Genomic DNA, 112,044 nt, shown 5'->3' with positions numbered 1-112,044 from the left:
GTCGATAATTTTGCCGGCTTGGCATTCTGTTGGCCTACCCAAAACCAATCCACTGGGAGGGAGCATGAAACCATTTTTTCCGGCGCATCGAAGCATGGCAGCCCTGCTTGCCATGGCACTGGGCTGTGCTGTCTTGCCGGCACACGGCCTGGACAACCCGCGCATCATCAATTTCGCGGGCCAAACCGTACCGGCCGCGCCGGCGACCAACGTCACCTTCACCAGCACCGATGGCTCCATGACCATCGATCAGCTGCGTGCTGGAACGGGCTTGACGTTTCCCGCAGTGGTGTCCTATGGTCTGGGTAACTCGGGCATGAGTGGGCAGGGCACGCAATTGACCATCGACCCCGCCAGCTCGGCCGTTCCCTATCGGCTGGCCGTGAATGATCAGCGCACCTCGTCGTACCAGTGGATTTCGGCCGAATGCCTGGATCCGGCCAACCCAAGTGGGCCACTGGTCGTCTGTAACCTGGGCGATACCGCACAGTTCCCACGAACCAATTATCCGACTGGTAGCGGCGCATACTGGCAGACGCCGGCCGTCAGTTGGAGCAGTCCTTGGCTGCAGGTCACCACACCGGGCTACTTCAACCAGAACATCCAGAGCAATGGTTTGTACATCGACCTGCCGCCCACGGTGCGCAAGGTGTACTTCTACGCCATCAACTACACCAACGGTGGCGACTCCATCTTCGGCACCGTCCTCGTGGCGGACGCCCCCAGCGTCAGCAAGGCCTTCGCTCCCGCCAACGTGAAGCCGGGCGAACAGAGCACGCTCACCATCACACTCAAGGGTCCCGGCTTCGGCCAGGCCATTGGGGCCGTGGGCAACGATCCGGCCGGCCCCGCCGGCGTGGCCGGGGCCGTACCCGGCGTGCAGTTGATGGACATGCTCCCCGCCCCCCTCACCCTGGTCAGCGCCAGCCACACCTGCACCGGCGGCACGCTCACGGCCGTGGCCGGCAGCAGCACCATCACGCTGAGCGACGCCACCCTGCCCAACGACGGCTGCGCCATCACCGCCGTGGTGCAGTGGCCTTCGACGACCGCTGGCTACCAGGCCTGCAAGGACAGCCCCAAGGTCACCAACACCATCACGCCGCCCAGCCAGTTCAGCACCCTGGTGGGGCAGATGGACACTCCCGCCACGACCGACCTGGACTGCACCTACGTCGCGCCGCCCAGCTCGCCCACCCCGGTGCCCACTCTGGGCATGGGCGCCCTGCTGCTGAGCTCGGCCGGCATCGTGGTCCTGGGCTTCCTGCGCCGCCGCAGGCCCATGCACTGAGCAAGCCTCGGCGCGATGGCGGGCCCACCTGGGCCCACCGATGACGAGACCTCGGCGCCTGCGAAGGCGCCGTTTTTCTTCTGGACAAGGCCACGGGCCGTTTCAGCCGGCGGCGCGCGGCCAGGCCGGCCGCCGGCCGGTGAGCTGGCTGACGATCAGGGCCTTGAGCGGCGGCAGGTGGCTGGAGCCCGCCAGCACGGCGCGGCGCAGCAGCCGCGGCAGGGCGCGTTCGTCGGTGTACAGGCCGACGATGGCGTTGGTGCCGCGGTACAGCGGCCAGGCGTGGCGATGGTGGGCGCGGGCATAGGCCTGCAGCACGGCCGCGTCGCCCAGGTCGGCGCCGCGCGCACGCGCCTCGCCCAGCGCCTGCGCCAGCCGGGCCACGCCGGCCAGGCCCAGGTTGTAGCCGTGCGCCGTCACCGGGTGCATGCCCACGGCGGCATCGCCCACCAGGGCGCAGCGCGCGGCGGCGAAGCGATCGGCCATCACGGCCACCAGCGGGTAGGCGTGGCGCTGGCCCACCAGCTGCATGCGGCCCAGGCGATGGTTGAACTGTTCCTGCACGCACGCGGCAAAGTCCTCGGGCGACAGCGCCAACAGCGCCTGCACCTGCTCGCTGCGCGCCGTGACCACCGCCGAGCACATCGGGGCGCCGCTGTCCGTGTCGTCGGGCAGCGGCAGGATGGCCAGGGTGCGCTCGTAGCCGAAGCACTCGTGCGCGATGCCATCGTGCGCGCGCTCGTGCCGCAGGCGGCAGACGATGACGGTGCGGCCGAAGTCGTGCATCGAGGCACCGATGCCCAGCTGGCGCCGCGTGGCCGAAAAGCGGCTGTCGGCGGCCACCAGCAGCGGCGCCTGCAAGCGCTGGGGTGTGGCGTCGGGCGTGGCGGCGTCGACGTACTCCAGTTCGGCGCGAGCGGGCGTGGTCGACACGCGCGTGACTTTCACGCCGGTGATCAGGCGCACGCCCGCCGTAGCGGCCGCCACCGCCCAGGCTGTGCGGCGCAGCGCGTGGTTGGGCACGATCCAGCCCAGGTTGTCGCAGCCGGTGCCCTGCGCGTTCAGCGCCATGCCCTCGCGCTGGCCCACCGGCCCGTCGTGCACCTGGGCCTGGCGCAGCAGGCCGATCTCGTGCGGCGCCAGGCGCTGCCAGCTGCCCAACCGCTGCAGCGTGGCCACGCTGGGGTGGGTCAGCGCGATCTCGCGCCCGTCGGGCGCGGGGTCGGCCAGCGCCGCGGCGCCCTGCTGCTCCAGCACCGTCGCCTGCAGGCCGGCCTGCGCCAGGGCGATGGCCAGCGACAGGCCGGCGGGGCCGCCGCCCACGATCAGCACGTCGGTGGTGCCAGCGGGCGTGGCGGACGAAGAAGCAGCAGGGGACATGGCAGGCGAAGGCGGGCGAGGACTGCGCCCCATTGTCCCTGCCGCCCCTCGAGCCGCCCTTGCCCTGGATCAAGGCCCGGGCAAGGGGCCGCGCACCGTCGCCCCTTGCGGCGCCTGGTCAGCGCCGGGGCTTGCCGCCCTTGCGCGCCTTGGCCTTTGCGGCAGCCTTCTTGACGGCCGCCGTCAGCACCTGCATGGGCGAGCGGCGCTCGGTGGCGGGAGCCAAGCCCTCGCGCGCTTCCCGCCGCGCGCGCCCCTTGGGCGGCTTGGACGGCGCCTTGCCCGCGCCTCCCTCGCTGCCGGCCTTGTCGCGCGGGGCGCCTTCCTCCTGCACCAGGCGAAAGTCGATCTTGCGCGCGTCCAGGTCGACCCGGCTGACCTGCACCCGCACGCGCGTGCCCATGCCGTAGCGGATGCCGGTGCGCTCGCCGCGCAGCTCCTGGCGCACCTCGTCGTAGCGGAAGTACTCGCCGCCCAGCTCGGTGATGTGCACCAGGCCCTCGACGTGCAGCTCGGTCAGCGTGACGAACAGGCCGAAGCTGGTGACGGCGCTGACGGCGCCGGCGTATTCCTCGCCCAGGTGCTCGCGCATGTACTTGCACTTGAGCCAGGCCTCCACGTCGCGGCTGGCCTCGTCGGCGCGCCGCTCGTTGGCGCTGCAGTGCAGGCCGGCGGCCTCCCAGTCCTGCAGGTCGGGGCTGGGCTCCGCACGGCGCTCGAGCTTGCCGCGCTTGCGCGAAACGCTATCCTTTTGCAAGCGCTTGCGCAGCTTGTCGTGCGCCTCGCCGGGCGTGGGCAGCGCGGGCAGCTGGTACTTGCGCCCGCCCAGGATGGCCTTGATCACACGGTGCACCAGCAGGTCGGGGTAGCGCCGGATGGGGCTGGTGAAGTGCGTGTAGGCCTCGAAGGCCAGGCCGAAGTGACCGCTGTTGACGGGCGTGTAGATGGCCTGGCTCATGGAGCGCAGCAGCATCATGTGGATCTGCTCGGCGTCGGGGCGCTCCTGGGTGGCCTCGGCGATGCGCTGGAACTCCTCGGGGCGCGGCTCGTCGCTGACCGACAGGCCCACGCCCAGCGCCTTCAGGTAGGCGCGCAGCAGCTCCACCTTCTCGGGCGTGGGCCCCTCGTGCACGCGGTACAGGCCCACGTGCTTGCCCAGGCCGATGAAGTCGGCGCTGCACACGTTGGCCGCCAGCATGCACTCCTCGATCAGGCGGTGCGCGTCGTTGCGCGTGCGCGGCACGATCTTCTCGATGTGGCCGGCCTCGTCGCACACGATCTGCGTCTCGACCGTGTCGAAGTCGACCGCGCCGCGCCGCTGCCGCGCGCCCAGCAGGGCGCGGTACACCTCGTGCAGGTGCAGCAGGTCGGGCACGCGCGCGCGCCGCTGCGTGGCCTCGGGCCCGCGCGTGTTGGCCAGGATGGCCGCCACCTCGGTGTAGGTCAGGCGCGCGTGGCTGTTCATCACCGCCGGGTACAGCTGGTAGGCATGCACCTCGCCCTGCGCGGTGACGAGCATGTCGCACACCATGCACAGGCGCTCCACCTGGGGGTTGAGCGAGCACAGGCCGTTGCTGAGCTTCTCGGGCAGCATGGGGATCACGCGGCGCGGAAAGTACACGCTGGTGGCGCGGTCGTAGGCGTCGATGTCGATCGCGCTGCCCGTCGTCACGTAATGGCTGACGTCGGCAATGGCCACCAGCAGCCGCCAGCCGTTGGGCTTCTTGCCGCGGCCCGTCACCACCGCCGGCTCGGCATACACCGCGTCGTCGAAGTCGCGTGCGTCCTCGCCGTCGATGGTGACCAGGGGCACGTCGGTCAAATCGACCCGGCCGGCGCGGTCCTTGGCACGCACCGCGTCGGGCAGGGCACGCGCCTCGGCCATGCAGGCGTCGGAAAACTCGTGCGGCACGCCGTACTTGCGCACCGCGATCTCGATCTCCATGCCCGGGTCGTCCACCTCGCCCAGCACCTCCTTCACGCGGCCGACCGGCTGGCCGTACAGCGCTGGCGGCTCGGTCAGCTCGACGACGACCACCTGCCCGGCCCGGGCGGTGCCGATGGCGCCCTTGGGAATCATCACGTCCTGGCCGAAGCGCTTGTCCTCGGGCGCCACCAGCCACAGGCCGCCTTCGTGCAGCAGGCGGCCGATGATGGGCTGCGGCGGGCGCTCGATGATCTCGAGCACGCGCCCCTCGGGGCGGCCGCGCCGGTCCAGGCGCACCACGCGCACGCTCACGCGGTCGCGGTGCAGCACCGCCCGCATCTCGTTGGGCGGCAGGTAGATGTCCGGCTCACCGTCGTCGCGCAGCACGAAACCATGGCCGTCGCGATGCCCGGAAACGACACCTTCGATTTCGTCCGGAATATTTTTTTGGGGGGCTAGATTTTTGATATAGAATCCTTGTTTCCTGATGCCCAGGTGGCGGAATTGGTAGACGCACTAGTTTCAGGTACTAGCGGGTAACTCCGTGGAGGTTCGAGTCCTCTCCTGGGCACCAACAATAAAAAAGCAACGGGCTGGAACATACCAGACTCGCTGCCACGCAAAAGCCACCTTCGGGTGGCTTTTTTCTTGCTTGGTCATCATCAAACGGGTTGGGCAATCAAGTCATGGCCCTGCGTGCCGACGATGCGCGCGCGGGTGAAGGTGCCCACCTTCAGCGTCTTGCTGGCCTTCTCGGGCGGCAGCAGCTGCACCACACCGTCGATCTCGGGCGCGTCGGCGTAGCTGCGCCCCACCCCGCCGCGGCGGCCCAGCGCGGGGGCCGAATCCACCAGCACCTGCATGGTCGCGCCCACGCGCTCGCGCAATTTCTCCATCGACACCTGCTCGGCCACGGCCATGAAGCGCGCGCGGCGCTCCTCGCGCAGCTCGGCGGGCAGTTGGCCTTCCAGCGCGTTGGCCGCCGCGCCCTCGACCGGCGAATAGGCAAAGCAGCCCGCGCGGTCGATGCGCGCGGCGCGCATGAAGTCCAGCAGGTCCTCGAACTCGGCCTCGGTCTCGCCCGGAAAGCCGGCGATGAAGGTCGAGCGGATCACGATGTCGGGGCACAGCGCACGCCAGCGCTCAATGCGCTCCAGGTTCTTCTCGCCGCTGGCCGGGCGCTTCATGCGGCGCAGCACCTCGGGGTGGCTGTGCTGGAACGGCACGTCCAGATAGGGCAGCACCCGGCCCTCGGCCATCAGCGGCACGATCTCGTCCACGCTGGGGTACGGGTACACGTAGTGCAGGCGCACCCAGGCGCCATGCGGCGCGGCCAGCTCGCTCAGCGCCTGCACCAGCTCCAGCAGGCGCGTCTTGACCGGGCGCCCGTCCCAGAAGCCGGTGCGGTACTTCACGTCGACGCCGTAGGCCGAGGTGTCCTGGCTGATGACGAGCAGCTCCTTGACGCCGCCCTCGAACAGCGCTTTGGCCTCCTTCAGCACGTCGCCGATCGGGCGGCTGACCAGGTCGCCGCGCATGGACGGGATGATGCAGAAGGTGCAGCGGTGGTTGCAGCCCTCGCTGATCTTCAGGTAGGCGTAGTGGCGCGGCGTGAGCTTCAGGCCCGCCGCGCCGAACGCGCCCGGCACCAGGTCCAGGAAGGGGTCGTGCGGCTTGGGCAGGTGCCGGTGTACGGCGTCCATCACGTCCTGCGTGGCGTGCGGGCCGGTCACGGCCAGCACCGCCGGGTGCAGGTGCTTGACCAGGGTTTCGGGCTCATCCTGGCCTGCAGCCGGCGTACCATCTGCGCGACCAGCTATCTTTTTTGCACCCAGGCAGCCGGTCACGATGACCTTGCCGTTGACCGCCAGCGCCTCGCCAATGGTGTCCAGGCTTTCCTTGACCGCCTCGTCGATGAAGCCGCAGGTGTTGACCACCACCAGGTCGGCCCCCTCGAAGGTCTTGCTGGTCTGGTAGCCCTCGGCGCTCAGCTGCGTCAGGATCAGCTCGGAATCGGTCAGGTTCTTGGGGCACCCCAGGCTGACAAAGCCGATGCGCGGGGCGGGCGCTGCAATGGTTTCACTCATGGTTTCAATCGATGTTGTCCAGGCACGGGTTCGTCCTGAACGGCGCCGGCCTCAGCGCCGGATGCCGAAGGCACCCAGCAGCTGGTCGGCCTGCCGGGTCATCTGCTCCTGCATCTGCAGGAAGGCGGCCTTGGACTGCTCCAGGTAGCTGCCCATCACGCTCTGCATCAGCGGCGACTGCAGGTTCATGAACTGGGTCCACATCTCGGGCGTCAGGCTCTGCGACTGCTCGGCCAGCCTGGTCTGGATCTCGGCCAGCGCCTGGATGTTCTTCTCCAGGTACGAGCCCATGAAGCCCTGCATGGCGTGACCGTAGAAGCGGATGATCTCGGCCAGCATGGGCTCGGTGAACATGGGCGCGCCGGCGGCCTCCTCCTCCAGGATGATCTGCAGCAGGATGCTGCGCGTCAGGTCCTGGCCCGACTTGGCGTCCAGCACCACGAACGAATCGCGCTCCATCACCAGCTGCCGCACCTGCGCCAGCGTGATGTAGGACGAGGCGCTGGTGTCGTACAGGCGGCGGTTGGGGTACTTCTTGATGACCCGGTTCTTGGACGGGGCCGCGGCCGGCGCGGCGGTATCGGGGGTGGAACGACTCATGCTCGGGCGCATCCTTCAGGCGTCTGGGGCGAAGGAAATTCTGGGCGGGCCGACGCCCCATCCTTCGCATGGGCGGCAAGGCCGAGGGCAACTGAACGGCGTATCCCGGACGGCGCCTCCTGGCCGTCCCGCGCGCGGCCCCATCGAGCGGATGGAGCGACGTTGGTGGGTCGTGCGTGACTCGAACACGCGACCAACGGATTAAAAGTCCGCTGCTCTACCAACTGAGCTAACGACCCTCCTGTGCCCAGCGCATCATCCGTGCGCGGGCAAGCCCAAAATTATAGCGCAACCGACGGCCTACCCTGCGCCAGGCGATCCAGGACCCAGCCCGCCGCGCACAGGCCGAACGGAGCCGTCACCGTCACGCTGGAGCCGTAGCCGTGGCAATTGAGCGAGCCGTCCACCGCGGCCGGCACGTCGCACCGATCGGGCGGGGCGACGCTTTCGCGGCTGAACACGGCCGTGACGCCGAACGGCTTGCCGGGCGCCGGGCGCAGCCCCTCGCGGCGCAGGCGGTAACGCAGCTGGGCGATCAGCGGGTCGTGCGTGACCGCGGCGATGTCGGCGATCTCCACGCGCTCGCCGTGGCGCTTGCCGCCCGCCGCGCCGACGGTGACGAAGAGCGTCACGCTGGCACGCGCCCAGCTCACCAGGGCCAGCTTGGCGCGCGCCTGGTCGCAGGCGTCGATCAGCGCGTCCACCGGCTGCGGCAGCAGCTGCGGCCAGTTGTCGGGCTCGACGAAGGCATCGACCTCGTGCACCCGGCACTGGGGATGGATCTGCGCGATGCGCTCGCGCATGGCCGTGACCTTGGCCTGGCCCAGGGTGCCGGTGAGCGCGTGCACCTGCCGGTTGACGTTGGACTCGGCCACGTGGTCCATGTCGATCAGCGTCAGCTGCGCCACGCCGCTGCGCGCCAGCGCCTCGGCCGCCCACGAGCCCACGCCGCCGATGCCCACCACCGCCACGTGCGCGGCGCGGATGCGCGCCGCGCCGGCGGCGCCGTACAGGCGCGCCAGGCCGCCGAAGCGGCGCTCGCTGTCGGCGTCGAACGCCTCGGTCACGGCGCGCGCTCCAGCCGCCACGTCTGCAGCTTGAGCGCCAGCACCGCCCCGCCGATGATGCTGGCCACCGCGCTGAAGCTGGTCAGGCTGAGGTTGGACACCCCGCTCAGGCCCTGGCCGATGGTGCAGCCCAGCGCGGTGACGCCGCCCACGCCCATCAGCACGGCGCCGATCAGGTGCGTGGCCAGGTCCTCGGTGGTGCGAAAGCCCTCCCAGCGAAAGCGCCGCGTGGCCACCGCGTGCAAAAAGCCGCCCGCCACCACGCCGGCCACCGACACGGCGGCGATGCTCAGGTGGCGGTTGCTGTCGCTGTAGAACATCAGCCAGTCGATGGCCCAGGCCAGCGGCGCGGTGAAGGTCAGCGCCTCCATGCGGCCGGTGCGCGAGCCCAGGTAGGTGGCCTCCAGCGTCTGCGGGTGCTCGGCCACGTAGCCCAGCGCGCCGCTGACCCACCACATGCCGACGATGACCGCGCCGATGCCGATGCCGGCCAGCAGGTTGTCGGTGCGCAGGAAGTCGCGCCCCATGCAGGCCCAGACCAGCAGCGCGCCGCCCACCGCCACCGCCGGCACCAGCAGGGCGGCCGCATGCGACCAGCCCAGGTAGTGCGCCGACAGATGGCCCAGCGTGGCGGGCCCCGAAAAGGCCACGTACACCCGGTCGACCGTGGCGTCGCGCCACACCGCCGTCAGGCCGCGCAGCGTGACGTAGGCCGACAGGGCCATGACGACGAACACCACCAGCGCCTTCAGGTTGCCCGCGCCCATGCGCACCAGGTTCTTGCTGCCGCAGCCCGAGGACAGCACCATGCCCACCCCGAACAGAGCGCCGCCCACCACCGAGGACAGCCACATCCAGCGGGTGTCGGCGTACACCGAATCGGACGGGCGAATCCAGCCGCCCGCACCCAGCAGCGCGAAACCCAGCACCGCCACGCCCGCGGCCAGCGCCCACTGGCGCATGCGCGTCCACTCGCCCATGCTCACCACGTCCGCCACCGCGCCCATGGTGCAAAAGCCGGTGCGGTGCACGATGGCGCCGAACACGGCCGACAGCACGAAGGTGGCCACCAGGACGGCACGGGTCAGGACGGCGACATCGGATTCCAGCGGCATGGGGCGCGATTCTAGGGCGACGCTGAATAAGTCCCTGCGCTGGTGCGCGCCCTGATTGGGGATGGGATGCAAGGCGCAAAGCGCAGCGATAGCCGGAGCTATCGCGAGCATTGGCAACGCCGCAGACCGCCCCAATCAGGGATGCGCGACGCGCATGGGGCTTGTTCAGCGTCGCCCTGGGGACTTGCCCGCCCCGCTGCAGTCCCGCCCGACGCTGGAAGGTCTTCGCCGAAAGTATCGTTTTGATAGCTGCTCGCGCTTGATTGACCTGCGCAAGAGCCCGTTTTGGCTTGAATCCGTGCCCAACCCGCACCGGCGCCGCGCCGCGGGCCGGCCGCTAAAATCAGTGCTTTTGCCGACCGCTCGCCCGGCCCCTGCGCCCGCCGGCGACACCCCCCGACCCCACCATGCCTGACCAACCCACCCAAGCGCGCCTGGCGGCGCTGTCCAAATCCTTTGACCCGGCCACCGTCGAAGCGCACTGGGGCCCCGCATGGGAGCAGGCCGGACTGGGGCGCGCGGGCTGGCGCGGCACCGGCCAGGCCAACGCCGAAGCCGCGGCCGCCGGCCACAACTTTGCCGTGCAACTGCCGCCGCCCAACGTCACCGGCACGCTGCACATGGGCCATGCGTTCAACCAGACGATCATGGACAGCCTGACGCGCTACCACCGTATGCGCGGCTTCAACACGGCGTGGATTCCGGGCACCGACCACGCCGGCATCGCCACGCAGATCGTGGTCGAGCGCCAGCTGCAGGCCCAGGGCCAGAGCCGGCACGAGCTGGGCCGCAAGAACTTCGTCGCCCGCGTGTGGGAGTGGAAAGCAACGTCGGGCGCCACCATCACGCAGCAGATGCGCCGCATGGGCGACAGCGTGGACTGGAGCCGCGAGTACTTCACCATGGACGACAGGCTGTCCAGGGTGGTCACCGAGACCTTCGTCACCCTGCACGAGCAGGGCCTGATCTACCGCGGCAAGCGCCTGGTCAACTGGGACCCCGAGCTGAAAAGCGCCGTGAGCGACCTGGAGGTGGAAAGCACCGAGGAAGACGGTTTTCTGTGGCACATCGCCTACCCCCTGGCGGACGGCAGCGGCGAGAAGCTGGTGGTGGCCACCACCCGCCCCGAGACCATGCTGGGCGACGTGGCGCTGATGGTGCACCCCGAGGACGAGCGCTACCGGCGCTTCATCGGCCAGCAGGTCACGCTGCCGCTGGTGGGCCGCGCCATCCCGGTGATTGCCGACGACTACGTGGACAAGGACTTCGGCACCGGCGTGGTCAAGGTCACGCCCGCGCACGACGCCAACGACTACGCCGTGGGCCAGCGCCACGGGCTGCCGATGATCACCGTAATAGATCTTGACGGAAGTATCGTGTCGCACCCCATCGGCGAGCACGCAGCGGATCGACAGGAGTTACGCCGCAAGATATCAGCCGGAGAAACAAGATTTTTCGGTGCTTTAGATAATGCTAATTTTCGCGGCCAAAATAGGATTCCCGAATCCTATCGTGGGTTAGATCGCTTTGCCGCCCGCAAGGCCATCGTGGCCGACCTGCAGGCGCAGGGCCTGCTGGTGGAGACCAAGAAGCACAAGCTGATGGTGCCGCGCTGCGCCCGCACCGGCCAGATCATCGAGCCCATGCTCACGGACCAATGGTTTGTCGCCATGAGCAAGGCGGATGAAACCGGCAAAAGCATCGCGCAAAAAGCCATCGACGCCGTGCAGTCGGGCCAGGTGCGCTTCGTGCCCGAGCAGTGGGTCAACACCTACAACCAGTGGATGAACAACATCCAGGACTGGTGCATCTCGCGCCAGCTGTGGTGGGGCCACCAGATCCCGGCGTGGTACGGCAGCGATGGTTCTGTTTTTGTAGCACGCAGCGAAGACGAGGCCCGGGCCAGGGCCGAAAAAGCCGGCTACACCGGCACGCTGACCCGCGACGAGGACGTACTGGACACCTGGTATTCCTCGGCCTTGGTGCCCTTCTCCACCTTGGGCTGGCCAGAAAAAACCGAAGACCTCGCGCTCTACCTGCCCAGCAGCGTGCTGGTCACCGGCCACGACATCATCTTCTTCTGGGTCGCCCGGATGATCATGATGACCACGCACTTCACCGGCCAGGTGCCGTTCCGCGACGTGTACATCCACGGCCTGGTGCTGGACGCGCATGGCAAGAAGATGAGCAAGAGCGAAGGCAACGTGCTCGACCCGGTGGACCTGATCGACGGCATCGCGCTGGAGCCCCTGCTGGACAAGCGCACCACCGGCCTGCGCAAGCCCGAGACGGCACCCAAGGTGCGCGAGAACACCAAGAAGGAATTCCCGGACGGCATCCCCGGCTACGGCGCCGACGCGCTGCGCTTCACCTTCGCCGCCATGGCCACGCTGGGGCGCACCGTCAACTTCGACAGCAAGCGCTGCGAGGGTTACCGCAACTTCTGCAACAAGCTGTGGAACGCTTCGCGCTTCGTGCTCATGAATTGCGAGGACTACGACTGCGGGGTGGAAGGCGACAGCGCCGTCGAGCGCAGCGCGGCCGACCGCTGGATCGTCAGCCTGCTGCAAAAGGCCGAGGCCGCGGTCGCCAAGGGCTTTGCCGACTACCGGCTGGACACGGTGGCGGGCACGATCTATGACTTCGTGTGGAACGAGTTCTGCGACTGGTATCTGGAGATCGCCAAGGTGCAGATCCAGGCCGGCTCGCCCGCCCAGCAGCGCGCCACGCGCCGCACCCTGGTGCGCGTGCTGGAGGCCATCCTGCGCCTGGCCCACCCCATCATCCCCTTCGTGACCGAGGCGCTTTGGCAGGCCGTGGCGCCCGTGGCGGGCAAGAGCGGCGCCAGCATCGCCGTGGCGCCCTACCCCGAAGCGCAGGCCGCCAACATCGACGAAGCCGCCGAGGCGCAGATGGCGCACCTGAAGGCCCTGGTCGACGCCTGCCGCAACCTGCGCGGCGAGATGGGCGTCTCGCCCGCGCAGCGCCTGCCGCTGTTCGCGCTGGGCGACGCGGCCTTCATCGAGCAGCACGCCGGCGCGCTGCAGGCCCTGGCCAAGCTGGCCGAGGTGAAGGTGTTTGCCAGCGAGGCCGAGTGGGCGGACGCCGCCCAGGCCGCCCCCACCGCCGTGGTGGGCGACGCGCGCCTGGCCCTGTTCATGCAGGTGGACGTGGCGGCCGAGAAGGCCCGACTGGCCAAGGAAGCCGCGCGCCTGCAGGGCGAGCTGGCCAAGGCCCAGGGCAAGCTGGGCAACGCCGCCTTCACCGCCAAGGCGCCGCCGGCGGTGATCGAGCAGGAGCAAAAGCGCGTGGCCGACTTCGGCGCGGCGCTGGAGAAAATCCAGGCCCAGCTGGCACGCCTGGGCTGAGAAGGCGATCAGCCGAGCGCCATCGGCGCGGACTCCGGCCCGCGCCAGCCACCGTGCTGGGCGCTGAACTCCAGCGTCTGGTGCAGGCGGTCGGCCAGGTACCAGCTGCCGCGCAGGTAGGACTCGTGCGTGCGCGGCGCCAGGCGCGGCGTGATGCGCACCGTGGGCAGCCCCTGCAACGGCTGGCCGGGCTGCGCCAGCACCTCGTCGTCGCTGTCCAGCCAGCAGGCGGCCATGCGCCCCGTGCGCAGCGCCTGCGCCAGCGCGTCCAGGTCGAACAGCGCCGCACGGCTGGCGCTGACCCACAGCTGCCCCGGCTTGCACGACTGCAGCACGCGCTCGCCCACCAGACCGCGGTAGCGCGAGGCGTACACCGTCTGCATCGACACCGCGTCGGCCGCCTGCAGCATCTCGGCCAGCGACAGCGGCTGCACGCCCAGGCGCGTCCACAGCTCGGCGCTGCGGTGCAGGGCCGGGTCGTAGCCCAGCACGCGCGCGCCCAGCGCCACCAGCATGGGCGCCAGCATCTGCGCCGGCGCCGACATGCCGAACAGGCCGATCACGCTGTCGTTGATCTCGCGTCCGGGCGACTGCGGCACGCCGGCGCTGCCGCCCACGCTCAGGTTGCCACCCGAGCGAAACAGCGTCAGCAGGCCCGTCAGCAGAAACTCGGCCGTCGCGCGCGCGGTGGCGCTGATGGCCTGGATGACGCGAATGCCGCGGCGCTGGCAGGCCTCGAAGTCGAGGTTGTCGCCGCCCTCGTGGATGCGCCCCAGCGCCACCAGGCGCGGCGCGAAGTCCAGCAGCGGAGCGCCCACGCGCAGCCAGGGCGGCACCACCAGCGCCTCGGTCTTGTACAGGTGGGCGCGCAGCGCCGCGGCGTCCAGCGCCAGCTCTGGCCGATAATCGACCTGATGCCGTGCCGCCAGCCATTGGCGGGCATCGGCAGCCAGGTTCTCCAGCAGCAATATCTCCACGCTTGTTCCCCTTGTTCTCCCTGCTCCGGGGGCCGGCCGCGCAGGCCAGTCCCGAAGACGCTGGGGCGAAAATGTAACATTCTGCCGCAGCCATGACCATCCCCCATCCCGTGCGCACCGCCGTCTTCCCCGTCGCCGGCCTGGGCACGCGCTTTCTGCCCGCCACCAAGGCCAGCCCCAAGGAAATGCTGCCGGTGGTGGACAAGCCGCTGATCCAGTACGCCGTCGAGGAGGCCTACGCCGCCGGCGTGCGCCACATGGTGTTCGTCACCGGGCGCAGCAAGCGCGCCATCGAGGATCACTTCGACACCGCCTACGAGCTGGAAAGCGAGCTGCAGGCCGCCGGCAAGCAGGCCCTGCTGGACGTGGTGCGCGCCGTCGCGCCCGACGACATGGACTGCAGCTACGTGCGCCAGCCGCGCTCGCTGGGCCTGGGCCATGCCGTGCTGTGCGCGGCGCACATCGTGGGCGAGCAGCCCTTTGCCGTGCTGCTGGCCGACGACCTGATGGTGGGCCCGGCCGGCGGCCCGCCGGTGCTGGCGCAAATGGTCCAGGCCTTCGAGTCGCTCGGCCGCTCGGTGCTGGCGGTGCAGGAGGTGCCGCTCGACCAGGTGCGCCGCTACGGCATCGTGGCCGGCCCGGCGGCGGGCGACCAGCTGATCAAGATCGAGCGCATCGTCGAAAAGCCCGCGCCCGAGGCAGCGCCCTCGCGCATGGGCGTGGCCGGCCGCTACATCCTCACGCCGCGCATCTTCGACGAGATCCGCAGCCAGCCGGCGGGCGCCGGCGGCGAGATCCAGCTCACCGACGCCATCGCGCGCCTGATGCAGAAAGAGCGCGTCTACGCCTACCAGTACAGCGGCAAGCGCTACGATTGTGGTAGCAAGGAAGGCTTTCTGCAAGCCACGGTCGAGCTGGCCTTGCAGCACCCGCAGATGGGCGCGCCGTTTCGCGAGTACCTGAAGTCGCTGGCGCTGTAGCCGTTCAGCGCCGCCGCAGCACGTGCACGAACTGATCCTGAGTGCTCTGTTGCTCGACCAGCTCGTTGCCCGTCTGCCGGGCAAAGGCCTGAAAGTCGCGCACCGAGCCGGGGTCGGTGCTGAGCACCCGCAGCAGCTGGCCGCTGGTCAATTCCGACAAGGCCTTCTTGGCCTTCAGGATGGGCAGCGGGCAGTTCAGCCCGCGCGCATCGACTTCCTTCGTGATGTCCATCGGCCGATCGTAAGTCAATCGAGGCCGCGGCGCCGCTCGGCGTTCTCCTCGGGCGTGAAGAACACCGGCTCGTGCCCGCGCGTGCGCAGCCAGTCGGCCAGCGCGTAGCCGGTGCCGGCGGGCCAGCACTTCAGATCCGGCAGGTCGTACAGGCGCCAGTCCACCAGCTCGGGCGACAGCCGCACCTCGCCCTCGCAGGCGGCGTGAAAGGCGATGATGACCTGGTTCATGCGCTGGAAGTCGTACACGCCCACCAGAGCCAGCGACTGCACGTCGAGGTTGGTCTCTTCCTTGACCTCGCGCGCGATGCCCTCCTGCGGCGTCTCGCCGGCCTCCATGAAGCCGGTGATCAGCGCAAACATTTTGGCCGGCCAGGCGGCGTTGCGCGCCAGCAGCACCTGGCCGCGGTACTCGACGATGGCCGCCAGCACCGGCGTGGGGTTGTTCCAGTGCGTGTAGCCGCAGGCCGGGCAGCGCAGCCGCTCCTTGGGGCCGCTGTCCTCGTCCTGCACGATCCATTCCAGCGGCGTGGCGCAGCTGGGGCAAAACCGGAAAGCCGACATGATGATCTTGTTTTGATAGCTGGCCGCGCACAGTCCGTGCGGGCCGATTGTTCTTGAATCAGGCGGGGAACACGCCGGTCGACAGATAGCGGTCGCCACGGTCGCACACCACGAAGACGATGGTCGCGTCGGCCTCGCGCGCCGCCACCTGCTGCGCCACCCAGGCCGCGCCGCCCGAGGAGATGCCGCCGAAGATGCCCTCCTCGCGCGCCATGCGCCGCGCCATCTCCTCGGCGTCGTCCTGCAGCACGGGCACCCACTCGTCCACGCCAGCCGGGTCGTAGATGCGCGGCTGGTAGGCCTCGGGCCACTTGCGGATGCCGGGGATGCGCGCGCCCTCGGCCGGTTGCGCGCCGATCACGCGCAGCCCGGGGTTCTTCTCCTTCAGAAAGCGCCCCACGCCCATGATGGTGCCGGTGGTGCCCATGGCCGACACGAAGTGCGTGACGCGCCCGCCGGTCTGCTCCCACAGCTCGGGGCCGGTGCTCTCGTAGTGCGCCAGCGGGTTGTCGGCGTTGGCGAACTGGTCCAGCACGCGGCCCTTGCCCTGCGCCACCATCTTGTCGGCCAGGTCGCGCGCGTATTCCATGCCGCCCGAGCGCGGCGTCAGGATCAGCTCGGCGCCATAGGCCTTCATGGTCTGCGCGCGCTCGACCGACAAGTCCTCCGGCATGATCAGCACCATGCGGTAGCCCATCACGGCGGCGGCCATCGCCAGCGCGATGCCGGTGTTGCCGCTGGTGGCCTCGATCAGCGTGTCGCCCGGCTTGATCTCGCCGCGCTTCTCAGCGCCGCGAATCATCCACAGCGCCGCGCGGTCCTTGACCGAGCCCGCGGGGTTGTTGCCCTCCAGCTTGGCCAGCACCACCGTGCCCCGCGCCGCGTGCTGCGCCGCCCCGATGCGCTGCAACTGAACCAGGGGCGTACGCCCCACCGCGTCTTCGATCGTCGGGTAATTCATGGACATCACTGTGCCATAATTTCTGGCTTGCGTTCTCACGCTGCCCGGGTGGCGAAATCGGTAGACGCAGCAGACTCAAAATCTGCCGGTGGCAACACCGTGCCGGTTCGATTCCGGCTCCGGGCACCACATAAAAAAACCCGCACGACCGAGTGGCCGTGCGGGTTTTTTCGTGCCCCGCCGCACACCGGCGGCGGGTGGCTTCAGCCCTTGCGCAGCAGCGCCTTGAGCGCGTTTTGCAGCCGCCGGGCCTGCGCTTCGTCGTGCGCGCTGGCCAGCACGGTGGCGGTGTCCTGCACCCAGGTTTCGGCGGGGGCCGGGTCGTTGCGGCGCGTCAGCAGCTGCAGCTGCAGCGCGCGGCGCGCGGCCAGCTGGTCGGCCGGGGTGGGCACCTCGGCGGCCATCTCCAGGCGCAGCAGGGCCTCGCCCGCCTTGCCGGTGTCGCCCGCGCCACTGCCCACGGCCTGGGTCCAGGCGCTGCGCACGCTGGCACTGACGGCGCGGCCCAGCTCCTGCGCGCTGGGCACCTGATCGGGCTGGCGCTGCTGCCAGGCGCCCAGCAGCTGCGTCAGCGCCTCGCCATGGGCCTGCGCGGCCAGCTTGCGCAGCTGGGCCTGGGCGTTGTCGACCGCGTCGCGCTGGGCGCGGAAGGCGGCGTCGCCCAGGCGGGGGCCGCGGTCTTCGCGCGGCGCGCGGTCGCCGAAGCGGCCGCCGTCACGCCCACCCTCGCGGCGATCGCCAAAGCGTCCACCGTCGCGGCCTCCATCGCGTCCACCCGGGCGGGCGCCGGGCCGGTCGCCGAAGCGGCCACGGGCCGCGGGCGGCTCGGCCTTTTTGGCGCCGGGGCGGTCGTCGCCGCGCATGGCGATCAGCGGCTTGGCGGGCTTGGGCGGCGCGGCCGGTGCGGCGGCGGGCGCATCGCCGTCGGCACCTTCGGCGGGCGCGGCGGGTGCTTCGCTTGCTGCGTTATCGGTAGCTTGCTCGGCTTGATCGGCGCCGGCTGCAGCCTGATTGGCTTCGGATTTTTGCGCGGCGGCCAACTGGCCGCGCGTGGCGGCCTCCAGCTGCGCCATGGCGGCGCGGATGCGCTGCGCGTCGCCGCTGGCGTTGGCCGCCTCGAGCGCCTTGGCGGCGTCGAGCACGGCGCGGTCGTGCGCGCTCATGGCGGCCTGCTGCTGCTCGCGCTCGGCGCTCTTGCGGTTGAAGGCCTCGTCGATGGGCTTGCGGAAGGCGTCCCACAGCTTCTGCTCGTGGCGGCGCTCCAGCGGCACGGCCTGCGCCTCGGCCTGCCAGCGCTGCTGCAGCGCGCGCACGGCGTCGATGCGCAGCTGCGGCGCGGCGCCCAGCTGCTCGGCCTCGGCAATCAGTGCCTGGCGGCGCGCGGTGCTGGCCTTCTGCTCGGCCTCCAGCGGCGCGGCGGCCTGGTGGATGGCGGCCTTCCACTGCGCCTGCAGCTCGGTGTAAGCCTTCTCGGCCAGATGGCCGGCGTTGCGCCAGCGCTCGGAAAACTGGTGGATCTGGCGGCCCATGGCCTTCCAGTCGGCGCTGGCGCCGGCCTGCTGCGCGGCGCCCCAGGCCTTGACCTCGTCGATCAGGGCCTGGCGCTGCGCCTTGTGCTGGGCCGACTCGGCGCGCACCTGATCCAGCCAGGCGTCGACGAACTTGTGCGCGGCGTTGCAGGCGCGGTCAAAGCGCTTCCACAGCGCGTGGTTGGGCGGGCCGCCCTGGTCGGCGGTCTTCCACTCCTCGCGCAGCTTGCGGATGGCCTCCTGCAGCTTGCGCCCGCCCATGGCGGGGACGAGTTCCTCGGCGGGTTGGGCGGCGGCGGGCGTGGCCGCTGCCGCTTCCTGGTCGGGCGCGGCGGAGGGCTCGGCCGTCGACGGGGCGGCGTCGGCAGCGACCGGCTCCGCGGCAGCCGGAGCGGAAGCTTCGGCCGCGGCCGCAGTGTCGGCCGGTACCTCGGCGACGGGCGCCTCGGCTGCCTCGGCGGGCGCGGCCGCAGGACTTTCGGCCGCAGCAGCGGCTGCGGGGGCGGCATCGCCCGGCGCCGCCTCGCGCCGCGGCTTGCGCGGCACCAGCAGGGCCTCGGCGCGCGCCACCAGCTGCTCGCGCGCCTTGTCGGCGCTCCAGCGCTGCCAGCCGCCCAGCTCGCCGGCGGAGACCAGCGCGGCGTGCACGCGCGCCTCCAGCGCCTCGTCGATCAGGCGGCCGTTGGTCTTGAGCGACTGGCGCAGCGCCTGGGTGGCGCTGTTCATGTTCTTGCTGTGGCCGGCGGCCACGGCCTGCTCCAGCAGCATCACGCCGGCCTCGACGGCCTTGGTCGCGGCGGCGCGCTGCTCGGGGTCGATGCGCGGCTTGGCCGGCGCGGGCGCCGCCGCCTCGGCCGCCGGCGCCTCGCCGCGCGCGGCGCGCAGCTCGTCGGCCCACAGGGGCACGGGCGGCAGCGGCGCGGCGGCATCCTGCGCGGCGGCCACGGCCTGCGCCAGGGCGGGCACGAAGGCGTTCCACACCGCGTTCAGCTGGCTTTGCGCGGCCTCCAGCTGGGGCGGAAAGCGCACGTCCACGCTGGGCCACTGGCCGTCGGCCTGCAGCGCGGCGGCCTGGTCCTGCCAGTGCGCCACGTCGGCCTGCAGCGCGTCCTGCTGCTGCTGCGCCTCGGCCCAGGGCTTGGTGGACCGCAGCTCGATGCGCTGCGCCAGCAGGGCCGCGGCCTCGCGCTGCACCATCACGCGCTGCTGCAGGTCCTCGACGGCCTTGATGCGCTCGACCAGCTGCGTGCGCAGGCCGGCCAGCGGCTCGCGCGACAGCGGCGCGCCGGCCTTGGCGGCGTCGCGCTGCCAGGCCAGGGCGTCGGCGATGTTCAGGCGCGCGGCCTCCAGCAGGGCCTGGGCCTTGGCCTGCCATTCGGCGGCCACGGCGTCCTGGCCCTTGGCGCGGCGCAGCTCGTCGAGTTTTTCGCGCAGCGCCTTGGCGGCGCCCTTGTCCTTGGCCGACAGCTCCTTGAACACCTCCTGCATCTGCTCGGGCGCGGGCTCGGTGGCCAGCCAGTCGCGCACGCGCTGGGCGCGCTCGCCCGATGTGGCGGCGGAGAACACGCCGCCGGTCAGCGCATCGAGCGGGTGCGCCTCGGGCGCCTTGGGCGCGGGCGCGAGGGCCTCGGCGGCAGCTTGCGGGTCTTTGGGGTCGCGGTTGAAGGGAAACATGCGGAGCCAGGATGAGCGGTGGACATGGGCGCGCGCCCACGCGGGGCGCGCCGAAACCATCTATTGTCGCTGCAACCGGGCCGCGCGCGGCGGCGTCACCGCGTCACGGCGTCATTTCATGCCCAGGCTCAATTCGGCGTGCGGGACCCAGCCCTTGGGTGCGGCCGCGTTGTCGGCACTGGCGGCGCTGGCCGGGGCTGCCGCGGCGGACGCGGCCTTGGCGCCGGTCTGCGCCGCGCCCAGGAACAGGCGCGCGGCCGCCACGCCCTTGCCGACCAGATAGTCCTTGACCGCCACGCCGCGCTGCACGGCCAGTTGGCGCATGGCGTTTTCGTCCACGTCGATGTGAGCCATCAGCAGCGCCTCCATCTCGGGCACCGGGATGTCGCGCAGCATGCCGATGGCGTTGCGCGGCTTGCCGGGGATGTCGGCGCGGCGGTACAGGCGCTTGAGCAGGGCCGGGTAGTCGGGCGCGCTGGCGATGGCGGCGTCGGCCCCGGATGCGGCGGGCGCGGCGCCGGAGGCCGCACCCGCCGGCGCGCTGGCGGCCGATGCGGGCGCCGGCGCGGGTGCCGCGCTGCGCCGCTCGGCCGCCACCAGCTCATCCAGGCGCTGGCGCCGCGCGCCTTGGCGCTCGTCGTCCAGCCGCGCGCTGCCGGCCACCGTGAGCTTGAGGCCGGGGCGGTCGGCCAGGGCCTTGGCCACCTTGTCGAGCTGCGCGCGGGCCTTGGCATTGAGCTGCGCGCTGCCCGGCGCGAACGCCACCTGCGACAGGTCCTGCCCGCCGTCGCCGCCGCCCAGCGCCCGTGCCAGCAGGCTGAAGGGCGCGGTGATGGCCTTGCCGATCAGGTTGATGATGGCCTTGAAGATGATGGGGCCGATGGAGAACTGCGGGTCGTTGAGGGAGCCGCTGATGGGCAGGTCCAGGTCGATCACGCCCTGGCTGTCGGCCAGCAGGGCGGTGGCCAGCTGCACCGGCAGGCTGGCGGGCGCGCCGGCCACCGGCTCGCCGAACTCGAGCTGGTTGAGCACCAACTTGTTGGTGGCGGTGAGCTGGCCGTCGGGCTGGATCTTGTAGGCCACGTCCATGCTCAGCTTGCCGCGCTCGATGCCGTGGCCGGCGTACTTGACCGAGTAGGGCGACAGCGGCGGCAGGTCCAGATCGCTCACCTTGGCGCGGATGTCCAGCGCCAGCGGCTCGGCCAGCGGGTTGACCTGCCCGTCGATGGCCAGCGTGGCCGTGCCCTCGGCCGTGCCGCTCAGGGCCAGCTCGGCCATCTGCGGCGCGCCGCCCGGCGCCACCGAGCTGAAAGCGCCCAGCGAGCCATTGAGCGCCGTCAGGTCGGCCGAGTAGTTGGGGCGGATGAAGTGGTCGGTGAAGTCGATGCTGCCATTGACCAGCTTGGTGGGGCCGAAGCGGATGACCGGCGCCAGCGGGTCGGCCTTGGGCTCGGGCCTGGCAACCGCGGCCGCGGCGGGCGCGGCGGACACGGGGGCGGCGTTGAATTCTCCTGAAACCGTGGCGTTCGCCGCATCCGCTGCTGCCGTCGCCGGCGCCGGGCTGGCCGGCGGCGCCTGGCCGTCGGACTTGACGATGTCCTGCAGGTTGATGCGCCCGCTGGGGTCGATGGCGATGCGGGCGAAGAAGTCGGACAGCAGCGAGCTGCCAATGGCCACCTGCGGCGCCTGGCCGGGGGCCAGCTGCACGTCCAGCCCGTCCAGGCGCAACTGCTTCCAGCTCAGCAGCTCCTCGCCCAGGCCGCCGGCGCCGCCGCGCGCCGCCACGGGCGCCAGCGGCGCCTGCGAGGCAGCGGCGGGCGCGGCGCCGGACGCGGTGGCGGCCGGCGGCTTGGCCGATGCCACGCTGACAGCCGTGCCCGGCTGGCTGTAGGTGCGCAGCTCGTCCACGCGGGCATCGCCCTCGACCCGCACGCGCGGGCCGCGCTCGGTCTCGGCAAAGTCCACCCGCCCCTTGAAGCCGGTGTCGGCGCGCAGCACGCGGATGTTGAGCTGCTGGCCGAAGTAGGGCTCGAAGGCCTGCAGCGGCAGGCGCTGCACGTCGACGGCGCCGCGCGCGGCCAGCGGCGCCCAGGCCACGGACCCGTTCCAGGACAGGCGCCCCGGCTCGCCGCCCGAGCGGCGGCCGGTGCCCAGGCGCGCGCTCAGCTGCACCTCGGCCGGCTGCTTGCCCGCCAGGTCCAGCTTGCGCGCATCGACCTTCAGCTCGGTGATCTCGGCGCGCACCGGCCGCGGCATGGCCTCGTCGCGCCAGCCCACGGTGCCGCCGGCCACGGCCAGCTCGTTCACGCGCACGGCCCAGGGGGCGTCGGCGCGCTCGGACTTGTTGTCAGGCTTGCTGTCGGCCTTGCCTTCGGGCTGGCGCAGCCAGCGCTCGAACATGAAGTGCTGCTGGGCATCGCGCTCGACCTGCACGCGCGGGCCCTGCACGGCCAGGCGGCCCACGGTGACGGCGCGCGCCTGCGGGTCGAGCTGCACGTCGGCCAGCTCCAGCGCGTCGACGTGGGCCAGCTCGTCGGCCGGCGCGGTGTCGCCCGGCCGGCGCTGGGGCGCGCCCTCGCCGCTCCATTGCAGCTGGTCCAGCTGCACGCGCTTGGCGGCCACGCTCCAGGTGGGCGCGGCGCCGGCCGACTTGGGCAGCGCCCATTGCAGGCGGGCGTCGGCGCCCAGCGTGCCGGCCAGGCGCGGCACCAGGTAGGGCGCCAGGTACGGGCCCGCCAGCGCCAGCGGCACGCCGGCAACCTGCACGCCGACCTCGCCCTGCGCGGCGCCGACGCGGCCTGCGAACTGGATCGACGCCGGCCCCGCATGGGCGGGCGCGGCCGCCTTGGCCTTGGGCCCGGCCGGCGGCTGGGCCTTGGCGCCCTTCTTGCCCCGGGCCGCCCGCGTCGTGGCCTGGCGGCCCTGCGGCGCGGGCTTGGCGGGGGCGGCGGCGGGCGCCGCCACGCTGGCGACGGCGCCGGCCAGCACGGTCGAGCCCTTGAAGTCGAACGGCTGCTGCAGCGGCCAGGCGATGGCCTCGGCCTGCAGCTCCAGCTTATCGAGTTGCGCGGCGGCGGCCGGCGCGTGCTCGCTGGCGGTGCTGTCGTCGCGCCAGTCCACGCTGGCGCCGTGCACGGCCACCTGGTCGATGCGCAGCTTGAAGGCTTCGCCGTCGGCCGGGGCCGCCGGGCTGCTGGCGGTCGAAGCAGTGGACGCGCTGGGCGCCGCCGGTTTCTTCAAGCTTTTTTGGCCGCTGGCCCCCGTCCCTTCTGCGCGAGCAGCTTCTTTTTCAGGAGCATCGGCGGGCAGCAGGTTGATCCGCCCGTCGGCGCCGCGGTGCACGGCCACGTGGGGGTTGACCCACTCCACCGAGGCCAGGTGCAGCTCGCGCGCCAGCGGCTGCAAGTCGGCCAGCTTCAGCTTGAGGGCGTCGAAGGCCAGGGCAGGAGCGCCCTGCCGGTCGGCCGCCTTGACGTCGCTGAGCGCCAGGCTGCCCGTCACGCGCAGCGCGGGCTGGGGCGTCTGCTCGAAGGCCAGGCGCAAATCGGCATCCACCACGCCGGCCTGCAGCGTCAAGGGCAGGCCGGCCGGCAGATAGCCCAGGTAGGGCTTGAGGTCGAATTGGGACAGCCGCAGGCTCGCATCGGTGTGGCGCGAATCGTCGAACGGCAGGGCCTGGGCCTGCGAGTCGAAGCGGCTGCCGTTCAGGCTGAAGGCCAGCTGCGGCTGCACCTTGACCTCGCGCGCCTTCGGCAGGTTGCTGATGAAGGGCAGCGCCAGGCGCAGATCGCGCAGCTGCTGCACGCGGCCCACCGCGCGGTCGTCGAAGTCCACGCGCCCGTCCTGCAGCACGATGTTGTACAGCGCAAAGCGCAGCGGCCTGGACGGCTGGGCGGGCGCGGGCCCGGCCGTCAGCCGCGCCAGGATGTCGTCGATGTCGTAGTGGCCCTCGCCCGTGTGCGTCAGGCGCAGCGCGGGCGCGTCCACCTGCAGCGCGTCCAGCACCGGGCCCAGGCGCCACAGCGACTGCACGGCGGCATTCAGGTAGATGCGCTTGACGCTGAGCTGGTCGGGCGCGCCGGCCAGGCCGCCCACGGCCAGGTCGTGCACCGTCAGCTCCAGCGACCAGGGCTTGAACTCGACCTGGCCGATGCGCACCGGCCGGCCCAGTTGCTCGCTGGCGATCTTCTGGCCCTGCCACTTGAGCAGCGGCGGCACCGCCAGCCACAGCAGCCCCCACAGCAGCAGCAGCGCGCCCACCGCCCACAGCAGGCGCCGCCCCCAGCGCCGCCACCCTGCGCGGCGCGCGGGCGGCGCGGCTGCGGGTGGCGTGGGTTGGGCCGCTTCGTCGATCTCGGTCTTGCTTGGCATCACGCGGACGATTGTCCCCCCAAGGCGCGGGTGTCTGCCAACGGCGGGCCGGCTTTGAGGTAACAACTTTTCGCAAAAAACCGGGGTCGAAGCCAGAAACGAGAAAGCCCGGTGGCTTGGCCTTCGGCCGCCCCACCGGGCCTTCAGGCAGTGTGACAAAAGCGTCCTGGCCTGCCTGGGTTCCGCGCCGGAAAGCGGGTTGTTTCCGGTGGCGGAGAAGGCAAGAGATTGCCTTCTGTGAAAGAGGCCGCTGGGCTGCCATGCTGCGGTATCGGCTACCGCGCGCCGGCTCTTCAGAGACCTCGGCCGTCCGATGCGATCGGACGGCTTCACTGTAAGTCCCCGGCCCCGCGCGCGCCAGTCGGCAATTTCAATCCGACCGGCCACCTCATTACCGCCTTCAATGGCGCCCGCGCAGGCCCCATGCCTGCGGCCCGGCGCGCTTGCAAAGCCCGAGCATCGGCCTTTTTTATATCCAAATTTGACTTTTGACTCAAATTTTTAGTGTTGACTATGTATGAAAGACCTTTCTAGAATCCACCGTTCCCCAAAAAACAAGGGGAATCCCTGATCCGCTGCCGATCCCGGCAAGCTGGCTTGCAAACCGAACCCGGCTCCCCCTGGAGCCATCGCGCCTGTCGTCATGGGCGCCTGCAGCCGGCCCATCAACTGACATCAGGACGTGCAAGCCCCGGGCCGCCAGCCCACCCATCGCGATGGCGATGCCGCCGTGCTGGCCCCGGATCGCTGCCGCCCTGACGAGGAGTGTTATGACAGCGTCTGGACGCCTTGCCGCAGTGGGAAGCGGCCTGAAGACCTTTGCCGGTGACGTGGCGGAGGGGCTTTTTGAAATCACCCACAACAGCCTGGCCCTGCTGGGCGTGGTCACCGTGCTGGCCGTGGCCCTGCTGGGCACGCGGCCCGAGCTGCGCCAGCAGGGCGAGGACCGGCTGGCCGACTGGCTGCAGGCGCGCAAGGTGGCCACGCTGGACATCGCGCCCGAGCCCGAGGCCATCGACCGCGCCACCGCCACCGACCCCAAGGCGCTGCCGCGCGAGCAGGCCAGCGTGGCGCAATGGATCGCGCGCAAGTACCACGTGGCGCCCGAGCCGGTGGCCGCCCTGGTGGCCGAGGCCTACGACGTGGGCCGCGCCAGCAAGCTCGACCCGACGCTGATCCTGGCGGTCATGGCGGTCGAGTCCAGCTTCAACCCCTTTGCACAAAGCGCCGTGGGCGCACAGGGCCTGATGCAGGTGATGACCGACGTGCACGCCGACAAGTACCAGCACTTCGGCGGCAGCTACGCGGCCTTCGACCCCAAGACCAACCTGCGCGTGGGCGTGAAGGTGCTGCAGGAATGCATCGCACGCGCCGGCTCGCTGCTGGGCGGGCTGAAGTACTACGTGGGCGCTGCCAACCTGGCCGGCGACGGCGGCTATGCCGACAAGGTGATGGCCGAATACGCGCGCCTGCACCGCGTGGCCACCGGCAAGCCGCTGCCCGCGCAGCCGCCCGTGGTCCAGCCGCCGGCCAGCCCGCCGCCGGCCGCCGACGGCGCCGACCTGCGCGCCGCCAACAGCGCCACCACGCCGTCTGTAGTGGCCAAGCTGGCGTCCTGAACGCCTGCGCTGCAGGCCGCGACTCGGCTAAACTTGCCCCCGTGTGCGACTGGCGATAGGCCCCGGTGCCGACCGGAGCCGACGTGGAGCGCGGCGGTTCCTCCGCCCATCACCACGGGGAAGCGCACCGCCCGCGCGCCCAAGGCGCGCGGCGCGCCCGAATAGCCGTTCGCCTGGGCAGCCCTTGCCCGCCAAGGGAATCCCGTCCACAAGGATTGCCATGTACCAACGCAGCACCACCATTGCCCAGCAGGACCCCGCCGTCTGGGCCGCCATCCAGGCCGAGCACCAGCGCCAGGAAGAGCACATCGAGCTGATCGCCAGCGAGAACTACGCCTCGCCCGCCGTCCTGCAGGCGGCCGGCACGCAACTGACCAACAAGTACGCCGAGGGCTACCCCGGCCGCCGCTACTACGGCGGCTGCGAGCACGTGGACGTGGTCGAGCAGCTGGCCATCGACCGCGTCAAGCAGCTGTTCGGCGCCGAGGCCGCCAACGTGCAGCCGCACTGCGGCGCCAGCGCCAACGAGGCCGTGCTGCTGGCCTTCTGCAAGCCCGGCGACACCATCATGGGCATGAGCCTGGCCGAGGGCGGGCACCTGACGCACGGCATGCCGCTGAACATGTCGGGCAAGTGGTTCAACGTGGTCAGCTACGGCCTGAACGCGCAGGAAGCCATCGACTACGACGCCATGGAGCGCACCGCGCGCGAGAAAAAACCGCGCCTGATCATCGCCGGCGCCAGCGCCTACAGCCTGGAGATCGACTGGGCGCGCTTTGCCAAGGTGGCCAAGGAGGTGGGCGCCATCTTCATGGTGGACATGGCGCACTACGCCGGCCTGATCGCCGGCGGCTGCTATCCCAACCCGGTGCCGCACGCCGACGTGGTGACCAGCACCACGCACAAGAGCCTGCGCGGCCCGCGCGCCGGCTTCATCCTGATGAAGGCCGAGCACGAAAAGGCCATCAACAGCGCCGTCTTCCCCGGCCTGCAGGGCGGCCCGCTGATGCACATCATTGCCGCCAAGGCGATCGCCTTCCAGGAGGCGCTGCAGCCCGAGTTCAGGCAGTACGCCGCCCAGGTGCGCAAGAACGCCCAGGTGGTGGCTGAAACGCTCACGCTGCGCGGCCTGCGCATCGTCAGCGGCGGCACGCAAAGCCACGTCATGCTGGTCGACCTGCGCGCCAAGGGCATCACCGGCAAGGAAGCCGAAGCGGTGCTGGGCAGCGCGCACATGACGATCAACAAGAACGCCATCCCCAACGACCCCGAAAAGCCCATGGTGACCAGCGGCGTGCGCATCGGCACCCCGGCCATGACCACGCGCGGCTTCAAGGAAGAACAAGCGCGCCTGACCGCCAACCTGGTGGCCGACGTGCTGGATGCGCCGCGCGACGAAGCCAGGCTGGCCGCCGTGCGCGCCCAGGTGGCCGAGCTGACGCGCAAGTTCCCGGTCTACGGCTGAGCGCCCGCCCGGGCTCTGGAAAACTATCGTTTCGATAGCTACCTGCGCTTGATCGACAGGCGCCAGAGCCCGATTGAACCCAAAAAATGCGCTGCCCCTTCTGCACCCACAGCGAAACCCTGGTGGTGGACAGCCGGGTGTCGGACGAGGGCGACTTCATCCGCCGCCGCCGCCAGTGCGCGCACTGCGGCAAGCGCTTCACCACCTACGAGCGGCCCGACGTCAGCTTTCCGGCCATCGTCAAGAAGGACGGCCGGCGCGTGCCCTACGCACGCCCCAAGCTGCAGGCCTCGCTGCAGCTGGCGCTGCGCAAGCGCCCGGTCAGCACCGAGCAGCAGGACGCGGCCATCGAGCGCATCGAGGAAAAGCTGCTGGCCACCGGCGCGCGCGAAGTCGCCTCCAGCCGCCTGGGCGAGCTGGTGATGCGCGAGCTGAAAAAGCTCGACAAGGTGGCCTACGTGCGCTTTGCCAGCGTGTACCGCAGCTTCGAGGACATCGACGAGTTCCGCGCGCTGGTGGACGAAGTCAAGCGTTGAGCGCGCCCGCATGGACCTCCTGATCGCGCTGGCGGCGGCCTTCGTCGTGTTCGCGGCCCTGCGCGGACGCGAGCAGGCCCGCCGCATCGCCCTGCTGGGCCGGGTGCTGGGCCCCTACCGCATCGAGCCCATGCTGGAGAGCCTCACCGAGGGCTACCTGCGCTGGCTGCACGAGGCCGACGCCGAGCGGCGCGCCCAGATCTGGGGCACGCTGCAGGCCACCGAACAGGCCCTGGCCAGCCAGTTCAGCCGCTTTGCCGTCGACTTTGCCCGCGTGGACGCGCCGCAGGCGCAAATCGCCAAGCTGCCGTTCGCCCTGCCCTTCGCGCAGCCGCTGCCCCAAGGCATGCGGTTCGACGCGCGCCGCCTGTTCGAGCTGCACGCGCGCGCCATCGACGCGCTGGCGCGCCACGCCGACGGCCTGCCCGACAAGGAGCACGCCTACCGCATGACGGCCGAGCTGTACCTGATGCAGCACAGCTGCCACTGGTTCTGCCGCTCCCGCAACGTCGCCTCGGCGCGCCTGCTGGCGCGCCACCAGAGCAGCTACGCGCAGGTGCTGGCCGGCGTGGCGCCCGCCACGCGCCGCGACTACGAGGCGCTGGTGCGCTGAGGCGCCCGCGCTTGGGCAGACTTCACTTCGGCAGGTGCGCCCGCGCCCACTGCACGATGGCGCCGGGCGCCGTCAGCGCGCCCGCCTGGCGCGCCACCTCGCGCCCGCCGACGAACAGCGCCAGCGTCGGGATGCTGCGGATGTTGTAGCGCGCACCGAGCGCGGGCACGGCCTCGGTATCGACCTTGGCCAGCCGCATGTGCGGCTCCAGCAGCGCGGCGGCCTGCTCGTAGGCGGGGGCCATCATGCGGCAGGGGCCGCACCAGGGCGCCCAGAAGTCGACCAGCACCGGGATCTGGCTGCGCGCGACGTGCTTGTCGAAGCTGGCCTCGTCGCCCAGCGCGACGGGGTGGCCGGCAAACAGCGGCTGCTTGCACTGCCCGCAGGTGGGCGCGCTGGCCAGCTGGTCGCCACGCACGCGGTTGGTGGTGTGGCAGTGGGGGCAGACGATGTGCAGGGGGGTTTCGCTCATGGAGTCATTCCTCGGTATGCTTGCGCATTTTGCGGCGGGCCGGGACAAAACAAGGCCCGTCCACCCGCGCCCCCTCGATCCCCCATCGCATGCATCCTCCCGCCTCGCCGCCGCGGCCGTCGCCGTGGGCCATCGACCCGGCCGACCCGCGGCAGATGGCGCGCCTGACGCTGGCCTACATCCTGCTGCACCTGCTGGTGTGGACGCTGCTGCCGGCCATCAGCCACCGCGCGCCGCCCTGGGACAACATCGAGCAGCTGGTATGGACGCAGTCGCTGCAATGGGGCTACTACAAGCACCCGCCGGCCCCCACCTGGTGGATGTACTTCTGGACCGGGCTGCTGGGGCGCACCGTGTGGGTCACCTTCTTCGCCGCCGAGCTGAGCGTGGCGGCCATGCTGGTGTGCGTGTGGCGCCTGGCGCTGGCGTTCACCACGCCGCTGCGCGCCTTCGTGTCGGTGGTGCTGACCTCGCTGGTGGCCTACCACGGCCTGCGCGGCATCATGGCCAACCACAACACCCTGCAGCTGATGCCGGTGGGCATGCTGCTGTGGGCCGTGCTGGCGGCCGTGCGCGCGCAGGGCGCGCGCCGCTGGCTGCAGTGGGCGCTGGTGGGCGCGGCGGCGGCGCTGACGCTGCTGTCCAAGTACAGCGCGCTGGTGTGGTTCGCCGTCATCGGCGTGTGGCTGCTGCAGGACGCGCGCATGCGCGGCGCGCGCGCCTGGGCGCCGGTGCTGCTGGCCACGGGCCTGGGCCTGGTCGGGGTGGCGCCGCACCTGGCCTGGATCGCCGAGTCGGGCTTTGCCTCGCTGCACTACGCCGAGCGCTCGGTCGAGCAGGGCATTGCCGGCAACCGCAGCCACTGGGTGGACCTGTGGGACTTCGCCACCACCCAGCTGGGGCGCATGGTGCCGGCCCTGCTGGCGCTGGCGTGGCTGCGCGGGCTGCTGCGGCGCGACGCCGTCGCCGCCGCGCCGCCGGCCGTGCTGGGCGAGCGGCGCTTCGTGCTCTTCATGGGCCTGGGGCCCCTGCTGCTGACGCTGGCGCTGGGCGTGGGCGGGGTGCACCTGGCCGCATCCTGGGCCACCACCTTCTACGTGTTCTTCGGCCTGCTTCTGCTGCGCTGGGTGCCGGCGGTGGCGCCCGCGCGCCTGCTGCGGGCCACGCTGGTGGTGGGGGTGGCGATGGAGCTGGTGCTGGCCGGCGGCCTGGCGCTGGGGCGCGGCGTGGGGGTCGAGCTGCTGGGCCGCCCCGCCCGCTCCAACTTTCCGGCGCCGGCGCTGGCGGGGCAGCTGGAGCAGGTGTGGCGCCAGCATGCCCACACGCCCCTGCGCGTGCTGGTGGGCGAGACCTGGCTGGCCGGCAACGTGTCGATCCACCTGCCCTCGCAGCCGCTGGTGTTCATCGACGGCGACCCGGCGCACGCCCCCTGGATCGACACGGCGGCGCTGGCGCGCTGCGACCTGCTGGTGCTGATCGACCGCAGCCCCAAGGCCCCCGAGCCCGAGGCGACGCAGCGGCAGTGGATGGCCCGGGCCCAGGCCCGCGGCCAGGTCAGCGTGCCCTGGACCGCCAGGCCCCAGGGCCCGCGCCTGACGGTGGACTGGGGCATCGTCCCGGCCAGCGCGCCCGACTGCGCGGGCGCGCAGCTGACCATGCGGCACTCGCCCTGGGCGTTCGGATTACTATCGAGACGATAGCTTGTTGGGCAGATCGGGCGCCGGCTACAGCCCGATTTCATTCAAATTCTGGCGCACCCGCTCACGGCCGCTGGCACGCCGGCGGCACGTAGGCGCGCCAGGCGATGTGCAGCGGCGCGCCGCCCCCGTGGCGCGGCCACGGAATCCGCCACTCGCCCTGGCTGACGCGCCAGCTGCCGGGCGGCGCCTGGTCGAGCACGGGCGCGGCGGGCGCGCCGTCGTAGTCGCCCACGTGCCACACCAGCAGCGCGCCTTCGCGCCGCAGGCGCTCGGGCGTGATCGAGGGCGAAAGCCGCGGGTCGGCGTCCACCAGCACCGCCGCCATGGGCCGCACGCCCTCGGCCACCAGGCCGGCCTCCCAGATGCTGCCGGCCACCACGCGCAGCGGGCAGCGGGCCAGCTGCTGCCACTGGCGCTGGGCCTGCGCGCCGAGGGCCTGGGCCGGCCAGTCCATGCGCGTGGGCTGCGCCCGCCCCTGCCAGCTCCAGCCCAGATACCCGGCCATGGCCAGCGTCATCAGCGCCATCCACAGCGCCAGGGCGCGCCCCAGGGCCGCGCGCCTTCGCGCTAGCCCCTCGGGCGCGACGCCGGCCAGCAGCAGCACGGCCGACAGGTTCCACATCGGCGTGCCCCACATGGGATGCAGCCGGGCGCCCAGCAGCGAGCCGCCCGCGGCCACCAGCAGCGCCGGGGCCAGCGCCACCGCCAGCAGCCAGCGGCGCTGCGCCGGCTCGGCCACGGCCAAGTTCCAGCGCCAGCGCCAGGGCCAGGGCCGCAGCCCGCAGGCCAGGGCGATCGCCAGCAGCGGCGCGTGCGCCAGCAGCTGCACGGCGAGAAACTCCAGGCCCGAGGCGTGGTCTGGCCGCGGCCCGCCGCCGGCGCGGGCGGCGAAATACTCGAAGGGCATGCCGCCGTGCCGCACCAGCCACAGCACGTGCGGCGCCAGGACCAGGCCCGCCACGGCCAGCGCCAGCCAGGGCCCCGGCCGGCGCAGCACGCGCGCGTCGTGCCACAGCAGGCTGGCCGCCAGGCACAGCAGCAGCACCGCGGTCGAATACTTGGCCAGCAGCCCCAGGCCGGCCCACGCGCCCAGCCACAGCCAGTGGCGCAGCTGGCGCCCGGGCGCGCCGTACGTCACCTGGTGCGCATGCCAGGCCAGCGCGGCCCAGGCCGGCAGCTGGGCCATGTTGTGGTTGAACTCCAGCGTGGGCCACGTGTAGTAGTACACGGCGTACAGCAGCAGCGCGGCCAGCCCCGCGCGCTCGGGCCCCAGCAGCACGCGCGCCAGCCGGTGCACGTAAAACAGGGCCAGCAGGACGGCCAGCTGGCCCAGCAGGTAGGGGCCGAAGCGGCCCAGCAGCTGAAACGACGCGACCAGCAGCCAGGCCGGCAGCGGCGGATGCTTGAAGTAGCCCCACTGCCACGCCTGGCCCCAGGCGATGCCCTCGACCACGTCCAGCGGCAGGCTGGGCGACAGCAGGGCGGGCAGCAGCGTCCAGGCCAGCACGTAGGCCGCCAGCGCCCAGGCCCAGGCCGGCCAGCGGCGCGCCACCGGCCAGCCGGCTGCGGTCCATGCGCCCATTCGGCCGTGCGGGACGCAGGTCAGGCCAGGGAGCGGCCCAGGCGCGCCACGCCCTCGCGGATCAGCGCCTCGCCCACGGTGGCGAACGACAGCCGCAAGGTGCTGCGGTCGGGCTGGGCGCAGTAGAACGGCGCGCCGGGCACGAAGGCCACGCCCTGCTCGATGGCGCGCCGGGCCAGCTCGCCGGCGTCCTGCAGCTTGCCGCCGGCGCCGGTCAGGCGCGCCCACACGAACAGCCCGCCCTGCGGCGGCACGAAGTCGACCGCCGCGCCCAGCTCCTGGCGCAGCGCCTGGCCCATGGCCTGGGCGCGCTGGCCGTAGGTGGCGCGCACCCGCGCCAGCGTGGCCGGCATGTGGCCGGCGGCCAGGTAGCGCGCGGCGGTGGCCTGCGCGAAGGTGCTGGTGTGCGCGTCGGAGAATTGCTTGCACATGGTGGCCTTGGCCAGCAGCGCGGGCGGCGCCACCAGCCAGCCCACGCGCAGGCCGGGCGACAGCACTTTGCTCAGGCTGCCGCAGTGCACCAGCCAGTCGCGGCTGCCGGGCACCTGCTCGCTGAGCGCCAGCAGGCTGGGCGGCGGCGGGGCGTCGAAGTACAGGTCGCCGTAGGGGTCGTCCTCGACGATCAGGGTCTGGTACTTGACGGCCAGCTCCAGCACGCGCTTGCGCCGCTCCAGGCTGAGCATGGCGCCGCTGGGGTTGCCGAAGGTGGGGATCAGGTACACCAGCCGGGGGCGGTGCTGCACGATGAGCTGCTCCAGCCGGTCGACCTGCACGCCCTCGCCGTCGATGGGCGCGCCGATCAGCTCGGCGCCGTACAGGCGAAAGCACTGGATGGTGGCCAGGAAGGTGGGGCCTTCGACGATGGCCTTGCTGCCCGGCTCCAGCAGGGTCTTGCCCAGCAGGTCGAGCGCCTGCTGGCTGCCGGTGGTGACGATCAGTTCGTCGGGCGCCAGGCCACGCACGCCCTTGGACTGCATGAAGGCCGCCAACTGCTCGCGCAGCGGCTGGTAGCCCTCGGTGGCGCCGTACTGCAGCGCGGCGCCGGGTTCGTCCTGCAGGGCCGCGTCGACCGCCTGCCGGATGCCCGCCACGTCGAACATGGCGCTGTCCGGAAAGCCGCCGGCAAAGCTGATGATGCCGGGCTTGCCCAGCAGCTTGAACAGCTCGCGGATGGCCGAGGTTTCGACGTTGTCGAGGCGCTTTGCAAAAGGCAGGGTGGTCATGGAGAAGGGAAACAGGGGTTGATCAAAAAACGCCGCGCGTCAGCCCAGCAGCAGGGCGTCGTCGGCCAGCTTCTCGCCGCGCACCTTCTCGAACATGTGCAGCAGGTCGGGCACGTCCAGGCGGCTGCGCTCGTCGCCGGCCACGTCCAGCACCACCTGGCCCTGGTGCAGCATGACGGTGCGATCGCCCACGTCCAGCGCCTGGCGCATGCTGTGCGTGACCATCATGGTGGTCAGCTGGTTCTCGGCCACGATGCGGCGCGTGAGCTGCAGCACGAACTCGGCCGTGCGCGGGTCGAGCGCGGCGGTGTGCTCGTCCAGCAGCAGGATGCGCGAGGGCTGCAGCGAGGCCATCAGCAGGCTGACGGCCTGGCGCTGGCCGCCCGACAGCAGGCCGATGCGGTCGGTCAGGCGGTTTTCCAGCCCCAGGCCCAGGGTGGCCAGGCGCTCGCGGTACATGGCGCGCTCGGCCTGCTTGACGGCCCCGCGCAGGCCGCGGCGCGTGCCGCGCTGGCGGGCCAGGGCCATGTTCTCCTCGATCGTCAGGTCCTCGCAGGTGCCGGCCATGGGGTCCTGGAACACCCGCGCCACGCGCTCGGCGCGCGCCCACACGGGCAGGCGGGTGACATCCAGGCCGTCGATGGCGATGCGGCCCGAATCCACGCCCAGGTCGCCCGAGATGGCGTTCAAAAACGTGGACTTGCCGGCGCCGTTGGAGCCGATGACGGTGACGAACTGGCCGGCCGGGATCTCCAGCGACATGCCGCGCAACGCGCGCGTCTCGATCGGCGTGCCGGGGTTGAAGGTGATGTGCAGGTCTTGCGCGCTCAGCATGGCTTGCTCCTTCACAGGCTCTTGGGCGCGTCGGGCAGGCGCCGGTGCTGCAGCATGCGCTTGAGCTGCGGAATCACCAGCGCGATGGCGACCAGCACGGCGGTCACCAGGTTCAAATCCTGCGCCTTCAGGCCGATGAAGTCGCTGTTGAGCGCCAGCGCGATGAAGAAGCGGTAGACGATGGCGCCCACGATGACGGCCAGCGTGGCGTAGACGATGCGCCGCGAGGGCATGATGGCCTCGCCCACGATGACGGCGGCCAGGCCGATGACGATGGTGCCGATGCCCATGGAGATGTCCGAGCCGCCCTGCGTCTGCGCGAACAGCGCGCCGGCCAGGCCGACCAGCGCGTTGGAGATGGCCATGCCCAGCAGCACCATGGCGCCGGTGTTGATGCCCTGCGCGCGCGCCATGCGGGCGTTGGAGCCGGTGGCGCGGATGGCCAGGCCGCGCTCGGTGGAGAAGAACCAGTCCATGGCCAGCTTGGCCACGACGACGATCAGCAGCATCAGGATCGGGCGCCACCAGTAGTCGGCCAGGCCGGCCGGCTGCAGCACGTTGAACACCGTGGGGTCGTTGATCAGCGGCACGTTGGGCCCGCCCATGATGCGCAGGTTGACCGAGTACAGCGCGATCATCATCAGGATGGAGGCCAGCAGGTCCATGATCTTCAGCCGCACGTTGAGCCAGCCAGTGATGAGGCCCGCCAGCGCACCCGCCAGCGTGGCGACGGCGGTGGCGGTGAAAGGATCGGCGCCCTTGGAGATGAGTGTGGCGCACACGGCGCCGCCCAGCGGAAAGCTGCCGTCCACCGTCAGGTCGGGAAAGCGCAGCAGCCGAAACGACAGCAGCACGCCCAGCGCGACCAGGGCGAAGATCAGGCCGATTTCGATGGCGCCCAGCAGCGAGAAAAGAGACATGGTGCAAGGGGGGCTGAAAAACAAGAAGGAGCCATGATGTCATGGCTCCCGGGGGTTCGAATGGCGGTTTTCCCGCCCTCGAAGCCGCTTACTTGACGACCTGCGCCGCCGACTTGACCAGCGCGTCCGACAGCTTGACGCCCTGCTTCTCGGCCGCGCCGGGGTTGACGTACAGCTCCAGCTTGCTGCTGGTCTCGGGCTTGATGTCGCCGGGCTTCTCACCCTTGAGGATGCGCGCCACCATGCGGCCGGTCTGCTCGCCCAGGTCGCGGTAGTTGATGCCCAGCGCCGCGATGGCGCCGCGCTTGACGCTGTCGGTGTCCGAGGCCACCAGCGGGATCTTGGCGTCCTGGCCCACCTTGACCAGCGACTCGTAGGCCGACACCACGTTGTTGTCGGTGTTGGTGTAGATCACGTCCACCTTGCCCACCAGGCTGCGCGCGGCGCTGCTGACGTCGACCGAGCGCGGGGCCGAGGCCTCGACCAGGCTCATGCCGCGCTTGGCCAGCAGGTCCTTCATCTCCTTGACCACCACCACCGAGTTGGCCTCGCCCGGGCTGTAGACCATGCCCACGCGCTTGGCGGCGGGCACCACCTGCTTGATCAGGTCGATCTGCTTGTCCAGCTGCAGCAGGTCGGACACGCCGGTGACGTTGGTGTGCGAGGGCTCCCAGCTGGGCACCAGCTTGGCGGCCACCGGGTCGGTGACGGCCGAGAACACGATCGGCACCGTCTTGGTGGCGGCCACCGCGGCCTGGGCCGTGGGCGTGGCGATGCCGACGATGGCGTCGGGGTTGTCGCCGACGAACTTGCGCGCGATCTGCGCGGCCGTGCCGGTGTTGCCCTGCGCGCTCTGGTACTGCCACTTCAGGTTCTTGCCGGCCTCGTAGCCGGCGTCCTTCAGCGCGGCCTGCACGCCGTCGCGCACGGCGTCCAGCGCCGGATGCTCGACGATGGCCAGCACCGCCACCGATTTGTCCTGCGCGCTGGCCGGGGCCACCGCCGCCATGGCCAGCGCCACGGCTCCCAAAGGCATCCACGGCCATTTCTTCATCTGCATTGCCAACGTCCTCTTTGCTTGCGGGTTGATGGATCGGGCGGCCGCATCGCGCCGCCGGGTGACAAGTCTACGCCACTTTGCCTGGCGTCAATATCAAATCAAAAACACCTCTCGCGCCCGCCAACCAAGCGCCAGGCGCTATCGTTTTTACATCTCCGAGTAGTTGGGTCCGCCGCCGCCCTCGGGCGTGACCCAGACGATGTTCTGCGTCGGGTCCTTGATGTCGCAGGTCTTGCAGTGCACGCAGTTCTGCGCGTTGATCTGCAGCCGCATGGCGCCGCCGCCCTGCGCCTCGTCGGGCACGAACTCGTACACGCCCGCCGGGCAGTAGCGCCCCTCGGGGCCGGCGTATTGCGGCAGGTTGATGCGCACCGGCACCGTGGGGTCCTTCAGCGTCAGGTGCGCCGGCTGGTTTTCCTCGTGGTTGGTGTTGCTGATGAACACGCTGGAGAGGCGGTCGAAGGTGAGCTTGCCGTCGGGCTTGGGGTAGTCGATGGGCTTGAAGCTGCTGGCGGGCTTGAGCTGCACGTGGTCGGGCTGGGCGCGGTGCAGCGTCCAGGGCATGTGGCCGCGCAGGGCGTACTGCTCCAGGCCGTTCATCACCGTGCCCACCGTCAGGCCCTTCTTGAACCAGTTCTTGAAGTTGCGGTCCTTGTTCAGCTCGCGCGCCAGCCAGCTGGCCTCGAAGGCCTCGGGGTAGGCCGCCAGCTCGTCGCCCTGGCGGCCGGCCAGCACGGCGTCGCACGCCGCCTCGCCGGCCAGCGAGCCGGTCTTGATGGCCGCGTGGCTGCCCTTGATGCGGCCGACGTTGAGGTAGCCCGCGTCGCAGCCCACCAGCGCGCCGCCGGGGAACACCGTCTTGGGCAGCGCCAGCACGCCGCCGGCGGTGATGGCGCGCGCGCCGTAGGACAGGCGCTTGGCGTTGACGTTGCCATCCTGGTCGGTGAAGTACCACCGGACACGCGGGTGCGTCTTCCAGCGCTGGAACTCCTCGAACGGGCTGAGGTAGGGGTTGGCGTAGTTCAGGCCCGTGACGAAGCCGCAGTAGACCTTGTTGTCCTCGGCGTGGTACATGAAGGCGCCGCCGTAGGTGAACTCGTCCATCGGCCAGCCGGCGGTGTGCATGACGAAGCCCGGCGTGTGGCGGCTGGGGTCGATCTCCCACACCTCCTTGATGCCGATGGCGTAGCTTTGCGGGTCGCTGTGCTCGTCCAGCTTGTAGCGCGCGATGAGCTGCTTGCCCAGGTGCCCGCGCGAGCCTTCGGAGAAGATGGTGTACTTGCCGTGCAGCTCCATGCCGAGCTGGAAGCTGTCGGTCGGCTCGCCGTCCTTGCCGATGCCCATGTTGCCCGTGGCCACGCCCTTGACGCTGCCGTCGTCGTTGTACAACACCTCGGCGGCCGGAAAGCCGGGGAAGATCTCCACGCCCAGTTCCTCGGCCTGCGCGGCCAGCCAGCGCACCACCTTGCCCAGGCTGGCGATGTAGTTGCCGTGGTTGTTGGCAAAGGGCGGCAGGAACAGGCCGGGCACGCGCGTGCCGCCGGTCTCGCTCAGGAAGACGTAGGCGTCCTCGGTCACCCGCTGGTTCAGGGGCGCGCCCTTTTCCTTCCAGTCGGGGATCAGCTCGGTCAGCGCCTTGGGGTCGATCACGGCGCCCGAGAGGATGTGCGCGCCGGGCTCGGAGCCCTTCTCCAGCACCACCACCGACACGTCCTGGCCCTTCTCGGCCGCGCGCTGCTTGATGCGGATGGCGGCCGACAGGCCGGCCGGGCCGGCGCCGACGATGACCACGTCGTACTCCATGGACTCGCGGGGGCCGAACTTCTGGATGATTTCCTCAGGGGTCATGGGCATGAAGGTCTCGCGTTTGAAATAATGGAAACTCGGGCATGGGCCGGCGCGCGCGGCGGCGCCGGGCCATCCATCGATTCTATGCATCGGCGCGGGCGCCCAGGCCGCCCCGCTTTCGGAGCCACCTTCATGAGCTACCACATCGACCTGTCGGGCCGCGTCGCCCTCGTCACCGGCGCCTCCAGCGGCCTGGGCGCGCAGTTTGCCCGCACCCTGGCGCGCGCCGGCGCCGGCGTGGTGCTGGCCAGCCGGCGCCAGGACGCGCTCAAGAACCTGCGCGCGCGCATCGAGGGCGACGGCGGCGACGCCCACGTGGTGGAGTGCGACGTGACCGACGTGCAGTCCATCAAGGCCGCCGTGGCGCACGCCGAGACCGAGATGGGCTCGATCGACATCCTGGTCAACAACTCGGGTGTGTCCACCACCCAGCGCCTGCAGGACGTGAGCGAGGACGACTACGACCACGTGTTCCACACCAACGTGCGCGGCGCCTTCTTCGTCGCGCAGGAGGTGGGCAAGCGCATGCTGGCGCGCGCCCAGGGCGCGGCGCCGGGCAGCTTCACGGGCGGGCGCATCATCAACATCGCCAGCATGGCCGGGCTGAAGGTGCTGCCCAAGATCGGCGTGTACTGCATGAGCAAGGCGGCCGTGATCCAGATGACCAAGGCGATGGCGCTGGAATGGGGGCGCCACGGCATCAACGTCAACGCCATCTGCCCCGGCTACATCGACACCGAGCTGAACCGCCACCACTGGCAGACCGAGGCCGGCCGCAAGCTGATCGGCATGCTGCCGCGCCGCCGCGTGGGCACGCCCGCCGACCTGGACGCGGTGCTGATGATGCTGGCCTCCGACGAGAGCCACTTCGTCAACGGCGCCATCATCAGCGCCGACGACGGTTTTGCGGTCTGATGGGGATCCAGCCCGCTTCCATCAAGCGTCATCAGCCATTATTTTTGTAGCAATACCCGACCGTACCACCCCGATGAAGCTCGACCTCCCCGAACAGAAAAGACTCGTCCACGAGATGCTCATCCCCATCCGCTGGGGCGACATGGACGCCATGGGCCACATCAACAACACGGTCTACTTCCGCTACATGGAGACGGCGCGCATCGAATGGGTCAACGGCATGGGCCTGGCGCCCCGGCCGGGCGGCGAGGCCATCGTCATCGTCAACGCGTTCTGCAACTTCATCCGCCAGTTCGAATACCCCGGCGAGGTGCGCATCAAGACCTTCGTCAGCAACCCCGGCCGCAGCTCGTTCGACACCTGGGTGACGATGGAGCGCACCGACGACCCCGGCACCGTGTACGCCACCGGCGGCGCCACCATCGTGTGGGTCGACATGGCGGCGCACAAGTCCGCGCCCCTGCCCGAGTGGCTGCGCCGCGAGGTGGAGCCGGCACCGGCGGATTGAGCGCCCATCACGAACCCCCAGACCAAAATACCAACGCCGTCTATACTTCGTTGGTACATTTTCAAAAGGGCCACCCATGTCCAAGGAAGCCATGTTCACGATGAAGCTCGAACCCGAGCTGCGCGACGCCTTCATGGCCGAGGCCCAGGCCAGTCACCGGCCCGCCTCGCAAATCCTGCGCGAGCTGATGCGTGACTTCATTCAGCGCCAGCGCGACACACGCAGCTACGACGCCTTCTTGCAGGAGAAGGTCGCGCAGGCGCGCCAGCAGATCGAAGCGGGTGATTACGCCGGCGCGGACGAGGTCGAGGCCCGCTTTGCCGCCCGCCGCGCCCGCATGGCTGGCCAAGGCTGAGCGCGCGGATTCGTGAAGGTCTTCTGGACCTCGGGCGCCGAGCGGGATCGCGCCCGCATCTTCGAGTTCATCGGCCAGGACAACCCGCTCGCCGCCATCCGGATGGATGAGCTGTTTGCGGCGGTTGCCAATCGCCTGGCGGAACACCCCTTGCTGGGCCGCACGGGCCAAGTCCCGGGTACGCGCGAGCTGGTCGCCCACGAAAGCTACCGGCTGGTCTACGAGGTGCACGACGACGCCGTCTGGCTTTTGGCTCTGGTGCACACGCGACGGCAATGGCCACCGTGATGGGTGAAAATCAGCCGACATGACGGCCAAACCCATCCCCCACCCCTACGAAGACCTGATGCGCCACGTGCACGAGCACGGCGTGTTCAAGGCCGATCGCACGGGCACCGGCACCCGGAGCGTGTTCGGCCACCAGATGCGCTTCGACCTATCGCAGGGCTTTCCGCTGGTGACCACCAAGAAGGTGCACCTGAAAAGCATCGTCTACGAGCTGCTGTGGTTCCTGCGCGGCGACGGCAACGCGCGCTGGCTGCAGGAGCGCGGCGTGTCGATCTGGGACGAATGGGCCGACCCGGCGACGGGCGATCTGGGCCCCGTGTACGGCGTGCAGTGGCGCAGCTGGCCCACGCCCGATGGCGGACACATCGACCAGATCGCGCAGGTGGTGCAGCAGCTCAAGGCCAACCCCGACTCGCGCCGCATCATCGTGAGTGCCTGGAACGTGGCCGACCTGCCCAGGATGGCGCTGATGCCCTGCCACGCCTTCTTCCAGTTCTACGTGGCCGAGGGGCGCCTGTCCTGCCAGCTCTACCAGCGCAGCGCCGACATCTTTCTGGGCGTGCCCTTCAACATCGCCAGCTACGCGCTGCTGACGCACATGCTGGCGCAGCAGTGCGACCTGCAGGTGGGCGACTTCATCTGGACCGGCGGCGACTGCCACATCTACAGCAACCACGAGGCGCAGGTGACCGAGCAGCTCAGCCGCGCGCCCTACCCCCTCCCGCAACTGCGCATCAAGCGCCGGCCGCCGTCGATCTTCGACTACGAATACGAAGACTTCGAGGTGCTGAACTACCAGCACCACCCGGCCATCAAGGCGCCGGTGGCGGTTTGAACATTCATGATCGAATCCGGCTGTTGCCCGCGTGCTTCAAGCGCAGACAGCTATTGATTTAAAAGCAACGCCATGACCGACCTGCTCTCGCTGTACCGCACCATGGTGCGCATCCGCGCCTTCGAGGACGCGGCCGAGGCCGCCAGCCAGGGCGGCGTGTCCTGGGGCGGCGCGGCCACCGGCGGCGGCGAGGTGCGCGTCAAGGGCCCGTTGCACCTGTCCACCGGCCAAGAGGCCGTGCCCGCCGGCGTGTGCGCGCACCTGACACCCGCCGACCTGCTGACCAGCACCCACCGCGGCCACGGCCACACCCTGGCCAAAGGCGCCGACACCACGCGCATGATGGGCGAGCTGTTCGGCCGCGCCAGTGGCACCAACGGCGGCAAGGGCGGCTCCATGCACATCGCCGATTTCTCGGTCGGCATGCTGGGCGCCAACGGCGTGGTGGCGGCCGGCCTGCCGATTGCCGTGGGCGCGGCGCAGGGCTTGAAGATTCGTGGCCAGGACGCCATCGCGGTGTGCTTCTTCGGCGACGGCGCCATCAACCGCGGCCCCTTCCTGGAGGCGCTGAACTGGGCCGTGGTCTACCAGCTGCCGGTGCTCTTCGTGTGCGAGGACAACCGCATCTCGGCCACCACCGACAGCCGCGCCATGACGGCCGGCCCCGGCGCCAGCGTGCGCGCCGCGGCCCTGGGCATTGCCGCCATGCAGGTCGATGGCACCGACGTGCAGGCCGTGAGCGAGGCCGCCGCCACGCTGATCGGCGAGGTGCGCGCCGGCCATGGCCCGCGCCTGCTGCACGCCATCACCGACCGGCACAAGGGCCACGTGTCGGTCGACCCGGCCAACTACCGCAAGCCCGAGGACGTGGCGGCCGCCCTGGCGCGCGACGGCATCGCCCGCACGCGCGCGCAGCTGCTGGCGCAGGGCCACGGCGCGCAGGTGCAGCAGATCGAGCAGCAGGCCAAAGCCGAGATCGACGCCGCCGTGGCCGCCGCCAGCGCCGCGCCGCCGCCCGAGCCCGGCGCGGCCTACACCGACATCCAGACCGTTGGCGCGGGGGTGTGGGCATGAGCGCCGCACCCATGAGCGCCGCACGGCCGCCCGAAGGCGCGAGCGCCCCCTTGGGGGGCAGCGCACCTCGCGCAGCGGGGGAGCGTGGGGGCACCATGACCTATGCGCAGGCCGCCTCTCTGGCCCTGGCGCAGACGATGGAACACGACCCCACCGTCATCGCCCTGGGCGAAGACCTGGGCCGCGGCGGCGTGTTCGGCCAGTACCGCGACGCGGACGGCACGCCGCTGGCGCAGCGCTTCGGCGCCGGGCGCGTCATCGACACGCCGATCTCCGAGGCCACCATCGTCGGCGCCGCCGTCGGCATGGCGCTGGCCGGCTGCCGGCCCGTGGTCGAGCTGCGCGTGGTGGACTTTGCGCTGTGCGCCATCGACGAGATCGTCAACCAGGCGGCCAAGAACCGCTACATGTTTGGCGGCCAGGGCCGCGTGCCCCTGGTGATGCGCATGCCCATCGGCATCTGGAGCGCATCGGCCGCGCAGCACAGCCAGTCGCTGGAAGCGTGGTTTGCCCACATCCCCGGCCTGGTGGTGGCGGCCCCCGGCACGCCGGCCGACAACCACGGCCTGCTGCTGGCCGCGCTGCAGTCGGGCGACCCGGTGGTGTACCTGGAGCACAAGGAGCTGTGGGGCATGCAAGGCGCCGTCACCCCCGGCCAGGTGGTGCCGCTGGGCCAGGCGCGCACGGTGCGCGCTGGCGGCGACGTCACCCTCGTCTCGTGGTCGCGCCAGGTGCAGGCCTGCCAGCAGGCGGCCGAGCAACTGGCCGCGCAGGGCGTGCAGGCCGAGCTGATCGACCTGCGCACCCTCTGGCCCTGGGACAAGGAGGCCGTCTTGAACAGCGCGGCCCGCACCGGCCGCCTGCTGGTGGTGCACGAGGCCGTTCAGGTGGCCGGCTTTGGCGCCGAGGTGGCCGCCACCGTGGCCGAGCACACCGGCGCGCGCGTGGCCCGCCTGGGCGCGCCGCGCATCCCCGTGGGCTACGCGGCCAACCTGGAGGCCGAGGCGCGCGTGGGGCCCGACAAGATCGCGGCCGCCGTGCACGCCCTGCTCGCGCGATGAAGATCGGCCTGATCTGGGCGCAGGCGCGCGGCGGCGTCATCGGCCGGGGCGGCGTCATGCCCTGGCACCTGCCGGAGGACCTGGCGCACTTCAAGCGCGTCACGCTGAACCACCCCGTCATCATGGGCCGCAAGACCTGGGACTCCATCCCGCCGCGCTTTCGCCCCCTGCCCGGGCGGCGCAACATCGTCGTCACGCGCCAGGGCGATTTGAATCAAATAGGCCTCGAACCGGCATCCAGCCTGCGCGAGGCGCTACAACTTTGCGAGAATGCGGAGCAGGTCTGGATCATCGGCGGCGCGCAGATCTACGCCCAGGCCCTGCCCCTGGCCAACGAACTGGTGGTGACCGAGATCGACGCCGACTTCGACGGCGACGCCTTCGCGCCCCCCATCGGCCCCGACTGGCACGAGGTGGCGCGCGAGCCCATGGCCTCCCGCACCGGGCTGCGCGGCGCCTTCGTCACCTGGCGGCGCCCACCACGCGCCTGACGCCATGACCACCCCCGCACCCGACGCCCCCTTTCGCGCCCTGCCCGACCTGATCGCCGAGCACGCGCGCCAGCGCCCCGGCCACCCCGCCCTGCGCGCCGATGACGACGCGCTCAGCTACGCCGAGCTCGACGCGCTGATGGACCGCATCGCCGCCATGCTGCAGCAGGATGGCATTCAGCCCGGCCAGTGCATCGCCATCTGCGCCAGCCCTTCGGTGCGCTACGCCGCGCTGTTCATGGGCGCGCTGCGCGCCGGCGTGGCGGTGGCGCCGCTGGCGCCCTCGGCCACCGCCGAGGCCCTGGCCTCGATGCTGCGCGACGCCGGCGCGCGCCGGCTGTTCGTCGACGCCGACGCCCAGCCGCGCCTGCCCGCGCCCGACCCCGCGCTGCCGCGCATCGCGCTGGACGGCGCGGCATCCGGCCAGGCCTTCGACGACTGGCTGGCGCCCGCCGGCGCGCGCCCGCGGCCCGTCGCCATCACGCCCGATGCCGCGTTCAACATCATCTATTCCAGCGGCACCACCGGCACGCCCAAGGGCATCGTGCAGCCGCACGGCATGCGCTGGGCGCACATCCGCCGCGGCGCCACCTACGGCTACGGCCCGCACGGCACCACGCTGCTGGCCACGCCGCTGTACTCCAACACCACGCTGGTGGTCTTCGTGCCCACGCTGGCCTACGGCGGCTGCGTGGTGCTGATGCCCAAATTCGACGCCCTGCGCTACCTGCAGCTGGCCCAGCGGCACCGCGTCACGCACACCATGCTGGTGCCGGTGCAGTACCAGCGCATCATGGCGCTGCCGCAGTTCGGCGATTTCGACCTGAGCGCCTTTCGCAACAAGTTCTGCACCAGCGCGCCGTTTCGCGCCGAGCTCAAGGCCGACGTGCTGGCGCGCTGGCCCGGCGGGCTGACCGAGTTCTACGGCATGACCGAAGGCGGCGGCACCTGCATCCTCGACGCCCACCTGCACCCCGACAAGCTGCACACCGTGGGCCGGCCGGCCGCGGGCAGCGACATCCGCCTGATCGACGAGGCGGGACGCGAGCTGCCGGCCGGCCAGGCGGGCGAGGTGGTGGGCCACTCGGCCGGCATGATGACCGGCTACCACGGTCAGCCCGAGAAGACGCGCGAGGCCGAGTGGTTCGACGCCACGGGCAAGCGCTTCATCCGCACCGGCGACGTCGGGCGCTTTGACGCCGACGGCTTCCTCACCCTGATCGACCGCCGCAAGGACATGATCATCAGCGGCGGCTTCAACATCTACCCCAGCGACCTGGAGGCGCTGCTGCGCCAGCATCCCGCCGTGCACGACGTGGCCGTGGTGGGCGTGCCCAGCGGGCAGTGGGGCGAGACGCCGGTGGCCTTCGTCGTGCCGAATGCCGGCGCCACCACCACCGCCGCCGAGCTGAAGGACTGGGCCAACCCGCGCGTCGGCAAGACCCAGCGCCTGGCCGATCTGCGCTTCATCGACGAGCTGCCGCGCAGCGCCATCGGCAAGGTGCTCAAGCGCGAGCTGCGCGAGGCCTACGGCGCCGCGCCCTGACCCGGACGTTTGACGACCAGGCCCCTGCAACGCCGGCCCACCGCCGGCAGGGTCTTGCAGGCGCGGGCTCGACGGCGGCCCCGCGCCCACCGCACAATGGCCTGCAACAGGGGATGCAGACCATGGACACACGCTTCAAGGTGGGCGATCACGTCGGCTGGAACTCGGAGGCGGGCCGCGTGAGCGGCCGCATCGTTCGGGTGCACGAGCAGGACTTCGACTGGAGGGGCTACACGCACCACGCCAGCGCGCGCGATCCGCAGTACGAGATCCAGAGCGACAAGACCGACCACGTGGCCGTGCACAAGGGCTCGGCGCTGCGGCTGCTGAACTGAACCACCCACCCAGGAAACAACCCATGCCCACTGCCCTTCGCTTCGCATCGACGCTGTCGGCCGTACTGCTTGCCGCCTTCACGCTGGCGCTGCCCGCCCAGGCGCAAACCGCCCCGGCGGCGGCCGACCCCATGCCGGGCCTGCGCGGCGTGATGCAGCAGCTGGGCCGCCACATGCAGGCGGTGGCGGGCGCCATCTCGGCCGAGGACTGGGCCGAGGTGGCCCGGCTAGCGCCGCAAATTGCCGAGCACCCCGAGCCGCCGCTGACCGAGAAGGTGCGCGTGCTGACCTGGCTGGGCACGGATGCCGTGAAGTTCCGCGGCCTCGACCAGCAGGTGGGCGCCGCGGCCAACGCCATGGGCGATGTGGCCCGGCGCGGCGACGGCGGCGCCGTGATCGACGCCTTTGCCAAGGTGCAGCAGGCCTGCCTGGCGTGCCACCAGGGCTATCGCGCGTCGTTCAGGCAGCACTTCAAGTGAGCGGGGCCAGTCGGCTGCCGTTGTTCACCATCGGCCACGGCACGCTGAGCACGGACGAATTCATCACGCGCCTGCAGGCGGCCGGCGTCACGTGCCTGATCGACGTGCGCAGCTTTGCGCGCTCGCGCACCAACCCCCAGTTCAACGAGGACCGGCTGCCCCAGGCGCTGGCGGCGCACGGCATCGGCTACGCGCACGTGGCCGACCTGGGCGGGCGACGCGCGCGCCAGCGCGCGGTGGCGCCCGAGGTCAACGGCTGGTGGGACAACGCCAGCTTTCACAACTACGCCGACTGGGCGCTGCAGCCGCCGTTTCGCGCGGCCCTGGCCAGGCTGCGCGAGCAGGGCCAGCGCCAGCGCTGCGCCATCATGTGCGCCGAGAGCGTGTGGTGGCGCTGCCACCGCCGCATCATCGCCGACCACCTGCTGGCCGCCGGCGAGACGGTGCGCCACATCATGGACGCCGGCATCGACGAGGCCCATCTCACGCCCGCGGCGCAGGTGCACGCCGACGGCACGGTAAGCTACCCGGCGCCGCAACGCAGCCTGAACCTCGAAACCCCATGAAAACCGGCACGCCATGGGTGCAGGCCCGGCGGGCATGCAGGACGGCTGGCACCCGCTGCGCCCACCGGCGGGCTCTGGGCCTTGCGGCCGCTCATCCCTTCGCCTGCCTGGCCGGGGCGAGCGCGCGTCGGATGAACTCGTCCTGCACCGTGCGGCAGATGCGGGATAGCGCGGCGTCGGGCACCTGGTTCTCGAATCCGTGGAATCCGCCGCCCCACACGTGAAGGTCGACGCTGACGCCATGCGCCGACAGCCGGCCCGCGTATTCGAGGGTTTCGTCGCGGAAGGTGTCTGCCGACCCCGTGTCGAGATACGTCCGCGGAAGCCCGCTGAGATCGACGGCGCGTGACGGCGCGGCGTAAGGCGACACCTCGCTTTGCCGTCCGAGGAGTGCGGCCCATCCGAACGCGTTCTCGTTGCGGTCCCAGACCCCCTCGCCATCGAGCATCTGGCTGCTGTGCGTCCGCATCCGGTCGTCCAGCATCGGCCGGAGCAGGACCTGGTGGGAGAGGGTGGGGAATCCGCGGTCGCGCGCGAGCAGCGCGATGCCCGCGGCGAGCCCGGCGCCCGCACTCACGCCCATCACGATGATCCGGTCGGGGTCGATGCCGAGTTCCCGCGCATGGCGGGCGAGCCAGACGATGCCCGCATGGCAGTCGTCGATCGGTGCGGGATGCGGATGCTCGGGCGCCAGCCGGTACTCGACGGACACGACAACGGCCGATCCATCGGCCGCATAAGGCACGAGTGCGTCGATGCCCGCGTAGCGGTCGCCCAGGACCATCCCGCCACCGTGAATGAAGTAGATCGCCGGCAGGGGCCGCGACCCAGCCGACGGCCGAAGCAGCGTCAGGTGCACGTCGGCGCCGCCCTCGTGGCCTGGAACGTCGAGTTCTTCCACGGTCACGGCACCACCGGCGGTGTGGTCGAGGGTGCTTGCGGCGTCCGCGTAGCGCTGGCGCCTGATGGCCAGCGCCTGCGGCGACACCACGCGCGGCTCGACTGCCGTGAGCTTCTCGAGCGTGGTGACCAGTTCAGGGTCAAAGGGCGGCCTGCGCGTGGCGGGAGATGATGGACGGGTCATGGTTCTCAAGCCCCGTTCGCGCCCGCAATTTGGCGCAGCGCCTGCTCGAACACTTCCGGCGGCTGCCCGCCGGAAATCAGGTGTTGCCCATTGATGATGATCGTCGGCACCGAATGGACGCCAGCCTGCTGGAAATGGCGCTCCTGCGTGCGCACGGCGTCGGCGTATTCGCCGCCCTCCAGCACGCGGCGGGCAGCGTCCGCATCCAGCCCGGCTTCGCGCGCGAGCCGCACCAGCACCTCGTGATTGGAGATGTTTTCGTCATCGCTGAAATAGGCGCGCTGCAGTATGCGTTTCAGCGCCAGGGCCAGCGCGCGGTTTTGCAGCTCGGCCCAATGCAGCAAGCGGTGCGCATCGAAGGTGACATAGACGCGGCTGCCCTTGTGCGTGTTGAAGGCGATTCCGAACGCCGCGGCGCGTTCGCGGATCACGGCGCGCCTGGCTTCGAGCTGCTCCTCGCTGATGCCGTACTTGCCCATCTGGCGTTCGTTGGCATCCTCGCCCTCGGGCGGCAGCTGCGGATTGACCTCGAAAGGTTGCAGATGGATTTCCGCATTCACGGTTCCATCCAGCCGCGTCAGCGCCTGCTGCAGGCTGGCCAAGCCGATGGCGCACCACGGGCAGGCAACGTCGGAAACGAAATCGATGCGGAGCGGGGTCTGGGAAGTCATGGTTGTCCAATCATTTGGGAAGGTTTGAAAGGTGCTTCTGATAACTACTGCGCGGGGTGGGTGTGCCGGTCTCGGCCCGCAAACAGCCCGACGATCAACTGCAGCACGGCGATCACCAGCACGAGCAACACGGGAGCCTGCCAGGCGTTGGTCTTGTCGAGCAGGTACCCGGCGAGGATCGGCCCCACCATCGCCAGCGCGTACCCCAGCGACTGCGCCATCCCGGAAAGACGGCCCGCGTCCGTGGTGTGCCTTGCGCGTGCCGCGATGAAGGTCAGGCCGACCACCAAGGCGGCGCCGGCGCTCATGCCGCCGACGATCGCCCACAACACCACCAGGGCAGGCGCAAAGAGCAGGCCCACCATCGCCACCACCATGGTCAGGGCGACTGCGGTCGACACGGCGCGCAGATCCGCGCGTCCACGCATCAAGCGGGGGATCAGCAAGCCGCCCACGATGCCCGCCGCCTGGAACACGAACAGGTGCCATCCGCCGGCGACCGCGCTCTGCCCGGTGTGCTTTTCGATCGTCGGCAGCCAGGTGATCAGCAAGTAGAAGTTCGCCATCTGGGCCGCGAAGAACATGGCCACCCACCACGCGACCGGTGCGCGCCACATGGAACCGGGCGAAGGCGGTTCAGCAGCGGTCTTCACAGCGACCTGGTGCCGCAGGCGGGGCAGCCAGACGATCGCGCCGATCAGCGAGAGGAGCGCGCCGGCACCGACCGAAATCCGCCAGCCGAAGGCGTTGCCGAGGGGCAGCGCGATGCCGGACGCGAGGGCGGCGAATCCGCTGAGCACCGCCACGTAGCCACCGGTGGCCGCGGCGACGTGATTCGGGAAGTCGCGCTTGACGATCGTGGGCAGCAGCACGTTGCCGACGGCGATCGCGGCGCCGATGATCGCCGTTCCGATCCACAGCCAGCCGTCCCAGCCGGGGATGGAACGGAGCACGGTGGCAGCGGTCAGCACCACCAGCGCCAGCAGGACCGCACGCTCGGTACCGAAGCGCTTGACCAGCAATTGCACCAGGGGCGAGACGATCGCGAACGCGGCGAGCGGGATCGCCCCCAGCAGGCCGAGCGCCGACTTGCTGAGATGGGTGTCGTTGCCGATCAGCGTGAGCAGCGGACCGACGGAGGTGATCGCTGCGCGCAGCGACGCGGCAACGACGAGGACGGTGATCAAGAGGAAGGTTGCAGACATCGGCCTCGACAGGGCCCTGCCCTGATCGTTCAAGCCGGTCTTCACCGGGAAGGTGGTACTCATGGATTTCTCCGAATCTCTCGTGACGATTGAGGAACTGCTCGGCTAGGGGTTGATAGTCAAGCTGTTGACAAGTATGCGTCGGTTTTTTCAAGAAGTCAAGTGCTTGACTGACAAGCCGTTGACCAACAGGTATAGTGGGGCCCATGATTGACGAGCAGAAGCCCTCGAGCGTGCATGGCAGGCGCCCACTGTCTGCGGTGCTGCGCCACGCCGAGATGCTCTTCGTCGCGGAATTCGAGGAACGCATCGCCGCGTCGGACTTCGCGGATCTCTCCCTCGCGCACGCGGCCAACGTGCTGCGTTTCCTTCACAGCGGGCCGCAGCGCGCAAGCCAGTTCATCGGCTCCTGCGGCGTCAGCAAACAGGCGGTGAGCCAGCAGATCGCCCAGCTGGAAAAGAACGGCTACATCACTTCGATGCCCGACCCGCAAGATCAGCGCGCCCGCATCCTTGTGCTGACCGAGCGCGGCCTGGCGGCACAAGCCGAAGTCCAGCGCATCTTCAAGGCGATCGAGAAGACATGGACCAAGTACCTGGGCGCCGAAGATGCGACCTCGCTGCGCCGCATCCTGGAAAAGCTCCCATCCCAGATTTAAGAGAACCATGAAAATCGCCACTTGGAACGTCAACTCCCTCACCGCCCGCCTGCAGCACGTGCTGGACTGGCTGGCCGTCAACCCGGTGGACGTGCTGGCGCTGCAGGAGCTCAAGCTCACCGACGACAAGTTTCCGCACGAGGCGCTGCGCGCGGCGGGCTACGAGGCCGCGGTGTTCGGCCAGAAGACCTACAACGGCGTGGCCCTGCTCACGCGCGCGCCGCTGCAGGCCAGCGACGTGGCGCGCAACATCGCCGGCCTGGCCGACGACAACGCGCGCCTGATCGCCGCCACGCTGGACGCCCCGGGCGGGCCGCTGCGCCTGGTCAACGGCTACTTCGTCAACGGGCAGGCGCCGGGCACCGACAAGTTCGACTACAAGATGAGCTGGCTGCGTGCGCTGCGCGAGCACCTGCGCGAGGAGCTGGCCGCGCACCCGCGGCTGATGCTGGTGGGCGACTTCAACATCGCGCCCGAGGACCGCGACAGCTACGACCCGGTGGGCCTGGCCGGCACCATCCTGCACACCGACGAGGAGCGCGGGCACTTCCAGGCGCTGCTGGGGCTGGGGCTGACCGATTCGTTTCGCCTGTTCGAGCAGCCGGACAAGAGCTTTTCGTGGTGGGACTACCGCATGCTGGGCTACCAGAAGAACCGCGGCCTGCGCATCGACCACATCCTGGTCAGCGACGCGCTGCGGCCCCAGGTCAGCGCCTGCGCCATCGACCGCACGCCGCGCAAATGGCCCAAGCCCAGCGACCACGCGCCGGTGATCGTGACCCTGGGTTGATCCTGATTCGATAGCTGGTGGCGCGCACCAGCCTTGGACCATCGGCCTTTTTGACTCAAAAAGTCCAGGCGCCGCCCCACCCCCGATCCCGCGCCGCCAGCAGGGTCACCCCAGCGGCGGGAACGAAGCGGCCCCGGCGTGGCATCCAATCGTGAGTCAACCGATTGCAGAGGACGTGCCATGGAACACCGTTTCGACCACCTCATCATCGGCGCCGGCATGGCCGGTGCCGCCGCCGCCGTCGCGCTGCGTCAGGCCGACGGCCAGGCCAGCATCGCCCTGCTGGGCGCCGAGGCGCATCCGCCCTACGACCGCCCGCCGCTGTCCAAGGCCCTGTGGAAGGACGGCAAGGAGGACGACATCTGGCGCCCGATCCAGGACGCCCGCGCCACCGTGCAGCTGCGGCGGCGCGCCGTGGCCATCGACCGCGCGGCGCACACCGTGCGCGACGACGCGGGCGACCGCTGGCACTACCGCAAGCTGCTGCTGGCCACGGGCGGCGCGCCGCGCACCCTGCCCTTCGGTCCCGACTTCATCTACCTGCGCACGCTGGACGATTACCAGCGCCTGCGCCAGGCCGCCCAGCCGGGCACCCGCGCGGTGGTGATCGGCGGCGGCTTCATCGGCAGCGAGATCGCCGCCGCGCTGACGCTGAACGGCGCCGCCGTGACCATGCTGTTTCCCGAGGGCGCCATCGGCGCGCGCGCCTACCCGAAGGCGCTGGCCGACTCGGTCACCGCCTACTACCGCGACCGGGGCGTGGACGTGCGCGCCGGCGTGTCCGTGCAGGGCGCGCGCGGCAACATGCTCGAGCTGACCGACGGCAGCACGCTGGCCGCGGACGTGGTGGTGGCCGGCCTGGGCATCACGCCCAACGTGCAACTGGCGCAGGACGCGGGCCTGGCGGTGGACAACGGCATCGTGGTCGACGCGCAGCTGCGCACCTCGGATGCCGACATCTACGCCGCCGGCGACGTGGCGAACTTTCCCGCCGCCGCGCTGGGCCGGCGCCTGCGGGTGGAGCACGAGAACGCCGCCCTCGCCATGGGCGAGCGCGCCGGCCGCGGCATGGCCGGGCAGGACGCGCCGTACGACGAGCTGCCCTACTTCTACTCCGACCTGTTCGAGCTGGGCTACGAGGCCGTGGGCACGCTGGACGCGCGCCTGCAGACGGTGGAGCAGTGGGTGACGCCGTACCGCGAAGGCGTGGTGTACTACCTGGACGCCGGCCGCGTGCGCGGCGTGCTGCTGTGGAACACCTGGGACCAGGTCGAGGCGGCGCGCAAGCTGATTGCCGAGCCCGGGCCCTTCGACGCCGGCAGCGTGCGCGGGCGCCTGCCGGCCTGACCGGCGTCCGCCCCGCTCAGGGGGCTGGCCTATTTCTTCACGCGGGTCAGCGTGTTCTTGTCCGTGTGGTGCATCTCGCCGCCGGTGGCCGCCAGCTTGAGCACCAGGTCGGACGTGTAGCTGAGGGTGTCGGCGTCGACGATGGTGAAGGTGCTCTTGAAGTCCATCAGCTGCGCGCGCTCGGACAGGTACTTGTTCTGCAGGATGCCGAAGTTGGGCGAGCCCGGCGTGGCGTTGAAGTGCAGCACGGTGTCGCGCGGCTTGGCCTCGCCGCCGGCCAGGATGGCGATGCCGCGCCCGAACACCACCGCGCGCATGATCTGGCCGGTGGCCTTTTCCCACAGCAGGTAGCCCACCTCGTCGTGGAAGGGGTCCATCGCCTCCTCGCCATGGCGCCAGGCGGTCATCTTGTAGTTCAGGCCTTCGAGCGATTGCTTGCCGTTCTCCTGGACCGGAATGGGATGAAACCAGGCCTTCTCGAAGTAGCCGGTGCGGCCGGTCTCGTCGTCCTTGTTGTGATAGGACAGATCGATCCCGACGTTGCCCTCCCATTCGCCGACCAGCGGGGTGAGCGGGCCCAGGCGTTGCGGTCCATGAATGTCAGCCACGATGCATCTCCTTGTTGCCGTTGAGGGAGATGCCAGAATAGTCCGATGCGGCCGGTGCTGCAAATGGCCTGCGGTCATGGGCGCGATAGCGTGCGGGCTATCGCGGCGGCCTCGGATACCGATCAGGGTTCATAGCGCTTGAGCTCGCGCTGGATGCCTTCGATGTCGCTCTGGTTGCGCGCGATGGAGGCCTTGAGCTCGGCCACGCGGTCCAGGTACTTTTGGTAGTTGCGCGCCTCGCCGCCGATCTTGTCGGGCTCGCCGTTGTTGTATTCCTTGGCCAGCTCGGCCTGGCGGGCCTGGGCGCGGCGCAGCTCCTGCTCGAGGATGGCCTTGGCGTCCGAGTCGCGCGCCTTTTGCACCGCCGGGTCCACCCGCGGCGCCGACGAGGGCGCGGTAACCACCGGCTTGGCGCCATTGCCCGCCGCGGCCGGTGCCGGCGTGGGCGAGGTGCCGCGCACCACGGTGACGTTGCCGCCCTCGACCAGCTTGCAGTCGGTGCGGCCCTTGATCTGGTTGGTGTACTCGTTGCCGCAGCGGTAGATGCGGTTTTGCGCCCACGCGGGCGCCACCCAGGCCAGCAGCAGCCCCAGTGCGGCGGTGCAAGCGATGGATCGGGCGGTGACGGGCAGGTTCATGAAGCAGGCCTCGCTGGCATGACCGCAGGCTGGCGCACGGCGCCAGGCGCGGCAAAGGGTCAAAGTATCGGCTCAATTGATCCGCGCGGCCAGGTTTCGTTGCACCGGCGGCCACAAAAAAGGCGGCCGAAGCCGCCATTTTTTGCACCCGCGCCGTTACAGCGAGTAGTACATGTCGTACTCGGCCGGGTTGACCTGCACGCGAATGCGGTTGACCTCGCTCATCTTCAGCTCGATGTAGGCGTCCAGCATGCTGTCGGTGAACACGCCGCCGCGCGTGAGGAAGGCGCGGTCCTTGTCCAGCTCCTCCAACGCCTGGTCGAGGCTGTGGCACACGGTGGGCACCAGCTTGTCCTCCTCGGGCGGCAGGTGGTAGAGGTCCTTGCTGGCGGCCTCGCCGGGGTGGATCTTGTTCTCGATGCCGTCCAGGCCCGCCATCAGCAGGGCCGAGAAGCACAGGTAGGGGTTGGCCATGGGGTCCGGAAAGCGCGCCTCGATGCGGCGCGCCTTGTCGCTCATCACGTGCGGGATGCGGATGGAGGCCGAGCGGTTGCGGCTGGAGTAGGCCAGCTTGACGGGGGCCTCGAAGTGCGGCACCAGGCGCTTGTAGCTGTTGGTGGTGGGGTTGGTGATGGCGTTGAGCGAGCGCGCGTGCTTGATGATGCCGCCGATGTAGTACAGCGCGGTGTCGGACAGGCCGGCGTAGCCGTTGCCGGCAAACAGGTTCTTGCCGCCCTTCCAGATCGACTGGTGCACGTGCATGCCGCTGCCGTTGTCGCCGTGGTAGGGCTTGGGCATGAAGGTGGCCGTCTTGCCGTAGCGGTCGGCCACGTTCCAGATCACGTGCTTCATGCGCTGCGTCCAGTCGGCGCGCTCGACCAGGGTGCTGAACTTGGTGCCCAGCTCCATCTGGCCGGCGCCGGCCACCTCGTGGTGGAACACCTCGACCGGGATGCCCATGGCCTCCAGCACCAGCGCCATCTCGGCGCGCATGTCGTGCGTGCTGTCGACCGGCGCCACCGGAAAGTAGCCGCCCTTGGTGGTGGGGCGGTGGCCGCGGTTGCCGCCTTCCAGCTTGGCGCCGGTGTTCCAGGGCGCCTCGTACTCCTCGATCTTGTAGAAGCTGTGGCCTGGCTCGGTGCTCCAGCGCACCTGGTCGAACACGAAGAACTCGGGCTCGGGGCCGAAGTAGGCGGTGTCGCCGATGCCGCTGGCCTTGAGGTAGGCCTCGGCGCGGCGCGCCAGCGAGCGCGGGTCGCGCTCGTAGGCCTTGCCGTCGCCCGGCTCCAGCACGTCGCAGGTCAGCACCAGGGTGGGCTCTTCGTAGAACGGGTCGATGTGCGCCGTGACCGGGTCGGGCATCAGCAGCATGTCGGAGGCCTCGATGCCCTTCCAGCCGGCGATGGACGAGCCGTCGAAGGCGTGGCCGTCGCTGAACTTCTCCTCGTCGAAGTGCGACACGGGCACGCTCACGTGCTGCTCCTTGCCGCGCGTGTCCGTGAAGCGGAAATCAACAAACTTGCACTCGGCTTCCTGCACGAGCTTCATGACGTCGGCGACGGACTTGGCCATCTGGGGTTCTCCGGTGGGGATGGTTGGAACAAAAATTCGGTGTCCAGGATTCAAGCAGCTTTCATGCCAGCGGCGCAGGACGCGCGCGCCAGAGCGCGAACACCCGAAAACGCGCATTGTCGCCGGCTTTGGCTGCCGTGGCGGCGCCTCGGCCACGAGCCCGTCATGGCGCCATGCACCAGATCGAGGCGCACCAAGGCGGTGCAGGCGTGGCCCGTCCCCAGCATGGTGCGCCTTATGGCCGCACGATCTCGGGGCCGCAGCGCAGGCCGAAGGGCGCCAGCCCCGCCTTCAGGTCGGCAAAGGCCACCGCCACCGCCTCGGGCGCGCCCTTGACGCCCAGGTCGATGTGGCGCCCGTAAGTGGGGTGGTCCACGCTGGGCAGGCTGAACACCTTGACGCCCGGGTGCCCCGCCTCGATGCGCTCCATCAGGGGCGTGAGCACCGCCTCGGCGGCGCCGAAGACGATGATCGAGCGCTCTTGCCAGGCAGAACGGTTGAAGTGGACCGTGTAGTGCATATCCAGCACCCATTCGATCATCGGCCAGGCCATGACAGGAAAGCCCGGCATGAAATGAATGGTGCCCCCACGCTCCCCCACACAGGAAAACCCCGGAATCTGGTTGTAGGGGTTGGGAATGATCGCGGCGCCCTGCGGAAACTCGCCCATCTTCAGGCGCTGGCGGTTGTCGGCGCTGGCGGGCTCCCAGGGCCTGCCTTCGGCGCGCGCCAGCGCCTCGCCGCGCTGCTCGATCAGGCGCTGGGCCTCGGGGTGCAGCGCCAGCGGCACGCCCAGCGCGGCGGCCGCGCAGGCGCGTGTGTGGTCGTCGGGCGTGGCACCGATGCCGCCGGTGCAAAACACCACGTCGCCCGAGGCGAAAGCGCGCCGCAGCACGGCGGTGATGCGCGCCGGCTCGTCGCCCACGTACTCGGCCCAGGCGAGCTGCAGGCCGCGCGCGCCCAGCAGCTCGATCACCTTGGCCAGGTGCTTGTCGCTGCGGCGGCCGGAGAGGATTTCGTCGCCGACGACGATCAGGCCGAAGGTGGGAGGCATGCGTTCAGGGCTCATGGGGCAAGGCGGGCGGCGAGGCGGTGGATGCGGCGGCGGGAGTGGCGGCGCCCTGGCGCAGCGCCTGCAGCGCGGCCAGCGCGTAATGCGTGAACCACAGCGCCGAGAAGGCGAACACCAGGGTGTAGATCCAGACGGCCAGCGGAATGAGCACCGCGAAGGCGACGGCAAACAGGGTCATGGAGGCCCACACCACGGCCGGCGCCGCGCCCAGGTAGCCGCAGACGATGCCGATGACCAGCAGCGGCGCGCGGTGCTGGCGCAGCACGGCGCGGCGCTCGCCGGCGCTGGCGTGCACGGCCAGCGCATCGAAGCTCATCACACGGTAGGTCAGCCAGCCCCAGATGAGGGGCGGCACGATCAGGATCAGGGGCGGCACCAGCCACAGCGGCAGCGACACCACCAGCGCCAGCAGCGCCAGCACCGTGTGGCCCAGCGACCAGGCCAGCGAGCCCAGCACCGAATCCGGCCCGCGCCGCTCCAGCGCGGGAAAGCGCCGCTCAGCCACCAGGCGCAGCACGGCCGGCGCCAGCAGCAGGGCCACCAGCAACAGGGCAAAAACCACCACCAGCGGCGTCAGGCCCAGCACCAGCAGCAGCGGCGCCAGGCCGGCGCGCACGTCGCCCACGCCCAGGCGCGCCAGCCAGCCCGACAGCAGCGACCACAGGGTGGAGCTGTCGAGCCAGGCCGCCACCGCCGCCACGGCCGGGTCCCAGTAAAAGTAGCCCAGCACCCCGCTGACGGCCACCATGATGGCCAGCGGCAGCAGCGACAGCGCGATCACGCGCGGATACAGGCAGTACGCCGCGGCACGCCAGAACGAGTCGAACAGCAGGTTCATCCGGCGACTCCATCCCGCCCGGCCAGGCGCTTGAGCCCCAGCCACTGCTGCGCCCAGAAGCCGCGCCCGTAGTCGCGCCCCTGCTCGACCTGGTCGCGGATGCCGGTGGGCTCGCGTCCGCCCGCCCAGTCGGCCGAGCCCAGCAGCGCGTCCCAGCAGGAAAACAGCACACCAAAATTGACACCCCGAATGTTGGCCCCCACGCTCCCCGCTGCGCGTGGTTCGCTGCCCCCCAAGGGGGCGCTCGCGCCTTGGGGCGGCCCGGCGGCGCTCGGCTCGCGGGCTGAGCGGGCCTCGTGCCCGACGCCGATGGCATGGTGGCGCCGGTGAAAGCGCGGGCTGACCAGCAGGCGCTCGGCCACGCGGCCGAAGGAGCAGCGCAGGTTGGCGTGCTGCAGGCTTTCGAACAGCTGGGTGACGGCCACCAGCCCCACGAACTGCGAGGGTGCCACGCCGATGGCGATGGCCACGGCGACGAAGATGGCGTCGTTCAGCGCGCTGTCGAGCAGGTGGTTGCGGTTGTCGCTCCACATCGTCAGCTGGCGCTGGCTGTGGTGCACGGCGTGCAGCCGCCACCACCAGTCCCACTGGTGCTGGGCGCGGTGCACCCAGTAGCCGATGAAGTCGAACACCAGCAGGTAGATCACGAAGCTGACCAGCGCCCGGTCGGTCACGCCCGGCCACAGCGCGTCCAACTGCAGCGTGGGCATGCCGTGCGCGCGCAGCACGCCGATGCCGTCGGTCAGCCAGTTCTCGACGGTGAAGAACATCGCCAGCTTGAACAGGCCCAGGCGGTGCAGCAGGGTGTAGATCACGTCCACGCGGATGGCGGCGCGGTCCACCACCGGCTCGACCGGCCAGCGCCGCTGCGCGGGGCCGATCAGCAGCAGCAGCACCGCGATCTGCAGCAGGCCCACCAGCAGCCAGCCGGTGGCCACGAAGCCGTCCTCCAGCAGGTTGCCCAGGCCCAGGCTGAAGGCCGCGGGCTCGATCAGGCGCTCGAACAGCCACTCCTGGGCCAGGGCGAAGGCATCGAAGGGGTTGAGCATGGCTGCTCCGTCAGGCGCCGTGCATGGCGATCCAGTCCGCGTAGGCCGGGTGCCCGCGCAGGGTGGCAAAGCACAGGCCGCGCGCCTTCAGGCCCTCGATCAGCGGCTCGAGCACGGCCGGCGCCCAGGGGTCCTGGCGCGACCAGATGCCCAGGTGCGCCAGCAGGATGTCGCCCGGCTGGATGGTCTTGAGCGCGCGCTCCAGCAACCGCTGGTTGGGGTACTTGTCGCTGGACAGCTCGTCGCCCAGAAAGCCGGCGGGCGACCAGCCCACGTGCCGGTAGCCGCACGCCTCGGCGGCGGCCAGCAGGCGCGGCGAGGTCTTGCCGCCGGGCGCGCGGAACAGGGGCAGCGGCTTCTTGCCGCTGTAGTAGGCCAGGCGTTCGCTGGCCTGCGCGATGTTGGCGCAGTACTGCTCGGCGCTCCAGGTGAACTCGCGCCCGGCAAAGGCCCCCGCCGAGGGGCGCACGCGAAAGCGCGGCTCGCGCCCCGGCAGGTCGGCGCGCCAGTAGACGTGGTCCCAGGTGTGCGAGGCCAGCTCGTGCCCCTCGGCGGCGCGCGCCTTCCACCACGGGCCCCAGTAGCGGCTGAGGCTGCCGTCGCCCTCCTGCGTGCGCTCGTTGGCGGCAAAAAACGTCACCGGCACGCGCTGGCGGCGCAGCACGTCGGCCACGAAGCTGGCGATGCCCATGTGGCCGGTGTCGAAGGTCAGGTACACCGGCTCCGTGCACGAATTTAAATGATTCTGGGCCCTGGCCCGCGTGGACAAAGCGCCAGCAGCTATCAACCCAATAGCATGTCGCCGTTGCATCGCGGCCTCCTCACACGCGGCTGGCGTGGTCCAGCGTCCACACGCCGTGCGGCGAGCGGCCGACCTTGACCTGGTTGACCACGCGCCGCTGGGCGATGTCGATCAGCGTCAGCTTGCCGGCCCAGCGCGAGCCGACCATGATGAGCGTGCCGTCGGCCGACACGTCCATGCAGTCGGGGCCCGAGGGCGCCGGAAACTCGGCCACCACGGCGCCCCGGGTGTAGTCGATCTGGCTGATGGTGTTGGCCACCCGGTTGCTGACCAGCACGTGGCGCCGGTCGCCCAGCGCGCGAAAGGCGTGCGCGCCCTTGCCGGTGGCGATCTGCCCCACCAGCGTGGGCGCCTGGCCGCCCGCCACGTCGAACACCTGCACCCCGGTGCCGCCCGTCAGGCCCACCAGCAGGGTGCGGTCGTCGGGCGTGCCGAACACGTCGGCCGGCCGGGAGCCGGTCTGCACGCGGTGCACCAGGGTTTGCGAGGCCAGGTCGATCGCCACCAGCTCGTCGCTGTCCTGCATGCTGGAATACACGGTGGTGCTGCGGCTATCGATCCACAGGTGGCTGGGCGTCTTGCCGGTGGCGATGCGCCGGGCCAGCTCGGGTTTGTCGCCGTCCCAGCGGTACAGGTCGACGTGGTTCAGGCGGTTGGCCGCCGTGACGAACCACTTCATGTCGGGCGAAAAGCGCAGGTGGTACGGGTCGATGATGCCGGAAAGCTGGCGCTGCACCTCGGCCGTGCGCGGGTCGATGAAGGTCAGCGAATCGCTGCCGGCGTTGGCCACGATGACCGACTTTTCGTCGGGCGTCATGTACAGGTGGTGCGGCTCGCGGCCGGTGGCGATGCGGCGCCGCTCGACCCAGGTGTTGCCGTCGATCACGCTCACCGTGCCGTCCAGCGAATTGAGCACCAGCACCGGCGCGCGCGGCGCCGCCTGCGCCCCGGGCCAGGCCGCGCCCAGCCCGGCGGCCGCGCCCAGGGCCAGCAGGCGCCGGCGGTTCGGCCCCGCCGACGGGCAGGACGAGAGGGAATTCACGGCAACAGCCTTCATACAACCGATCGATCAAGAGGCAAGACGCGGCGCGCGAGTGTACGCCGGCCGCCTGCCACACCATGACATAACATTCCAGCCATGCAAGGCGTGGACATCGACGGCGTTTTTCTTGAAGTGGCGGCCATCGCCGCGCCCCCGGGCAGCCCGGCGGGGCGGGCGCCGCTGGTGTTTCTGCACGAGGGCCTGGGCTCGGTGGCCCAATGGCGCGACTGGCCGGCCAGGCTGTGCGCCGCCACCGGGCGCGCCGGCTGGGTATATTCGCGCCGCGGCTACGGCCGCTCCAGCCCGGTGCCCGACGTGCGCGGCGCCGGCCGCCTGCAGCCCGACTACATGCACCGCGAGGCGCTGCAGGTGCTGCCGGCGCTGCTGGCGCGCCTGGACATCGAGCGCCCGGTGCTGGTCGGCCACTCCGACGGCGCCACCATCGCCCTGATCCACGCCGCCCACCAGCCGGTCGCGGCCTGCGTGGCGATGGCCCCGCACCTGATGGTCGAGGACGTGTCGGTGCGCTCCATCGAGCAGGCACGCCAGGCCTACGAGCACGGGACGCTGCGCGAGCGCCTGGCGCGCTTTCACCAGGACGTGGACGGCGCCTTCTGGCAATGGAACGACGTGTGGCTGAGCCCCGCCTTCCGCGCCTTCGACATCCGCGCCGAATGCCGCGCCATCACGGCGCCGCTGCTGGCCATCCAGGGCCTGGACGACGAATACGGCACGCTGGCGCAGGTGCACGAACTGCAGCGCGCCGTGCCGCACGCCCGGCTGCTGGAGCTGCCCGCCTGCGGCCACTCGCCGCAGCGCGACCAGCCCGAGGCGGTCAACGCGGCGATCGTCAATTTTCTGCCGCGCGCCTGACACCGCGATGCACGGGCACTCCAAGCCGTTTCAGTTTCAGTGTGGACGCCGCCGACGCGCGCGCAGGCCGAACCAGCCCAGCAGCCCCGCCAGCGCCACCAGGCCCGATGCCGGCAAGGTCGGCACCGGCGCAGGTTCGCCGACGGTGACCGTCACCGTGGTTTCGGCACAGTTCGTGTCGTCCGCCGCGTCGCACAGCCTGTAGCTCATCACGTACGTGCCGGGCAGCACCGACCCCGCCACGGTGACGGCGCCACTGGCGGTGTCCAGCGCGATGCCGGCCGGCCACGCGCCCACCGGCGCCAGCGTGGCGTTGGCCGATCCGGCGGCAAGCTCCGTGCCGCGCGCCCCCACCAGCCTGTCGTTGACACGCACGTCGGCAATCACGGTGCGCGCCACGCCCGTCGTGGCGGAGCCGGCGTCCGGTCGCGGCGTCGGCGTGAGGCTCAGGCCGATCTGGAAACCCACGCCATCACCGCCACCGCTGGTCAGAAACTGCCCCAGTTGAATGCGCGAATACACGCCCTTCAAGCGAAACATGCCGCAGACGCGCTTCGAATCGGGATCGACAAAACAACCTTCGCCACGAGCAACCAGATTGGCATCAGGGTCCTGACCGCTGACCCAGCCGGCCGCCGGCACGCCAATCATGTTGGGCCGATTGGCCAGTATCTCGACATCCGCCGGCGCGCCCCCCACATCGGTGCTGGCCTGCACGCTCACGGCCGAGTTGTCCAGGCTGTAGAAGGCCACCATGGGATCGACCACAGGTGCCGCGAACGCAATTTCGGCCATGCTGGGCGATCCGGCGGTGGCCCCGGAGCGAGGCTGGCGGACCATGTGGTTGGTCATGGCCTTCAGGCTGGCGGGGTAAAACGCCACGGTGGACACCGTGAAGGGCGGCGTCGAAATCCAGAAGGGATCGCTGAGAGCGACACCACTCTGGTTGCTCGCGGTCAACGTGGATCCATGCAGGGCGCCTGAAATCGTCACCCCACTACCTGAAAAAGTCGTCCAGTAATCCGCTGCGCCAGCTATCGACCCGCAGACCAGGCCCGCCACCAGAATCAGCGCGCGGTGCGCAACGCCCCTCGTTTTCAAAGCCATCACGGCTCTCTCCCTTTTACAAACAACACCTTGCTGCTGTCACGCCAACACGTTCAAGCCTCATGGGCCACCGCCATCATGAAATGAAGGCCCGAGGATATGGATGAGTTTGTACGAAATACAAAGTCTTTAATTTATTTTCGGTGGGCATTTGCGGCGTCGCGAGGCGATGTCGGGCTATTTTTCGTGACATTGTTCACATTCCCGAGAGCAGAAACGGATCACACCATCAGCAGCGCCAAGTCATCAGCCGCCAGCCAGCGCCACTGCCCCGGCGCCAGGTCGCCCGGCAAGGCCAGTTGCCCGATGCGTGAGCGGTGCAGCGTCTCCACCCGGTTGCCCACCGCGGCCACCATGCGCTTGACCTGGTGGTACTTGCCTTCGGTCAGCGTCAGGCGCAGGTGGTGCTCGGCCACTCCTTCGACAGCAAAGGCGCGCACCGGGCGCGGGTCGTCGTCCAGCACCACGCCGTCGCGCAGGCGCTGCAGCTGGCGCTCGTCCAGCGGGTGCTTGGTGCGCACCTCGTACACCTTGGGCACGTGTCGGCGCGGCGCATTCATGCGATGGATGAAAGCGCCGTCGTCCGACAGCAACAGCAGGCCGGTGGTGTCCTGGTCCAGCCGGCCCACGGCCTGCACGCCCTGCACCTTGCCGGGCGCCGGGCGCTGGCGCAGCGGCGCCGGCAGCAGGGTGTAGACGCTGGGCCAGGCGCCGGGGCGGTGTGAGCACTCGGTGCCCGCCGGCTTGTGCAGCATCAGGTAAGCGCGCTCGTGGTAGGGCCAGGCCACGCCCTGCACCGTGAAGCGCAGGGCCGGGTCGGCCACGTCCAGCTCGGCCGCGGGGTCGGTGCAGGCCTGCGGCCCAAGGTACACGTGGCCCTGCTCGATCAGGCCCGCGCACACGCGGCGGGTGCCGAAGCCCTGCGAGTACAGCACATCGTCCAGGCGCATGGTTTTCTCCATCAAGGCGCGGTTTCAGGCCAAGCGCGGCCCGCCAAGTGTGACATTTTGTGCAAAGACCGCGACTTCAGGTGGCGCCTCGCCGCGTTGGCCCTTGCACGGCAAAAAATGCGGTCTAAAGTTGCAAAACTCGATCGCCAGTCGATCAAGAACAACAAGCCGAAGTCGGCAAACTCGCTCAGGGAATCGTCATGTATGCGTTGTGGCCATGGTTGCTGACCGCCCTCGCCGTGCTGTGCGCGGCATGGCTGTGGGCGCGTCGCCGCCCACCTGCGCCTGCGCCCGCACCCGCCCGCAAGCCACGCGTCCCGCCTGCCGTGGCCGTACAGCCGCGTCCCATGCTGGGGCGCACCGAGCTGCACACGTGGCACTGGCTGCGGCAGGTGTTTCCCGAGCATCACGTGATGGTCAAGCTGCCGGTCACGCGCTTTTGCAAGCCGCGCGACCGCTCCGCCGCCGAAGGCCTGTTTGCCATGCTCAGCGGCGTGTACTGCACCTTCACGCTGGCCGACGAGACGGGCCGCGCCATCGGCTGCGTGGACGTGATGGACCCGCATCGGCTCTCGCGCGGCAATCGCCAGCTCAAGCAGAACCTGCTGGCGCAGTGCCACGTCGGCTACTGGCTGCTGACGCCGGACGCTCTGCCCGAGCCCTGGGCCATCCGGGCCGAGTTCCTGGGCCTGGGCGCGACCGAGTCGAACGCCGGCGAGTCGGTCGAGCTGCAAACCGCCCGCGACAACCTGGTGGAAACGCTGGATCGACGGCGCAACGACCGGCGCTCGTCCCAAATGGCGCCGCTGGAGGGCGGTGGCGACGGGCCCCGCCTCACCGACTGGGGCCAGCCGGACTCGTTCCCGATCCCGCTGGACGATCGCGACGGCAACGGCCCGGCACGACGCTGAGCCCGGCTCCCTCATTCGGCCAGCCGGATGAAGTGCCGGCGGTAGTGCTCCAGCTCGTCGATCGACTCGTGCACGTCGGCCAGCGCGGTGTGTAGCTGCCGCTTCTTGAACGCCTGCATCACCTCGGGGCGCCAGCGCCGCGCCAGCTCCTTGAGCGTGCTGACGTCGATGCTGCGGTAGTGAAAGAACGCCTCCAGCCGCGGCATGTACCTGACCAGAAAGCGCCGGTCTTGCCCGATGGTGTTGCCGCACAGGGGCGACTGGCCCTTGCCCACGTAGCGCCGCAAAAACGCCAGCACCTCGTCTTCGGCCTGCGCCTCGGTCACGGCCGAGGCCTTGACCTTGGCGGTCAGGCCGCTGCGCCCGTGCGTGCCCTGGTTCCAGGCGTCCATGGCGTTCAGCACCTCGTCCGGCTGATGGATCACCAGCACCGGCCCTTCCACGCGCGGCGTCAGCTGCGGGCCGGTGACGATGACGGCGATCTCGATGATGCGCTCCTTCTCGGGGTCCAGTCCGGTCATCTCGCAGTCGAGCCAGACCAGGTTCTGCTCGGATTTGGCCAGCTCGGCGCTGGCGGCGGGGGCGGTGGCAAGGTCGTTCATGGGTTCGATTGTCCATGGAGCCCTAAACTGCATACTTCGGTTCTTTTTCCATCGCTTCCTTGACCGCCCTGACCCCCGCCCTTCTCACCTCGCTGGTCTTCGGCGCGGCCCTGCTGCTGAACGTGCTGGTCAAGCTGTGGCTGGCCTCGCGCCAGATCCGCGCCGTGGCGCGCCACCGCGGCGCCGTGCCGGCCGAGTTCGCGCGCGCGATCCCGCTGGAAACCCACCAGCGCGCCGCCGACTACACCGTGGCGCGGCTGCGCTTCGGCCTGCTGGAGCTGATGCTGGGCGCGGCGGTGCTGCTGGGCTGGACGCTGCTGGGCGGACTGGACGCGCTCAACGGCGCGCTGCTGGACGCCCTGGGCCCGCGGCCGCTGCTGCAGCCGCTGGCGCTGCTGGCGGCGTTCGCGCTGGTCAACGGCCTGATCGAGCTGCCGGCCAGCGCGTGGCAGACCTTCGTGATCGAGCAGCGCTTCGGCTTCAACCGCATGAGTGCGCGGCTGTGGTGGGCCGACCTGTTCAAGTCGGCGCTGCTGGGCGTGCTCATCGGCCTGCCGCTGGCCGCCGGCGTGCTGTGGCTGATGCAGGCCACGGGCAGCGCCTGGTGGCTGTGGACCTGGGGCGCGTGGATGGCGTTCTCGCTGCTGATGCTGGTGCTCTACCCGACCCTGATCGCGCCGCTGTTCAACACCTTCGAGCCCCTGGACGACGCGGTGCTGCGCGAGCGCGTGGCGGCCCTGATGGCGCGCTGTGGCTTTACCGCCAAGGGCCTGTTCGTGATGGACGGCAGCCGGCGCAGCGCGCACGCCAACGCCTACTTCACGGGCTTTGGCGCCGCCAAGCGGGTGGTGTTCTTCGACACGCTGCTGGCGCAGCTGACCCCGCCCGAGGTGGAGGCCGTGCTGGCGCACGAGCTGGGGCACTTTCGGCACCGGCACATCCTGCAGCGCATCGTCATGCTGTTCGCGCTCAGCTTCGCCGGCCTGGCACTGCTGGGCTGGCTGGCCGGGCAGAGCTGGTTCTACGCCGGCCTGGGCGTCACGCCCAACCTGCCGGCCAGCATGGGCGGGGCGGTGCCCAACCATGCGCTGGCGCTGCTGCTGTTCATGGGCGTGGTGCCGGTGTTCATGTTCTTCGTCTCGCCGCTGGCGGCCCAGCTCTCGCGCCGGCACGAGTTCCAGGCCGACGCCTACGCCGCGCACCAGGCCAGCGCGCAGGAGCTGAGCAACGCGCTGGTCAAGCTGTACAAGGACAACGCCAGCACGCTCACGCCCGACCCGCTGTACGTGCGCTTTTACTACTCGCACCCACCGGCCAGCGAGCGCATGGCCCACCTGGGCGCCCGGATGTCGCCCGCTTGAGCCCGCGCCCGCCACGACCCGCCCCCGTGGCGCCCGGCGCGCTGCGCGAGGGCCTGGTGGTGTCCAGCCACGGGCGCCACTGCGTGGTCGAGACGCCCGCCGGCGAGCGCGTGCGCTGCCACCCGCGCGGCAAGAAGCTGGAGGTGGTGGTGGGCGACCGCGTGCAGTGGCTGCCTTCGCAGGACGAGGGCACCATCGAGCGCACCCTGCCGCGGCGCAACTGGCTGTACCGCCAGGACGAGTTGCGCACCAAGTCCTTTGCCGCCAACCTGGACCAGGTGCTGGTCCTGCTGGCGGCCGAGCCGGAGTTCTCCGAGCACCAGCTGGCGCGCGCGCTGATCGCCTGCGAGGCGGCGCACATCGAGCCGCTGATCGTGCTGAACAAGGCCGACCTGGCGGCGCCCTTTGCCCGCGCCTGGGCGCGGCTGGCGCCGTACCGCGCCATGGGCTACAGCGTGCTCGCCATGGCCGCCAAGCCGCGCGGCGACGTGGCGCCGGGCGCCTGCTCGCTGGACGGCGTGGCGGCCGCGCTGCAGGGCCGCACCACGTTGATCCTGGGGCCTTCGGGCGCCGGCAAGAGCACGCTCATCAACCGCCTGGTCCCCGGCGCCGCCGCGCAGACGGGCGATATCTCGCAGGCGCTCAACTCCGGCAAGCACACCACGACCACGACCACGTGGTACTGGCTGGACGAGGCCGCCAGAACCAGCGCGCTGATCGACTCGCCCGGCTTTCAGGAGTTCGGCCTGCGCCACATCGACCCGATGCAGCTGGCCGCCTACATGCCCGACATCCGCCCCCACGTGGCCGACTGCCGCTTCTACAACTGCACGCACCTGCACGAGCCGGGCTGCGGTGTGATTTCAGTGGTCGAATCGGCCGCTGGCCCGCATCCCATCAGCGCCAGCAGATACAAAATCTATAGCGACCTGTTTGCCGAGCTGCGCGGCCGCGCCTGAAGAGTGGTTCAGTGGACAAGGTCCATGCGCCGCCGGATGCGCGCCGCCTCGTCGGCCTGGCCGCCCTGCTCGGCCCAGCGCGCCTGCACCCCCAGCCAGGCCAGCAGCGGGCGGCGCCAGCCCTGGCCGGAGGCGGTGTCCACCGCCTGCGCCACCACGGCGGGCGTGGCGCGGCCCTGGCGCAGCAGCACGGCGGCGGCGACCAGGCGCGCCAGCGGCTCGTCGATGGCGGCCACGTCCGTGCCGCCGGCCGCCACGGCGCGGTGCTGGGGCGGCAGCCGGGGCGCGTCGTCCGGCCCGGCCTGGCCGGCCAGGTAGCGGGCGTAGGCGCGCTCGGCCGCGCTGGCGTCGGGCGCCAGCGCGTCAAAGCCGGTGCAGGGCGCAAAGTCCAGGCTGGCCACCTGGGCGGCGCAGCGCGTCAGCTCCACGCGCGCCACCAGCTCGGGGCGGCCGGTGCGCGCCGTGTCGGCGCGGGCCAGGTCGAACTCGCGCCCGGCCACGCGGGTGTCGCCGCTCAGCCAGGCCTCGGTGAAGCGCTGCACGTGGCCGACGGCGCTGATGCGCCAGTCCGGCACTTTGGGGCCGCTGGCGCAGGCGGACAGGGCGCCAGCAGCTACAAAAACAAGAGCTATGCGATGCACGTTCATGGCAGCGACAGCTCCTGCTGGCGGGGCGCGAACGGCCACTTGCGGTTCAGCTCGGCGATCAAGGCGTCGATCTTGCGCAGGCTGCTTTCCACGTCGGCGCGCAGGTCGCCCAGGCCATCGGTGGCGCCGCGCGCGTTGCTGGCCACGGCCTGCACGTCCTTCAGCACCGCATCCACCTTCTGCACGCTCTGGCGCGCCTCCTGCAGCAGGCCGCCCAGTTGGCGCACGGCCTCGTGGCTGTCGGCCAGCAGGCCGTCCTTGCCCAACACCTGGCGGTCGGCCCGGGCCACCAGTGCATCCACCCGCTGCAGCAGCTGGTTGCTGCGCGCCAGCAGCTCGCCCACGCGCCGGGCGTCGGCGGCGTTGCCGGTGAGCGCCGCCACCAGCCCGCCCTGGCCGGTGTTCAGGCGCGCGCTGAAGGCCTGCAGCTCGCCCAGGGTCTGGCCCAGCGCGCCGTCGCTGGCCGTCAGCCGCGCGACGTTCTGCAGCACGTCGCGCACGTCGGACATCATCTTCGGGATCTCGGCCGCCACGTCGCCGCGCAGCACCACGCGCTCGGCGCCGGCCGCCAGCGGCGGGTCGTCGGGCACGCCGGTGAAGGCCCGCAGCCGCGCCGCGCCGACCAGGCCGCGCTCGAGCGTGAACACGCTGGAGCTGCGCAGCCAGTGCGCGTCGCGCACCGGCACGTCGACCTGGATGCGCACCGTGCCGCTGCCCACCAGCTCGATGCGGCGCACGCGGCCGATGGGAAAGCCGGCAAACGTCATGTCCATGCCGACCAGCACGCCGTCCGAGTCGTCGGTGCTCAGGTACAGGGGCTGCGTCTGCTCGAACGCGCCGCGCGCCCACATCAGGTACAGCGCGCTGCCCACCAGCAGCAGCGCCATGGCGATCAGGAGCATCACGGCGCGCCAGCGCACGCCGCGCGCCAGGGCATCGGACAGCGGCGGCTCGGGTGCGTCGGGGGTGAGCGTGGGGTCGGGCGTGGGCATGCGGCGAAGCTCAATAGTAGTTGCCCACCAGCGCCGCCATCTCGATCAGCAGCATCAGCACGAACATCTGCACCAGGCCCTGCAGCTCCACGCTGGTGCGCGCGCGCTTGCGCGGGATGTCGCGCAGGGCGTTGGCCACCGGCAGCAGGGCCACCGCGAGGGCGAACAGCCCGGTCTTCAGGCCGAAGATCAGGGTCACGGCGGGATTGAAGATCTGCCCCACCGCGCGGTTGTAGCGCGGCAGTGCCGCCAGCGTGAAGCCGTGCACGGCGACGTAGGTCAGCACCAGCGAGATCACGCAGCTGACGGCCGCCATCAGGCACACCGCCAGCACGCCGCCCAGCACGCGCGGCAGCACCTCGCGCGCCAGCGGGTCCGCGCCCTGCGCGCGCAGGGCCTCCAGGCCGCCGGCGCGGCGCCACTTGAACAGCTGCGAGCCGCCCGGAATGCTGTAGTCCACCGCCACGTACAGCGCCGCCACCAGCGGGATCAGCTCCAGCACCAGCACGCGCACCACGGCGTCCAGCGTGTACGGCTCCAGGCCATAGGCGAAGGCCGTGACCACCACGATGCGGATCACCACCACGTTGAACAGCGCCATCAGCACCGTGAAGCCCGGCAGGCCGGGCGCCGCGGCGCGCTCGATCTCGCGCAGCACGCCGGCGCCGGCCTGCGCGCGATAGCTGGACGGCGAAAACGCCAGCACCGCCAGCTGCGCGCCGGTGAACAGCACCAGCCACCAGCCGGCCAGCGCCCCCAGCAGGCCGCGCGCCGCACCCAGCAGCCAGCCTCCAAGCAAGCCTGCGCCCGTCATGGCGCCGATGATAGCGGGGGCGCCCCGTGGCGGCGCCCCGCCTGTTGCCTTCGTCACGAAAACGCGCCGCCGCTGTCGCTTTAGACACTCCGATCCAGTGCAAAGCCCGATGCGCTGCGCTATATTGCAGTGCAACAATTTGTCCATCGGACCACCATGCTCTATCACATCTACGAGGCTCAGCGCGCGCTCATCGAGCCCTTTGCCGAAATCGCCGACGCCGCCGCCAAGCTGTTCAACAACCCGCACCTGCCCTTCGGCCAGATGCCGATGTCGCAGCGTGTGGCCGCGTCCTACGCGCTGTTCCACCGCCTGGGCAAGGACTACGTCAAGCCCGAGTTCGGCATCCGCCAGGTGCCGGTCGACGGCGTGCAGGTGGCCATCGACGAGCGCATCGAGATCGACAAGCCGTTTTGCGAGCTGCGCCGCTTCAAGCGCTTCTCGGACGACCCGGCCACCCTGGCCAAGCTCAAGGAACAGCCGCCGGTTCTGATCGTGGCGCCGCTGTCGGGCCACCATGCCACGCTGCTGCGCGACACCGTGCGTACCATGCTGCAGGACCACAAGGTCTACATCACCGACTGGAAGAACGCGCGCCTGGTGCCGCTGTCCGAGGGCGAGTTCCACCTGGACGACTACATCAACTACGTGCAGGAGTTCATCCGCCACCTGCAGTCCAAGTACGGCAACTGCCACGTGGTCAGCGTGTGCCAGCCCACGGTGCCGGTGCTGGCCGCCGTCTCGCTGATGGCCAGCCGCGGCGAACTGACACCGCTGACCATGACCATGATGGGCGGCCCGATCGACGCACGCCGCTCGCCCACCCAGGTCAACAACCTGGCCACGCAGCGCAGCTTCTCGTGGTTCGAGAACAACGTGATCTACCGCGTGCCGCACAACTTCCCCGGCGCCGGCCGGCGCGTGTATCCCGGCTTCATGCAGTACACCGGCTTCGTGGCCATGAACCCCGACCGCCACGCCACCAGCCACTGGGACTACTTCCGCGACCTGGTGCGCGGCGACGAGTCCAGCGCCGAGACGCACCGCAAGTTCTACGACGAGTACAACGCCGTGCTCGACATGGACGCCAACTTCTACCTGGAAACCATCCGGACCGTGTTCCAGGACTTCAACCTGATGCAGGGCACCTGGGACGTGCGCTCGCCCGCCGGCAAGCTCGAGCGCGTGCGCCCGCAGGACATCTCCGGCACCGCCCTGCTCACCGTCGAGGGCGAGCTCGACGACATCTCCGGCTCGGGCCAGACCAAGGCCGCGCACGACCTGTGCACCGGCATCCCGGCCAAGCAAGGGCTCCACTACGAGGTGCCGCAGGCCGGCCACTACGGTATCTTCAGCGGCCGGCGCTGGCGCCAGCAGGTGTATCCGCGCATCAAGGACTTCATTGCCGCGCACCCGCTGCCGCCCGGCGCCGCCAGCGCGCCCAGCGCCAGCGTGACCCAGCTGGACGTCCGCCCGGCCCGCGGCAGCGCCAAGAGCGCCCGAGAGACCCGCAAGGCGGCCTAAGAAGGCGTGAGCCACGCGGCGCCCGCGCGCCGCACGCCGACGTGACCCCGACCGAGACACTGGCCGAGCGCCTGCTCGGCGCACTGCCGCAAACCCAGTGCACGCGCTGCGGCTACCCGGACTGCGCCGGTTACGCCGAGGCCATGGCGGCGGGCCAGGCCGACATCAACCAGTGCCCGCCCGGCGGCGCCGAAGGCGTGCAGCGCCTGGCGGCGCTGACGGGCCGGCCCGCGCGGCCGCTGGACCCGGCCAGGGGGCAGGAAGGCCCGCGCGGCGTGGCCTGGATCGACGAGGACGGGTGCATCGGCTGCACCCTGTGCATTGCCGCCTGCCCGGTGGACTGCATCGTAGGCAGCCCCAAGCGCATGCACACCGTGATCGAGGCCGACTGCACCGGCTGCGAGCTGTGCGTGCCCGCCTGCCCGGTCGATTGCATCCACATGCAGGCCGTCACCGGCGAGCGCACCGGCTGGGCCGCCTGGTCCGGTGAGCAGGCCCGGTCGGCCCGCGCGCGCTACGCCGCCACCCAGGAGCGGCGCCAGGCCGTGCCCGCCCAGAAGCATGAGCCCCGGGCCGATGCGAAGGCCGACACCGCAGGGAGCGACGCCACCGCGCCGGAGCGCAAGCGCGCCATGATCGAAGCGGCGTTGGCGCGGGCACGCCAACAACGCCCGGGGCCGTAGCCCCGGATCAGTGGGCCCCGCTCGCTTCGGCCGAGGCCGGGCCGTGCATCCGCCGCGCGATCCACACCAGCGGAATCAGCGCCAGGAACAGCAGCGCCGACAGATAGAAGATTTCCTGCGTCGAGATCATGAAGGCCTGCTGCGTCAGCAGCCGGTCGATCAGGCCCAGCGACTGCTGGTGACCCAGGCCCATGGCCTGCATCTGCTGCAGCGTCTGCTCGACCACCGGGCGGCCGCTGTTGATGCTCTCGGCCAGTTGCGCGTGGTGCAGCGTGGCGCGGTCTTCCCAGGCCGTGGTGGCGATCGACACGCCGAAGGCGCCGGCGGTGATGCGCGTGAAGTTGGACAGCCCCGCCGCCGCTGGAATGCGCGAGGGGTGCAGGCCCGACAGCGTGATGGTGACCAGCGGAATGAAGAAGCCCGCCATGCCGATGCCCTGGATCAGCGTGGGGATCATGATGGTGACGAAGTCGGTCTCCACCGTGAACTGCGAGCGCAGCCAGAACACCAGGAAGAACACCACGAACGAGACCGTGACGTACACGCGCGGATCGACCCGGTTCATGGTCACGCCCACCACCGGCGACAGCACGATGGCCATCAGCCCCACCGGCGCCAGCACCATGCCGGCCTGCGTGGCGGTGTAGCCCATGAACTGCTGCAGCCACAGCGGCAGCAGCACCACGTTGCCGATGAACACGCCGTAGGCCACGGCGGTGGTCAGCGCGCCCGACCAGAAGTTGCGCCGCCGAAACAGCGACAGGTCGACCACCGGGTGCTTCTCGGTCAGCTCCCAGGCCATGAAGAAGGCGAAGCCCACCACGGCCACGACCGCGAAGCCGACGATCTGCGGCGAGGCGAACCAGTCCAGCTCCTTGCCCTTGTCCAGCATCAGCTGCAGCGCGCCCACCCACAGCACCAGCAGCGCCAGGCCGACGAAGTCGATCGGCAGGCGCTGCGTGGGCGTCTCGCGCTTGTGGTAGATCGCCCAGGTGGCGCCCGCCGACAGGATGCCGACCGGCACGTTGATGTAGAAGATCCAGGGCCAGCTGATGTTGTCGGTGATCCAGCCGCCCAGCAGCGGCCCGGTGATGGGCGCCACCAGGGTGGTGATAGACCACATGGCCATGGCCAGGCCGGCCTGGCGCGGCGGATAGCTGGACAGCAGCAGGGTCTGCGACAGCGGAATCATGGGCCCGGCCACAAAGCCCTGCAGCACCCGGAACACGATCAGCATGGTCATGTTGGGCGCCATGCCGCACAGCCAGGAGGTGATCGAGAACAGCAGCACGGAGGCCATGAACAGCCGCACCTGGCCGATGCGCTGCGTCAGCCAGCCGGTAAGCGGCACCGCGATGGCGTTGGCCACGGCGAAGCTGGTGATGACCCAGGTGCCCTGCACCGGGCTCACGCCCAGGTCGCCCGCGATGGCCGGCAGCGACACGTTGGCGATGGTCGAGTCCAGCACGTTCATGAACGTGGCGGCCGACAGCGCCAGCGTGCCCAGCACGCGGGCGCTGCCCTGCAGCGGGGGATGCGCGACGTGGGCGGCACTCATGCGGCGGACCCGAAAACCAGGTTACTATTGTTTTTATAGCTTATTGGGCTGGATCGGCGCGGGCCAGGGGCCGATTTCATCATGAACCCTTGGCCGCCGCGCGGCCCAGGTTGCGCGCGATGATCTGCTGCACGCGCTGCTCGGCGCCCTGCCCCGCGTCGGCGAACACCGCCGTCCTGGCCAGCGGCTCGGCGCGCGCGGCGTCGGTCAGCTCGGGGCCGCTCTGGTCGCTCACGTCCACGCGCGCCAGCATCGACAGGCCCACGCGCAGCGGGTGGTCCTTGAGCTGCCCGGGCTCGAGCGCGATGCGCACCGGCACGCGCTGCACCACCTTGATCCAGTTGCCGGTGGCGTTCTGCGCCGGCAGCAGGGCCGAGGCCGCGCCGGTGGACACGCCCAGGCCGCTGATCGTGCCGTTGAACACCACCTTGCTGCCGTAGGCATCGGCCGTCAGGCGCACCGGCTGCCCGATGTGGATGCGGCGCAGCTGGTTTTCCTTGAAATTGGCCTCCACCCACACCTGGCCCAGCGGCACCACGGTCAGCAGCGGCGTGCCGGCGGCCACGCGCTGGCCCAGCTGCACGGTGCGCTTGCCGACGTAGCCCGACACCGGCGCCGGCAGCAGCGTGCGGTGCGCGGCCAGCCAGGCCTCGCGCAGCTTGGCGGCCGCCGCCAGCACGCTGGGGTGCTGCGCCACGGGCGTGCCGTCGGTCAGCGCCTGGTTGCTGGCCAGCTGCTCCTGCGCCGCGCTGACCCCAGCCTGCGCCGCCTTCAGCGAGCTTTGGGCGGCGGTGACCTGGGCGCGCGCATGGGCCAGCTCCTCGCCCGACACCGCGCCGCCGCCGGCCAGGCCCTGGCGCCGCGCCACATCCTGCTCGGCCGTGGCCAGCTGGGTGCGCGCCTTGGCCACGTCGGCCTCGCGCAGGCGCACCTGGGCCTCAAGCGCGCTGTTGTTGGCGTACAGCGTGCGCACCTGGCGCACGGTCTGGCCCAGCGCGGCCTCGGCCTGCGCCAGCGCCAGCTCGGCGTCGGCGCCGTCCAGCTGCACCAGCGGCGCGCCGGCCTGCACGCGGTCGGTCTCGTCGGCGTAGATGGCCGTCACCGTGCCGCCGATCTGCGGCGTGATCTGCACCACGTTGCCCTGCACGTAGGCGTTGTCGGTGTCCTCGAAGTGCGCCAGCACCAGCCGGTCGTACACGCCCCAGGCCAGGCCGCACAGCAGCACCACGGCCGCCAGGCCCAGCAGCACGCGCTTGCGCCGGCCGTTGGTGCCCGCTTCTTCCGCGGGCGGCGGCGATGCTTTGTTTTCAGGAGCATTCGGCGCTTGCGGCGTGCCGGCTTGCGTCGGTTCGGACATCGGGTCTTTCCTTCCAATCAGGGGTTCGAGGCGGCGGTGGTCTGCGCGGCCGGCTGCCAGCCGCCGCCCATGGCCTGCGCCAGGCCCACCTGCGCCAGCAGCGCCTGCGCGCCCAGCTCGACCGCCTGGCGGCGCTGCGCCAGCACGGCGCTCTCGGCCACCAGCACGTTCAGGTAGGTGGCCAGGCCGGCGCCGTAGCGCTGGCGGGCAATGGTCCAGGCCGCCTCGGCCGCCTGCAGCGCGTGCGCCTGCTCGCCCTGCTGGCGCGCCACGGCCTGCACGGCCAGCGACTGGTCGGCCACCTCGCGCATGGCGTCGATCACGGTGGCGTTGTAGCTTTCGATGGCGGCGTCCTCGTCGGCAACCTGCCCGCGCAGGTTGCCGCGCAGGCGCCCGCCCTCGAAGATGGGCAGGCTGAGCGCCGGGCCCACGCCCCACTCGGCGCTGCCCGAGCGCAGCAGGTTGCCGAAGCCCAGGCTTTGCAGCCCGACGAAACCCGCCAGGTTGATGTTGGGATAGAACTGCGCGCGCGCGGCCTGCACCTGGCCTTGCGCGGCCTGCACGCGCCAGCGCGCGGCGGCGATGTCGGCACGCCGGCCCAGCCAGTCGGCGCTGAGCTCGCGCGGCACCGCCAGCGCCTTCAGCTGCGCCAGCCGCGGCGCCTGCAGCCCGGCGGGCAGGCGCGGCTGCCCCAGCAGGGCCGCCAGCGCGTGGCCCGTGGCCTGCTCCTGCTGCTCCAGCGCGGCCACTTGCGTGCGCGTGTCGGCGCGGCTGCTTTCGTTCTGGCGCACGGCCAGCTGGTTGTCCAGGCCGGCGCGGGTGCGCTCGCGCGCCAGCTGCAGCATCTGCTGCTGCTGCGCCAGCGTGCGTTCGGCCAGGGCGTGCTGGTCCTGCAGGCGCGCCCACTGCACGTAGGTGCGCACCACGTTGGCGGCCAGCAGCACGCGCGCGGCGTCGTGCTCGGCCTGCGCGGCGCGCGCCTGGCCGATGGCGGCCTGCAGCTGGCCGGCGTTGCGGCCGAAAAAGTCCAGCGCCCAGCTGCCCTGGGCCTGCAGGTTGCCCAGGCTTTGCACCGAGCCGCCCAGCGGCGGCGGATAGATGTAGTGGCTGGAAAAGCGCTGGCGGTTGAGGCCCAGCGTGCCATTGACCTGCGGGCCGTCGGCCGCCTGCACCACGGCGATGGCGCTGTCGGCCTTGGCCACGCGGGCACTGGCCACGCGCAGGTTCGGGTTGTCCTGCAGGGCCTGGGCCACCAGCCGGTCCAGCTGGGCGTCGCCCAGCCGCGTCCACCAGTCGGCGGCCGGGGCCAGCGCCGCGGCGTCGGCGTTGGCCGGGGTGGTCGGCAGGCCCAGCGCGGCGGCGTCGCGCAGGGTGGCGCCGGGTGCGATGCCGCTCGGGTCGGCGCACGCCGACAACAGGGCTGCCGCCAGCGCCGCCGCCAGCATGCCGGTGCGATGAAAAGTCATGATGCGTCCTTGTGGACCGGCAAGGCCAGGGCGGCCTCGGTCAGACGGGCCAGCAGGGCCTGAAACTGCGCCCATTCCTGCGGCGTGAAGCCGGACAGGGCCTGGTTGTAAACCTCGCACAGAATGCGCGGCACGCGCTCGGCCACGGCCACGCCCGCCGGTGTCAGCTGGATGTGCACCACCCGGCGGTCGCTCTGGCTGCGCACGCGCCGGCACAGGCCCTTTTTCTCCAGCCGGTCGAGCAGGCGCGTCATCGAGCCGGCGTCGACCGTGCACACGCGCGCCAGCTCGGCCACGGTGTCGGCGTAGCCCGCATGGACCTTGTGCAGCGGCAGCCATTGCGGCAGCGTGGAGCTGCCGGGATCGATCTGCTCGTTGACGCGCTGCGCCAGCGCCAGCTGGGCCCGGCGCAGCATGTAGATCAGCCCGTTTTCGGCACGCGCATGCTCCGCCACGTAGTAGCGCGGGGGCGGTGCGGACTTGACTGGCTTGCTTGGCATGGCGGGAAGGCCGCAATTATTAATTGCCTATGCAAACATTGTCAAGCCAATTTTTGCATGGATTGGATCGGCCGGATTGCCCCAAGAACGTGTTCACGAACTCCTCATGGTGCCCGCAAGGCAGCAAAAAGCCGCCATCGAGGCGCGCGCCGCAGGCCATGCCGGCGGCCTGGCCAAGGTGCGCAACGACGAGTGCGGCTTTTTTGCTGCCTTGCCCGAAGGGTTGCCCTGCAAAGGGCACTACGAGGAGATCGCAAACACGTTCTAAAGCGAGCCGGCTTTGAGTGCGGCGGTGATTTCCTCCGAGTGCTCACCCAAACGCGGAGGACGCCTGACCGGAAGACGATGGCCGTCAAAGCGCCAGGGCGAGGACAACACCGACACCTCGCCAGCCGAGGGGTGGGGCAGTCTGTTGAGCAGGCCCGCTGCTTGTGTTCTGGTGCCAACAAGCGCTTCGTGCAGGCCCAGCACCTGCCCGTTGGGAATGCCAGCTGCCGTCAGCCTGTCGAGCAACGCTTGCCGGGGGTGCCTGAGCAGTTCCGCGTGCAGCAGCGCGGAGAGGGCCTCGCGGTTTTGGGCTCGCTTGAGGTTGGTCTCGAAACGCGCGTCGTGCGCAAGATCGGGGCGCCCGAGCACGTCGATGCAGAAATTTTGATACTGGCGGTTGTTGCCCACCGCGATGACCAGCGGGCCGTCGGCCGACTGGAACACGCCGTAGGGCACGATGGAAGGGTGCTCGTTGCCGTAGCGCGGCGGATCGTCGCCCAGCAGCAGCGCCTCCAGCCCGTAGTAGGAGCTGATCATGACCCCGCAGTCGTACAGCGCGAGGTCGATGCGGCATCCCTTGCCGGTGGACCGGGTCTTGAACAGCGCGGCGAGCACGGCTTGCGCCGCGTACATGCCGGTGAAAAGATCCACCGCCGCAACGCCGAACTTGAGCGGCGGCCGGCCTGCTTCGCCATTGATGCCCATCAATCCGCTTTCGCCCTGGATCACGAGGTCGTAGCCTGGCCGGGCCGCCTCCGGCCCCGCGCGGTCGTAGCCCGCAATGGCGCAGTAGACGATTTTCGGATTGAGAGCCTTCAGGTCTTCATAGCCCAGTCCGAACCGCTCCATGCCGCCGGACTTGAAGTTCTCCACCACCACATCGGACTGGGCCGCAAGCTGCCGGATGGTCGCCGCACCTTCTGCCGTGCCGATGTCGACGGCGATGGAGCGCTTGTTGCGGTTGAAGCCATAGAAGTAGGTGGTTTCGCCCGGGGCGATCTGCATGCCCCAGTCGCGCGTGTCGTCGCCGCGCTGCGGATGCTCCACCTTGATGACATCGGCGCCCAGATCGGCCAGCACCATGGTGCTCAAGGGGCCTGCCAGCACGCGGGAAAGATCGAGCACCTTGACGCCGGACAGCGGAAGATCGGTTTGCATGATTGAAGCCTTTTGCCAACGATTCGTAGGGTCGGCATCGTAGATACAAGTCCCTGGCAACACTTTTTCCTGCTGTCCCAATGTCCCAAATAAACAAATTAATGCCCCAATAAAGCAAATTTTTGTCGGAAATTCTCTCCATACTTAATATGCATCAATTGACATCACGGCACACGAAGGAGACAACATTTTGAAAACAACAGCGAAAGTGGCCGTGCGCGCCACCATGGCATTCGCAGCATGGGCGCTCGCTGCCAGCGCCTGGGCGTGGGCCGACCGTCCGATCCGGCTGATCGTGCCGGCACCGGCTGGCGGCACCGCGGACACCATCGCCCGCGTCGTCGGGCAACAGCTGTCGACCGACATCGGGCAGCCGGTGGTGGTCGAGAACAAGCCGGGCGCGGCGGCCTCCATCGGTCTGCAGGCCATGCTGCAGGCAGCGCCCGATGGCCAGACCCTGGCGATGGTGCCCAGCAACGTGCTGACCGAAAGCCCGCACGTGATGAAGCTGCCGTACGACCCGCTCAAGGACATCCTGCCGATCGCGACCCTGGTCCGCTCGGGGGTCGTCCTGGTCACGCCGGCAAGCACCCCCGCGCGTGATTTCGCCAGCCTGGTGACCTATCTGAAGACCCGCAAGGGGGCCTATTCCACCTACAGCGCGGGCACCGCCTCCCACTATGCCGGCCTGATCCTGAGCGACAAGGCAGGCCTGGACATGCAGCACGTGGGCTACGCCGGTTCGCCCCCCGCGTTGCTGGCCTTGATGGGCGGGCAGGTGGATTTCATGTTCGACGGCATCCTGACTTCCTTGCCCATGATCAAGAGCGGCAAGCTGCGCGCCTATGCCTTCTCGGGCAAACAGCGTTCGCGCCTCCTGCCCGACGTACCCACCACGGCCGAGGTGGGCTATCCCGAACTGCAGTTCATGGGCTGGATCGGCCTGGTGGGCTCGGCCAAGCTGCCAGCGGACGTGCTGGCCAAGGTCCAGGCCGCCGTGAAGAAAGCGGCCAGCGAGCCCGCCGTGCAGAAGCGGCTGGCCGAGCTGGGCGAGCCCGACCTCAGCGTCGACACGCCCGCGATCCAGCGCGAAGACACGGCGGTTTCGGAGCGCAACGCCGCCATTGTCAAGAAGTACGGCATCAAGAGCTTTTGAACCCCCCGATCTTCACGGGTTCCTGACATAGGAGACATGGCATGAAAGTCAGACAAATCACCCCCGCCATCGGCGCCGAGATTTCCGGTGTCCACCTGGGGGAAGCCGCCCGCGACGCCGAGCAGTTCGCCGAGATTAAGGCCGCGCTGCTCAAGCACCGCGTCCTGTTCTTCCGCGGGCAGGACATCACGCGGGCCGAGCACGTGGCGTTCGCGCGCTGCTTCGGTCCGCTGGAAGACCATCCGGTGGTCGGCAGCGATCCCGACCATCCCGGCCTGGTGCTCATCTACCGCAGCGACAATCCGCACAGCTTCGAGAACACCTACCACTGCGACGGTTTGTGGCGCCCCCACCCGGCCATGGGCGCGGTGCTGCGCTGCATCGAGTGCCCGGAGATCGGCGGCGACACCATCTGGGTCAACATGGTGAAGGCCTACGAGGAGCTGCCCGACTACGTCAAGGCGCAGATCGCCGACCTGCGTGCCAAGGCCAGCATCGAGCACAGCTTCGGCGCGGTGCTGACGCCCGAGGCGCGTGCCAAGCTGGTGCAGGAGCACCCCACCGCGGAGCACCCCGTGGTCCGCACCCACCCCGAGACAGGCGAGAAGATCCTGTTCGTCGGCGCGGGCTTCACGTCGCACTTCGTCAACTGGAGCACGCCGGCGAACGTGCGCCACGGCATCGACAAATCACCCGGCGCATCGCTGCTGCTGAACTATCTGACCAGCCGCGCCAGCATCCCCGAATACCAGGTGCGATGGTCGTGGAAGCCGGGCGACGTCGCGGTCTGGGACAACCGCAGCACCCAGCATTACGCCTGCAACGACTACTTCCCAGCCCCGCGCAAGATGGAGCGCGCCGGGATCGTCGGCGACCGTCCGTACTGACGACCTCCTCCCACCCTGACGAAAACAGAGTTTTTCGCCAAAAAAATGAACCCCCGCAGTTTGGCGGGGCAAGCACAGCGCCGGGATTGGTCACAACTTCTGACCCGACATCAATCGCAAGGACACCCACCATGAATTTCCTCGACGGCCATCTCTTTCCCGAAAACCAGCAGCCGCTGATCATCACCGCCGCCCCCTATGCGCCGGGTTGGCTGCCGGCGGATTTTCCGCAGGACATCCCCGTCACGATGGATCAGCAGATCCAGAAGGCGGTGGATTGCTACAACGCCGGCGCCACCGTGCTGCACCTGCATGTGCGCGAGCTGGACGGCAAGGGCAGCAAGCGGCTGTCGAAGTTCAATGAGTTGATCGCGGGCGTGCGCAAGGCCGTGCCGGAGATGATCATCCAGGTCGGCGGCTCCATCTCCTTCGCCCCCGAGGGCGAGGGCCAGGCGGCCAAGTGGCTGTCGGACGACACGCGCCACATGCTGGCCGAGCTCGACCCCGTGCCCGACCAGGTCACGGTCACCGTCAACACCTCGCAGATGAACGTCACCGATCACGCGGAAGACGCCGACTTCGTCGGCACCTCGCGCGAGAACCCCAAGCTGTTCGACACCTACAAGGACATGATCGTGCCGGCGAACCCGCTGTGGGTCGAAGAGCACGTGCGGCGCCTGTCGGCCGCCGGCATCCAGAGCGCCTTCCAGTGCTACAACATCAACAGCTTCGAGTCGGTGGAGCGCCTGATGCGCCGCGGCTTCTACAAGGGGCCGCTGGTGATGAACTGGGTGGCCATCGGCGGCGGCATGGACACGCCCAACGTCTACAGCCTGGGCAACTTCATGCGCGGCGTTCCCGATGGCGCCGTGGTCACGGTGGAAAGCAACGTGCGCAACGTGCTGCCGGTCAACATGATGGGCATCGCCATGGGCCTGCACGTGCGCTGCGGCATCGAGGACTGCCTGTGGAACCAGGATCGCAGCGCCAAGGCCAGCACGGTCTCGCAGATCGAGCAGCTCGTGCGCATCGCGCGTGAATTCCGCCGGCCCATCGCCACGGCAAAACAAGCGCGCCAGATCAGCCGCATCGGCGTGTTCTTCGAGACCGTGGAAGAAACGCTGGCGCAGAACGGGTTTGCGCCGAACCGCAACGGCGCCACCCAGGGTTTTTTGCGCAAGACGCATTGAAGCCGGAGGCAGGACCGTGGCCGCACCGCAAGGCAAAGTCATCGTCACCTGCGCCGTGACCGGCGCGATCCACACGCCGAGCATGTCGCCCTACCTGCCGATCACGGCGGGGCAGATCGCCGACGAAGCGGTCGCCGCGGCGCAGGCCGGGGCCGCCATCGTGCACCTGCACGCGCGGCAGCCCGGCGATGGCCAGCCGTCGCAGGATCCGGAACTGTTCCGGGCCTTTCTGCCGGCCATCGCCGAGCGCTCGGACGTGGTCATCAACCTCACCACGGGCGGCGCGCCGACGATGCTCGTGCAGGAGCGCCTGCAGCCGGCGCTCCGGTTCAAGCCCGAGGTGGCCTCGCTGAACATGGGGTCGATGAATTTCGGCCTCTACCCGATGCTGAAGCGGCACGCGCACTTCCAGCACGACTGGGAGCGCCCCTACCTGGAAGGATCGGAAGACCGGGTCTTTCGCAACACCTTCAAGGACATCCGCTACATCCTGGAGTCCTGCGCCGACCATGGCACCCGTTTCGAGATCGAGTGCTACGACACCAGCCATCTCTACACCGCGGCGCATTTCATCGACCGCGGCATCCTCAAGCCGCCTTTTTTCATCCAGACGGTGTTCGGCCTGCTGGGAGGCATCGGCACGCACCCCGACGACGTGATGCACATGCGCCGCACGGCCGAGCGTCTGTTCGGGCAGGACTACTACTGGTCGGTGCTGGGTGCGGGCCGCAGCCAGATACCCATTGCCGCGCAGGCCGCCGCGATGGGCGGCAACGTCCGGGTCGGGCTGGAGGATTCCCTCTGGGACGGGCCGGGCCAATTGGCCACCAGCAACACGCAGCAGGTGCGGCGCATCGTCTCGATCCTGCAGTCGCTCAATCTCGCGGTAGCGACACCGGACGACGCGCGACGCATGCTGCAACTCAAGGGACGAGATGCCGTCGCGTTTTGATTTTGAAACTGAGTTACCGGAAATGAAAATGCAAGCAGTGCGCGTGTTGCCGACCGCCGATGGCGGCCAGCTGGAGATCCAGGACATCCCGATCCCCGAGCCCGGCCCCGGCGAAGTGCGGGTGCGCGTGCGCGCCTCGGGCATCAACTATGGCGAGATCAAGCACATGCGCGAGCACCGCGCCGGCCAGCCGGTCACGGCCGGTGTCGAGTTCGCGGGCGAGATCGACTGCGTGGGCTCGCAGGTGCAGGGCTGGCGCGTGGGCGACCGCGTGATGGGCCATGGCCGGGGCTGCCATGCGCAGTACGTGATCGCGGCGCCGCTGGCGCTGATGGCGCTGCCGGACGATGTGTCGTATATCGATGGGGCGGCGTTTCCCAACGTGTTCATCACCGCGCACGACGCGCTGGTGAGCAACGGCGAGCTGAAGGCGGGCGAATCGGTGTTCATCAACGGCGCGTCCGGCGGCGTGGGCATGGCCGCCATCATGATCGCCTCGGCGCTCGGCGCCGCGCCCGTGATCGCCTCTTCGCGCTCGGCGCAAAAGCTGGAGCAGCTGGCCCCATTCGGCATGGATGTCGGCATCGATGCATCCAGCCAGGACCAGGTCGAGGCCATCATGGCCGCCACCGGCGGGCGCGGCGTGGACATCATCATCGACACCATCGGCGGCACCGTTTTCGAGGACCACGTCAAAAGCCTGGCGGTCAAGGGCCGCCTGGTCAATCTGGCGCGGCTGGGCGGGGCCCAGTACGCGCGCCTGGACATCAACCAGCTGTGGCTGAACCGTCTGAAGCTGATCGGCGCCACCTTCCGCACCCGCAGCGAGCAGGAGCGCCTGGATTGCGTGCAGGCCTGCGCGCGCGACCTGCTGCCCTTCTTCCGCGCGGGCAGGCTGCGGCTGCCGGTGGAGCGCACCTTTGCCCTGCCCGCCATCGGCGAGGCGTACGAGTACATCGTGCGCAGCCAGCACATGGGCAAGCTGGTGCTGATCCCGGATTGATCCCGTTCGTGACAGGAAACGACATGAGCACTTCCCCCGTGGTGCTGGTGACCGGCGCGACCGCCGGCATCGGCCGCGCCGCCGCCCTTGCTTTCGGCCGCGAGGGCGCGCGGCTGGTGTGCTCCGGCCGCAACGCCGAAGCCGGCGAGCAGCTGGTGGCGCAGTTGCAGGCCCTGGGCGCCCAGGCCGTGTTCGTGCGCGCCGACGTGAGCGACGAGAGCCAGGTCGAGCAGCTCGTGGCCACCGCCGTGGCGCGCTTCGGCCGGATCGACATCGCGGTCAACAGCGCCGGCATCGAAGGCACGCCAGGACCCCTGACCGGGCAGACGGTCGAGTCCTGCCGCGCCACCCTCGACGCCAACGTGCTGGGCACCTTGCTATGCCTGAAGCACGAGCTGCGCGCAATGAAGGCGCAGAAGCAAGGCGCCATCGTCAACCTGTCGTCCACCATGGGCAGCCGGGGCAACGCGCAGAACCCGGTGTACGTGGCCAGCAAGCACGCCATCGAGGGGCTGACCAAGTCCGCCGCGCTGGAGGCCAGCCCCTTCGGCGTGCGCGTGAACGCGGTCGCCCCCGGCCCCATCGACACCGGCATGCTGGAGCGCATCGCGGGCGGCGCCGAGCGGGTCGCCGCCGTGGCGGCCTCCATCCCGATGGGCCGCATCGGCACGCCCGAGGAGGTGGCCGACGCCATCGTCTTCCTGGCCTCCGGGCAGGCCCGCTACGTCACGGGCCAGATCCTGGCCGTCAATGGCGGCAAGACGGCCATGTAGCCGAGCGCGGTCAGCCGGGACGCGGCTCGCCATGCGCCGCATGCTCGGCCGCTGTGGACTGCTGCCGGCGCCAGCCCGAGACGCTGGTGCCAAAGGTCGACCGAAACCAGTGGCTGAAGCTGCTGGGGCCTGAAAACCCCAAAAGCCCTGCCACCTCGCCCAGCGGCAGGTCGCTTTCGCGCAGGTGGCGCAGCACCAGCCCGGCACGGACCTCGTCCAGCAGCGCCGAGAAGGTATGCCCCTCGGCGCTGAGGTGGCGGTGCAGCGTGCGGCGGTCCATGCCCAGGTGCCGGGCCATCTGCTGGGCGGTGCAGCGCCCGCCCGGCAGCAGGGCGGTGATGAGTTCACGACAGGTGGCCTGCGCGTCGGCGTGGCGGCGGTGCAAGGCCGCCTCCAGGTAGTCGCGCGCGAAACGCACGACACCGGTGTTGTCCGGCACGCGCGACAACTGCATGTCGGCCAGTGCGCAGACCATGCCGTTGAAGCCCTGGTTGAACATCGGCATGCGGCCGAAGAAAGCGCGATGCACCGAGGCATCGACCGGCGCGCGGTGCGTGAAGCACACCTGCAGCGGCCGCCATTGGGGGCCGATCAGCTCCCGCAGGATGCGGAACTTGACCGCCACGGCCAACTCGATCGACTGCCGGATCGACACCCCGCCGGGAACCGGCAGCAGGTCTTCGCGCACCAGCACCGTGGAGCCGGCGTCTTCGATGCGGGTCACCAGCGCGGAGCTCAGCAGCTTGAGATAGCGGCACAGGGTGTCCAGCGCTTGCCGGGGGGTGGGCTCGTCCTTCAGCACCAGGCTGATCGGCCCCAGGTTCGAGAAGGTGCGCTGCGCGGCCAACCTCAGCGCGAAATTCTCGGCACCCGTAATGCGCGCCGTGCGCTCCAGCAGTTCCCGCACGGCATAGCTGGGAATGAGCGTCTCGGGGTTGTCCAGCAGGCGCGCCGACAGCCCCACGCCACGCAGCAGAGGGTGGGGATCGTGCCCCAGCTCACGCACGAGCGTCACATAGCCGGTCAGGCTGGCGCTGCGGATGAGCTGGTCAGAAGCAGGCATGCGCAGCCGGCATGTCAGCGACGCGGATGGCGGCAGCCGGATGCGCTTGGCGGGTGTCCCTCGGGCGTAAGGGTCACGCAGCAGCGACCACGGTTCATCACCGCCAACCGGCGTTGAGCTGTTCGAGCGCCGCCGCACCGGGGCACAGATCCGCCGTGCCCAGGCTGTTCAGGGGCCGCGCGCTGGTGTGCTGGGCGGCGTGCAGGTCGCCCGCCTCGGCCTCCAGGTACAACAGGCCCGTGACCAGCTCGCCCTTGGCCGCGTGGCCCTGCATGTAGGCCATGGCGGCCACGCGGTCGGTGGGGTCGTAGTCCTGGTGCAGCTTGTGCAGGCGCAGCGTGCTGCCGTCGTGCTGCTCGACGTCGATCACCTCGCCGGGCGCGTAGTCCACCGTGATTTCCTGGCGGCCCAGGATCAGGTCGATGCGGCTGACGGCCTCGTTGTGCTCGCGCACCCAGTCGTAGCTGCGCGTGCTGCCGGCGTGGTTGTTGAAGGTGACGCAGGGGCTGATGACGTCGATGAAGGCCGCGCCGCCGTGGCCCATGGCCGCCTTGATGAGCGGCACCAGCTGCGCCTTGTCGCCCGAGAAGCTGCGCGCCACGAAGCTGGCGCCCAGCTGCATGGCCAGGCCCACCAGGTCGACCGGGCTGTCGGCGTTGACCGCGCCCTTCTTGCTCTTGCTGCCCTTGTCGGCGGTGGCCGAGAACTGGCCCTTGGTCAGGCCGTAGACGCCGTTGTTCTCGACGATGTAGACCATGTTGACGTTGCGCCGCATGGCGTGGGCAAACTGGCCCAGGCCGATGGAGGCCGAGTCGCCGTCGCCCGACACGCCCAGGTACAGCAGGTCGCGGTTGGCCAGGTTGGCGCCGGTGGCCACGCTGGGCATGCGCCCGTGCACCGTGTTGAAGCCGTGGCTGGCGCCCAGGAAGTAGTCGGGCGTCTTGGACGAGCAGCCGATGCCCGAGAGCTTGGCCACGCGGTGCGGCTCGATGTCCAGTTCCCAGCAGGCCTGCACGATGGCCGCCGAGATCGAGTCGTGCCCGCAGCCGGCGCACAGGGTGGACACCTTGCCCTCGTAGTCGCGCCGGGTGTAGCCCACCTTGTTGGGCGTGAGCGAGGGGTGGTGCAGGCGCGGCTTGGCGATGTAGGTCATGACTTGATCTCCTGCGGCGCCACGACCGCCTCGTGCACGTGGTCGGTGATGTATTGGGTGATGAAGCGCGCGGTGATCGGCGTGCCGTCGAAGTGCAGCACGCGCTGCAGCTTGGCCGGCGGGATCTCCAGCTCGTTGATCAGCATGGAGCGCAGCTGCGCATCGCGGTTTTGCTCGACCACGAACACGGTCTCGTGCGCATCGATGAACTCGCGCACGCTGGGCGAGAACGGGAAGGCGCGCAGCCGCAGCGCGTTGAGGTGGATGCCCTGGCTGGCCAGCTCGTCCAGCGCCTCGTGCATGGCCGGGCTGGTGGAGCCGAAGAAGATCACGCCCAGCCGCGTGCGCCGCGCCGCCGGCCGCGGCACCGGCGGCGGCACCAGGGTGGCGGCGGTGGCAAACTTTTTGAGCAGGCGCTCCACGTTGTAGACGTAGTCGGGCCCGCGCTCGGAGTAGCGCGCGTAGGGGTCGCGCGTGGTGCCGCGCGTGAAGTAGCTGCCGCGCGTGGGGTGCGTGCCCGGCAGCGTGCGCCAGGGGATGCCGTCGCCGTCCACGTCCTTGTAGCGGCCGAAGTCGTGGGTCTCCAGGTCCTCGGCCGTCATCACCTTGCCGCGGTCGTGCTGGCGCGCATCGTCCCAGGCCAGCGGCTCGCACAGGCGCTGGTTCATGCCGATGTCCAGGTCGGTCATCACGAACACCGGCGTCTGCAGGCGGTCGGCCAGGTCCAGCGCGGTGGCCGTGTGCTCGAAGCATTCCTTCGGGTCTTCCGGAAACAGCAGCACGTGCTTGGTGTCGCCGTGCGAGGCGTAGGCGCAGGCCAGCAGGTCGGCCTGCTGCGTGCGCGTGGGCATGCCGGTGGACGGCCCGCCGCGCTGCACGTTGACCAGGGTGACCGGAATCTCGGCGAAGTAGGCCAGGCCGATGAACTCGGTCATCAGCGAGATGCCCGGCCCCGAGGTGGCGGTGAAGGCGCGCGCACCGTTCCAGCCCGCGCCCACCACCATGCCGATGGAGGCCAGCTCGTCCTCGGCCTGCACGATGGCGTACTTGTGGCGCCCTTCGGCATCGACGCGAAAGCGCGCGCAGTAGCTCATGAAGGCCTCGGCCACCGAGGTCGAGGGCGTGATGGGATACCAGGCGCACACCGTGGCGCCGCCGTAGACCGCGCCCAGGCCGGCGGCGGTGTTGCCGTCCAGGAAGATGCGCTGGCCCACGCGGTGCGAGCGCTCGACGCGGATGGGCAGCGGATGCGCCAGATGCTCGCGCGCGAAGTCGCGCCCCAAATTGAGCGCCTGCACGTTGGCGGCCACCAGCTTGTCCTTGCCCCTGAATTGCTCGCCCAGCAGCTGCTCGATCACCGCCGCGTCGATGTCCAGCAGCATCGACAGCGCGCCCAGCGCCATGATGTTCTTGAGCAGCTGGCGCTGGCGCGGATCGCTGTAGACGGCGTTGCAGATCTCGGTCAGCGGAATGCCGATGACGGTGATGTCGTCGCGCAGTTCCTCGCGCGGCCGCACGCGCGTGCTGTCGTACAGCAGGTAGCCGCCGGGCTCGATCTCCTCCACGTCGGCGGCCCAGGTCTGCGGGTTCATGGCCACCATCATGTCGATGCCGCCGCGCCGCCCCAGGTAGCCCTTGGCGCTGACGCGCACCTCGTACCAGGTGGGCAGGCCCTGGATGTTGCTGGGAAAGATGTTGCGCGGGCTGACGGGCACGCCCATGCGCAGGATGGCCTTGGCGAACAGCTCGTTGGCGCTGGCCGAACCCGAGCCGTTGACGTTGGCGAACTTGATGACGAAGTCGTTGACCGCCGCGATCCGATTCATGGCCGAGCTCCCTTGCCGTTCATGTCGTTCATGCCGATGGTGTGCGAGGCCCCGCCCGCCTTGGTCATGGACAGGAACCACTTCTGCATGTCCCACGCGCCGGTGGGGCAGCGCTCGGCGCACAGGCCGCAGTGCAGGCACACGTCCTCGTCCTTGACCATCACGCGGCCGGTCTTGACCGGCGGCGACACCAGCACATCCTGCTGCAGGTTCAGCGCCGGCGCGTTCAGCCGTCCGCGCAGCTCGGCCTCGTCGCCGTTGCCGGTGAAGGTGATGCAGTCCATCGGGCAGATGTCCACGCAGGCGTCGCACTCGATGCACAGCTTGGGTGAGAACACCGTCTGCACGTCGCAGTTGAGGCAGCGCGAGGCCTCCTTGAACGCGGTGCGCGCGTCAAAGCCCAGCTCCACCTCCACCTGGATGCTGACCAGGGCCTGCTCGGCCTGCGCCCAGGGCACCTTGTAGCGCTGGTCGTTGCTGGGGTCGTTGTCGTAGGCCCACTCGTGGATGCCCATCTTCTCCGACACCAGGTTGGTGTAGGGCGGCGGTCGCTCGCTCACCGGCCGCTCGTTCAGGTAGCGGTCGATCGACACCGCGGCCTCGTGGCCGTGGGCCACCGCGGTGATGATGTTCTTGGGCCCGAAGGCCGCGTCGCCGCCGAAGAACACCCGCGGCAGGGTCGACTGGAACGTGGCCTGGTCCACCACCGGCAGGCCCCATTCGCCAAAGGCAACGCCCACGTCGCGCTCGATCCAGGGAAAGGCGTTTTCCTGACCGACGGCGATCAGCACCTCGTCGCACGCGAAGAACACCTCGGGCTCGCCGGTGGGCACCAGCTGGCGCCGGCCCCGGGCGTCGCGCTCGGCGCGCACGATCTCGAACGTCATGCCCGTCAACCGGTCGCCCTCGTGCACGAAGGCCTTGGGCACGTGCATGTTGATGATGGGAATGCCCTCGTGCTGCGCGTCTTCCTTCTCCCAGGGCGAGGCCTTCATCTCGTCGAAGCCCGAGCGCACGATGACCTTGACGTCCGCGCCGCCCAAGCGCCGCGCCGTGCGGCAGCAGTCCATGGCGGTGTTGCCGCCGCCCAGCACGATCACGCGCCGGCCGATGCTGCTGACGTGGCCGAAAGACACCGAGGCCAGCCAGTCGATGCCGACGTGGATGTGCGCGGCCGCCTCCTTGCGCCCCGGCAGGTCCAGGTCGCGCCCGCGCGGCGCGCCGGTGCCGACGAAGACGGCGTCCCAGCCCTGCGCCAGCAGCGCCCGCATTGAATCGATGCGCTGGCCGGGCTTGAACTGGGGCCCGAGGGCAAAGACGTAGCCCGTCTCCTCGTCGATCACGCTCTCGGGCAGGCGAAAGCGCGGAATCTGCTGGTGCATGAAGCCGCCGGCCTTGGCCTCGGCGTCGAACACCGTCACGGCGTAGCCCAGCGGCGCCAGGTCGCGCGCCACCGTCAGCGACGCTGGCCCCGCGCCGATGCAGGCCACGCGCTTGCCGTTGGGCTGCGCGGCCGGCTGGGGCATGCGCGCCGCCACGTCGCCCTTCAGGTCGGCCGCCACGCGCTTCAAGCGGCAGATGGCCACCGGCTCGGGCTTGGCGGCATTGGCCTGCTCCACCCGCCCGCGCCGGCAGGCCGGCTCGCAGGGGCGGTCGCAGGTGCGCCCCAGGATGCCCGGAAACACGTTGGACACCCAGTTGACCATGTACGAATCGGCGTAGCGCCCCTGCGCGATCAGGCGCAGGTATTCCGGCACGGGGGTATGGGCCGGGCAAGCCCACTGGCAGTCCACCACCTTATGGTAGTAGGCCGGGTTCTTGGTGTCCGTCGCTTGCATCAACCGTCTCCTGCTGAAACCGCATGCGCCGCCTCGAAGGCGATCTGGATGCCTGTATGTAACGATCAGTTTAAGACAACGCCCCCAGCGCCTACGGGCGGTGGGGGCGTTCGGTGCCGGGGTTGCGTCATGCCGGCTCGATCAATCGCGCGGCAGCGCCGCGTAAGCGGCGATCACCTCGGGCGGCGCCTGCACCAGCTCGATCAGCACCCCTTCGCCGGCGATCGGAAACTCGTCGCTGGCGCGCGGGTGCAAAAACGTGATGTCGTGGCCGGCGGCGCCCTTGCGGATGCCGCCCGGTGCAAAGCGCACGCCGCGCGCGGTCAGCCACTCGACCGCCCGCGGCAGGTCGTCGATCCACAGCCCCACGTGGTTGAGCGGCGTGGCGTGCACGGCCGGCTTCTTGTCGGCATCGAAGGGCTGCATCAGGTCGACCTCGACCTTGAACGCGCCGCGGCCCATGGCGCAGATGTCCTCGTCGACGTTCTCGCGCTCGCTGCGAAACGTGCCGGTGGGCGTCAGGCCCAGCATGTCCACCCACAGGGTCTGCAGGCGCTTCTTGTCCAGTCCGCCGATGGCGATCTGCTGGATGCCGAGAACTTGGAAGGGACGGGTCATGAGGGGGCTCCGGTACAAAGGGTGGGCCACGGCGTGGCCCGATGGGTCAGGGCAAAGAATAGCAGCGCCTGCCACCCCTGCCTCAGCCATCGTCCAGTCCGCCCTCGGGCGGCATCCAGCGCTGCAGGTGCAGCACGTTCTCGCCCCGGTGCGCGCGGCTGCGGGCCAGCTCCTGGCGCGCGATGGCGCGCAGGTGCACCTCGTCGGGCCCGTCCATGAAGCGCAGCGCGCGGCCCCAGCTCCACAGGCCGGCCAGCGGCGTGTCGGGCGTCAGGCCGGCGGCGCCGAACACCTGCATGGCGCGGTCGAGCACGCGCGTCTGCAGCCGCGCGGCCACCAGCTTGATGGCCGACACGTCGACGCGGGCGGCCGGGTTGCCCGCCGTGTCCATGCGCCAGGCCGCATGCAGCACCAGCAGGCGCGCCTGGTCGATCTCGACGCGGCTCCAGGCGATCCAGTCCTGCACGTTGGCAAAGTCCGACAGGTGCCGGCCAAAGGCCATGCGCTCCAGCGCGCGCTCGGCCATCAACTCCAGCGCCAGCTCGCACTGGCCGATGGTGCGCATGGCGTGGTGCACGCGCCCCGGCCCCAGGCGCGCCTGGGCCATGGCAAAGCCCTCGCCCTCGGCGCCCAGCCGCTGGTCGGCCGGCACGCGCACGTCGCGCAGCACGATCTCGCAGTGCCCCTCGATGGCCTGGTGCTGCATCACCGGGATGTTGCGCACCACCTGCACGCCCGGCGCGTCCATGGACACCAGCAGCAGGCTGTGGCGCCGGTGCGCGGGCGCATCGGGCGCGGCGTCCGACACGCCCATCACGATCGCCAGGCGGCACAGCGGGTGCGCCGCGCCGGTGGTGAACCACTTGCGCCCGTTCAGCACGTAGCCGTCGCCGTCGCGGGCGATGCGCGTGCCCAGGTTGGTCGGATCGGACGAGGCCACGTCGGGCTCGCTCATGGCAAAGCACGAGCGGATCTGCCCCTGCAGCAGCGGATCGAGCCACCGGGTGCGCTGCGCCGGCGTGGCAAAGCGGTGCAGCAGCTCGATGTTGCCGGTGTCGGGCGCGCTGCAGTTGAACACCTCGCTGGCCCAGGGCACGCGGCCCATCGACTCGGCCAGCGGCGCGTAGTCCAGGTTGGTCAGGCGCGTGCCGGGCTCGTCGTCGCGCAGCTCGGGCAAAAACAGGTTCCACAGCCCGGCGGCGCGGGCCCGGGCCTTCAGCGGCTCGACCACGTCCAGCGGGTAGACCCCGGCCTCGGCCCAGCGGCGCCAGTCGCGGTGCGAGGGCAGCACCAGGTCCTGCATGAAGCGCTGCACCTGCGGCAGCAGCACCTGCGCGGGCGGGGAAAGGGCAAAGTCCATGGCGGCACTGTAGGGCGCCGGGCCTCTGCGTCAAGTCAAACCCGGATGCGTGTGGGACAGCGCCTGGGTTGGCCGAATTCATGAGTCCAATCGACCTGCAGCCCGCTGTCCATCCGCGCAAGGAGCTCCTCTTATGAGAGCAAACCGGTGTCCGGCCCCGGGTAGCGCAGGCGCAGGCGCAGCTCGCGCTTGAGGCGCGTGTTGTCGATGCGGCGCGACTCGCCCATGAAGCTGAGCATCATGGGCGACAAGGCATCGCCGGCCGCCGCACGGCTCACGCGCGGCGGGCGCGGCAGGCCGTACAGCTCGGCCGCCAGGTCGTAGTACGCGCCCATCTTCAGCCGGCTGTCATCGCCGGCGTTAATGACCCGTTGCGGCCGGCCGCGCCACAGCGCCAGCACGCAGGCGCGCGCCAGGTCGTCGGCGTGGATGTGGCCGGTGTAGACGTCGTCCGCGGGCGCCAGCACCGGCGTGCCCTTGAGCAGCCGCTCGCGCGCGCCGCCCGCGCGGCCGGGCGCGTAGATGCCGGGGATGCGCAGGATGCTGACGCGCGCGCCCACGGCGCGGCCGAAGCCCCGCACCCAGCCCTCCGCCGCGGCACGCGCCTGCGCGCGCCGCGTTTGCGGGCGAATGGGCCGCGTCTCGCGCACCAGGGCGCCCGCGCAGTCGCCGTACACGCCGGTGGTCGAGCCATACACCAGCGCCTGCGGCGCGCTGCGCTGCGCCAGGGCCCGCAGCAGCGCGCGCGTGCGCGCATCGTGCGGCATGCCGCCGGGCGGTGGCACCAGATGCAGCACGCGATGCGCCAGGCCGGCCAGGCGTTGCAGGCTGGCCGCGTCGTCCAGCTCGCCCGCCAGCGGCGTGATGCCGAGCGCGCGCAGGCGGGCCGCCTCGCCGGCCGAGCGCACCAGCGCCAGCACGCGCACGCGCGGCAGCAGCAGGCGGGCCGCGCGCGTGCCCACGTCGCCGCAGCCGACGACGAGCACGCGCGGGCGCCGAAAGCGCGCCGGCAGCGCGCCGAGAGGGCTCTGAATTGAGGGCAAAATCAGCTCATTGAAGCGACGCGGATCGCGCAAGGATACCCAAGGCCATGCCCTACACCATCACCGTGCAGCCCAGTGGCCGCACCTTCGAGGCCGACGCCGGCGAGCCGATGCTGACGGCCGGCATCCGCCAGGGCATCGGCCTGCCCTACGGCTGCAAGGACGGCGCCTGCGGCTCGTGCAAGTGCAAGAAGATCTCGGGCCACGTCAGGCATGGCACGCACCAGAGCAAGGCGCTCTCGGCCGAGGAAGAAGCCGCCGGCTACGTGCTGACCTGCTGCGGCGTGGCGCAAAGCGACGTGGTGCTGGAGTCGCGCCAGGTCACGCACGCGGGGGCTTTCCCGATCAAGAAGATGCCCGCGCGCGTGGCCGAGCTGGAGCGCCTGGCGCACGACGTGATGCGCGTGCGCCTGCAGCTGCCCGCCAACGACGTCATCCAGTACCACGCGGGCCAGTACATCGAGATCATCCTGCGCGACGGCAGCCGCCGCAGCTACAGCATGGCCGGCGCGCCGCACACGCTGACCGCCACCGGCGTGCCCATGGTCGAGCTGCACCTGCGCCACATGCCCGGCGGCAAGTTCACCGACCACGTGTTCGGCGCCATGAAGGCCAAGGAGATTCTGCGCATCGAGGGCCCCTACGGCAGCTTTCGCCTGCAGGACGACAGCCCCAAGCCCATCGTCTTCCTGGCCTCGGGCACGGGCTTTGCGCCCATCAAGGCCATCGTCGAGCACATGCAGTTCATGGGCATCACGCGCGAGGCCGTGCTGTACTGGGGCGGCCGCCGCCCGCGCGACCTGTACATGGACGCCTGGGTGCGCGGCAAGCTGCTGGAGCTGCCGCACCTGCGCTACGTGCCCGTGGTGTCCGACGCGCTGCCCGAGGACGACTGGCAGGGCCGCACCGGTTTCGTGCACCGCGCCGTGCTGGAAGACTTCGCCGACCTGTCGGCCCATCAGGTCTACGCCTGCGGCGCCCCCATCGTGGTCGACTCGGCCCGGCGCGACTTCGTGCAGCAGGCCGGCCTGCCCGAGTACGAGTTCTACGCCGATGCGTTCACCAGCGAGGCGGACAAGGCGCACGAGCCTTGAGCACGCGTGGACCATCCGCCCACGCTCTATTTTCGATAGCTGTTTGCGCTTGTTTACCGGGCGCCACAAGCCCATTTCACTCCAAAGGATCGACATGAAACGACGCACCCTGCTCTCCTCCACCCTCGCTCTGGCCGCCGCTCCCGCCTTCGCCCAGGGCGGCAAGCCCATCCGCCTGATCGTGCCCTACGCGCCCGGCGGGCCGCTGGACATCACCTCGCGCGTGCTGGCCGAGCAGGTGCAGGCCAGGCTGGGTCCTGTCATCGTCGACAACAAACCGGGCGCCGGCGGCAACATCGGCTCCGACCTGGTGGCCAAGGCCGCGCCCGACGGCCTGACGATCGGCATCGCCGCCGTGGCCACGCACGCCATCAACCCCTGGCTGTTCAGCAAGATGCCCTTCGACGCGGCCAAGGACTTCGCACCCATCACGCAGATGGTGCGCGTGCCCAACGTGCTGGTGATGAACGCCGACACCGCCCGGCGCCTGCACATCCGCACGCTGGCCGACCTGATCGCGTACGCCAGGAAGAACCCCGGCAAGCTCAACTACGGCTCGGGCGGCAACGGCTCGGCCGGCCACCTGGCCGGTGAGATGTTCAAGCAAGGCGCGCGCATCTTCGCCGTGCACATTCCCTACAACGGCGGCAACCCGGCGCAGCTGGCGCTGCTGGCCGGCCAGGTGGACTTCAACATCGACAACCTGGCCACGGCCGCGCCCAACATCAAGGCCGGCAAGATCGTCCCGCTGGCGGTGACCACCGCCCAGCCCTCGCCCCTGCTGCCCGGCGTGCCCACCATCGCGCAGACCCTTCCCGGCTTTGCGATCGACACCTGGTGGGGCCTGGTCGCCCCGGCCGGCACGCCGCCCGACGTCATCGCCCGGCTGAACGCGGCCTTCACCGAGGCGCTGCGCAGCCCCGCCACGCGCGAGCGCTACGCCCTGCTGATGGCCGAGCCCGTGCCCACCACGCCCGAAGCCTTCGGCCAGCTGATGGCACGCGAACGGGCGCGCTACGAGTCGGTGGTCAAGGCCTCGGGCGCGCACGTCGATTGACGGGCACCGAACCGGGGGCTGACTGGCCAAGACCTTCGGCCCGCCTGCCCCGGCCGGCAGCAGGCGTGCGGCTCGAGTCCTATAGTTCGGGCAACACCCGCTCGATTGATGGAGACACGAGGCATGGCCGACCTGAAACTTTCCTACATGTCCGGCTTCGGCAACGAATTCGCGACCGAGGCGCTGCCGGGCGCGCTGCCGGTCGGGCGCAACTCGCCGCAGAAGGCACCGTACGGGCTGTACGCCGAGCAGCTGTCGGGCACGGCCTTCACGGCGCCGCGGCACGCCAATCGGCGCAGCTGGCTGTACCGCATCCGCCCCACGGCCGTGCAGCAGCCGTTCGAGCCCAGCTCGGCGGCCGCGCGCTGGCTGTCGCGCTTCGACGACGTGCCGACCCCGCCCGACCCGCTGCGCTGGGACCCGCTGCCCATGCCGGCGGCGGGCAGCAGCGTCGACTTCGTCGACGGCATGGTGACCATGGGCGGCAACGCCGGCTGCGGCATCCACCTGTACGCCGCCAATCGCTCGATGGATCGGCGCTACTTCTACGATGCCGACGGCGAGCTGCTGATCGTCCCCCACCATGGCCGGCTGCTGCTGGCCACCGAGTTCGGTGTGCTCGACGTCGAACCGCAGGAAATCGCCGTCATCCCGCGCGGCGTGCGCTTTCAGGTGCGCCTGCCCGACGGCGGCGCGCGCGGCTACGTGTGCGAGAACTTCGGCGCCTCGCTGCGGCTCCCCGACCTGGGGGTGATCGGCTCCAACGGCCTGGCCCATCCGCGCGACTTCCTCTACCCGGTGGCGGCCTACGAGGACATCGAGGGGGACTTCGAACTGCTGGCCAAGTTCGACGGCCACTTCTGGAGCTCGCGCACGCGGCATTCGCCGCTCGATGTGGTCGCCTGGCATGGCACGCACGGCCCCTACAAATACGACCTGCGCCGCTTCAACGTGACCGGCTTCCTCAGTCACGACCACCCCGACCCGTCCATCAACCTGGTATTGCATGCGCCCAGCGCGGTGCCCGGCGTCGACACGCTCGACTTCGTCGCGTTCGCGCCGCGCGTGCTGGCGATGCGGGACACCTTCCGCCCCCCATGGTTCCACCGCAACATCGCGGGCGAATTCATGGGCCTGGTGCACGGCGTGTACGACGCCAAGGCCGAAGGCTTCGTGCCCGGCGGCGCCTCGCTGCACAACACCATGACCGGCCACGGCCCCGACGCCGAGACCTTCGCCAAGGCCAGCGCCGCCGACACCACCCGGGCCGACTGCATCGCCGACACCATGGCGATCATGTTCGAGACCCCGGTGATCATCCACACCACGCGCCAGGCGCTCGAATCGCCGCAGCGCCAGCGCCAGTACATCCAGGCTTGGCAGGGGCTGCAAAAGCACTTCGACCCGAGCCGGCGCTGAGGGCGCGCTCGGGGGCGCCTCAGGACTTGCTCTTGAGCGGGCAGGTGTTCATGCCCAGCAGCTTGTACGCCGGGCAGGTGCCCGCCAGGCCGGTGAGCAGCGGCACCACGCCGATCCAGCCCCACCAACCGACGGTGCCGGTGGCGGCCAGCGCGATCAGCACCAGGCCGACGACGATGCGAAGAATGCGGTCGATGCCGCCGACGTTGTGTTTCATGACAAGCTCCTGGGGTGAAAAATCCAGCATCGTATGCCGTTCGATGCATCGCATCATGGCTTGGACACCGGCTCGCCCAGCGTGGCGTTGACCTGCGCCAGCCGGCCCTCGTCCAGCCGGTCGGCCAGCGCCGCCAGCCGCAGAAAGGTCAAGGCCTGGTCGCTGCGCGCCTGCGCCAGCGCCAGCTGCGCCTGGGCGTGGTCGTTCTCGGCGTTCAGCATGTCCATGACAGTACGGTCGCCCACTTCGCGGCCCAGGCGCGTGGCGTCCAGCCGCGCGGTGCCGGCCTTCAGCGCGTCTTGCAGGGCGGCGATGCGCAGGCTGCCGGCCTGCAGGCCCTGCCACGCGGCGCGCACCTGCTGGCTCACGTCCTCGCGCGCCGCGTCCAGCTCGGCGCGCGCCTTGTTCAGCCGCTCGGCGGCCTCGCGCTCCTGCGCCTGCACCATGCCGCCCGCATAGAGCGGGATGTTGAGCTGCACGCCCACCATGGCGTTCAGGCTGCGGTTGCGCGCCGAGCCGAAGTCGCCGCTGCCGGCGATGCGGTCCTGCCCGGCCTGCGCCACCAGGTCGAGCGTGGGGCGCCCGGCCGCGCCCTGCTGGCGCAGCTTCTGCTCGGCCACGGCGACGGCCTGCGTGAGCATGCGCAGGCGCGGGTTGTCGGCCTGCGCGGCCTGCTCCCAGTCGGGCGCGCCGCCTGCCGGCGGCAATGCCCCCGTCGGCAGCCCAGCGGTGGGCGCGGCCAGGCCGGTGCTGCCGGCCAGGGCCTGGCGGCGGATGCCCGCCTCCAGCATGGCGGCCGACTGCTGCGCGCGCACGCCGGCCAGGGCGGCGTCGGCCTCGTAGGTGTCGGTGATGGGCGAGGAGCCGATGCGATAGCGGTCGTGCGCCTCGGCGCGCGCGCGCTCCAGCGCCTGCACCTGCCCGCCGAGCACGCGCACGCGCTCGTCGGCCAGCGCCAGCGCCAGGTAGCGCTCGGCGGTGCGCAGCATCAGCTCAGCCTGCGCGCCATGCCAGGCGGTGTCGCCCATGTCGGCCGACAGGCGCAGCTGCTCGCGCTGGGCGTCGCGCGCCGGGTTGATCAGCGGCTGCTGCACGGTCACGCCCAGGCGCGTGGCCAGGCCGCCATCGACCGAGGTGGCGAAGCGCGCCTCGTCGATCTGCCCCATGCCGGGCGCCGAAAAACGCGCGCCGCGCATGGCCGTGTCCTGCGCGCCCAGGCCCGCCGACACGGCCAGCGACACACTGGGGCGCCACAGCGCGTCGGCCTGCTCGCGCAGGGTCTGGGTGGCAGCACGCTCGGCGCGCGCCACGGCCAGCTGGCGGTCGTGCTGGGCCGCGGCCTGCCAGACCGTCAGCAGGTCCTGCGCCCACGCCGCGGCCGGCAGCACCGTCGCCACCGCACAGGCCAGGGCGAGCAGTCGGTGTTTCACGACGCCGCCTTTTCCCCGCCAAACTCTTCGTAGGCCGTCAGTGCCGCCGCGGCGTACATCAGCGAGGGGCCGCCGCCCATGTACACGCACATGCCCAGCATCTCCTGCACCTCGGCGCGCGTGGCGCCCAGCTTGACCAGGGCCTTGCCGTGGTAGCCGATGCACGGGTCGCAGCGCGCGCCCACCGACAGCGCCATGGCGATCAGCTCCTTGGTCTTGGCGTCCAGCGCGCCCGCCTTGCCGGCGGCCTGCGCCATGGCGTTGAAGCCCTGCATGACCTCGGGGATGTCCTGGCGCATCTGCGCCGTCTTGGCCGAGACGGCGGTAATCAGGGACTTGTAGTTTTCGACCATGCGGCGCTCCTTCAGGCCTGGTTCTGGCACTCGCCGGGGCGCGCGCCCAGCTTGCGCATGATGACTTCCATCAGGCACCACTTGCTGAGGCCGCTTTGCAGGAAGTTGGCACCGACGAAGGCGGTGAACCACAGCCAGTTGGCGCTGTGGAAGATGGGGCTGCCGGGCGCGCCCAGGGCGAGCGAAAGCAGGATGAAGCTGCCGCCGATCAGGCGGGTGATTTGCCAGGATGTCATGTCATTTCTCCTTCAAAAACAATTCTTGCCGGCGTAAACAATGCGCCAACAGCTATCCATTACGGAGCATCGTGGTTTTCCAGCCGCACGATGCCCAGGGCCTTGAGCACGTACTTCTCGTACACCGGCTCGCTGTTGCCGGTCTTCATCTTGCGGATGAAGTACTTCTCGAAAGCCACCTTGGCCAGGTGCACCCACTTGCCCTTCTTGAACCAGTTGACGTTGCGCGGCGGGATTTGCGGCAGCGCCACGAAAGCGGCGCCGGTGTCGCCCATGTCGGCCAGGCAGATGGCGTTCCAGGTGCCCTTGGCCGTGGCCGGCTTGCCGGCCAGCTCGGCAGCGATGTTGTGCGCGATGGCGCTGACCATGCTCTCGATCATGTAGCCGGTCTTGGGCGCGCCGGTGGCCACGGGCGTGGCCTCCACCGGCGGGATCGCCACGCACACGCCGGCGGCGAAGATGTTGCGGTACTTCTTGCTGCGCTGGTGCTCGTCGATCAGCACGAAGCCGCGCGGGTTGCACAGCTCGGGCACGGCAGCCACCGCATCGACGCCCTTGAACGCGGGCAGCATCATGGACATCTTGAAGGTGATCTCGTGCTCCTTGTGCACCTCGCCCTTGTCGTTCAGCTCGGTGGCAAACAGCTTGCCGGGCTCGACGCGCGTGGTCTTGGCGTTGGTAACCCACTTGATGTCGCGGTCGCGCAGCTCGCTTTCCAGCACGCTCTTGCTGTCGCCCACCCCCGCCAGGCCCAGGTGACCGATGTAGGGCTCGCTGGTGACGAAGGTCATCGGCACCTTGTGGCGCAGCTTGCGCTTGCGCAGGTCGGACGACACGATGAAGGCGAACTCGTAGGCCGGGCCGAAGCAGCTGGCGCCCGGCATGGCGCCGATCACGATCGGGCCCGGGTTCTTCAGGAATTCCTCGTACTCGGCAAACCACTTCTGGGCATGGTCGACGGTGCAGACCGAATGCGTGTGACCGTCGATGGGGCCCGAGCCCGGCACCTCGCCGAACGACAGCTTCGCGCCGGTGGTGATGACCAGGTAATCGTAGGCCAGCTCCTCGCCGCCGTCCAGCACCAGCTTGTTGCCGGGTGCGTCGATGGCGGTGACCGCCTTGCCGACGAAGTCGATGTTCTTCTTGCGCAGCGGCTCGGCCAGCGGCACCACGATGTCCTCGCGCTGGCGCCAGCCCACCGCCACCCAGGGGTTGGACGGCACGAACTGGAAGAAGTCCGCCGCGTTGACCATGGTGACGCGGTGCTCCGGGCCCAGCAGGGCGCGGATTTCGTAGGCCGCGGGCATGCCGCCCAGGCCTGCGCCCATGATGACGATGTGTGCCATGGTGAGTCTCCTTCAGGGGTGAGTTGCGTGATGGGAAATGGCGCCGCCGCCCGCACCCGCCTTGCGGTACGCGACGTAGTACAGCAGCGGGATGACGACCAGCGTCAGCACCGTGGACACCAGGATGCCGAAGATGAGCGAGATCGCCAGGCCGTTGAAGATCGGGTCGTCCAGGATGAACAGCGCGCCGATCATGGCAGCCAGGCCCGTGAGCAGAATCGGCTGCGCGCGCGTGATGGCGCTGGCCACGATGGCGCGCCGGAACGGCACGCCCTGCGCCAGCTGCAGCTTGATGAAGTCCACCAGCAGGATCGAGTTGCGCACGATGATGCCGGCCAGCGCGATCATGCCGATCATGCTGGTGGCCGTGAACTGCGCGTGCAGCAGCGCGTGCCCCGGCATCACGCCGATGATGGTCAGCGGAATGGGCGCCATGATGATCAGCGGCGTCAGGTACGAGCCGAAGTGCGCCACCACCAGCAGGTAGATCAGGATCAGCCCCACCGCGTAGGCCGCGCCCATGTCGCGGAAGGTCTCGTAGGTGATCTGCCACTCGCCGTCCCACTTGAGCGCGTAGCCCGCGTAGGGATTGGCCGGCTGGTGGATGAAGTATTCGGCCACGCCGCCGCCGTCCGGCGCCTTCAGCTCGGCCAGCTTGCCGCGCATGCCGAACATGCCGTAGAGCGGGCTGTCCATGTCGCCTTGTTTGACTCCGGCCATGTCGCCCACGACAAACACCACAGGCAAGAGGTCCTTGTGATAGGCCGGCTGCTCGCGCGCCATGTCGCTCACGCGCACCAGCTCGCGGATCGGCACCAACGTGCCGGAGGTGGAGCGCACCGTGAGCTGCAGCAGCGCGTCCAGCCCGCCCTGCAGCTCGGGCGGCAGGCGCAGCATCACCGGCACCGCCGTGCGGCTGGCGTCGTGCAGGTAAGTGGCGGCGTCGCCCGCCAGGCCCATGCGCAGCGTGCTGGCGATGGCCTGCTGCGTTACGCCCAGTTGCGCCGCCTTGTTGCGGTCGACCAGCAGCACGGTCTCGGGCGCGGGGGCGATGGTGCTGTCGTCCACGTCCACCACGCCAGGCGTGGCCTGGAACACGCCGCGCACGGCCTTGGCCACGGCGCGGCGGCCCTCGGCGTCGGGGCCGTAGACCTCGGCCACGATGGGCGCCAGCACCGGCGGGCCGGGCGGCACCTCGACCACCTTGACGTTGGCCCCAAAGCGCGCGCCGATGGCGGCCAGTTGCGGGCGCACGCGCATGGCGATGGCGTGGCTCTGCTCGTGGCGCCGCGACTTGTCCACCAGGTTGACCTGGATGTCGCCCACCTCGCCGCCGCTGCGCAGGTCGTACTGCCGCACCAGGCCGTTGAAGTTGATGGGCGAGGCGGTGCCGGCGTAGGCCTGGAAGTTGGTCACTTCGGGGACGGTGGCTAGGTGCGCGCCCAGCGCGCGCAGGGTGGCGGCGGTCTTCTCCAGCGGCGTGCCGGCTGGCATGTCGACCACCACCTGGAACTCGCTCTTGTTGTCGAAGGGCAGCATCTTGAGCACCACCCACCCCAGCACCGGCAGCAGCAGCGACAACGCGATCAGCCCGGCCACGCCCAGCCCGAGCAGACGGCGGTTGCGCCGGCCCGTGCGCGTGGCCAGCAGCGGGGCGAACACGCGCCGGAACACCGGGGCCAGCCTGCCGGCCAGCCCCTGGCCACCCGCGTGTGCCGCCGCATGCCCGGCGCCAGAGCCGGCCTTCATCCAGATGCGCGACAGCCACGGCGTGACGGTGAAGGCAATGGCCAGCGACAGCAGCATGCCCATGCTGGCGTTGATGGGGATGGGGCTCATGTACGGCCCCATCAGCCCGCTGACGAAGGCCATGGGCAGCAGCGCGGCGATCACCGTCAGCGTGGCCAGGATGGTGGGGCCGCCCACCTCGTCCACCGCCGCCGGGATGATCTGGCGCAGTGGCCGGCCCGGGTGGTGGGCGCGGTGGCGGTGGATGTTCTCGACCACCACGATGGCGTCGTCCACCAGGATGCCGATCGAGAAGATCAGCGCGAACAGCGACACCCGGTTGAGCGTGAAGCCCCAGGCCCAGGACGCGAACAGCGTGACGGTCAGCGTCAGGATCACCGCCGTGCCGACGATGGCCGCCTCGCGCCGACCCAGCGCAAAGAACACCAGCGCCACCACCGACAGCGTGGCGAACAGCAGCTTCTTGATCAGCGTCATCGCCTTGTCGTTGGCGGTGGCGCCGTAGTTGCGCGTTTCGCTCACCTGCACGTCGGACGGGATCACCGTACCCTGCAGCTCGCCCACGCGCCGCATCACGGCATTGGCCACGTCGATGGCGTTCTCGCCCGGCTTCTTGGTCACGGCCAGGGTCACGGCCGGCTGCTCGGTCAGCGTACTTTTGCCATCCGCATGCTCGACCGCGCCGTGCCAGACGTAGCGCGCGGGCGGCGGCGGGCCGTCGCGCACCGTGGCCACCTCGCGCAGGTACACCGGCTTGCCGGCGCGGCTGGCCAGCACCAGCTCGGCCACGTCGTCACGGCTTTGCAGAAACGGCCCGGTCTGCACCGCGATGGCCTGGTTGCCCGCCAGCACGTCGCCCAGCGGCAGCCCCATGTTGGCCGACTGCAGCGCGCCACGCACCTCGTGCAGCGTCAGGCCGGCGGCGGCCAGCCGGGCCGGATCGACCTCGACCTCCACCGCGCGGCCCGGACCGCCCAGGGTCTTGACCTCGCGCGTGCCGGGCACGCGCTTGAGCTCGGCCTCGATGCTGTGCGCCACGCGCTCCAGCTCGAACGCCCCGCTGTCGGCGCGCGCCGTGTGCAGTGTGATGGCCACCACCGGCACATCGTCCACACCCTTGGGCTTGATGATGGGCTGCGACACGCCCAGCCCGGGCGGCAGCCAGTCGGCGTTGGCGCCCACCGCGTCGTACAGCCGCACCACCGCCGTCTGGCGCGGCACGCCCACCTTGAACTGCACGGTGAACACCGCCACGCCGGTGCGCGAGACGCTCATCACGTGCTCCACGCCCGACATCTGCGCCAGCACCTGCTCGCCGGGCGAGGCCACCATGGCCTCCACGTCGCGCGCGCTGGCCCCCGGCCAGGGCACGATCACGTTGGCCATGGTCACATCGATCTGCGGCTCCTCCTCGCGCGGCGTCACCAGCACGGCGAACAGGCCGAGCAGGAACGCCACCAGCGCCAGCAGCGGCGTGATCTGCGCGCTCTGGAAGTACGCAGCGATGCGCCCGGAAATGCCCAGGCGCGCCGGCGGGTTGGTGTCTTGCCCGTGCATCAGCGGCTTCCGTTGGCCACGGCGCGCGTGGCGGCCTGCGGATCGGTGATCAGGGAATCGCCCGCGTCCAGGCCGGCCAGCACCTCGACCTGCGCACCCTGCACCGGGCCCAGGCGCACCTGGCGCAACTGCGGACGCTGGCCCTCGCCCATCACGTAGACGGCGGTGACCTCGGCACGGCGCACCACCGCCGATGCCGGAATGAGCACGCGCGGGCGAGCAGGCAAGCCAGCGCCGCCGGACAACTGGAGGCGTGCGAACTGGCCCGGCACGGCCCGGGTGCCGGGCGGCAGATCGGCGCGCACGGCTTGCGTGAGCGACTGCGGATCGACCGTGGGCAGCACCTGCACGCGCACCGGCGCCAGCGCCTGCTCGGCGCCGCCGGCGAGCAGCACCTGGGCGCCGGCAGCGCCGCCCTGGAGGACGCTGGCCGGCACATTGGCCGTCACGCGCAAGGCAGCGGGGTCATACACCGTCAGCAGCGGGCGGCCCGGCATGGCCATGTCGCCCCGCTCGACCGCCAGCTGTGCCACCACGCCATCGAAGGGCGCGCGCAGCACGTGCAGGCCGGTCTGCGTGCGCGCGGCGCCGGCCTGCGCCGACAGCGCGCCCACCTGCGCCTGCGCGGCGCGCACCTGGCTTTCGGCCTGCTCCAGCGCGGCCTGGCTGATGTAGCTTTTTTGCGCCAATTGGCGCTTGCGCGCCAGCTCGGTGCTGGCCACGTCGAGCTGCGCGCGCGCGGCCGCCACCTGCGCGCCGCTGGCGGCAGCGCTTTGCTCGGCGGCCTGCGCGTCGATGCGCAGCAGCACCTGGCCGGCACGCACGGTGTCCCCGGCGTGCACGTTCAGCTCCAGCACGCGGCCGGGCACCTGCGCCGCGACCACCGACTGCCGCAGGGCCTCGACCTGGCCGTCGTAGCTGCTCGCCTGCGCCGTGGCGGCGGCCTGCACGGTCAGCACCGGCAGCTCGGCCGCCGGCGCCGCCCGGCCCGGCACGCTGGCGCCCAGCGCCAGGGCGGCGGCCAGCGCGCAGCGGGCAGCCCAGGCGGCGCGGCGCGGACGAATGGGCGAAAAGGACTTGCGTTGGCGGATCATTGCGTTATTATTTGCGCAATCATGCAAATACGCAATAGGGCAATCGCAAAAACCCCGCGGCCAAGCGTTAGACTGCCCGGCGATCCGCCCCGTCCCGACTGCCCGCCGATGTCCCAGCTGACCGACCTGCCCCCCGCCGCGCTCGAGCACGTGGCGCATTACTTCCGCACGCTGTCCGAACCCACGCGCCTGCGCATCCTCAACGCGCTGGGCACCGAGCAGCTCAGCGTGGGCGAGATCGCCGAGCAGGTCGAGTCCAGCGTGGCCAACGTCTCGCGCCACCTGGCGCAGATGGCGCAGCAAGGGCTGGTGGCGCGCGAGCAGCAGGGCAACAGCGTGCTCTACCGCATCGACGATCCGTCGGTGCACCAACTGTGCGACCTGGTGTGCGGCAGCATCGTGCGGCGCCTCGATGCGACCGCGCTGGCGCGCGCGGCCTTCACGGCGCCCGCGCGCAAGGCGGCGGCGAGCCGGAAAAAGTGAGGCGTCAGGCCGCAGCGGCGGGCGTGCGCACCACCAGCGTGCTGATCTTGCTGTGCGAGAGCACGCTTTGCGTCACGCTGCCCAGCACCAGGCGCTCCAGGCCACGGCGGCCATGCGAGCCGATCACGATCAGGTCGGCACCGCACGAATCGATGGCCTCGAGGATGCCGCGCCAGACGGCGTGCGACTCGATCACGCGCGTCTCGGCCTGCACGCCCGCGGCCTGCAGGCGCTGCGCGGCGCTCTCCATGGCGGCGGCGGCCTCGGCGCGGGCGGCGTTGAGGTACTGGTCCTGCCCATAGGCGAATTCGCTGCCGACGCCGGTGAAGGGATAGGGATCGATCACGTACACCGCCGTGACCACGGCGCCAAAGGCCTTGGCCAGCTCGGCTGCCTTGTCCACCGCCGCCATCGAGGTCGCCGAGCCGTCGACGGGTGCCAGAATGTGCTTGAACATGGAAAACTCCTTTCGGGGGTGAATCGGGCTCGATTGTCGGCCTGAACCATGCCCGCCGTCCTGATGCAAGTCAAGCTGCTGGCTCCAGAAAACCCTGCGCCCGCAGCGTGACGACCAGGGTGTCGCGGTGGCCCGGCACGCCGGCGTCCAGTGGCTGGATGGGCGTCGTCTCGTGGATCACGCCGTGGTCGTCCAGCAGAAGCACCGACCAGGGCTCGTCCAGCGTGAAGCGCTCGCCGCGCGGGCCGTCCTGCTCGAACACGCGCGTCTCGCCGCCCTTGACGCCCTGGCGCGCCACCATGAACACGGCCACCAGGTCCACCCCGTCGCGGTGCGCGCCCTCGGGCGTGGGGCGGCCAATGCCGCCCGTGGTGTCGATGCGAAAGGGATGCGCCTCGCCGTACCAGGGCTGCACGCCCCACAGCGCGTCGGCCACGCGCGCCAGCCAGGCCAGCAGCGCGCGCCAGTCGGGCCGCGCCAAGGTGGCCGGCGCCACCGGCGCGAACCAGCGCTGCATGCCGCCGTGCAGCGCGTTGTAGGCCAGCGGCTGCCAGTGCGGGCGATAGGGCACGTCCTGCAGGGCGCCGCCCTGGGCCTTGAAGGAGGCGTGGCGGCGCTGGCGATAGCGCCCGCCGTCCTTCAGGTAGTCGTCCGGCGCCAGCTCGTCCCAGGCGCGCGCCAGCTCCTGCAGGTCGGCCGCGGACACGCCCGCCAGCGCACGCACGGTGGCGGCGTCCAGCACGGCGTAGCCGCGCTCGCGCAGCACGGCCAGGTAGAGATTGGCGGTGGTGAACGGAGGCAAAAACATGATGAGGGCAAGGCCAGCGATGCGCCAAGGATAATCGCCGGCGCGCTCACGCCGGCGCACGCCTTGCCATGACCCTGCTGAACCTGTTGCTCGTCTCGGCGGCCCTGCTGACGGCCCTGGCCTTGCGGCCCTGGCGGCAGCTGGCCGGCGGCGCCCTGCTCTCGCCGCTGCTGGCCGCGCTGGTCATCACGCCCTGGCTGTGGGCCCTGCCCTGGTTGCACCGCATGCCGATCCACCTGCAGCTGTCGGGCGCCTGCCTGATCCTGCTGGCGCTGGGCTGGCCGCTGGCGGTGCTGGTGTTCGCCGCCGTGGCGCTGGTCTGCGGCTGGATCGCGCCGGTGGACTGGGTCGAGCAGCTGGACATGGCCCTGTGGCTGGGCGTGGTGCCGGCCACGCTGGCACTGGGCCTGGGCTGGGTGCTGCGGCGCGCGCTGCCGCACAACGTGTTCGTCTACATCCTGGGGCGGGCCTTTCTGGGCACGGTGCTGTGCATGTTTGCCGCCGGCACGCTGGCGCAATGGACGGGCCATCCGCTGGCCGTGGCCGTGGAGCCCGGCCTGGCCCTGGTGGCGCGCTGGCTGCTGGCCTGGGGCGACGCCATCATGACCGGCATGATCGTCGCCGTCTGCGTGGCCTTTCGCCCGCAGTGGCTGGCCACGTGGTCGGACCGGCTGTACCTGCAAGCGCCTCGGTAACGCACCGGGAACTTGCAGTACATCAACATTGCCCTTGCTGTTTTTGTGGACAATTGTTTGCGTATTCACGCAAACTTGAAAGGAACGGCGCCATGAAACTCTGGCAAGACCTGTTCGGTACCGACTACGGCCGCATGAGCATCGCCGGCATCGCCTTCATGATCGGCATGGCGATCTGGTTCATCCGGTTCTTCATCCGCAAGGCCTCGCTGCCGCCGCAGTCCGAGGAATAAGCGGGGCAAGCCAGCGCAGCGAGGGTTCAGCGCCGTTTCGCCTCGGGAGCATCCAAGGCCAGCAGCTGCTGGATGACGCGGCCCGTTTCACGGTAGTGCCGTGCCAGCAGCGCGCACGCCAGTTGGGCGTCGCGGGCCAGCGCCGCCTCCAGGATCTGGCTGTGCTCGGTGGGCACGTCGCGCTGGAGGTTGGCGTAGCGCGGATCGCGCAGGCTGGGGCGGCGGTAGCGCTCGGTCTGGGCGTAAAACTGGGCCGACAAGCTCAGCAGCGAGCGCGAGCCGCAGGCCTCGATCAGGCCGCTGTGAAAAGCGTTGTGGCGCATCTCCAGCACGTTGTCCGCCTGCATCGCGCCGGCGGCATCGAGCGGCCCGTCGTGGCGCTGCTCGCGGGCATGCTTGAGGGCGTGGAAAGCCGCCACCAGGCGGGCCTCCCAAGCGCCGTCTCCGCGCGCCAGCGAGCGGCGCAGGGCCTCGCAGTCGATGATGATGCGGGTCTCCACCGCGTCCCACATCTCGTCTTCGGAAAACGGGGCGACGCGAAAGCCGCGCGAGGTGTGCGAGAGCACCAGCTGCTCGCTGTGCAGCCGGTTGAGCGCCTCGCGCAGCGGCGAGTAGCTGATGCCGTAGCGCTCCTTGAGGCCCTCCAGCCGCAAGGCCTGGCCAGCCGGCAAGGCGCCGCTGATGATGTCGCGCCGGAGCTGGCGGTAGGCCTGCTCGGCGAGGGTGATTTCCTCGTAGGCCGGCTCGTTCAGCCCGGAGGAAGAAGCCGCTAGTTTGACGACCCGGATGCGTGGTTTCATGGCAATCGCTGGCGCCCCGGCGCCAGCCTTCAGTAGCGCCCCGAGAGCAAGGCGCCAAAGCCGGGCACCCGGGTGTCGAGGTTCAGCTTTTTCAGCATCTGGTGGGTGGTGGCCACGGCGGAGGACATCACCGGCAGGCCGGTGCGGTCCTCGATGGCCTGGATGGATGCCAGCGAGGGCATTTGCACGCAGGCCGAGGCAACGATGGCGTCGGCGTTGGCGGTGTTGAGCTTTTTCGTCAGTTCGATCGGCGCGCGCGGGTCCTGGCGCCCCACTTCGAGGTTGTCGGGGATTTCCAGCGACAGGCTGTCCACCACCTCGATGCCCTGGTGCTGGATGTAGTCGATCACCAGTTGCGTCAGCGGCTTCATGTAGGGCGTGAGTATGGCCACCTTTTTGGCCCCCAGGGTCTTCAGACCATCGACCAGCGCGCCGGCGCTGGTGACCACGGGGGCGGGATGGCCGTTGTCCACGGTGCGCTGGTGCAGGCGCGCCTCGGACGCGCAATGGTAGCCCAGGCCCATGCTCATGATGGCCACCAGGCAGGCGTAGCCGAGCTCGTCCACGTGCGCGTCCGACAGCTCGAGTGCGCAGCGGTCGCTGTCGGCGTCCATCTTGGCCAGCTCTTCCTTGGTCACGTGCTTCATGCGCATGCGGCTGGAGTGGAAGGTGAAGCGCTCGGGGTGGTGCGCTTCGCGCGCGCGCAGGATGGCCGGGATCTCGGTCTCCATCGTGGTGTTGGAGGAGGGAACGATCTGGCCGATGCGGTAGGTGCGGGGGGTGCTCATGCTTGGGGGTCCTGTGCCGGGGGCGTGCCGGGCTGCGGGGTGATGGCGTCGAAGTCTTCGGGGTCGTCGAAGCGCGCCGCCTGCAGCGGGCGGCGGTTGACACGCAGGTCGAACACGTCGAAGCGGTTGTAGTGGCCGGTGATGTCGTGCATCTGGCGCGGCTGGATGCAGCGCGAAAGGTCGAGCTCGGCGTAGACGATGCCCTCCTGGTCGATCAGCGGCTCGCCGATCACGCGGCCGTCCGGACCCAGAAAGCCCGAGAAGGCACTGCTCTTGCGCGAGAGCAGTTCACGCGCCTTGGGAAAGTCGGACTCCAGCGCCTGGATGATCTCCTCGGAGACGGTGGAGCACGAGACGACGGTGAACACCTTGCCCTCGAAGCTGTGGGCGGCGGCGCGCACCTTGATGGCCTCGGCCATGTCGTAGTCGGGCGGCGCCACGGGCAGCGAGATGTAGCTGGCCACGTGCACCATCTCGCCCTGGGCCAGCAGCGCGAAGCGCGCCAGCGTGTTGGTGTTCTCGCCGCAGGCCAGGGAACCCAGCGGGCCGATGGAGGTCTGGTGCACGCGCAGGGCCGCGCCGTCGCCGGGCGCCCAGGTGAGCTTTTCCGCCCAGGTGGGCACCAGCTTGCGGTGGCGCCCGAGGATGCGGCCCTCGTCCGAGATCGTCAGCACGGTGTTGTAGAGGGTGCCGATGCTCTGGCGGTTGCGCTCGTTGATGCCGATCACGACGTTGATCTTGTGGCGCGCCGCGGCGGCAGCGATCTTGCCGACCTCCGGGCCCGGCACCTCGACGGCCGAGCGCACCAGGCGCTCGAACCAGGGGCTGCCCTCGACCGGATTGCCGATCCAGCTCCAATACGGATAGCCGGCGACGAACACCTCCGGGAAGGCCACCAGGCGGGCGCCGTTGGCCGCGGCTTCGCCGATCAGGCGGATGACTTTTTCGACCGTGGCGTCGGTATCGAGAAACACCGGCGCGGTCTGCACCGCGGCGGCTTTGAAGCGGGGCAGTTCCAGCATGTCAAGGCTCCTGGGAGTTCAAGGGGTGGCGGGGACGTCGATGGCCTGCAGCAGGGCCTGCGTCAGCGGACCATCGGCCTGGCTCAGGCTCAGGGCGATGTTGAAGTGGTTGTACCCGGGCATCGCCACGGTCTGCAGGGCATGGCCCGCGTCGCCCCAGGCTTGCGCGTAGTGCGCCGTCTGGCGGCGGAATTCGTCGGTCTCCAGCCCGCCCACCGACGCGATCAGGCGGGCCGCGGACTGGCAAGGAATGAGAGCCTGCGGCGAATGTTCGCGGATCTCCGCCGGCGTGAAGCGCATCCATTCGTTGATGTGGGTGTGCTGCAGTGGCTCGAGCTCGTACAGCCCGCTCAGGGCCAGGGCGGCGCCGAGGGTGTCGGCCGGCAGGCCCGCGGCCTGCAGCCAGCCATCGGCCAGCAGCATGCCCACCAGGTGGCCGCCGGCCGAGGAGCCGCCGACGTGGATGCGCTCGCCGCGCAAGCCCAGGGCCGGGGCCTGGCGCGCCAGCCAGGCCACCGCGGCGCGCACCTGGCGCACGATCTCGCCGATGCGCACGGCCGGCGCCAGGGTGTAGTCCATCACCGCCACGGCCACGCCGCGCGCGCACAGGCCGCCGGCCGCAAAGGCGTTGTCCAGCCGCGAGCCGCCGCGCCAGTAGCCGCCATGCACCCACAAGAACACCGGGCGCCCGGGAGCGATGCCGTACAGGTCCAGCCGCTCGCCGCTGCGCTCGTCGTAGACCACGCTCAGGCGCCCGGGGTGCGCCTGCATCACGCGCTCGCTCTCGCGCACATAGGCCTGGTGCTCCTGCTCGAAGGAGGCCACGCTGGCCCGGGCGTTGTACTGGCGATCGAGCGTCGCCGCGTCCATGCCGCGGTACAGGGCTTGGGTGTTGCTGGGGTTCATGGGGTTCATAGTCCGAGGTAGCGCTGGGCCAGGTCGCCGCGCGCCTTCAGCTCGTCGGGCGTGCCCGACCAGACCACGCGGCCTTTTTCGACGATGTGGTGGCGATCGAGCAGGGAGGCCATCTCGCCCAGGTTCTTGTCGATCACGACGATGGTCAGCCCCTCGCTTTTGAGGGCGCGCAGGCAGCGCCAAATTTCCTGGCGGATGAGGGGCGCCAGGCCCTCGGTGGCCTCGTCCAGCACCAGCAGCTTGGGGTTGGTCATGAGCGCGCGGCCGATGGCCAGCATCTGCTGCTCGCCCCCGGAGAGGGTGCGCGCCGACTGGCGGCGGCGCTCGCGCAGGCGCTCGAACAGCGTCATCACGCGCTCGAGCGTCCAGGCCTTGTCGCCCGGGGCCGAGCGCGCCGTGGCAAGCAGGTTTTCCTCCACCGACAGGGAGCCGAACACCCGCCGCCCCTCCGGCACCAGGCCCAGGCCCAGGCGCGCCACCGCATGCGGGGCCAGCGCGCCCAGGGTCTTGCCCTGCAGCTCGACGTGGCCGCCGCGCGCCGGCAGCATGCCCATGAGCGTGCGCACGGTGGTGGTCTTGCCCATGCCGTTGCGGCCGATCAGCGAGATGGCCTGGCCGGCCTGGACCTCGAAGTCCATGCCGAACAGCACCTGGCTGCCGCCATAGCCGGCGGTGAGTTCGCGTACCTTCAGCATGCCAGCTCCTCGCCCAGATAGGCCGAGCGCACCCCGGGGTGCGCGCGCACCTCTTCGGGCGTGCCGGTGAACAGGGTGCGGCCATAGACCAGCACGGTGATCCGGTCGGCCAGGGCAAACACCGCGTCCATGTCGTGCTCGACCAGCAAGATCGCGTAGTGGCCCTTCAGGCCCCGCAGCAGCGCCGTCATGCGCGCCGACTCCTCGGCCCCCATGCCGGCCATGGGCTCGTCCAGCAGCAGCAGCCTTGGCGCGCGCGCCAGGGCCACGGCTAGCTCGAGCTGGCGTTTTTCGCCATGCGCCAGATCGCGCACATGAACCGGGGCGCGCCCGGCCAGGCCCACCTCGTCCAGCCAGCGCACCGCCTGTGCCTGCAGGCCGGCGTCGCGCCGCGGGTTGGACCAGGCGCCGAACGCGCGGCCGCTGACGAGCAGCAGCGACAGCATCACGTTCTCCAGCACGCTGAAGTCGGGGCACAGCTCGGTGATCTGGAACGAGCGCGACAGCCCCTTGCGCGCCCGCTCGAAGGCGCTCTGGCGCGTCACGTCCTCGCCGCCCAGGATGATGCTGCCCGCGTCCGGACGCAGCTCGCCGCTCAGCTGCGTGATCAAGGTGGACTTGCCGGCGCCATTGGGACCGATCAGGGCGTGGATCTCGCCCTGGCGCAGCTCCAGGTCGACCCCGTCGGTGGCCCGAACGGCGCCGAAGGCCTTGCGCAGCCCGCGCACCTGCAGCAAGGGGATTTCAGGCGCCATGGGATGCTCCCAGCCAGCGACCGAAAAGCCCGTTTTTGCCGGCCAGCACCACCAGCACCAGCACCGGCCCCATCACCAGCATCCAGTGCTCGGTCCAGGCCGCCAGGGTCTGCTCCAGGCCCAGGAACACCGCAGCCCCGCCGATCGGGCCCAGCAGGGTGCCCGCGCCGCCCAGGATCACCATGGCCATCAGCTCGCCGGACTTGGTCCAGGCCGCCATGTCGGGGGTGACCAGCCCGGCGTAGTTGGCCCACAGCACGCCGGCCAGGCCGGTGCCGATGGCCGACAGCACGAAGGCACCCAGCCGGTAGGGGGTGGGCGCCGCGCCCAGGTTGACGGCGCGGCGCTCGCTCTGGCGCAGCGCCTGCAGCACCATGCCGAAGCGCGAGTTGACGATGCGGGCGCAGACGAAGGTCCAGACGGCCA

The 112,044-nt window shown here is 70.3% G+C and carries 106 protein-coding genes and 3 tRNA genes (1 of these 109 running past the window's edge); 44 read left to right on the top strand and 65 right to left on the bottom strand.

What is annotated here, in order from left to right; all coding sequences use genetic code 11:
* The first annotated feature begins 94 nt into the window (after positions 1-94).
* Positions 95-1,291 carry a hypothetical protein gene (locus H6927_08100; GenBank protein ID MCP5218064.1) on the top strand — a complete coding sequence of 399 codons (1,197 nt, stop codon included), beginning with the start codon at positions 95-97 and terminating at the stop codon, positions 1,289-1,291.
* A 102-nt stretch (positions 1,292-1,393) separates the two neighbouring features.
* On the opposite strand, the gene ubiM is transcribed toward H6927_08100, so the two are convergent.
* Positions 1,394-2,671 (bottom strand): 5-demethoxyubiquinol-8 5-hydroxylase UbiM, encoded by a 1,278-nt coding sequence (gene ubiM, locus H6927_08095; GenBank protein ID MCP5218063.1) that lies wholly within the window; start codon positions 2,669-2,671, stop codon positions 1,394-1,396.
* A gap of 118 nt (positions 2,672-2,789) precedes the next feature.
* A complete protein-coding gene (gene rnr / locus H6927_08090) occupies positions 2,790-5,039 on the bottom strand; it encodes a ribonuclease R (GenBank protein ID MCP5218062.1) in 2,250 nt (749 codons plus the stop codon).
* Between the two features lie 48 nt (positions 5,040-5,087).
* Here rnr and H6927_08085 point away from each other — a divergent pair.
* Positions 5,088-5,172 (top strand) — tRNA-Leu (locus H6927_08085).
* Between the two features lie 88 nt (positions 5,173-5,260).
* On the opposite strand, the gene rimO is transcribed toward H6927_08085, so the two are convergent.
* The 5 genes from rimO to H6927_08060 all read right to left on the bottom strand — a co-directional run bounded on the left by rimO (position 5,261) and on the right by H6927_08060 (position 9,467).
* The gene (rimO, locus tag H6927_08080) at positions 5,261-6,685 is read right to left on the bottom strand and encodes a 30S ribosomal protein S12 methylthiotransferase RimO (protein ID MCP5218061.1); all 1,425 of its coding nucleotides are present in this window, start codon (positions 6,683-6,685) and stop codon (positions 5,261-5,263) included.
* A 51-nt stretch (positions 6,686-6,736) separates the two neighbouring features.
* A complete protein-coding gene (gene phaR, locus H6927_08075; protein ID MCP5218060.1) occupies positions 6,737-7,285 on the bottom strand; it encodes a polyhydroxyalkanoate synthesis repressor PhaR in 549 nt (182 codons plus the stop codon).
* A gap of 163 nt (positions 7,286-7,448) precedes the next feature.
* Positions 7,449-7,524 (bottom strand) — tRNA-Lys (locus tag H6927_08070).
* Positions 7,525-7,566: 42 nt separating this feature from the next.
* A complete protein-coding gene (locus H6927_08065; GenBank protein ID MCP5218059.1) occupies positions 7,567-8,373 on the bottom strand; it encodes a tRNA threonylcarbamoyladenosine dehydratase in 807 nt (268 codons plus the stop codon).
* Positions 8,349-9,467: a YeeE/YedE family protein gene (locus tag H6927_08060; GenBank protein ID MCP5218058.1), complete on the bottom strand. Its 1,119-nt coding sequence runs from the start codon at positions 9,465-9,467 to the stop codon at positions 8,349-8,351. The genes H6927_08065 and H6927_08060 overlap by 25 nt, the downstream gene beginning before the upstream one ends.
* A gap of 407 nt (positions 9,468-9,874) precedes the next feature.
* Between H6927_08060 and H6927_08055 the strand changes: the two genes are divergently transcribed.
* Positions 9,875-12,835, top strand: a complete 2,961-nt coding sequence (locus tag H6927_08055) for a valine--tRNA ligase (GenBank protein MCP5218057.1) — start codon at positions 9,875-9,877, stop codon at positions 12,833-12,835.
* An 8-nt stretch (positions 12,836-12,843) separates the two neighbouring features.
* Here the strand turns inward: H6927_08055 and H6927_08050 are convergent, their stop codons facing one another.
* Positions 12,844-13,812 carry a hydroxyacid dehydrogenase gene (locus tag H6927_08050; protein ID MCP5218056.1) on the bottom strand — a complete coding sequence of 323 codons (969 nt, stop codon included), beginning with the start codon at positions 13,810-13,812 and terminating at the stop codon, positions 12,844-12,846.
* 92 nt (positions 13,813-13,904) lie between these two features.
* Between H6927_08050 and galU the strand changes: the two genes are divergently transcribed.
* Positions 13,905-14,792, top strand: a complete 888-nt coding sequence (gene galU, locus H6927_08045; protein MCP5218055.1) for a UTP--glucose-1-phosphate uridylyltransferase GalU — start codon at positions 13,905-13,907, stop codon at positions 14,790-14,792.
* Between the two features lie 4 nt (positions 14,793-14,796).
* Here the strand turns inward: galU and H6927_08040 are convergent, their stop codons facing one another.
* Genes H6927_08040 through cysM form a run of 3 tightly spaced genes read right to left on the bottom strand, consistent with a single transcriptional unit; the run spans position 14,797 to position 16,548 of the window.
* Positions 14,797-15,024, bottom strand: a complete 228-nt coding sequence (locus H6927_08040; GenBank protein MCP5218054.1) for a sulfurtransferase TusA family protein — start codon at positions 15,022-15,024, stop codon at positions 14,797-14,799.
* 14 nt (positions 15,025-15,038) lie between these two features.
* Positions 15,039-15,587 carry an NUDIX hydrolase gene (locus tag H6927_08035; protein ID MCP5218053.1) on the bottom strand — a complete coding sequence of 183 codons (549 nt, stop codon included), beginning with the start codon at positions 15,585-15,587 and terminating at the stop codon, positions 15,039-15,041.
* Between the two features lie 58 nt (positions 15,588-15,645).
* Positions 15,646-16,548, bottom strand: a complete 903-nt coding sequence (gene cysM, locus H6927_08030; protein MCP5218052.1) for a cysteine synthase CysM — start codon at positions 16,546-16,548, stop codon at positions 15,646-15,648.
* Between the two features lie 42 nt (positions 16,549-16,590).
* Between cysM and H6927_08025 the strand changes: the two genes are divergently transcribed.
* Positions 16,591-16,677: transfer RNA gene (locus H6927_08025), tRNA-Leu, on the top strand.
* Between the two features lie 74 nt (positions 16,678-16,751).
* Here the strand turns inward: H6927_08025 and H6927_08020 are convergent.
* Together H6927_08020 and H6927_08015 are read right to left on the bottom strand one after the other, a co-directional pair.
* A complete protein-coding gene (locus H6927_08020) occupies positions 16,752-19,751 on the bottom strand; it encodes a DUF349 domain-containing protein (GenBank protein ID MCP5218051.1) in 3,000 nt (999 codons plus the stop codon).
* 111 nt (positions 19,752-19,862) lie between these two features.
* The gene (locus H6927_08015) at positions 19,863-24,122 is read right to left on the bottom strand and encodes a DUF748 domain-containing protein (GenBank protein MCP5218050.1); all 4,260 of its coding nucleotides are present in this window, start codon (positions 24,120-24,122) and stop codon (positions 19,863-19,865) included.
* Between the two features lie 770 nt (positions 24,123-24,892).
* Between H6927_08015 and H6927_08010 the strand changes: the two genes are divergently transcribed.
* From H6927_08010 to H6927_07995, 4 genes are all read left to right on the top strand, one after another.
* Entirely contained in the window at positions 24,893-25,741 is an 849-nt protein-coding gene (locus tag H6927_08010) for a lytic transglycosylase domain-containing protein (GenBank protein ID MCP5218049.1), read from the top strand.
* A 220-nt stretch (positions 25,742-25,961) separates the two neighbouring features.
* Positions 25,962-27,206: a serine hydroxymethyltransferase gene (locus tag H6927_08005; GenBank protein MCP5218048.1), complete on the top strand. Its 1,245-nt coding sequence runs from the start codon at positions 25,962-25,964 to the stop codon at positions 27,204-27,206.
* An 86-nt stretch (positions 27,207-27,292) separates the two neighbouring features.
* Positions 27,293-27,742 carry a transcriptional repressor NrdR gene (gene nrdR / locus H6927_08000; GenBank protein MCP5218047.1) on the top strand — a complete coding sequence of 150 codons (450 nt, stop codon included), beginning with the start codon at positions 27,293-27,295 and terminating at the stop codon, positions 27,740-27,742.
* A 10-nt stretch (positions 27,743-27,752) separates the two neighbouring features.
* On the top strand, positions 27,753-28,355 hold the full coding sequence (locus H6927_07995) for a hypothetical protein (GenBank protein MCP5218046.1): 603 nt from the start codon (positions 27,753-27,755) through the stop codon (positions 28,353-28,355).
* A gap of 22 nt (positions 28,356-28,377) precedes the next feature.
* Here the strand turns inward: H6927_07995 and trxC are convergent, their stop codons facing one another.
* Entirely contained in the window at positions 28,378-28,827 is a 450-nt protein-coding gene (trxC, locus tag H6927_07990; GenBank protein MCP5218045.1) for a thioredoxin TrxC, read from the bottom strand.
* A gap of 89 nt (positions 28,828-28,916) precedes the next feature.
* Between trxC and H6927_07985 the strand changes: the two genes are divergently transcribed.
* Positions 28,917-30,527, top strand: coding sequence for a glycosyltransferase family 39 protein (locus tag H6927_07985; GenBank protein ID MCP5218044.1), 1,611 nt, complete (start codon positions 28,917-28,919; stop codon positions 30,525-30,527).
* 61 nt (positions 30,528-30,588) lie between these two features.
* On the opposite strand, the gene H6927_07980 is transcribed toward H6927_07985, so the two are convergent.
* From H6927_07980 to H6927_07955, 6 genes are all read right to left on the bottom strand, one after another.
* Positions 30,589-32,109 (bottom strand): glycosyltransferase family 39 protein, encoded by a 1,521-nt coding sequence (locus H6927_07980; protein ID MCP5218043.1) that lies wholly within the window; start codon positions 32,107-32,109, stop codon positions 30,589-30,591.
* A 20-nt stretch (positions 32,110-32,129) separates the two neighbouring features.
* Positions 32,130-33,323, bottom strand: a complete 1,194-nt coding sequence (locus H6927_07975) for a PLP-dependent aminotransferase family protein (GenBank protein MCP5218042.1) — start codon at positions 33,321-33,323, stop codon at positions 32,130-32,132.
* Positions 33,324-33,371: 48 nt separating this feature from the next.
* Positions 33,372-34,166 carry an ABC transporter ATP-binding protein gene (locus tag H6927_07970; protein MCP5218041.1) on the bottom strand — a complete coding sequence of 265 codons (795 nt, stop codon included), beginning with the start codon at positions 34,164-34,166 and terminating at the stop codon, positions 33,372-33,374.
* Positions 34,167-34,177: 11 nt separating this feature from the next.
* On the bottom strand, positions 34,178-35,086 hold the full coding sequence (locus H6927_07965; protein ID MCP5218040.1) for an ABC transporter permease: 909 nt from the start codon (positions 35,084-35,086) through the stop codon (positions 34,178-34,180).
* A gap of 88 nt (positions 35,087-35,174) precedes the next feature.
* Positions 35,175-36,146, bottom strand: a complete 972-nt coding sequence (locus H6927_07960) for an ABC transporter substrate-binding protein (protein MCP5218039.1) — start codon at positions 36,144-36,146, stop codon at positions 35,175-35,177.
* A gap of 147 nt (positions 36,147-36,293) precedes the next feature.
* The gene (locus H6927_07955; GenBank protein MCP5218038.1) at positions 36,294-37,994 is read right to left on the bottom strand and encodes an electron transfer flavoprotein-ubiquinone oxidoreductase; all 1,701 of its coding nucleotides are present in this window, start codon (positions 37,992-37,994) and stop codon (positions 36,294-36,296) included.
* A gap of 132 nt (positions 37,995-38,126) precedes the next feature.
* On the opposite strand from H6927_07955, the gene H6927_07950 reads away from it, so the two are divergent.
* The 12 genes from H6927_07950 (at position 38,127) to H6927_07895 (ending at position 46,447) form a co-directional block, all read left to right on the top strand.
* Positions 38,127-38,909, top strand: coding sequence for an SDR family oxidoreductase (locus H6927_07950; GenBank protein ID MCP5218037.1), 783 nt, complete (start codon positions 38,127-38,129; stop codon positions 38,907-38,909).
* Between the two features lie 73 nt (positions 38,910-38,982).
* On the top strand, positions 38,983-39,417 hold the full coding sequence (locus H6927_07945) for an acyl-CoA thioesterase (GenBank protein MCP5218036.1): 435 nt from the start codon (positions 38,983-38,985) through the stop codon (positions 39,415-39,417).
* Between the two features lie 76 nt (positions 39,418-39,493).
* Entirely contained in the window at positions 39,494-39,772 is a 279-nt protein-coding gene (locus H6927_07940; GenBank protein ID MCP5218035.1) for an antitoxin of toxin-antitoxin stability system, read from the top strand.
* Between the two features lie 12 nt (positions 39,773-39,784).
* The gene (locus tag H6927_07935; GenBank protein MCP5218034.1) at positions 39,785-40,060 is read left to right on the top strand and encodes a type II toxin-antitoxin system RelE/ParE family toxin; all 276 of its coding nucleotides are present in this window, start codon (positions 39,785-39,787) and stop codon (positions 40,058-40,060) included.
* A 19-nt stretch (positions 40,061-40,079) separates the two neighbouring features.
* Positions 40,080-40,895, top strand: coding sequence for a thymidylate synthase (locus tag H6927_07930; protein ID MCP5218033.1), 816 nt, complete (start codon positions 40,080-40,082; stop codon positions 40,893-40,895).
* A gap of 102 nt (positions 40,896-40,997) precedes the next feature.
* The gene (locus tag H6927_07925; GenBank protein MCP5218032.1) at positions 40,998-41,969 is read left to right on the top strand and encodes a thiamine pyrophosphate-dependent dehydrogenase E1 component subunit alpha; all 972 of its coding nucleotides are present in this window, start codon (positions 40,998-41,000) and stop codon (positions 41,967-41,969) included.
* Between the two features lie 95 nt (positions 41,970-42,064).
* Positions 42,065-43,030 (top strand): alpha-ketoacid dehydrogenase subunit beta, encoded by a 966-nt coding sequence (locus H6927_07920; protein MCP5218031.1) that lies wholly within the window; start codon positions 42,065-42,067, stop codon positions 43,028-43,030.
* The gene (locus H6927_07915) at positions 43,027-43,521 is read left to right on the top strand and encodes a dihydrofolate reductase (GenBank protein ID MCP5218030.1); all 495 of its coding nucleotides are present in this window, start codon (positions 43,027-43,029) and stop codon (positions 43,519-43,521) included. The genes H6927_07920 and H6927_07915 overlap by 4 nt, the downstream gene beginning before the upstream one ends.
* A gap of 4 nt (positions 43,522-43,525) precedes the next feature.
* Entirely contained in the window at positions 43,526-45,067 is a 1,542-nt protein-coding gene (locus tag H6927_07910) for an acyl--CoA ligase (GenBank protein MCP5218029.1), read from the top strand.
* A gap of 122 nt (positions 45,068-45,189) precedes the next feature.
* On the top strand, positions 45,190-45,402 hold the full coding sequence (locus H6927_07905) for a DUF2945 domain-containing protein (GenBank protein MCP5218028.1): 213 nt from the start codon (positions 45,190-45,192) through the stop codon (positions 45,400-45,402).
* A 23-nt stretch (positions 45,403-45,425) separates the two neighbouring features.
* Positions 45,426-45,881: a cytochrome c gene (locus tag H6927_07900; GenBank protein MCP5218027.1), complete on the top strand. Its 456-nt coding sequence runs from the start codon at positions 45,426-45,428 to the stop codon at positions 45,879-45,881.
* A 14-nt stretch (positions 45,882-45,895) separates the two neighbouring features.
* Entirely contained in the window at positions 45,896-46,447 is a 552-nt protein-coding gene (locus tag H6927_07895) for a DUF488 domain-containing protein (protein MCP5218026.1), read from the top strand.
* 91 nt (positions 46,448-46,538) lie between these two features.
* Here H6927_07895 and H6927_07890 read toward each other — a convergent pair whose 3' ends face one another.
* From H6927_07890 to H6927_07880, 3 genes are read right to left on the bottom strand one after another with little or no spacing between them, the layout of a single operon-like run.
* Positions 46,539-47,531 (bottom strand): alpha/beta hydrolase, encoded by a 993-nt coding sequence (locus tag H6927_07890; GenBank protein MCP5218025.1) that lies wholly within the window; start codon positions 47,529-47,531, stop codon positions 46,539-46,541.
* Between the two features lie 5 nt (positions 47,532-47,536).
* Positions 47,537-48,202 (bottom strand): DsbA family oxidoreductase, encoded by a 666-nt coding sequence (locus H6927_07885; protein ID MCP5218024.1) that lies wholly within the window; start codon positions 48,200-48,202, stop codon positions 47,537-47,539.
* A 44-nt stretch (positions 48,203-48,246) separates the two neighbouring features.
* Positions 48,247-49,407, bottom strand: a complete 1,161-nt coding sequence (locus tag H6927_07880; protein MCP5218023.1) for an MFS transporter — start codon at positions 49,405-49,407, stop codon at positions 48,247-48,249.
* Between the two features lie 206 nt (positions 49,408-49,613).
* Between H6927_07880 and H6927_07875 the strand changes: the two genes are divergently transcribed.
* The 3 genes from H6927_07875 (at position 49,614) to H6927_07865 (ending at position 52,203) form a co-directional block, all read left to right on the top strand.
* On the top strand, positions 49,614-50,066 hold the full coding sequence (locus tag H6927_07875) for a MarR family transcriptional regulator (GenBank protein MCP5218022.1): 453 nt from the start codon (positions 49,614-49,616) through the stop codon (positions 50,064-50,066).
* Positions 50,067-50,073: 7 nt separating this feature from the next.
* The gene (xth, locus tag H6927_07870) at positions 50,074-50,856 is read left to right on the top strand and encodes an exodeoxyribonuclease III (protein ID MCP5218021.1); all 783 of its coding nucleotides are present in this window, start codon (positions 50,074-50,076) and stop codon (positions 50,854-50,856) included.
* A gap of 180 nt (positions 50,857-51,036) precedes the next feature.
* Positions 51,037-52,203 (top strand): FAD-dependent oxidoreductase, encoded by a 1,167-nt coding sequence (locus H6927_07865; GenBank protein MCP5218020.1) that lies wholly within the window; start codon positions 51,037-51,039, stop codon positions 52,201-52,203.
* Positions 52,204-52,232: 29 nt separating this feature from the next.
* Here H6927_07865 and H6927_07860 read toward each other — a convergent pair whose 3' ends face one another.
* The 8 genes from H6927_07860 to H6927_07825 all read right to left on the bottom strand — a co-directional run bounded on the left by H6927_07860 (position 52,233) and on the right by H6927_07825 (position 59,839).
* Positions 52,233-52,889, bottom strand: coding sequence for an FABP family protein (locus H6927_07860; GenBank protein ID MCP5218019.1), 657 nt, complete (start codon positions 52,887-52,889; stop codon positions 52,233-52,235).
* Positions 52,890-52,933: 44 nt separating this feature from the next.
* Positions 52,934-53,449, bottom strand: a complete 516-nt coding sequence (locus H6927_07855; GenBank protein ID MCP5218018.1) for a hypothetical protein — start codon at positions 53,447-53,449, stop codon at positions 52,934-52,936.
* 156 nt (positions 53,450-53,605) lie between these two features.
* Positions 53,606-55,021 carry a type I glutamate--ammonia ligase gene (gene glnA / locus H6927_07850; GenBank protein MCP5218017.1) on the bottom strand — a complete coding sequence of 472 codons (1,416 nt, stop codon included), beginning with the start codon at positions 55,019-55,021 and terminating at the stop codon, positions 53,606-53,608.
* A 235-nt stretch (positions 55,022-55,256) separates the two neighbouring features.
* Positions 55,257-56,075 carry a competence/damage-inducible protein A gene (locus H6927_07845; protein MCP5218016.1) on the bottom strand — a complete coding sequence of 273 codons (819 nt, stop codon included), beginning with the start codon at positions 56,073-56,075 and terminating at the stop codon, positions 55,257-55,259.
* Positions 56,076-56,079: 4 nt separating this feature from the next.
* Positions 56,080-56,931, bottom strand: coding sequence for an EI24 domain-containing protein (locus H6927_07840; protein MCP5218015.1), 852 nt, complete (start codon positions 56,929-56,931; stop codon positions 56,080-56,082).
* On the bottom strand, positions 56,928-57,980 hold the full coding sequence (locus H6927_07835) for a sterol desaturase family protein (GenBank protein MCP5218014.1): 1,053 nt from the start codon (positions 57,978-57,980) through the stop codon (positions 56,928-56,930). The genes H6927_07840 and H6927_07835 overlap by 4 nt, the downstream gene beginning before the upstream one ends.
* 10 nt (positions 57,981-57,990) lie before the next feature.
* Complete coding sequence (locus tag H6927_07830; protein MCP5218013.1) at positions 57,991-58,791, bottom strand: polysaccharide deacetylase family protein; 801 nt, start codon at positions 58,789-58,791, stop codon at positions 57,991-57,993.
* 10 nt (positions 58,792-58,801) lie between these two features.
* Positions 58,802-59,839: a beta-propeller fold lactonase family protein gene (locus H6927_07825; protein MCP5218012.1), complete on the bottom strand. Its 1,038-nt coding sequence runs from the start codon at positions 59,837-59,839 to the stop codon at positions 58,802-58,804.
* 81 nt (positions 59,840-59,920) lie between these two features.
* Here H6927_07825 and H6927_07820 point away from each other — a divergent pair, with 81 nt between their 5' ends.
* Complete coding sequence (locus tag H6927_07820) at positions 59,921-60,697, top strand: alpha/beta hydrolase (protein MCP5218011.1); 777 nt, start codon at positions 59,921-59,923, stop codon at positions 60,695-60,697.
* 36 nt (positions 60,698-60,733) lie between these two features.
* Here the strand turns inward: H6927_07820 and H6927_07815 are convergent, their stop codons facing one another.
* Positions 60,734-61,804, bottom strand: a complete 1,071-nt coding sequence (locus H6927_07815; protein ID MCP5218010.1) for an IPTL-CTERM sorting domain-containing protein — start codon at positions 61,802-61,804, stop codon at positions 60,734-60,736.
* Positions 61,805-62,025: 221 nt separating this feature from the next.
* Positions 62,026-62,754, bottom strand: coding sequence for a 16S rRNA pseudouridine(516) synthase (locus H6927_07810; protein MCP5218009.1), 729 nt, complete (start codon positions 62,752-62,754; stop codon positions 62,026-62,028).
* A 347-nt stretch (positions 62,755-63,101) separates the two neighbouring features.
* On the opposite strand from H6927_07810, the gene H6927_07805 reads away from it, so the two are divergent.
* Entirely contained in the window at positions 63,102-63,665 is a 564-nt protein-coding gene (locus H6927_07805) for a hypothetical protein (GenBank protein MCP5218008.1), read from the top strand.
* A gap of 11 nt (positions 63,666-63,676) precedes the next feature.
* Here the strand turns inward: H6927_07805 and orn are convergent, their stop codons facing one another.
* Positions 63,677-64,267 carry an oligoribonuclease gene (gene orn / locus H6927_07800; protein ID MCP5218007.1) on the bottom strand — a complete coding sequence of 197 codons (591 nt, stop codon included), beginning with the start codon at positions 64,265-64,267 and terminating at the stop codon, positions 63,677-63,679.
* A 68-nt stretch (positions 64,268-64,335) separates the two neighbouring features.
* Between orn and H6927_07795 the strand changes: the two genes are divergently transcribed.
* Positions 64,336-65,628 carry a M48 family metallopeptidase gene (locus H6927_07795; protein MCP5218006.1) on the top strand — a complete coding sequence of 431 codons (1,293 nt, stop codon included), beginning with the start codon at positions 64,336-64,338 and terminating at the stop codon, positions 65,626-65,628.
* A gap of 53 nt (positions 65,629-65,681) precedes the next feature.
* Positions 65,682-66,587, top strand: a complete 906-nt coding sequence (gene rsgA, locus H6927_07790; protein ID MCP5218005.1) for a ribosome small subunit-dependent GTPase A — start codon at positions 65,682-65,684, stop codon at positions 66,585-66,587.
* 8 nt (positions 66,588-66,595) lie between these two features.
* On the opposite strand, the gene H6927_07785 is transcribed toward rsgA, so the two are convergent.
* From H6927_07785 to H6927_07775, 3 genes are read right to left on the bottom strand one after another with little or no spacing between them, the layout of a single operon-like run.
* Complete coding sequence (locus H6927_07785; protein MCP5218004.1) at positions 66,596-67,234, bottom strand: hypothetical protein; 639 nt, start codon at positions 67,232-67,234, stop codon at positions 66,596-66,598.
* Complete coding sequence (locus H6927_07780) at positions 67,231-68,226, bottom strand: mammalian cell entry protein (protein MCP5218003.1); 996 nt, start codon at positions 68,224-68,226, stop codon at positions 67,231-67,233. Before H6927_07780 ends, H6927_07785 begins: the two co-directional genes overlap by 4 nt.
* 10 nt (positions 68,227-68,236) lie before the next feature.
* Positions 68,237-69,040: an ABC transporter permease gene (locus tag H6927_07775; protein ID MCP5218002.1), complete on the bottom strand. Its 804-nt coding sequence runs from the start codon at positions 69,038-69,040 to the stop codon at positions 68,237-68,239.
* A gap of 156 nt (positions 69,041-69,196) precedes the next feature.
* Between H6927_07775 and H6927_07770 the strand changes: the two genes are divergently transcribed.
* Both H6927_07770 and rsxB read left to right on the top strand, forming a co-directional pair.
* Positions 69,197-70,564 carry a polyhydroxyalkanoate depolymerase gene (locus H6927_07770; GenBank protein ID MCP5218001.1) on the top strand — a complete coding sequence of 456 codons (1,368 nt, stop codon included), beginning with the start codon at positions 69,197-69,199 and terminating at the stop codon, positions 70,562-70,564.
* Between the two features lie 41 nt (positions 70,565-70,605).
* On the top strand, positions 70,606-71,247 hold the full coding sequence (gene rsxB / locus H6927_07765; protein ID MCP5218000.1) for an electron transport complex subunit RsxB: 642 nt from the start codon (positions 70,606-70,608) through the stop codon (positions 71,245-71,247).
* A gap of 7 nt (positions 71,248-71,254) precedes the next feature.
* On the opposite strand, the gene H6927_07760 is transcribed toward rsxB, so the two are convergent.
* From H6927_07760 to H6927_07745, 4 genes are all read right to left on the bottom strand, one after another.
* A complete protein-coding gene (locus H6927_07760) occupies positions 71,255-72,805 on the bottom strand; it encodes a DHA2 family efflux MFS transporter permease subunit (GenBank protein ID MCP5217999.1) in 1,551 nt (516 codons plus the stop codon).
* Between the two features lie 79 nt (positions 72,806-72,884).
* Complete coding sequence (locus H6927_07755) at positions 72,885-74,162, bottom strand: efflux RND transporter periplasmic adaptor subunit (GenBank protein MCP5217998.1); 1,278 nt, start codon at positions 74,160-74,162, stop codon at positions 72,885-72,887.
* A gap of 17 nt (positions 74,163-74,179) precedes the next feature.
* Positions 74,180-75,628: an efflux transporter outer membrane subunit gene (locus H6927_07750; protein ID MCP5217997.1), complete on the bottom strand. Its 1,449-nt coding sequence runs from the start codon at positions 75,626-75,628 to the stop codon at positions 74,180-74,182.
* Entirely contained in the window at positions 75,625-76,128 is a 504-nt protein-coding gene (locus tag H6927_07745) for a MarR family transcriptional regulator (protein MCP5217996.1), read from the bottom strand. The genes H6927_07750 and H6927_07745 overlap by 4 nt, the downstream gene beginning before the upstream one ends.
* On the opposite strand from H6927_07745, the gene H6927_07740 reads away from it, so the two are divergent.
* A complete protein-coding gene (locus tag H6927_07740) occupies positions 76,109-76,396 on the top strand; it encodes a hypothetical protein (GenBank protein ID MCP5217995.1) in 288 nt (95 codons plus the stop codon). The two genes, H6927_07745 and H6927_07740, sit on opposite strands and share 20 nt — an antisense overlap.
* Here H6927_07740 and H6927_07735 read toward each other — a convergent pair.
* Complete coding sequence (locus H6927_07735) at positions 76,393-77,553, bottom strand: CoA transferase (protein MCP5217994.1); 1,161 nt, start codon at positions 77,551-77,553, stop codon at positions 76,393-76,395. The genes H6927_07740 and H6927_07735 overlap by 4 nt on opposite strands.
* Positions 77,554-77,779: 226 nt before the next feature.
* Between H6927_07735 and H6927_07730 the strand changes: the two genes are divergently transcribed.
* From H6927_07730 to H6927_07705, 6 genes are all read left to right on the top strand, one after another.
* A complete protein-coding gene (locus tag H6927_07730; protein ID MCP5217993.1) occupies positions 77,780-78,709 on the top strand; it encodes a tripartite tricarboxylate transporter substrate binding protein in 930 nt (309 codons plus the stop codon).
* A gap of 41 nt (positions 78,710-78,750) precedes the next feature.
* Complete coding sequence (locus H6927_07725) at positions 78,751-79,596, top strand: TauD/TfdA family dioxygenase (protein ID MCP5217992.1); 846 nt, start codon at positions 78,751-78,753, stop codon at positions 79,594-79,596.
* 131 nt (positions 79,597-79,727) lie between these two features.
* The gene (locus tag H6927_07720; protein ID MCP5217991.1) at positions 79,728-80,786 is read left to right on the top strand and encodes a 3-keto-5-aminohexanoate cleavage protein; all 1,059 of its coding nucleotides are present in this window, start codon (positions 79,728-79,730) and stop codon (positions 80,784-80,786) included.
* Positions 80,787-80,802: 16 nt separating this feature from the next.
* Positions 80,803-81,738 (top strand): 3-keto-5-aminohexanoate cleavage protein, encoded by a 936-nt coding sequence (locus H6927_07715; protein ID MCP5217990.1) that lies wholly within the window; start codon positions 80,803-80,805, stop codon positions 81,736-81,738.
* 28 nt (positions 81,739-81,766) lie between these two features.
* Entirely contained in the window at positions 81,767-82,741 is a 975-nt protein-coding gene (locus H6927_07710) for a zinc-binding dehydrogenase (GenBank protein MCP5217989.1), read from the top strand.
* Positions 82,742-82,764: 23 nt separating this feature from the next.
* Positions 82,765-83,514 (top strand): SDR family oxidoreductase, encoded by a 750-nt coding sequence (locus tag H6927_07705; protein ID MCP5217988.1) that lies wholly within the window; start codon positions 82,765-82,767, stop codon positions 83,512-83,514.
* Positions 83,515-83,524: 10 nt separating this feature from the next.
* Here H6927_07705 and H6927_07700 read toward each other — a convergent pair whose 3' ends face one another.
* The 7 genes from H6927_07700 to H6927_07670 form a co-directional block, all read right to left on the bottom strand.
* Positions 83,525-84,577, bottom strand: coding sequence for an AraC family transcriptional regulator (locus H6927_07700; GenBank protein MCP5217987.1), 1,053 nt, complete (start codon positions 84,575-84,577; stop codon positions 83,525-83,527).
* A gap of 97 nt (positions 84,578-84,674) precedes the next feature.
* Entirely contained in the window at positions 84,675-85,730 is a 1,056-nt protein-coding gene (locus tag H6927_07695) for a 2-oxoacid:ferredoxin oxidoreductase subunit beta (protein ID MCP5217986.1), read from the bottom strand.
* Positions 85,727-87,556 carry a 2-oxoacid:acceptor oxidoreductase subunit alpha gene (locus H6927_07690; GenBank protein MCP5217985.1) on the bottom strand — a complete coding sequence of 610 codons (1,830 nt, stop codon included), beginning with the start codon at positions 87,554-87,556 and terminating at the stop codon, positions 85,727-85,729. Before H6927_07690 ends, H6927_07695 begins: the two co-directional genes overlap by 4 nt.
* A complete protein-coding gene (locus H6927_07685; protein ID MCP5217984.1) occupies positions 87,553-89,394 on the bottom strand; it encodes an FAD-dependent oxidoreductase in 1,842 nt (613 codons plus the stop codon). The genes H6927_07690 and H6927_07685 overlap by 4 nt, the downstream gene beginning before the upstream one ends.
* A gap of 141 nt (positions 89,395-89,535) precedes the next feature.
* Positions 89,536-90,012: a VOC family protein gene (locus H6927_07680; protein MCP5217983.1), complete on the bottom strand. Its 477-nt coding sequence runs from the start codon at positions 90,010-90,012 to the stop codon at positions 89,536-89,538.
* 82 nt (positions 90,013-90,094) lie between these two features.
* A complete protein-coding gene (locus H6927_07675) occupies positions 90,095-91,372 on the bottom strand; it encodes an acyl-CoA dehydrogenase family protein (protein MCP5217982.1) in 1,278 nt (425 codons plus the stop codon).
* A 131-nt stretch (positions 91,373-91,503) separates the two neighbouring features.
* Positions 91,504-92,415 (bottom strand): NAD-dependent epimerase/dehydratase family protein, encoded by a 912-nt coding sequence (locus H6927_07670; protein MCP5217981.1) that lies wholly within the window; start codon positions 92,413-92,415, stop codon positions 91,504-91,506.
* A gap of 47 nt (positions 92,416-92,462) precedes the next feature.
* Between H6927_07670 and H6927_07665 the strand changes: the two genes are divergently transcribed.
* The 3 genes from H6927_07665 (at position 92,463) to H6927_07655 (ending at position 95,985) form a co-directional block, all read left to right on the top strand.
* Positions 92,463-93,509: a CDP-6-deoxy-delta-3,4-glucoseen reductase gene (locus H6927_07665; protein ID MCP5217980.1), complete on the top strand. Its 1,047-nt coding sequence runs from the start codon at positions 92,463-92,465 to the stop codon at positions 93,507-93,509.
* 94 nt (positions 93,510-93,603) lie between these two features.
* Positions 93,604-94,566: a tripartite tricarboxylate transporter substrate binding protein gene (locus H6927_07660; protein MCP5217979.1), complete on the top strand. Its 963-nt coding sequence runs from the start codon at positions 93,604-93,606 to the stop codon at positions 94,564-94,566.
* A 108-nt stretch (positions 94,567-94,674) separates the two neighbouring features.
* On the top strand, positions 94,675-95,985 hold the full coding sequence (locus tag H6927_07655; protein ID MCP5217978.1) for a homogentisate 1,2-dioxygenase: 1,311 nt from the start codon (positions 94,675-94,677) through the stop codon (positions 95,983-95,985).
* Positions 95,986-96,004: 19 nt separating this feature from the next.
* Here H6927_07655 and H6927_07650 read toward each other — a convergent pair whose 3' ends face one another.
* The 7 genes from H6927_07650 to H6927_07620 are packed head-to-tail and all read right to left on the bottom strand — an operon-like array spanning position 96,005 to position 103,967.
* The gene (locus H6927_07650; GenBank protein MCP5217977.1) at positions 96,005-96,202 is read right to left on the bottom strand and encodes a DUF2892 domain-containing protein; all 198 of its coding nucleotides are present in this window, start codon (positions 96,200-96,202) and stop codon (positions 96,005-96,007) included.
* A 53-nt stretch (positions 96,203-96,255) separates the two neighbouring features.
* Positions 96,256-97,632, bottom strand: a complete 1,377-nt coding sequence (locus tag H6927_07645) for a TolC family protein (GenBank protein MCP5217976.1) — start codon at positions 97,630-97,632, stop codon at positions 96,256-96,258.
* Positions 97,629-97,985, bottom strand: coding sequence for a carboxymuconolactone decarboxylase family protein (locus H6927_07640; protein MCP5217975.1), 357 nt, complete (start codon positions 97,983-97,985; stop codon positions 97,629-97,631). Before H6927_07640 ends, H6927_07645 begins: the two co-directional genes overlap by 4 nt.
* An 11-nt stretch (positions 97,986-97,996) precedes the next feature.
* Positions 97,997-98,221, bottom strand: a complete 225-nt coding sequence (locus H6927_07635) for a DUF2892 domain-containing protein (GenBank protein ID MCP5217974.1) — start codon at positions 98,219-98,221, stop codon at positions 97,997-97,999.
* Between the two features lie 59 nt (positions 98,222-98,280).
* The gene (locus tag H6927_07630; protein ID MCP5217973.1) at positions 98,281-99,567 is read right to left on the bottom strand and encodes an FAD-dependent oxidoreductase; all 1,287 of its coding nucleotides are present in this window, start codon (positions 99,565-99,567) and stop codon (positions 98,281-98,283) included.
* A gap of 12 nt (positions 99,568-99,579) precedes the next feature.
* Positions 99,580-102,873 carry an efflux RND transporter permease subunit gene (locus tag H6927_07625; protein MCP5217972.1) on the bottom strand — a complete coding sequence of 1,098 codons (3,294 nt, stop codon included), beginning with the start codon at positions 102,871-102,873 and terminating at the stop codon, positions 99,580-99,582.
* Complete coding sequence (locus H6927_07620) at positions 102,873-103,967, bottom strand: efflux RND transporter periplasmic adaptor subunit (protein ID MCP5217971.1); 1,095 nt, start codon at positions 103,965-103,967, stop codon at positions 102,873-102,875. Before H6927_07620 ends, H6927_07625 begins: the two co-directional genes overlap by 1 nt.
* A gap of 117 nt (positions 103,968-104,084) precedes the next feature.
* On the opposite strand from H6927_07620, the gene H6927_07615 reads away from it, so the two are divergent.
* Positions 104,085-104,450, top strand: coding sequence for a winged helix-turn-helix transcriptional regulator (locus H6927_07615; GenBank protein ID MCP5217970.1), 366 nt, complete (start codon positions 104,085-104,087; stop codon positions 104,448-104,450).
* A 4-nt stretch (positions 104,451-104,454) separates the two neighbouring features.
* On the opposite strand, the gene H6927_07610 is transcribed toward H6927_07615, so the two are convergent.
* A complete protein-coding gene (locus tag H6927_07610; GenBank protein ID MCP5217969.1) occupies positions 104,455-104,907 on the bottom strand; it encodes a universal stress protein in 453 nt (150 codons plus the stop codon).
* A gap of 70 nt (positions 104,908-104,977) precedes the next feature.
* Positions 104,978-105,715 carry a 2OG-Fe dioxygenase family protein gene (locus H6927_07605; GenBank protein ID MCP5217968.1) on the bottom strand — a complete coding sequence of 246 codons (738 nt, stop codon included), beginning with the start codon at positions 105,713-105,715 and terminating at the stop codon, positions 104,978-104,980.
* Between the two features lie 68 nt (positions 105,716-105,783).
* On the opposite strand from H6927_07605, the gene H6927_07600 reads away from it, so the two are divergent.
* Both H6927_07600 and H6927_07595 read left to right on the top strand, forming a co-directional pair.
* A complete protein-coding gene (locus tag H6927_07600) occupies positions 105,784-106,410 on the top strand; it encodes a hypothetical protein (protein ID MCP5217967.1) in 627 nt (208 codons plus the stop codon).
* A 92-nt stretch (positions 106,411-106,502) separates the two neighbouring features.
* Positions 106,503-106,643 carry a DUF3149 domain-containing protein gene (locus H6927_07595; protein MCP5217966.1) on the top strand — a complete coding sequence of 47 codons (141 nt, stop codon included), beginning with the start codon at positions 106,503-106,505 and terminating at the stop codon, positions 106,641-106,643.
* A gap of 26 nt (positions 106,644-106,669) precedes the next feature.
* On the opposite strand, the gene H6927_07590 is transcribed toward H6927_07595, so the two are convergent.
* The 7 genes in view from H6927_07590 to H6927_07560 are tightly spaced (at most 53 nt apart) and all read right to left on the bottom strand, a layout consistent with a single transcriptional unit that may run on beyond the window.
* Positions 106,670-107,443 carry a GntR family transcriptional regulator gene (locus H6927_07590; GenBank protein MCP5217965.1) on the bottom strand — a complete coding sequence of 258 codons (774 nt, stop codon included), beginning with the start codon at positions 107,441-107,443 and terminating at the stop codon, positions 106,670-106,672.
* Between the two features lie 29 nt (positions 107,444-107,472).
* Positions 107,473-108,174: an Asp/Glu racemase gene (locus H6927_07585; protein ID MCP5217964.1), complete on the bottom strand. Its 702-nt coding sequence runs from the start codon at positions 108,172-108,174 to the stop codon at positions 107,473-107,475.
* A gap of 53 nt (positions 108,175-108,227) precedes the next feature.
* Positions 108,228-109,253 carry a carbon-nitrogen hydrolase family protein gene (locus H6927_07580; protein MCP5217963.1) on the bottom strand — a complete coding sequence of 342 codons (1,026 nt, stop codon included), beginning with the start codon at positions 109,251-109,253 and terminating at the stop codon, positions 108,228-108,230.
* A gap of 18 nt (positions 109,254-109,271) precedes the next feature.
* Positions 109,272-110,123, bottom strand: coding sequence for an alpha/beta hydrolase (locus tag H6927_07575; GenBank protein ID MCP5217962.1), 852 nt, complete (start codon positions 110,121-110,123; stop codon positions 109,272-109,274).
* A gap of 41 nt (positions 110,124-110,164) precedes the next feature.
* The gene (locus tag H6927_07570; protein MCP5217961.1) at positions 110,165-110,863 is read right to left on the bottom strand and encodes an ABC transporter ATP-binding protein; all 699 of its coding nucleotides are present in this window, start codon (positions 110,861-110,863) and stop codon (positions 110,165-110,167) included.
* The gene (locus tag H6927_07565) at positions 110,857-111,618 is read right to left on the bottom strand and encodes an ABC transporter ATP-binding protein (protein ID MCP5217960.1); all 762 of its coding nucleotides are present in this window, start codon (positions 111,616-111,618) and stop codon (positions 110,857-110,859) included. The genes H6927_07570 and H6927_07565 overlap by 7 nt, the downstream gene beginning before the upstream one ends.
* On the bottom strand, positions 111,608-112,044 hold the final stretch of the coding sequence (locus H6927_07560; GenBank protein ID MCP5217959.1) for a branched-chain amino acid ABC transporter permease. The gene runs 544 nt beyond the window's last position; the window shows 437 of its 981 coding nt (coding positions 545-981); the start codon falls outside the window, past its right edge; it ends in the stop codon at positions 111,608-111,610. Before H6927_07560 ends, H6927_07565 begins: the two co-directional genes overlap by 11 nt.

The sequence above is a fragment of the Burkholderiaceae bacterium genome, assembly GCA_024235995.1.
In the GTDB taxonomy this organism is placed as follows: Bacteria; Pseudomonadota; Gammaproteobacteria; order Burkholderiales; family Burkholderiaceae_C; genus Ottowia.
The sequence above is the reverse complement of the archived record's forward strand: the minus strand, read 5'-3'. Positions and strand labels throughout refer to the sequence as shown.

Bases quoted from the DNA above. Each gene is read 5' to 3' on its own strand.
- H6927_08100 (MCP5218064.1), top strand. From the start codon at position 95: ATGGCAGCCCTGCTTGCCATGGCACTGGGCTGTGCTGTCTTGCCGGCA.
- ubiM (MCP5218063.1), bottom strand. From the start codon at position 2,671: ATGTCCCCTGCTGCTTCTTCGTCCGCCACGCCCGCTGGCACCACCGAC.
- rimO (MCP5218061.1), bottom strand. From the start codon at position 6,685: ATGAGTGAAACCATTGCAGCGCCCGCCCCGCGCATCGGCTTTGTCAGC.
- phaR (MCP5218060.1), bottom strand. From the start codon at position 7,285: ATGAGTCGTTCCACCCCCGATACCGCCGCGCCGGCCGCGGCCCCGTCC.
- H6927_08060 (MCP5218058.1), bottom strand. From the start codon at position 9,467: ATGCCGCTGGAATCCGATGTCGCCGTCCTGACCCGTGCCGTCCTGGTG.
- H6927_08055 (MCP5218057.1), top strand. From the start codon at position 9,875: ATGCCTGACCAACCCACCCAAGCGCGCCTGGCGGCGCTGTCCAAATCC.
- galU (MCP5218055.1), top strand. From the start codon at position 13,905: ATGACCATCCCCCATCCCGTGCGCACCGCCGTCTTCCCCGTCGCCGGC.
- H6927_08040 (MCP5218054.1), bottom strand. From the start codon at position 15,024: ATGGACATCACGAAGGAAGTCGATGCGCGCGGGCTGAACTGCCCGCTG.
- H6927_08035 (MCP5218053.1), bottom strand. From the start codon at position 15,587: ATGTCGGCTTTCCGGTTTTGCCCCAGCTGCGCCACGCCGCTGGAATGG.
- cysM (MCP5218052.1), bottom strand. From the start codon at position 16,548: ATGAATTACCCGACGATCGAAGACGCGGTGGGGCGTACGCCCCTGGTT.
- H6927_08020 (MCP5218051.1), bottom strand. From the start codon at position 19,751: ATGTTTCCCTTCAACCGCGACCCCAAAGACCCGCAAGCTGCCGCCGAG.
- H6927_08015 (MCP5218050.1), bottom strand. From the start codon at position 24,122: ATGCCAAGCAAGACCGAGATCGACGAAGCGGCCCAACCCACGCCACCC.
- H6927_08010 (MCP5218049.1), top strand. From the start codon at position 24,893: ATGACAGCGTCTGGACGCCTTGCCGCAGTGGGAAGCGGCCTGAAGACC.
- H6927_08005 (MCP5218048.1), top strand. From the start codon at position 25,962: ATGTACCAACGCAGCACCACCATTGCCCAGCAGGACCCCGCCGTCTGG.
- nrdR (MCP5218047.1), top strand. From the start codon at position 27,293: ATGCGCTGCCCCTTCTGCACCCACAGCGAAACCCTGGTGGTGGACAGC.
- H6927_07995 (MCP5218046.1), top strand. From the start codon at position 27,753: ATGGACCTCCTGATCGCGCTGGCGGCGGCCTTCGTCGTGTTCGCGGCC.
- trxC (MCP5218045.1), bottom strand. From the start codon at position 28,827: ATGAGCGAAACCCCCCTGCACATCGTCTGCCCCCACTGCCACACCACC.
- H6927_07985 (MCP5218044.1), top strand. From the start codon at position 28,917: ATGCATCCTCCCGCCTCGCCGCCGCGGCCGTCGCCGTGGGCCATCGAC.
- H6927_07980 (MCP5218043.1), bottom strand. From the start codon at position 32,109: ATGGGCGCATGGACCGCAGCCGGCTGGCCGGTGGCGCGCCGCTGGCCG.
- H6927_07970 (MCP5218041.1), bottom strand. From the start codon at position 34,166: ATGCTGAGCGCGCAAGACCTGCACATCACCTTCAACCCCGGCACGCCG.
- H6927_07965 (MCP5218040.1), bottom strand. From the start codon at position 35,086: ATGTCTCTTTTCTCGCTGCTGGGCGCCATCGAAATCGGCCTGATCTTC.
- H6927_07960 (MCP5218039.1), bottom strand. From the start codon at position 36,146: ATGCAGATGAAGAAATGGCCGTGGATGCCTTTGGGAGCCGTGGCGCTG.
- H6927_07955 (MCP5218038.1), bottom strand. From the start codon at position 37,994: ATGACCCCTGAGGAAATCATCCAGAAGTTCGGCCCCCGCGAGTCCATG.
- H6927_07950 (MCP5218037.1), top strand. From the start codon at position 38,127: ATGAGCTACCACATCGACCTGTCGGGCCGCGTCGCCCTCGTCACCGGC.
- H6927_07945 (MCP5218036.1), top strand. From the start codon at position 38,983: ATGAAGCTCGACCTCCCCGAACAGAAAAGACTCGTCCACGAGATGCTC.
- H6927_07940 (MCP5218035.1), top strand. From the start codon at position 39,494: ATGTCCAAGGAAGCCATGTTCACGATGAAGCTCGAACCCGAGCTGCGC.
- H6927_07930 (MCP5218033.1), top strand. From the start codon at position 40,080: ATGACGGCCAAACCCATCCCCCACCCCTACGAAGACCTGATGCGCCAC.
- H6927_07925 (MCP5218032.1), top strand. From the start codon at position 40,998: ATGGTGCGCATCCGCGCCTTCGAGGACGCGGCCGAGGCCGCCAGCCAG.
- H6927_07920 (MCP5218031.1), top strand. From the start codon at position 42,065: ATGACCTATGCGCAGGCCGCCTCTCTGGCCCTGGCGCAGACGATGGAA.
- H6927_07915 (MCP5218030.1), top strand. From the start codon at position 43,027: ATGAAGATCGGCCTGATCTGGGCGCAGGCGCGCGGCGGCGTCATCGGC.
- H6927_07910 (MCP5218029.1), top strand. From the start codon at position 43,526: ATGACCACCCCCGCACCCGACGCCCCCTTTCGCGCCCTGCCCGACCTG.
- H6927_07905 (MCP5218028.1), top strand. From the start codon at position 45,190: ATGGACACACGCTTCAAGGTGGGCGATCACGTCGGCTGGAACTCGGAG.
- H6927_07900 (MCP5218027.1), top strand. From the start codon at position 45,426: ATGCCCACTGCCCTTCGCTTCGCATCGACGCTGTCGGCCGTACTGCTT.
- H6927_07890 (MCP5218025.1), bottom strand. From the start codon at position 47,531: ATGACCCGTCCATCATCTCCCGCCACGCGCAGGCCGCCCTTTGACCCT.
- H6927_07885 (MCP5218024.1), bottom strand. From the start codon at position 48,202: ATGACTTCCCAGACCCCGCTCCGCATCGATTTCGTTTCCGACGTTGCC.
- H6927_07880 (MCP5218023.1), bottom strand. From the start codon at position 49,407: ATGTCTGCAACCTTCCTCTTGATCACCGTCCTCGTCGTTGCCGCGTCG.
- H6927_07875 (MCP5218022.1), top strand. From the start codon at position 49,614: ATGATTGACGAGCAGAAGCCCTCGAGCGTGCATGGCAGGCGCCCACTG.
- xth (MCP5218021.1), top strand. From the start codon at position 50,074: ATGAAAATCGCCACTTGGAACGTCAACTCCCTCACCGCCCGCCTGCAG.
- H6927_07865 (MCP5218020.1), top strand. From the start codon at position 51,037: ATGGAACACCGTTTCGACCACCTCATCATCGGCGCCGGCATGGCCGGT.
- H6927_07860 (MCP5218019.1), bottom strand. From the start codon at position 52,889: ATGACCGCAGGCCATTTGCAGCACCGGCCGCATCGGACTATTCTGGCA.
- H6927_07855 (MCP5218018.1), bottom strand. From the start codon at position 53,449: ATGAACCTGCCCGTCACCGCCCGATCCATCGCTTGCACCGCCGCACTG.
- glnA (MCP5218017.1), bottom strand. From the start codon at position 55,021: ATGGCCAAGTCCGTCGCCGACGTCATGAAGCTCGTGCAGGAAGCCGAG.
- H6927_07845 (MCP5218016.1), bottom strand. From the start codon at position 56,075: ATGCCTCCCACCTTCGGCCTGATCGTCGTCGGCGACGAAATCCTCTCC.
- H6927_07840 (MCP5218015.1), bottom strand. From the start codon at position 56,931: ATGAACCTGCTGTTCGACTCGTTCTGGCGTGCCGCGGCGTACTGCCTG.
- H6927_07835 (MCP5218014.1), bottom strand. From the start codon at position 57,980: ATGCTCAACCCCTTCGATGCCTTCGCCCTGGCCCAGGAGTGGCTGTTC.
- H6927_07830 (MCP5218013.1), bottom strand. From the start codon at position 58,791: ATGCAACGGCGACATGCTATTGGGTTGATAGCTGCTGGCGCTTTGTCC.
- H6927_07825 (MCP5218012.1), bottom strand. From the start codon at position 59,839: ATGAAGGCTGTTGCCGTGAATTCCCTCTCGTCCTGCCCGTCGGCGGGG.
- H6927_07820 (MCP5218011.1), top strand. From the start codon at position 59,921: ATGCAAGGCGTGGACATCGACGGCGTTTTTCTTGAAGTGGCGGCCATC.
- H6927_07815 (MCP5218010.1), bottom strand. From the start codon at position 61,804: ATGGCTTTGAAAACGAGGGGCGTTGCGCACCGCGCGCTGATTCTGGTG.
- H6927_07810 (MCP5218009.1), bottom strand. From the start codon at position 62,754: ATGCGCCTGGACGATGTGCTGTACTCGCAGGGCTTCGGCACCCGCCGC.
- H6927_07805 (MCP5218008.1), top strand. From the start codon at position 63,102: ATGCTGGGGCGCACCGAGCTGCACACGTGGCACTGGCTGCGGCAGGTG.
- orn (MCP5218007.1), bottom strand. From the start codon at position 64,267: ATGAACGACCTTGCCACCGCCCCCGCCGCCAGCGCCGAGCTGGCCAAA.
- H6927_07785 (MCP5218004.1), bottom strand. From the start codon at position 67,234: ATGAACGTGCATCGCATAGCTCTTGTTTTTGTAGCTGCTGGCGCCCTG.
- H6927_07780 (MCP5218003.1), bottom strand. From the start codon at position 68,226: ATGCCCACGCCCGACCCCACGCTCACCCCCGACGCACCCGAGCCGCCG.
- H6927_07775 (MCP5218002.1), bottom strand. From the start codon at position 69,040: ATGACGGGCGCAGGCTTGCTTGGAGGCTGGCTGCTGGGTGCGGCGCGC.
- H6927_07770 (MCP5218001.1), top strand. From the start codon at position 69,197: ATGCTCTATCACATCTACGAGGCTCAGCGCGCGCTCATCGAGCCCTTT.
- H6927_07760 (MCP5217999.1), bottom strand. From the start codon at position 72,805: ATGAGTGCCGCCCACGTCGCGCATCCCCCGCTGCAGGGCAGCGCCCGC.
- H6927_07755 (MCP5217998.1), bottom strand. From the start codon at position 74,162: ATGTCCGAACCGACGCAAGCCGGCACGCCGCAAGCGCCGAATGCTCCT.
- H6927_07750 (MCP5217997.1), bottom strand. From the start codon at position 75,628: ATGACTTTTCATCGCACCGGCATGCTGGCGGCGGCGCTGGCGGCAGCC.
- H6927_07745 (MCP5217996.1), bottom strand. From the start codon at position 76,128: ATGCCAAGCAAGCCAGTCAAGTCCGCACCGCCCCCGCGCTACTACGTG.
- H6927_07735 (MCP5217994.1), bottom strand. From the start codon at position 77,553: ATGCAAACCGATCTTCCGCTGTCCGGCGTCAAGGTGCTCGATCTTTCC.
- H6927_07730 (MCP5217993.1), top strand. From the start codon at position 77,780: ATGGCATTCGCAGCATGGGCGCTCGCTGCCAGCGCCTGGGCGTGGGCC.
- H6927_07725 (MCP5217992.1), top strand. From the start codon at position 78,751: ATGAAAGTCAGACAAATCACCCCCGCCATCGGCGCCGAGATTTCCGGT.
- H6927_07720 (MCP5217991.1), top strand. From the start codon at position 79,728: ATGAATTTCCTCGACGGCCATCTCTTTCCCGAAAACCAGCAGCCGCTG.
- H6927_07710 (MCP5217989.1), top strand. From the start codon at position 81,767: ATGCAAGCAGTGCGCGTGTTGCCGACCGCCGATGGCGGCCAGCTGGAG.
- H6927_07705 (MCP5217988.1), top strand. From the start codon at position 82,765: ATGAGCACTTCCCCCGTGGTGCTGGTGACCGGCGCGACCGCCGGCATC.
- H6927_07700 (MCP5217987.1), bottom strand. From the start codon at position 84,577: ATGCCTGCTTCTGACCAGCTCATCCGCAGCGCCAGCCTGACCGGCTAT.
- H6927_07695 (MCP5217986.1), bottom strand. From the start codon at position 85,730: ATGACCTACATCGCCAAGCCGCGCCTGCACCACCCCTCGCTCACGCCC.
- H6927_07690 (MCP5217985.1), bottom strand. From the start codon at position 87,556: ATGAATCGGATCGCGGCGGTCAACGACTTCGTCATCAAGTTCGCCAAC.
- H6927_07685 (MCP5217984.1), bottom strand. From the start codon at position 89,394: ATGCAAGCGACGGACACCAAGAACCCGGCCTACTACCATAAGGTGGTG.
- H6927_07680 (MCP5217983.1), bottom strand. From the start codon at position 90,012: ATGACCCGTCCCTTCCAAGTTCTCGGCATCCAGCAGATCGCCATCGGC.
- H6927_07675 (MCP5217982.1), bottom strand. From the start codon at position 91,372: ATGGACTTTGCCCTTTCCCCGCCCGCGCAGGTGCTGCTGCCGCAGGTG.
- H6927_07665 (MCP5217980.1), top strand. From the start codon at position 92,463: ATGCCCTACACCATCACCGTGCAGCCCAGTGGCCGCACCTTCGAGGCC.
- H6927_07660 (MCP5217979.1), top strand. From the start codon at position 93,604: ATGAAACGACGCACCCTGCTCTCCTCCACCCTCGCTCTGGCCGCCGCT.
- H6927_07655 (MCP5217978.1), top strand. From the start codon at position 94,675: ATGGAGACACGAGGCATGGCCGACCTGAAACTTTCCTACATGTCCGGC.
- H6927_07650 (MCP5217977.1), bottom strand. From the start codon at position 96,202: ATGAAACACAACGTCGGCGGCATCGACCGCATTCTTCGCATCGTCGTC.
- H6927_07640 (MCP5217975.1), bottom strand. From the start codon at position 97,985: ATGGTCGAAAACTACAAGTCCCTGATTACCGCCGTCTCGGCCAAGACG.
- H6927_07635 (MCP5217974.1), bottom strand. From the start codon at position 98,221: ATGACATCCTGGCAAATCACCCGCCTGATCGGCGGCAGCTTCATCCTG.
- H6927_07630 (MCP5217973.1), bottom strand. From the start codon at position 99,567: ATGGCACACATCGTCATCATGGGCGCAGGCCTGGGCGGCATGCCCGCG.
- H6927_07625 (MCP5217972.1), bottom strand. From the start codon at position 102,873: ATGCACGGGCAAGACACCAACCCGCCGGCGCGCCTGGGCATTTCCGGG.
- H6927_07620 (MCP5217971.1), bottom strand. From the start codon at position 103,967: ATGATCCGCCAACGCAAGTCCTTTTCGCCCATTCGTCCGCGCCGCGCC.
- H6927_07610 (MCP5217969.1), bottom strand. From the start codon at position 104,907: ATGTTCAAGCACATTCTGGCACCCGTCGACGGCTCGGCGACCTCGATG.
- H6927_07605 (MCP5217968.1), bottom strand. From the start codon at position 105,715: ATGTTTTTGCCTCCGTTCACCACCGCCAATCTCTACCTGGCCGTGCTG.
- H6927_07600 (MCP5217967.1), top strand. From the start codon at position 105,784: ATGACCCTGCTGAACCTGTTGCTCGTCTCGGCGGCCCTGCTGACGGCC.
- H6927_07595 (MCP5217966.1), top strand. From the start codon at position 106,503: ATGAAACTCTGGCAAGACCTGTTCGGTACCGACTACGGCCGCATGAGC.
- H6927_07590 (MCP5217965.1), bottom strand. From the start codon at position 107,443: ATGAAACCACGCATCCGGGTCGTCAAACTAGCGGCTTCTTCCTCCGGG.
- H6927_07585 (MCP5217964.1), bottom strand. From the start codon at position 108,174: ATGGAGACCGAGATCCCGGCCATCCTGCGCGCGCGCGAAGCGCACCAC.
- H6927_07580 (MCP5217963.1), bottom strand. From the start codon at position 109,253: ATGCTGGAACTGCCCCGCTTCAAAGCCGCCGCGGTGCAGACCGCGCCG.
- H6927_07575 (MCP5217962.1), bottom strand. From the start codon at position 110,123: ATGGACGCGGCGACGCTCGATCGCCAGTACAACGCCCGGGCCAGCGTG.
- H6927_07570 (MCP5217961.1), bottom strand. From the start codon at position 110,863: ATGCTGAAGGTACGCGAACTCACCGCCGGCTATGGCGGCAGCCAGGTG.
- H6927_07565 (MCP5217960.1), bottom strand. From the start codon at position 111,618: ATGGCGCCTGAAATCCCCTTGCTGCAGGTGCGCGGGCTGCGCAAGGCC.